General features: G+C 63.8%; 104 protein-coding genes, 2 tRNA genes and 4 pseudogenes (2 of these 110 only partly in view). 36 read left to right on the forward strand and 74 right to left on the reverse strand.

The window, feature by feature from the left end; genetic code table 11:
• From gltX to IVA74_RS26220, 10 genes are all read left to right on the forward strand, one after another.
• A protein-coding gene (gene gltX / locus IVA74_RS26175) for a glutamate--tRNA ligase (RefSeq protein WP_247349234.1) crosses the window boundary here: on the forward strand, positions 1-358 show its 3' end. It extends 1070 nt beyond the left edge of the window; 358 of the gene's 1428 nt are visible here — the last part of the coding sequence; the start codon falls outside the window, past its left edge; it ends in the stop codon at positions 356-358.
• Between the two features lie 158 nt (positions 359-516).
• Positions 517-1821: a citrate synthase gene (gene gltA, locus IVA74_RS26180; RefSeq protein ID WP_247349235.1), complete on the forward strand. Its 1305-nt coding sequence runs from the start codon at positions 517-519 to the stop codon at positions 1819-1821.
• A 285-nt stretch (positions 1822-2106) separates the two neighbouring features.
• Positions 2107-3285: an ROK family transcriptional regulator gene (locus tag IVA74_RS26185; protein WP_247349236.1), complete on the forward strand. Its 1179-nt coding sequence runs from the start codon at positions 2107-2109 to the stop codon at positions 3283-3285.
• Positions 3286-3342: 57 nt separating this feature from the next.
• Positions 3343-4629, forward strand: a complete 1287-nt coding sequence (locus tag IVA74_RS26190) for an ABC transporter substrate-binding protein (RefSeq protein WP_247349237.1) — start codon at positions 3343-3345, stop codon at positions 4627-4629.
• Positions 4626-5555, forward strand: coding sequence for a sugar ABC transporter permease (locus tag IVA74_RS26195; RefSeq protein WP_247349238.1), 930 nt, complete (start codon positions 4626-4628; stop codon positions 5553-5555). The genes IVA74_RS26190 and IVA74_RS26195 overlap by 4 nt, the downstream gene beginning before the upstream one ends.
• Entirely contained in the window at positions 5548-6405 is an 858-nt protein-coding gene (locus IVA74_RS26200; RefSeq protein ID WP_247349472.1) for a carbohydrate ABC transporter permease, read from the forward strand. The genes IVA74_RS26195 and IVA74_RS26200 overlap by 8 nt, the downstream gene beginning before the upstream one ends.
• A 10-nt stretch (positions 6406-6415) precedes the next feature.
• Positions 6416-7525: a sn-glycerol-3-phosphate ABC transporter ATP-binding protein UgpC gene (gene ugpC / locus IVA74_RS26205; RefSeq protein WP_247349239.1), complete on the forward strand. Its 1110-nt coding sequence runs from the start codon at positions 6416-6418 to the stop codon at positions 7523-7525.
• A complete protein-coding gene (locus tag IVA74_RS26210; RefSeq protein WP_247349240.1) occupies positions 7522-8289 on the forward strand; it encodes an SDR family oxidoreductase in 768 nt (255 codons plus the stop codon). Before ugpC ends, IVA74_RS26210 begins: the two co-directional genes overlap by 4 nt.
• 264 nt (positions 8290-8553) lie before the next feature.
• A complete protein-coding gene (locus IVA74_RS26215; RefSeq protein ID WP_247349241.1) occupies positions 8554-8802 on the forward strand; it encodes a hypothetical protein in 249 nt (82 codons plus the stop codon).
• 7 nt (positions 8803-8809) lie between these two features.
• The gene (locus IVA74_RS26220; RefSeq protein WP_247349242.1) at positions 8810-11095 is read left to right on the forward strand and encodes a tetratricopeptide repeat protein; all 2286 of its coding nucleotides are present in this window, start codon (positions 8810-8812) and stop codon (positions 11093-11095) included.
• Here the strand turns inward: IVA74_RS26220 and lpxB are convergent.
• Genes lpxB through lpxA form a run of 3 tightly spaced genes read right to left on the reverse strand, consistent with a single transcriptional unit; the run spans position 11092 to position 13944 of the window.
• Positions 11092-12276: a lipid-A-disaccharide synthase gene (gene lpxB, locus IVA74_RS26225; protein WP_247349244.1), complete on the reverse strand. Its 1185-nt coding sequence runs from the start codon at positions 12274-12276 to the stop codon at positions 11092-11094. The genes IVA74_RS26220 and lpxB overlap by 4 nt on opposite strands.
• Positions 12273-13130 carry a UDP-2,3-diacylglucosamine diphosphatase LpxI gene (gene lpxI / locus IVA74_RS26230; protein WP_247349474.1) on the reverse strand — a complete coding sequence of 286 codons (858 nt, stop codon included), beginning with the start codon at positions 13128-13130 and terminating at the stop codon, positions 12273-12275. The genes lpxB and lpxI overlap by 4 nt, the downstream gene beginning before the upstream one ends.
• 19 nt (positions 13131-13149) lie before the next feature.
• On the reverse strand, positions 13150-13944 hold the full coding sequence (lpxA, locus tag IVA74_RS26235) for an acyl-ACP--UDP-N-acetylglucosamine O-acyltransferase (protein WP_247349245.1): 795 nt from the start codon (positions 13942-13944) through the stop codon (positions 13150-13152).
• A gap of 175 nt (positions 13945-14119) precedes the next feature.
• Between lpxA and IVA74_RS26240 the strand changes: the two genes are divergently transcribed.
• Entirely contained in the window at positions 14120-14443 is a 324-nt protein-coding gene (locus tag IVA74_RS26240; RefSeq protein ID WP_247349246.1) for a KTSC domain-containing protein, read from the forward strand.
• A gap of 10 nt (positions 14444-14453) precedes the next feature.
• On the opposite strand, the gene fabZ is transcribed toward IVA74_RS26240, so the two are convergent.
• The 16 genes from fabZ to IVA74_RS26320 form a co-directional block, all read right to left on the reverse strand.
• Complete coding sequence (gene fabZ / locus IVA74_RS26245) at positions 14454-14915, reverse strand: 3-hydroxyacyl-ACP dehydratase FabZ (RefSeq protein WP_247349247.1); 462 nt, start codon at positions 14913-14915, stop codon at positions 14454-14456.
• Complete coding sequence (gene lpxD / locus IVA74_RS26250) at positions 14912-15979, reverse strand: UDP-3-O-(3-hydroxymyristoyl)glucosamine N-acyltransferase (RefSeq protein ID WP_247349248.1); 1068 nt, start codon at positions 15977-15979, stop codon at positions 14912-14914. The genes fabZ and lpxD overlap by 4 nt, the downstream gene beginning before the upstream one ends.
• A 125-nt stretch (positions 15980-16104) precedes the next feature.
• Positions 16105-18657, reverse strand: a complete 2553-nt coding sequence (gene bamA / locus IVA74_RS26255) for an outer membrane protein assembly factor BamA (RefSeq protein ID WP_247349249.1) — start codon at positions 18655-18657, stop codon at positions 16105-16107.
• 186 nt (positions 18658-18843) lie between these two features.
• Positions 18844-19995 (reverse strand): RIP metalloprotease RseP, encoded by a 1152-nt coding sequence (gene rseP, locus IVA74_RS26260; protein WP_247349250.1) that lies wholly within the window; start codon positions 19993-19995, stop codon positions 18844-18846.
• A gap of 44 nt (positions 19996-20039) precedes the next feature.
• Positions 20040-21263, reverse strand: coding sequence for a 1-deoxy-D-xylulose-5-phosphate reductoisomerase (dxr, locus tag IVA74_RS26265; protein ID WP_247349251.1), 1224 nt, complete (start codon positions 21261-21263; stop codon positions 20040-20042).
• Between the two features lie 4 nt (positions 21264-21267).
• Positions 21268-22110 carry a phosphatidate cytidylyltransferase gene (locus IVA74_RS26270; RefSeq protein WP_247349252.1) on the reverse strand — a complete coding sequence of 281 codons (843 nt, stop codon included), beginning with the start codon at positions 22108-22110 and terminating at the stop codon, positions 21268-21270.
• The gene (locus IVA74_RS26275; RefSeq protein WP_247349253.1) at positions 22107-22865 is read right to left on the reverse strand and encodes an isoprenyl transferase; all 759 of its coding nucleotides are present in this window, start codon (positions 22863-22865) and stop codon (positions 22107-22109) included. Before IVA74_RS26275 ends, IVA74_RS26270 begins: the two co-directional genes overlap by 4 nt.
• Before the next feature lie 93 nt (positions 22866-22958).
• Positions 22959-23522 carry a ribosome recycling factor gene (gene frr, locus IVA74_RS26280; protein ID WP_247349255.1) on the reverse strand — a complete coding sequence of 188 codons (564 nt, stop codon included), beginning with the start codon at positions 23520-23522 and terminating at the stop codon, positions 22959-22961.
• 66 nt (positions 23523-23588) lie between these two features.
• On the reverse strand, positions 23589-24305 hold the full coding sequence (pyrH, locus tag IVA74_RS26285) for a UMP kinase (RefSeq protein WP_247349256.1): 717 nt from the start codon (positions 24303-24305) through the stop codon (positions 23589-23591).
• A 60-nt stretch (positions 24306-24365) separates the two neighbouring features.
• The gene (tsf, locus tag IVA74_RS26290; protein ID WP_247349257.1) at positions 24366-25289 is read right to left on the reverse strand and encodes a translation elongation factor Ts; all 924 of its coding nucleotides are present in this window, start codon (positions 25287-25289) and stop codon (positions 24366-24368) included.
• Positions 25290-25421: 132 nt separating this feature from the next.
• Positions 25422-26411 carry a 30S ribosomal protein S2 gene (locus IVA74_RS26295; RefSeq protein WP_247349258.1) on the reverse strand — a complete coding sequence of 330 codons (990 nt, stop codon included), beginning with the start codon at positions 26409-26411 and terminating at the stop codon, positions 25422-25424.
• Between the two features lie 222 nt (positions 26412-26633).
• A complete protein-coding gene (locus IVA74_RS26300; protein ID WP_247349259.1) occupies positions 26634-29135 on the reverse strand; it encodes a caspase family protein in 2502 nt (833 codons plus the stop codon).
• Positions 29136-29347: 212 nt separating this feature from the next.
• On the reverse strand, positions 29348-30088 hold the full coding sequence (locus tag IVA74_RS26305) for a carbonic anhydrase (protein ID WP_247349260.1): 741 nt from the start codon (positions 30086-30088) through the stop codon (positions 29348-29350).
• Positions 30089-30200: 112 nt separating this feature from the next.
• Positions 30201-30719, reverse strand: a complete 519-nt coding sequence (locus IVA74_RS26310; RefSeq protein ID WP_247349476.1) for a DUF2846 domain-containing protein — start codon at positions 30717-30719, stop codon at positions 30201-30203.
• A 114-nt stretch (positions 30720-30833) separates the two neighbouring features.
• Positions 30834-34337 carry a DNA polymerase III subunit alpha gene (gene dnaE / locus IVA74_RS26315; protein ID WP_247349261.1) on the reverse strand — a complete coding sequence of 1168 codons (3504 nt, stop codon included), beginning with the start codon at positions 34335-34337 and terminating at the stop codon, positions 30834-30836.
• A 469-nt stretch (positions 34338-34806) separates the two neighbouring features.
• The gene (locus tag IVA74_RS26320) at positions 34807-35532 is read right to left on the reverse strand and encodes an outer membrane beta-barrel protein (protein ID WP_247349262.1); all 726 of its coding nucleotides are present in this window, start codon (positions 35530-35532) and stop codon (positions 34807-34809) included.
• 254 nt (positions 35533-35786) lie between these two features.
• On the opposite strand from IVA74_RS26320, the gene IVA74_RS26325 reads away from it, so the two are divergent.
• The 3 genes and pseudogenes from IVA74_RS26325 to IVA74_RS26335 all read left to right on the forward strand — a co-directional run bounded on the left by IVA74_RS26325 (position 35787) and on the right by IVA74_RS26335 (position 37734).
• Positions 35787-36104, forward strand: coding sequence for a DUF3551 domain-containing protein (locus IVA74_RS26325; RefSeq protein WP_247349263.1), 318 nt, complete (start codon positions 35787-35789; stop codon positions 36102-36104).
• Positions 36031-36255 (forward strand): DUF3551 domain-containing protein, encoded by a 225-nt coding sequence (locus IVA74_RS26330; RefSeq protein ID WP_247349264.1) that lies wholly within the window; start codon positions 36031-36033, stop codon positions 36253-36255. Before IVA74_RS26325 ends, IVA74_RS26330 begins: the two co-directional genes overlap by 74 nt.
• A 145-nt stretch (positions 36256-36400) precedes the next feature.
• Positions 36401-37734: pseudogene (locus IVA74_RS26335) on the forward strand (MFS transporter).
• A gap of 10 nt (positions 37735-37744) precedes the next feature.
• Here IVA74_RS26335 and map read toward each other — a convergent pair.
• Positions 37745-38494, reverse strand: a complete 750-nt coding sequence (gene map, locus IVA74_RS26340) for a type I methionyl aminopeptidase (protein WP_247349267.1) — start codon at positions 38492-38494, stop codon at positions 37745-37747.
• A 227-nt stretch (positions 38495-38721) separates the two neighbouring features.
• On the opposite strand from map, the gene IVA74_RS26345 reads away from it, so the two are divergent.
• Both IVA74_RS26345 and IVA74_RS26350 read left to right on the forward strand, forming a co-directional pair.
• Positions 38722-40041 (forward strand): epoxide hydrolase family protein, encoded by a 1320-nt coding sequence (locus IVA74_RS26345; protein WP_247349268.1) that lies wholly within the window; start codon positions 38722-38724, stop codon positions 40039-40041.
• Positions 40042-40073: 32 nt separating this feature from the next.
• Positions 40074-40502 (forward strand): hypothetical protein, encoded by a 429-nt coding sequence (locus IVA74_RS26350; protein ID WP_247349269.1) that lies wholly within the window; start codon positions 40074-40076, stop codon positions 40500-40502.
• 164 nt (positions 40503-40666) lie between these two features.
• Here IVA74_RS26350 and IVA74_RS26355 read toward each other — a convergent pair whose 3' ends face one another.
• On the reverse strand, positions 40667-41305 hold the full coding sequence (locus IVA74_RS26355; RefSeq protein ID WP_247349270.1) for an HD domain-containing protein: 639 nt from the start codon (positions 41303-41305) through the stop codon (positions 40667-40669).
• Positions 41306-41388: 83 nt separating this feature from the next.
• Positions 41389-41634, reverse strand: a pseudogene (locus IVA74_RS26360) (carboxymuconolactone decarboxylase family protein); the annotation flags it as partial.
• Positions 41635-41765: 131 nt separating this feature from the next.
• On the opposite strand from IVA74_RS26360, the pseudogene IVA74_RS26365 reads away from it, so the two are divergent.
• Positions 41766-43169 (forward strand): annotated as a pseudogene (locus IVA74_RS26365) (PLP-dependent aminotransferase family protein).
• Between the two features lie 27 nt (positions 43170-43196).
• Here IVA74_RS26365 and IVA74_RS26370 read toward each other — a convergent pair.
• Complete coding sequence (locus tag IVA74_RS26370; RefSeq protein ID WP_247349272.1) at positions 43197-43970, reverse strand: helix-turn-helix transcriptional regulator; 774 nt, start codon at positions 43968-43970, stop codon at positions 43197-43199.
• A gap of 106 nt (positions 43971-44076) precedes the next feature.
• On the opposite strand from IVA74_RS26370, the gene IVA74_RS26375 reads away from it, so the two are divergent.
• Positions 44077-45156: a zinc-binding alcohol dehydrogenase family protein gene (locus IVA74_RS26375; protein WP_247349273.1), complete on the forward strand. Its 1080-nt coding sequence runs from the start codon at positions 44077-44079 to the stop codon at positions 45154-45156.
• Between the two features lie 146 nt (positions 45157-45302).
• On the opposite strand, the gene IVA74_RS26380 is transcribed toward IVA74_RS26375, so the two are convergent.
• The 10 genes and pseudogenes from IVA74_RS26380 to IVA74_RS26425 form a co-directional block, all read right to left on the reverse strand.
• Complete coding sequence (locus IVA74_RS26380; protein ID WP_211398118.1) at positions 45303-46004, reverse strand: ABC transporter ATP-binding protein; 702 nt, start codon at positions 46002-46004, stop codon at positions 45303-45305.
• 7 nt (positions 46005-46011) lie between these two features.
• A complete protein-coding gene (locus IVA74_RS26385; RefSeq protein WP_247349274.1) occupies positions 46012-47292 on the reverse strand; it encodes a lipoprotein-releasing ABC transporter permease subunit in 1281 nt (426 codons plus the stop codon).
• A 72-nt stretch (positions 47293-47364) separates the two neighbouring features.
• Positions 47365-48684, reverse strand: coding sequence for a proline--tRNA ligase (gene proS / locus IVA74_RS26390; protein ID WP_247349275.1), 1320 nt, complete (start codon positions 48682-48684; stop codon positions 47365-47367).
• A gap of 153 nt (positions 48685-48837) precedes the next feature.
• Positions 48838-50386 (reverse strand): annotated as a pseudogene (locus IVA74_RS26395) (CopD family protein).
• A complete protein-coding gene (locus tag IVA74_RS26400; RefSeq protein WP_247349277.1) occupies positions 50386-50904 on the reverse strand; it encodes a YcnI family protein in 519 nt (172 codons plus the stop codon). The pseudogene IVA74_RS26395 and the gene IVA74_RS26400 overlap by 1 nt, the downstream one beginning before the upstream one ends.
• Positions 50905-50936: 32 nt before the next feature.
• On the reverse strand, positions 50937-51458 hold the full coding sequence (locus tag IVA74_RS26405; RefSeq protein ID WP_247349278.1) for a copper chaperone PCu(A)C: 522 nt from the start codon (positions 51456-51458) through the stop codon (positions 50937-50939).
• Between the two features lie 28 nt (positions 51459-51486).
• Entirely contained in the window at positions 51487-51984 is a 498-nt protein-coding gene (locus tag IVA74_RS26410; protein ID WP_247349279.1) for a TlpA disulfide reductase family protein, read from the reverse strand.
• Entirely contained in the window at positions 51981-53192 is a 1212-nt protein-coding gene (locus tag IVA74_RS26415; protein WP_247349280.1) for a sialidase family protein, read from the reverse strand. Before IVA74_RS26415 ends, IVA74_RS26410 begins: the two co-directional genes overlap by 4 nt.
• A 26-nt stretch (positions 53193-53218) precedes the next feature.
• Positions 53219-55630, reverse strand: coding sequence for a TonB-dependent receptor (locus tag IVA74_RS26420; RefSeq protein ID WP_247349281.1), 2412 nt, complete (start codon positions 55628-55630; stop codon positions 53219-53221).
• Positions 55631-55714: 84 nt separating this feature from the next.
• Complete coding sequence (locus IVA74_RS26425) at positions 55715-56089, reverse strand: DUF2946 domain-containing protein (RefSeq protein WP_247349282.1); 375 nt, start codon at positions 56087-56089, stop codon at positions 55715-55717.
• Positions 56090-56568: 479 nt separating this feature from the next.
• Between IVA74_RS26425 and IVA74_RS26430 the strand changes: the two genes are divergently transcribed.
• The 4 genes from IVA74_RS26430 to IVA74_RS26445 all read left to right on the forward strand — a co-directional run bounded on the left by IVA74_RS26430 (position 56569) and on the right by IVA74_RS26445 (position 60681).
• Entirely contained in the window at positions 56569-56973 is a 405-nt protein-coding gene (locus IVA74_RS26430; protein WP_247349283.1) for a globin, read from the forward strand.
• A gap of 135 nt (positions 56974-57108) precedes the next feature.
• Complete coding sequence (locus IVA74_RS26435) at positions 57109-58131, forward strand: sugar ABC transporter substrate-binding protein (protein WP_247349284.1); 1023 nt, start codon at positions 57109-57111, stop codon at positions 58129-58131.
• Between the two features lie 6 nt (positions 58132-58137).
• Positions 58138-59640, forward strand: a complete 1503-nt coding sequence (locus IVA74_RS26440; protein WP_247349285.1) for a sugar ABC transporter ATP-binding protein — start codon at positions 58138-58140, stop codon at positions 59638-59640.
• 12 nt (positions 59641-59652) lie between these two features.
• Positions 59653-60681, forward strand: coding sequence for an ABC transporter permease (locus tag IVA74_RS26445; protein WP_247349286.1), 1029 nt, complete (start codon positions 59653-59655; stop codon positions 60679-60681).
• A 323-nt stretch (positions 60682-61004) separates the two neighbouring features.
• On the opposite strand, the gene IVA74_RS26450 is transcribed toward IVA74_RS26445, so the two are convergent.
• Both IVA74_RS26450 and IVA74_RS26455 read right to left on the reverse strand, forming a co-directional pair.
• Complete coding sequence (locus IVA74_RS26450; protein WP_247349287.1) at positions 61005-61709, reverse strand: L-2-amino-thiazoline-4-carboxylic acid hydrolase; 705 nt, start codon at positions 61707-61709, stop codon at positions 61005-61007.
• Between the two features lie 39 nt (positions 61710-61748).
• Positions 61749-62141 (reverse strand): RidA family protein, encoded by a 393-nt coding sequence (locus tag IVA74_RS26455; RefSeq protein ID WP_247349288.1) that lies wholly within the window; start codon positions 62139-62141, stop codon positions 61749-61751.
• 128 nt (positions 62142-62269) lie between these two features.
• Between IVA74_RS26455 and IVA74_RS26460 the strand changes: the two genes are divergently transcribed.
• From IVA74_RS26460 to IVA74_RS26470, 3 genes are all read left to right on the forward strand, one after another.
• The gene (locus IVA74_RS26460) at positions 62270-62893 is read left to right on the forward strand and encodes a LysR family transcriptional regulator (protein ID WP_247349289.1); all 624 of its coding nucleotides are present in this window, start codon (positions 62270-62272) and stop codon (positions 62891-62893) included.
• A gap of 583 nt (positions 62894-63476) precedes the next feature.
• Positions 63477-64934, forward strand: a complete 1458-nt coding sequence (locus IVA74_RS26465) for an amidase family protein (protein ID WP_247349290.1) — start codon at positions 63477-63479, stop codon at positions 64932-64934.
• 74 nt (positions 64935-65008) lie between these two features.
• Complete coding sequence (locus tag IVA74_RS26470) at positions 65009-65590, forward strand: TetR/AcrR family transcriptional regulator (protein WP_247349291.1); 582 nt, start codon at positions 65009-65011, stop codon at positions 65588-65590.
• Between the two features lie 111 nt (positions 65591-65701).
• Here the strand turns inward: IVA74_RS26470 and IVA74_RS26475 are convergent, their stop codons facing one another.
• The 32 genes from IVA74_RS26475 to IVA74_RS26630 all read right to left on the reverse strand — a co-directional run bounded on the left by IVA74_RS26475 (position 65702) and on the right by IVA74_RS26630 (position 96847).
• Positions 65702-65920 (reverse strand): hypothetical protein, encoded by a 219-nt coding sequence (locus IVA74_RS26475; RefSeq protein WP_247349293.1) that lies wholly within the window; start codon positions 65918-65920, stop codon positions 65702-65704.
• Between the two features lie 206 nt (positions 65921-66126).
• A complete protein-coding gene (locus IVA74_RS26480; protein WP_247349294.1) occupies positions 66127-67179 on the reverse strand; it encodes an oligopeptide/dipeptide ABC transporter ATP-binding protein in 1053 nt (350 codons plus the stop codon).
• Entirely contained in the window at positions 67172-68152 is a 981-nt protein-coding gene (locus IVA74_RS26485) for an ABC transporter ATP-binding protein (protein WP_247349295.1), read from the reverse strand. Before IVA74_RS26485 ends, IVA74_RS26480 begins: the two co-directional genes overlap by 8 nt.
• The gene (locus tag IVA74_RS26490; RefSeq protein ID WP_247349296.1) at positions 68149-68970 is read right to left on the reverse strand and encodes an ABC transporter permease; all 822 of its coding nucleotides are present in this window, start codon (positions 68968-68970) and stop codon (positions 68149-68151) included. The genes IVA74_RS26485 and IVA74_RS26490 overlap by 4 nt, the downstream gene beginning before the upstream one ends.
• Complete coding sequence (locus IVA74_RS26495; RefSeq protein WP_247349478.1) at positions 68967-69890, reverse strand: ABC transporter permease; 924 nt, start codon at positions 69888-69890, stop codon at positions 68967-68969. Before IVA74_RS26495 ends, IVA74_RS26490 begins: the two co-directional genes overlap by 4 nt.
• 60 nt (positions 69891-69950) lie before the next feature.
• Positions 69951-71540: an ABC transporter substrate-binding protein gene (locus IVA74_RS26500; protein ID WP_247349297.1), complete on the reverse strand. Its 1590-nt coding sequence runs from the start codon at positions 71538-71540 to the stop codon at positions 69951-69953.
• Between the two features lie 132 nt (positions 71541-71672).
• Complete coding sequence (gene mtnK / locus IVA74_RS26505) at positions 71673-72959, reverse strand: S-methyl-5-thioribose kinase (RefSeq protein WP_247349300.1); 1287 nt, start codon at positions 72957-72959, stop codon at positions 71673-71675.
• 35 nt (positions 72960-72994) lie between these two features.
• Positions 72995-73342, reverse strand: a complete 348-nt coding sequence (locus IVA74_RS26510) for a hypothetical protein (protein WP_247349301.1) — start codon at positions 73340-73342, stop codon at positions 72995-72997.
• Between the two features lie 32 nt (positions 73343-73374).
• The gene (locus IVA74_RS26515) at positions 73375-73650 is read right to left on the reverse strand and encodes a DUF1467 family protein (RefSeq protein WP_247349302.1); all 276 of its coding nucleotides are present in this window, start codon (positions 73648-73650) and stop codon (positions 73375-73377) included.
• Between the two features lie 10 nt (positions 73651-73660).
• Positions 73661-74065, reverse strand: coding sequence for a methylmalonyl-CoA epimerase (gene mce, locus IVA74_RS26520; RefSeq protein ID WP_007603572.1), 405 nt, complete (start codon positions 74063-74065; stop codon positions 73661-73663).
• A 69-nt stretch (positions 74066-74134) separates the two neighbouring features.
• Entirely contained in the window at positions 74135-75805 is a 1671-nt protein-coding gene (locus IVA74_RS26525; protein ID WP_247349304.1) for a ribonuclease J, read from the reverse strand.
• Complete coding sequence (locus IVA74_RS26530) at positions 75805-76611, reverse strand: biotin--[acetyl-CoA-carboxylase] ligase (RefSeq protein ID WP_247349306.1); 807 nt, start codon at positions 76609-76611, stop codon at positions 75805-75807. Before IVA74_RS26530 ends, IVA74_RS26525 begins: the two co-directional genes overlap by 1 nt.
• A gap of 1 nt (position 76612) precedes the next feature.
• On the reverse strand, positions 76613-78049 hold the full coding sequence (gene nuoN, locus IVA74_RS26535) for an NADH-quinone oxidoreductase subunit NuoN (RefSeq protein ID WP_247349307.1): 1437 nt from the start codon (positions 78047-78049) through the stop codon (positions 76613-76615).
• Positions 78050-78071: 22 nt separating this feature from the next.
• Positions 78072-79580: an NADH-quinone oxidoreductase subunit M gene (locus IVA74_RS26540; RefSeq protein WP_247349308.1), complete on the reverse strand. Its 1509-nt coding sequence runs from the start codon at positions 79578-79580 to the stop codon at positions 78072-78074.
• A complete protein-coding gene (gene nuoL / locus IVA74_RS26545) occupies positions 79581-81680 on the reverse strand; it encodes an NADH-quinone oxidoreductase subunit L (protein WP_247349309.1) in 2100 nt (699 codons plus the stop codon).
• A 65-nt stretch (positions 81681-81745) separates the two neighbouring features.
• The gene (gene nuoK / locus IVA74_RS26550; protein ID WP_015685769.1) at positions 81746-82054 is read right to left on the reverse strand and encodes an NADH-quinone oxidoreductase subunit NuoK; all 309 of its coding nucleotides are present in this window, start codon (positions 82052-82054) and stop codon (positions 81746-81748) included.
• Complete coding sequence (locus tag IVA74_RS26555; protein WP_007610978.1) at positions 82051-82689, reverse strand: NADH-quinone oxidoreductase subunit J; 639 nt, start codon at positions 82687-82689, stop codon at positions 82051-82053. The genes nuoK and IVA74_RS26555 overlap by 4 nt, the downstream gene beginning before the upstream one ends.
• Before the next feature lie 9 nt (positions 82690-82698).
• On the reverse strand, positions 82699-83187 hold the full coding sequence (nuoI, locus tag IVA74_RS26560) for an NADH-quinone oxidoreductase subunit NuoI (protein ID WP_247349480.1): 489 nt from the start codon (positions 83185-83187) through the stop codon (positions 82699-82701).
• A 14-nt stretch (positions 83188-83201) separates the two neighbouring features.
• Positions 83202-84269, reverse strand: coding sequence for an NADH-quinone oxidoreductase subunit NuoH (gene nuoH / locus IVA74_RS26565; protein WP_007603555.1), 1068 nt, complete (start codon positions 84267-84269; stop codon positions 83202-83204).
• A 4-nt stretch (positions 84270-84273) separates the two neighbouring features.
• Positions 84274-86349, reverse strand: a complete 2076-nt coding sequence (gene nuoG / locus IVA74_RS26570) for an NADH-quinone oxidoreductase subunit NuoG (protein WP_247349310.1) — start codon at positions 86347-86349, stop codon at positions 84274-84276.
• Positions 86350-86354: 5 nt separating this feature from the next.
• On the reverse strand, positions 86355-87680 hold the full coding sequence (gene nuoF, locus IVA74_RS26575; protein ID WP_247349312.1) for an NADH-quinone oxidoreductase subunit NuoF: 1326 nt from the start codon (positions 87678-87680) through the stop codon (positions 86355-86357).
• A 15-nt stretch (positions 87681-87695) separates the two neighbouring features.
• Positions 87696-87902, reverse strand: coding sequence for a hypothetical protein (locus IVA74_RS26580; RefSeq protein ID WP_247349314.1), 207 nt, complete (start codon positions 87900-87902; stop codon positions 87696-87698).
• Complete coding sequence (gene nuoE, locus IVA74_RS26585) at positions 87902-88513, reverse strand: NADH-quinone oxidoreductase subunit NuoE (RefSeq protein WP_247349315.1); 612 nt, start codon at positions 88511-88513, stop codon at positions 87902-87904. Before nuoE ends, IVA74_RS26580 begins: the two co-directional genes overlap by 1 nt.
• Positions 88514-88525: 12 nt before the next feature.
• Complete coding sequence (locus IVA74_RS26590; protein WP_247349316.1) at positions 88526-89488, reverse strand: FkbM family methyltransferase; 963 nt, start codon at positions 89486-89488, stop codon at positions 88526-88528.
• Entirely contained in the window at positions 89488-90684 is a 1197-nt protein-coding gene (locus IVA74_RS26595; RefSeq protein WP_247349318.1) for an NADH-quinone oxidoreductase subunit D, read from the reverse strand. Before IVA74_RS26595 ends, IVA74_RS26590 begins: the two co-directional genes overlap by 1 nt.
• A 2-nt stretch (positions 90685-90686) precedes the next feature.
• Complete coding sequence (locus tag IVA74_RS26600) at positions 90687-91301, reverse strand: NADH-quinone oxidoreductase subunit C (RefSeq protein ID WP_247349319.1); 615 nt, start codon at positions 91299-91301, stop codon at positions 90687-90689.
• An 11-nt stretch (positions 91302-91312) separates the two neighbouring features.
• A complete protein-coding gene (locus IVA74_RS26605) occupies positions 91313-91894 on the reverse strand; it encodes an NADH-quinone oxidoreductase subunit B (RefSeq protein ID WP_247349482.1) in 582 nt (193 codons plus the stop codon).
• Positions 91891-92256, reverse strand: a complete 366-nt coding sequence (locus tag IVA74_RS26610; protein WP_247349320.1) for an NADH-quinone oxidoreductase subunit A — start codon at positions 92254-92256, stop codon at positions 91891-91893. The genes IVA74_RS26605 and IVA74_RS26610 overlap by 4 nt, the downstream gene beginning before the upstream one ends.
• A gap of 257 nt (positions 92257-92513) precedes the next feature.
• Positions 92514-92747, reverse strand: coding sequence for a hypothetical protein (locus tag IVA74_RS26615; protein ID WP_247349322.1), 234 nt, complete (start codon positions 92745-92747; stop codon positions 92514-92516).
• On the reverse strand, positions 92744-93880 hold the full coding sequence (locus IVA74_RS26620; RefSeq protein WP_247349324.1) for a PepSY-associated TM helix domain-containing protein: 1137 nt from the start codon (positions 93878-93880) through the stop codon (positions 92744-92746). Before IVA74_RS26620 ends, IVA74_RS26615 begins: the two co-directional genes overlap by 4 nt.
• 22 nt (positions 93881-93902) lie before the next feature.
• Positions 93903-96152 (reverse strand): TonB-dependent siderophore receptor, encoded by a 2250-nt coding sequence (locus tag IVA74_RS26625; protein WP_247349484.1) that lies wholly within the window; start codon positions 96150-96152, stop codon positions 93903-93905.
• A 179-nt stretch (positions 96153-96331) separates the two neighbouring features.
• A complete protein-coding gene (locus tag IVA74_RS26630) occupies positions 96332-96847 on the reverse strand; it encodes a MarR family transcriptional regulator (RefSeq protein ID WP_247349326.1) in 516 nt (171 codons plus the stop codon).
• 181 nt (positions 96848-97028) lie between these two features.
• Between IVA74_RS26630 and IVA74_RS26635 the strand changes: the two genes are divergently transcribed.
• From IVA74_RS26635 to IVA74_RS26645, 3 genes are all read left to right on the forward strand, one after another.
• The gene (locus IVA74_RS26635; protein WP_247349329.1) at positions 97029-98219 is read left to right on the forward strand and encodes an aromatic ring-hydroxylating dioxygenase subunit alpha; all 1191 of its coding nucleotides are present in this window, start codon (positions 97029-97031) and stop codon (positions 98217-98219) included.
• Positions 98220-98280: 61 nt separating this feature from the next.
• A complete protein-coding gene (locus IVA74_RS26640) occupies positions 98281-99576 on the forward strand; it encodes an MFS transporter (RefSeq protein WP_247349333.1) in 1296 nt (431 codons plus the stop codon).
• 144 nt (positions 99577-99720) lie between these two features.
• A complete protein-coding gene (locus IVA74_RS26645) occupies positions 99721-99924 on the forward strand; it encodes a hypothetical protein (protein ID WP_247349336.1) in 204 nt (67 codons plus the stop codon).
• 265 nt (positions 99925-100189) lie between these two features.
• Here IVA74_RS26645 and IVA74_RS26650 read toward each other — a convergent pair.
• A tRNA-Asp gene (locus IVA74_RS26650) sits at positions 100190-100266 on the reverse strand.
• A 251-nt stretch (positions 100267-100517) separates the two neighbouring features.
• On the opposite strand from IVA74_RS26650, the gene IVA74_RS26655 reads away from it, so the two are divergent.
• Positions 100518-100832, forward strand: coding sequence for an HU family DNA-binding protein (locus tag IVA74_RS26655; RefSeq protein WP_247349339.1), 315 nt, complete (start codon positions 100518-100520; stop codon positions 100830-100832).
• Between the two features lie 102 nt (positions 100833-100934).
• Positions 100935-102185 (forward strand): peptidase T, encoded by a 1251-nt coding sequence (pepT, locus tag IVA74_RS26660; RefSeq protein WP_247349343.1) that lies wholly within the window; start codon positions 100935-100937, stop codon positions 102183-102185.
• Between the two features lie 57 nt (positions 102186-102242).
• On the opposite strand, the gene IVA74_RS26665 is transcribed toward pepT, so the two are convergent.
• Positions 102243-103130 carry a hypothetical protein gene (locus IVA74_RS26665; protein WP_247349346.1) on the reverse strand — a complete coding sequence of 296 codons (888 nt, stop codon included), beginning with the start codon at positions 103128-103130 and terminating at the stop codon, positions 102243-102245.
• 348 nt (positions 103131-103478) lie between these two features.
• Here IVA74_RS26665 and IVA74_RS26670 point away from each other — a divergent pair, with 348 nt between their 5' ends.
• The 6 genes from IVA74_RS26670 to IVA74_RS26695 all read left to right on the forward strand — a co-directional run bounded on the left by IVA74_RS26670 (position 103479) and on the right by IVA74_RS26695 (position 110687).
• Positions 103479-103712: a hypothetical protein gene (locus tag IVA74_RS26670; RefSeq protein ID WP_247349348.1), complete on the forward strand. Its 234-nt coding sequence runs from the start codon at positions 103479-103481 to the stop codon at positions 103710-103712.
• Between the two features lie 120 nt (positions 103713-103832).
• Positions 103833-104195 (forward strand): hypothetical protein, encoded by a 363-nt coding sequence (locus IVA74_RS26675; protein WP_247349350.1) that lies wholly within the window; start codon positions 103833-103835, stop codon positions 104193-104195.
• Between the two features lie 55 nt (positions 104196-104250).
• Complete coding sequence (ihpA, locus tag IVA74_RS26680) at positions 104251-105525, forward strand: divalent metal ion exporter subunit IhpA (protein WP_247349351.1); 1275 nt, start codon at positions 104251-104253, stop codon at positions 105523-105525.
• A complete protein-coding gene (gene ihpB, locus IVA74_RS26685) occupies positions 105522-106499 on the forward strand; it encodes a divalent metal ion exporter adaptor subunit IhpB (protein ID WP_247349352.1) in 978 nt (325 codons plus the stop codon). The genes ihpA and ihpB overlap by 4 nt, the downstream gene beginning before the upstream one ends.
• Positions 106492-109710: a CusA/CzcA family heavy metal efflux RND transporter gene (locus tag IVA74_RS26690; protein ID WP_247349353.1), complete on the forward strand. Its 3219-nt coding sequence runs from the start codon at positions 106492-106494 to the stop codon at positions 109708-109710. Before ihpB ends, IVA74_RS26690 begins: the two co-directional genes overlap by 8 nt.
• 2 nt (positions 109711-109712) lie before the next feature.
• Positions 109713-110687 carry a cation diffusion facilitator family transporter gene (locus tag IVA74_RS26695; RefSeq protein ID WP_247349354.1) on the forward strand — a complete coding sequence of 325 codons (975 nt, stop codon included), beginning with the start codon at positions 109713-109715 and terminating at the stop codon, positions 110685-110687.
• A gap of 107 nt (positions 110688-110794) precedes the next feature.
• Here the strand turns inward: IVA74_RS26695 and IVA74_RS26700 are convergent, their stop codons facing one another.
• The 5 genes from IVA74_RS26700 to clpX all read right to left on the reverse strand — a co-directional run.
• A complete protein-coding gene (locus IVA74_RS26700; protein WP_247349355.1) occupies positions 110795-111655 on the reverse strand; it encodes a methyltransferase domain-containing protein in 861 nt (286 codons plus the stop codon).
• A 67-nt stretch (positions 111656-111722) separates the two neighbouring features.
• Positions 111723-111798: transfer RNA gene (locus IVA74_RS26705), tRNA-Val, on the reverse strand.
• Positions 111799-111861: 63 nt separating this feature from the next.
• Positions 111862-112266, reverse strand: coding sequence for a GFA family protein (locus tag IVA74_RS26710; RefSeq protein ID WP_247349486.1), 405 nt, complete (start codon positions 112264-112266; stop codon positions 111862-111864).
• 74 nt (positions 112267-112340) lie between these two features.
• Positions 112341-114764 carry an endopeptidase La gene (gene lon / locus IVA74_RS26715; protein WP_247349356.1) on the reverse strand — a complete coding sequence of 808 codons (2424 nt, stop codon included), beginning with the start codon at positions 114762-114764 and terminating at the stop codon, positions 112341-112343.
• A 325-nt stretch (positions 114765-115089) separates the two neighbouring features.
• Positions 115090-115343, reverse strand: the 3' end of a protein-coding gene (gene clpX, locus IVA74_RS26720) for an ATP-dependent Clp protease ATP-binding subunit ClpX (RefSeq protein ID WP_045003136.1). Its footprint extends 1018 nt past the window's final position; the window shows 254 of its 1272 coding nt (coding positions 1019-1272); its start codon lies off the right edge, out of view; it ends in the stop codon at positions 115090-115092.

Raw genomic sequence — 115343 nt, forward strand, 5'->3', positions numbered from 1 at the left:
GGCCCTGAAGGAGCGCGCCAAGACGCTGATCGAGCTGATCGACAGCGCCTATTTCATCTTCGCCGACCGGCCGCTGGAGCTCGATCCGAAGGCGGCGGCGCTGCTGACGCCGGAAAACCGCAAGCTGATCGGCCAGCTTCATTCCGCGCTGGAGAAAGTCGAGACGTGGAGCGGCGCCGCCACGGAAGCCGCGCTGCGTGCTTTTGCCGAGGAAAATAGTCTCAAGCTCGGCGCGGTCGCCCAGCCGCTGCGGGCGGCGCTGACCGGACGAACGACGTCGCCTGGTATATTCGAGGTTTTGGACGTCCTGGGACGCCAGGAAAGCCTGGGCCGGCTCAAGGACCAAGCCAAGGACTAGTCTACGACGTAAGTCGACCATGCGTGGCGCCATCTTGCAGCGCACACAGCAATAATATACCCATCTCACCCGTACCTTCTGGAACATCCGGCCTGCCCCAACATCTGCTTAGGGGCCTTCCGGGTCCGGCCCGTTTCACCATACATCGGGGACCTCTGATGGACGCAAAACCAAGCAATAAGACCGCCACACTGACGGTCGGAAACAAGAATTTCGATCTTCCGATCCATAGCGGCAGCGTCGGGCCTGATGTCATCGATATAGGCAAGCTCTACGCACAGTCCGGCCTGTTCACCTACGATCCGGGCTTCACTTCGACCGCGAGCTGCCAGTCCAAGATCACCTACATCGACGGCGACGCGGGCGTGCTGGAATACCGCGGCTACCCGATCGAGCAGCTCGCCGAGAACGGCGACTTCCTCGAGACCTGCTACCTCTTACTCTTCGGGGAGCTGCCGACCGCCGCACAGAAGAAAGATTTCGACGACCGCGTGATCCATCACACGATGGTCCACGAGCAGATGGCCCGCTTCTTCCAGGGTTTCCGCCGCGACGCCCATCCGATGGCGATCATGGTGGCCGCGGTCGGCGCGCTCGCCGCATTCTATCACGACTCAACCGACATCAACGATCCGAAGCAGCGCATGATCGCTTCCATGCGCATGATCGCGAAGATCCCGACGCTGGCGGCGATGGCCTACAAGTACACGGTCGGCCAGCCCTTCGTGTACCCGAAGAACTCGCTGAAGTTCGCCGAGAACTTCCTGCACATGTGCTTCGCGGTGCCGTGCGAGGAGTACAAGATCAACCCGGTGCTGGCTGACGCGCTGGACAAGATATTCATCCTGCACGCCGATCACGAGCAGAACGCTTCGACCTCGACGGTGCGTATCGCCGGCTCCTCCGGCGCCAACCCGTTCGCGTGCATCGCCGCCGGCATCGCCTGCCTGTGGGGCCCGGCGCATGGAGGCGCCAACGAAGCCGCGCTCGCGATGCTCGCCGAGATCGGCTCGGTCGACAACATTCCCGAGTTCATCGCCAAGGTGAAGGACAAGAACTCTGAAGTCCGCCTGATGGGCTTCGGTCACCGCGTCTACAAAAACTACGATCCGCGCGCCAAGATCATGCAGAAGATGTGTCACGCCGTGCTCAAGGAGACGGGCCATGGTGACGATCCGATGCTCAAGGTGGCGCTGGAACTGGAGCGGATCGCGCTCAGCGACCAGTACTTCATCGACCGCAAGCTCTACCCGAACGTCGACTTCTATTCGGGCATCACGCTGAAGGCGATGGGCTTCCCGGTCTCGATGTTCACCGTGCTGTTCGCGGTCGCGCGCACCGTCGGCTGGATCAGCCAGTGGAGCGAGATGATCGAGGATCCGCAGCAGAAGATCGGCCGTCCGCGCCAGCTCTACACCGGCGTCACCAAGCGCGACTACGTCGCGATCAAGGATCGGAAGTAAGTCTTAGCCTCACGACGTTTGAAACGGCGCCATCGTCTGCGATGGCGCCGTTTTTGTTTGGCGCTCACCTTGGGGTGGGCAAAGCGGAGCGTGCCCACCATCTTTCCGCGACGGGCATAGACAGCGTGGGCACGCTTCGCTCTGCCCACGCTACGAAACGGGTTGGACCGCTCCCCCATCTTGCTGCCGCGCACAACAACAAGTCCATGCATCGAGCCGCAAGTGCCTTGACAGTTGAAGCGCTCCGCGCGCAAATCCTTACCCTAAGTAAGAATAACGACAGGGATGGAAATGCCGGAGCAGCCGAGAAGTCGGCGGCAGACGCGTGCTGCCATTTTGACTCATCTGCTTCAGTCGGGCGGCTCGTTTCGCCCGCCGCTGGCCAGGGCCGTGCGCCTGTCGGAAGCGAGCCTGTCGCGCATTCTGTTTGATCTCAAGGCCGAAGGCCTGATCGAAGAGGTGCGGCGCCCTGCCCCTTATGTCGGCGGTCCGACGGGCCTCGTGTCGCTCGACGGCTCGGTCGCACTCGCGGCCTTCGAGCTGAGCACCCAGCGTCTCAGCGTTGGCGTTGGGGGCCTGTCGGGTGAGTTGCACTACACCGGACACGTGCCGCTGCCGAAGACGCCGACCGTCGCGACCGTCGGCCGGGCGTTTGGCGAGGCGATGACATTGCTGCGCGACTGGACGCGGCGCCGGCGCATCCCCCTCGCGCAGATCGGCGTCTCCATTCCGGGCCTTGGCCGGTTGGGCGCATCGACCAATCCGATCATTCCCTGCGACGTCGGGCGTATCAGCGAGATGCTCGGCGAGACGTTTGCCGGCGTGCCGGTCGAGTTCACCAATTCGGTGGTCGCGCACGCCATTTTTCACCGTTGCCGTACGGAGAATTATCCATTCAGCGGCGCGCATCTCTTCGTCTTCGTCGGCCAGGGCGTCGCGGGGACCTGGATGGACGATCCGGTCGAGGACGATGCGCTCCAGCCGGTCGAGCTCGGCCACATGGTGTTCGAGCCCGACGGACCGCGTTGCCGCTGTGGTCATCATGGCTGCGTCGAGGCCTATACATCGCTTCCAGCCTTGGCCGAGCTTCTTGGCGTCGCGGAGGCCGAGTTGCTTCAACTCGGCAGCGAATGGGTGACCGCAATGCCGCTTTCGTCGCGCGTGCGGCAGGAGTTGCGCCGGCGGCTGTTCCGGCTTGGCCTCGCGATCGGCAACACGCTGAACGTGAAGCTATGCAACGGCGTCGCGATCAGCGGCTGGCCGTCGCTTCTCATCGAGGACGATCGCAACGCTCTCGTCGACGGGATCGACGCCTGCCTGTTGGGCGGTCGCAAGCATGCGCAAGTGTCGCTTGCTTTCGTGCCGCCGTCGAATGGCAATGATCCGCGGGCGGCGCTGGCATTCGCAGCTTTCTGCCTCGCTTGCCGCGGCGGCATGCCGGCCGCATCGACCGAGGCCGCCTGAGATACCTGATACCGCGCGGCTCTCGCGCGAAAGAGTTCACACCGGGAGGAACTTGCCATGCCGATCACAACAACAAGGCGCCGTCTGCTCGCTGGATCTGCTGCCGCGCTTGCGCTGCCGGCATTTGCCCGCGCGCAAGGCGCGGTCAAGCCGCGCTTGACTGCGATCTCACAATGGTCCGCAGGTAGCGACGGGGCGGCCATCACGGCGCTCGGCAAGAAATTCGAGGAGAAGGGCGGCATTTGGCAGCACTCGCCGGTCCCGGGATTCACCACCGAGATGATGAACAAGCTGCGCGCTCAGATCATGGCCGGCGATCCACCGGCCTGTTCGCAGCTCAAAGGTCCCGAGATTGCAGCCTGGTCGAAGATTGCCCCAACCGTCAATCTCGACGCCCTTGTTGCCGCCGCCGGCTACGAAAAGGTCGTCGCTCCAGACCTTGCACGATTGCATAAGCCGGGGGGCAAATGGATCGCACTGCCGCTGCAGATCTACAGCACCAACATGCTGTTTCTCTCCAAGCGCGCGATGGACAAAGCCAAGGCCGACAAGATCCCCGTCACATGGGCTGACTTCAACGACCTTGCCGAGAAGATGAAGGCAGGCGGTGTCGCCTATCCCATCGCCAACGGTGGTACGCGCCCGGACGATGGACAGAAATTCGAGGCCGCTCTGGCCGGCATCAGTCCCACCTCATACCGCGCAGCCATCATGAATCTCGACAAGACGGCCTTGGAGGGTCCCGAGATAAAGGCTGCCTTCGCACAGGTGCGCAAGATCGCCGACTGGATGGACCCGAACGTCGGCGCCCAGCACTTTTCGACCAACCTGAAGCGCTTCATCGACGGCGACATGGGCATGATGATCATGGGCGGCTGGGCGCAGGGCGTATTGCGCAATGCCGGTTTCAAGTTCGACGACTTCATCATCGCCCCGGGCCCGAGCGACAATTCCAAGCCGGTTTTCCTGTTGAATGCCGATGCCTTCATATTCTGGCAGCGCAAGGAGCCAGATCTGCAGGCGGGTCAGGCGCTGATGGCCCAACTCGTCATGGATCCAGCAATCCAGACGATGTATTCACAGATCACGGGATCGATACCCGTGCGCACAGATGTCGATCTTTCCGGTGAAGGCTGGTCGGACGGTCAACGGCGGACCGCAGCAGCTCTGAAAGACGCTATCGCCAGCAATCAAGCGGTCCTCAGTCTCGCGCACAACATGGCGCAGGAAAACGGCATGACCGCAGCGATGATCGACGTGATCACGGAGTATGTGAAGAACAAGACAGTTACACCGCAGCAGGCGGTCACCCGCCTTGCAGAGGCCGTCGAGGGCGCGCGTTGACAGACACCGTCTCTCCAGCGACGCGGCCGGGCCGGCCGGCGACCTCTGACCTGGTGCGCCGGCTGCCCGAATACCTGATGATCTGGGTGCCGCTGCTGCTGGCAGCGGGGCATCTCGTCTCGTTCTCGCTATGGACGATCTGGGTATCGTTCACGCCCTCCACCCTTGTGCCAGTTTCGGGCTGGGTGGGTTTGCGCAACTACACGGCGGTCCTGTCGTCGCGGAACTGGCAGATCGCGTTCGACAACTTGCTGTTGTTTGGCTGCGCTTTCGTGGTGCTGAGCTTGATCACTGGCCTCATGCTCGCGATCCTTCTCGATCAGCGCATTCGCGGCGAGAACGTGCTGCGATCCATCTTCCTGTATCCCCTGGCGGTGTCGTTCGTCGTCACCGGCACGGTCTGGAGCTGGCTACTCAATCCCGGCCTTGGTATCCAGAAGCTCGCTCACGACCTCGGCTGGACCTCGTTCCGGTTCGACTGGCTGCTAGACCGCGACATGGCGATCTGGACCATTGTCATCGCTGCGATCTGGCAATCTTCGGGCTTCGCCATGGCACTGTTCCTTGCCGGCCTTCGCTCCGTCGACGCGGACATCATCAAGGCCGCGCAGATCGATGGCGCCGGACCTATCCGGATCTATCGGCGGGTCATCTTGCCGACGCTATGGCCGATAACCATCACCGTCGCCGTGATCCAGCTGCAGTTCGCGATTTCGGCCTTCGACCTCGTCCGCGCTCTCACCAACGGCGGGCCCGGAATCGCGACCCAGCTGCCGGCACTCGTCGTCTACGATCTGATGTTCCAACGTGGCCAGCTCGGCCGGGGTGCGGCGGCGGCGGTGCTCATGTTGCTTATTCTTCTCGCGGTGCTGCTGCCGTATGCAGCGTGGCGTTATTTTGAGCGACGGCGGACGACCCATGCGTGATCGAGCCTTCGCACCAAGCCGAATGTTGATCTATCTGCTCGTTTTGGCGATCGCTGCAGCATGGCTCGCGCCATTGGCTGTTGTCGTGCTGAACTCGCTCCGTAGCAACGAGGAGATCGCACAGGCCTCGATGATCGGCTGGCCGAAACAATGGGCCTGGAGCAACTACGCCGTTGCCTGGAGCGGTTTCTGCGTCGCCGAGACCTGCGCCGGCCTCCGGCCGTACATGTTGAATTCCGCGCTCGTCACGATTCCCGCGACGATTTTCTCTACCCTGCTCGGTGCTATCGCCGGTTACGCCGTGTCGCTCTGGCGATTTCGCGGCGATAGCTGGATCTACGGCATCGTGACCCTTGGCCTCTTCCTTCCCCAGCAGATGCGCTTGCTTCCCTGGACCATCGTGTTGCGGGATATCGGTCTCATCAACACGCTGACGGGTCTCGTGCTGATTCACACGATCCAGGGGCTCTCCTTCACCACGCTGTTCTGCCGGAACTACTACGTCGCCATCCCACATGAACTGATCAGCGCCGCGCGCATCGATGGCGCCGGGTTCTTCCGCATTTTCTGGCGCATCATTCTGCCGCTCTCGTCTCCGATTCTGATCGTCACCGTGATCTGGCAGTTCACGCACATCTGGAACGAGTTCCTCTACGGCGTGACATTCACGACCGGCCAGCAACAGCCGGTCACGGCGGCCCTCATCGCGCTATCTGCCGCGATCGCAGATATCCCGCAGCATGGCGTACAGAGCGCTGCGGTGATCATCGCAGCGCTGCCCACTTTGTTGATCTATCTCCTCGGCGGCAGGTATTTCGTGCGCGGCCTGACCGCCGGGGCCGTGAAATGATTGGATTGTCATGGCAGCACTAAGCATTCGCTCCCTGTCGAAGCGCTACGCCAATCTGGAAGTGCTGAAGGGGATCGACCTCGACATCGAGAGCGGCGAGTTCACGGTGCTGGTCGGCCCGTCCGGTTGCGGCAAGTCCACGCTGCTCAACATCGTCGCCGGGCTCGACCGCCCGAGCGCAGGCACCGTGGAAATCGGCGGACGTGTCGTCAACGACATCCCGCCAAAAGACCGCGACATCGCCATGGTGTTCCAGTCCTATGCGCTCTATCCGTCGATGACGGTGCGCCAGAACATCACCTTCGGCATGGAATGCCGCCACGTACCGAAGGCTGAACAGGAGAAGGCACTGGCGAACGTAGCCCGCCTGCTCCAGATCGAGCCGCTGCTCGGCCGCAAGCCGTCGCAGCTCTCCGGCGGCCAACGCCAGCGCGTGGCGATGGGTCGGGCTCTGGTCCGCGATCCCCTGCTCTTCCTGTTCGACGAGCCGCTCTCCAATCTCGACGCCAAGCTGCGCGTCGAGATGCGGATGGAGATCAAGCGGCTGCATCAGCGCATCGGCGCCACCATCATCTATGTCACCCACGACCAGATCGAGGCGATGACGATGGCGACGCGCATCGCCGTGATGCACCGGGGCGTGGTGCAGCAGTTTGCCGACCCCGATACCGTGTATCGCTTTCCCGCTAATTTGTTCGTGGCACGCTTCATGGGCTCACCGCCGATGAACACGATGCCGGCTCGGCTCGAGGCCGATGCCGGCGGGCCTGTGGCCGTGATCGGCGCAGGAAGGCCGGACGAGGTCCGCCTCCGCCTTGGCCAATACGACGCGGCAGCGCGCTTCGTCGGCCGTGACGTGGTGGTCGGAATCAGGCCGGAATGCATCGCCGAGGGCAATCGCGTGTTTTCCGGCGATGCGCCCGTCGTCGTCGACGCGCCGGTGGAAATGGTCGAGCCGACCGGAGCCGAAACGATCGTGCTGCTGCGGCTTGGCGGCGAGCCTGCGCTGGCGCGCATCACGCCGGATATCCGGCCCACGCCCGGGGCGACTGCCTCCTTCGCGCTCGACACGCGGCGCATTTGCCTGTTCGACCCCGAAACGGAGCGGCTGATCGCATGACCAGGACCACCTATTCCAGCCTTGCCGGCCGCGTGGTGTTGATCACCGGTGGCGCCAGCGGCATCGGTGCCGCCTTCGTGCGTGCCTTCGCAGCCCAGAAGGCACGCGTTGCCTTCTTCGACCTCGATGCGAGCGCCGGCGAAGCACTGGTCGCGGAGGTGGCGGCGGCGTCCGGCACCGTACCATTGTTCGTGCCGTGCGATCTCCTCGACATCGACGCCTTGCGCGGCGCCATGGCGCAGGTCCACGGATCGCTCGGCGATGCCGCGGTCCTCGTCAACAACGCCGCCAATGATAAGCGCCAGGTACTGGCCGAGGTGACGCCCGCCGAATTCGACTGGACGATCGGCGTCAACCTCAAGCACGTCTTCTTTGCGGCTCAAGCCGTGGTGCCGCAGATGCAAGCGCGCGGCGGCGGATCGATCATCAACATGTCGTCGATTGCCTGGATGCGCGGCGCGCCGGCGCTGCCGGTCTACGCTGCGGCAAAAGCCGCGATCGTCGGCTTCACCAACTCCCTGGCCCGGCTGGTCGGTCCCGACCGCATCCGCGTCAACGCAATAGCACCGGGAATGGTGATCACCGAGCGTCAGCGCCGGCTGTGGTATCCGGACGAACAGACCATCGCCGAGCTGCGAACGCGTCAGGCCATTCCCGACGCGGTGACACCCGAGGATATCGCGAACATGGCGCTGTTCCTCGCCTCCGACGAGAGCCAGCGCATCACGCGCCAGTGTTTTCAGGTCGACGGCGGGATTGGCTAGCCGCTCCAGGCGAACTGTTCGTTGCGGCTCCTGCGACGCTTCATACCATCCTGCTAGGATCGAAACTGCTCATTGAAAATGCCATAGACCACATCTAAACTGTAGATAGAGTGCGACTAATAATTAGAACGACAGATTGAAACACAGCAGAATTTGTGCGGGATGAAAACCGTGGACTGACCAATACCATTGAAGCTGGATAAGAGCCGCTGGCGCGTGAGCCGGATGGGGAGCTGGATCGAGAACCAACCACGGGGATGCTCCATGGATACGCTTTGGCGGTTCTTTCTAGTCAAGAAGAATCGGGACGTCCTGGCTTGGCTCGGCGGGGGAGCCGTGGTCGCCATAGCGGGCCTATGGACGGCCTTCGTCCAACTGCAACCCAAACAAGCCGCCCACGATGTTGCGCCTGTCTCCGCGAACTGCGGCAGCGTAGCGGCGGGCGGAAGCATCAGCGGCGCCACCATCGTGATGAACGGATCGAAAGACTCAGATTGCAGCAGTAAGCAATGAGGCAGCAATGTTTCGTGTCACATTCGTCGTTGTAGCCATCACGTTTCTGATCGCGAACACCGTCCAAGCTCAGGTTCAGGCCAACTTTGGAAGTGTGGCGGCCGGCCGCGACATTGTGAATTCCGTGATCAACATCGGCGTCGATGATCTCGTCAAGAAATACAAGGAAGATGCCCTGGATCTGAAACAGAATAACGCAGACCTGAGGCAGAACAATGCAGATCTAAGGCAGTTCAACGCAGAACAAATCACCCGGCTCGCTGAACTTCAGAAGAAGCTCGATCTGAACGAACGACAAATTCGCTCGGCTCTTTTCATTTTGGGCGAAACAAACCTGTCACCGGACCAGCTCGCACCCACATTGGTGCAGATCGCCAGCCAATACAAATTGCTGAGAGACCAGGCCCTCACCAGGCCGACGGACTCTTCAGAGACCTCCACCCTGAAGAACGATGCCCGGAAGGCCATCGAGACCGGGGACCTAGCCGGGGCCGAGGCCCTGCTCGCCAAGGTCGAGGACCTCCAACGGGCAGCGTTGCTCAATGCGACCCGCAATCTCGCCGCCGAGGTTGCTGAAACGGCTGCAAGCCGAGGCGAGGTCGCCATGACGCGGTTACGTTACGTCGAAGCTGCGACGCATTTTGCCTCCGCAGGCAACATGTATGCACCCGCATTCGACAGTCCCAAGGCGCTGGACTATCTCGAGCGCGAGGCCGATGCGCTCTATCTGCAGGGCGAAGAGTTCGGCGACGACAAGGCGCTGCACCAGTCCATAGAGCGGCGCAGAGCGCTGCTGGAACGGCTGCCTCGCGACAAGATGGCTCGGGACTGGGCCCGCAACCAGCACAATCTTGGCCTGTCTCTTGACACGATTGCGCAACGCAGCAGTGGCGCCGAGCCCATCCTTCTCCAAAGCATTGAAGCTTACCGCGATGCCCTTCAGGTGATTACGCGAGACAAGTCTCCTCTCGACTGGGCCAACATACAAAGCAACCTGGGAAGCGCGCTCGCCCAACTCGAAGAGCGCTCTCCCGGGTCCGGGCGAATGGAGGAGGCGATCGCCGCCTACCAGGAAGCACTCAAGGAGTGCTCGCGAGAGACGGCTCCGCTGCAGTGGGGCGGCATTCAGACAAATCTGGCGGCCGCCTATCTGAGCATTGCCGAAACCGAGAGCGGCACCGAGAGCTTCGAATTGGCCTTGAAGTCTTTCGATCTCGCTCTGCAGGAGGTTACCCGGGAGCGCGATCCGGCGGCCTGGGGGACGATCCAGAATGACCTAGGTTCGGCGCTGTCCAAATTGGCAACCCGGAATGGCGACCAGAAAATGCTCGCTTCCGCAATCGACGCGTATCGGGCTTCGCTAGCGGTCAAGACGAGGGAGCGATATCCTTACGACTGGGCGACGACGACCTATAATCTTGCTGGCGCGCTGTCCGACCTTGCGAAGGACGACTCCGGGGTAAAGCTGCTCGACGAGGCGGCGATCTCCTATCGCGCAGCTCTCCAGGAGATCACGCAGGAACGATCCGGACTGGTCTGGGCAAGAGCCCAGACGAACCTGGGCAACGTACGGCTACGCCTGGGACGCTTGCGCCCAGGTACAGCCGACCTGGAAGCCGCGCTTGCGGCCTACACGGAGGCAACAAAGGAATGGACAATTGATAGTTCGCCTCTCGACTGGGCCATGGAACAGGACCACATCGGCGACGTCCTCTTCCTGCTTGCGATACGGACTTCGCAATCCCAGCGCTTCCAGGAAGCGGCCGATTCGTATCGACAGGCAATGGCAGTTAATCAGCGTGCCAACCGCATCTTCGACGCAGCCAGGAATCAAGCGGATTACTGTGTGGTGCTCTGGCTGGCGGGCGACCGAACCAGCGACGAGTCCAAGAAGTCGGAAGCACAGCAATCATGTCAGCGGGTGGTGCGTTTAGCGATGGCGGTTGCGAACGCGGGAGATCGGATGCCGGCAGCAACGAGATTTCAAGCGGCCAAGATTCTCGGTGACCTGACCTACAAATTCGTTTTCGTTCGTGACTACGACGAAGCTGTTCGCATAGCAGATTTTGTCATTCCTTCATTTCCCGAACTGAGCTGGGTGCAAATAAACAAGGCGCATGCCTTGATGCTGTCCGGGAAGACGCAGCAAGCTCTTGAAATCTATCAGGGTCTCATCTCAGGTCCCGATGCAGCCGACTTCAAGCAATCGATCCGTACCGACTTTCAACAACTGCGCAGTCTTGGACTCAATGCTCCGCTCATGGAAACTGTCGAAAAGAACATCAAAGACTAGCCTGTCCGGCGGCCCTTGCGCATCGTCGCCAGCACGATGTCGGCGGCAAGCACGCTCGGCGGCTTGTTGCCGGTCGCCATGATCTGATCGAGCTGGACGAACGCTTCGACCTGCTGCTTGCGCAGCGGTGAATCCGTCAGCAAGTCGGCGAGTGCCGGCGCCAGCTTCTCCGGCGTGCACTCCTCCTGCAGAAACTCCGGGATGACATCCTTGCCGATCACCAGATTGGCGAGGATCACCGAAGAGACGTTGACTGCGCGGCGGAGGATAAAGGCTTCGATCGCGCTGACGCGATAGGCCGTCACCATCGGAATGCCCGACAGCGCCAGCTCCAGCGTCACCGTGCCGGATTTCGCGAGCGCTGCATGCGCGATCCGGAAGGCGCCGCGCTTCTCGTTTTCACCAACCACGATCCGCGGCTTGACCGGCCAGTTCGCGATGCCTTCGCGGATGGTCGCTTCGAGATGCGGCATGGTCGGCAGCATCAGTTCGACCGCGCGGCCTTCCGTCTGCAATCGACCGAGCGTCGCGCCGAATACGTCAAGATGGTGCCGGATCTCGCTGCGGCGGCTGCCGGGCAGCACCAGCAAAACCGCCGGCTCGCCGTCGCGGCGCTTCTGCTCCTCCGCGTTCGGCCGCAGCGACGGCAGTTGCTCGATCAGGGGATGGCCGACATAGCTGCATGGCGGCCCGCCGAGCTTGCGATATTCCTCCGGCTCGAACGGCAACAGGCCGAGCACATGGTCGACATAGCCGAGCATGGTCCGCGCCCGTCCCGGCCGCCAGGCCCAGAGCTGCGGCGAGACGTAGTCGACGATCGGGATCGCCGGATTGCGCGCCCGCACGCGGCGGGCGACACGGTGGGTGAAATCGGGACTGTCGATGATGACGAGCGCGTCCGGCGCAGACTCGGTCACGGCCTCCACGGTCTCGCGGATCAGCCGCAGGATCTTTGGCAATTGCTGCACGACCGCGGCGAAACCGACGATCGAGAGCTGCTCGATCGGAAACAGCGTCTCGAGCCCCTCGCGGGCCATGGTGCGGCCGCCGACGCCTACGAACTGCACACCGTCGCCGAGCCGCTGGCGCAGCACCTTCATCAGGGCGCTGCCGAGCCGGTCGCCGGATTCCTCCGTGGCGATCAGGAAGATCTTGCGCGTGGGATCGCGGCCTTGCATCACGCCGGCAGGCCGATGACGAAGAGATATTTTGTGTCGGCGAACGCGATCATCGCCTGCGGCTCGGCGGCGATAGTATTGCCGGCGACGACGGCAATGCCGGCGAGCCCCGCGACGGCGACGCCCTCGAGGGTGCGCGGGCCGATCGTCGGCAGGTCGAAGCGCAAATCCTGCCCGCTCTTTGGGACCTTCACCAGCACGCCGCGCCCGGTGGCGGCGCGGATGCGGCCCTCTTCGCGCAGGCGCGCCACGCGCGCGAGCAGCGCATCGGTGCCCTCGATATCCTCGACCGCCACCACATGGCCGTCGATCACGACCGCAGCCTGGCCGATGTCGAACGGACCGAGCGCGGTCAGCACCGCGCGTCCGCGCTCGATGTCGGTCTTGCCGGTGTCGCTCGGCCAGGCGCGGCTGATGCAGCCCTCGGGCATCAGCAGGTCGGGCGCGACATCCCGAATCCCGACCATGCGAAAGCCGCCCTGCTCGAGAATGCGCCCGACGCCGGACAACAAATGATCGTCGCCGCCGCGGAAGGCGCGGATGACATTGCCGAGCAGCCGGAGCGTTGTGAAGTCGACCCGGACCTCCGAGAGCGAAGGCCGTACCAGCGTGCCGATGAAGATCAGGTCCCGGCAGCCTTCTTCGCGAAACAGCCGCATGGCGCGGCCAAGCTGGCCAACCGAAATCCAGCGGTGACGGAATTTCTCCACTCGCGCCGGATCGCAGGCCCCCCGAAGGGGAAACAGCACCGGTGTGATGCCGCGGGCGGCGAGCGAGTCGGCAACCGCGAACGGCATCGCGCCGCCGCCTGCGATCACGCCGACCGGCGATGAAATCTCCGAAGCCGCCGATGTCATGCCCGCGGCCATTCCATCATCACTTCGCGATGGCGGGAAGACAGAGCGGGCGATGCTTGCCCTTGCCGATGAAGTCGAGGATTTCGGCGATCGCCGGATCTTCACCGGCGAGCGGCCGCGCCGTCTCCAAGCGTTCGGCAAAGGTGCCGGGCCCATGGAAGAGTTTCTGGTAAAACGCGCGCACGGTCGCAAGCCGCTGCTTGGTAAACTTGCGCCGCTTCATGCCGATCAGGTTGAGGCCTTCCAGCGCCGCATACTGGCCGTTGACCAGCCCGAACGGAATGACGTCGTCGCGCACGCCGCACACGCCGCCGACCATCACCTGCGGGCCGATGCGCGTGAACTGATGCACCGCGGACAGACCGCCGATGAAGACGAAATCACCAATCTCGCAATGACCGCCGAGCGTCGCCGAGGTGGCGAAGATCACGTCGTTGCCGACATGGCAGTCGTGGCCGACATGGCTGCAATTCATGAAATAGTTGCGGTCGCCGACCTCTGTGATTCCGCCGCCTGTGACGGTGCCGGCGTTCATGGTCACGGATTCGCGGATGGTGCAGCCCGAGCCAATCTTGAGCTTCGTCAATTCGCCGCGATAGCTGAGCGATTGCGGCGGCGTGCCGAGCGAGGCGAAGGGATAGATGGTGCAATCGTCGCCGATCGTGGTTTGCGCGGTGATATGCACATGTCCGATCAGCTTGCAGTTCGCGCCGATCACGACATTGGCGCCGATGATGCAATAAGGTCCGATCTCGGTGCCCTCGCCGATCACGGCGCCGTCCTCGACCCGTGCGGTGGGATCAATCTTGCTCATCAAGCAATCAAACTCGTCAAGAAGGGCTGGTTATGCGTTGAAGTCATTCGATTTTCCGGTGGTTAGCGCGACTATGCCCGATCTGTCTAGTGACGTATCATCTCGCCGTGTTTCAAGTGCCGGATGAGGCAACCTTCCCGGCTCATCAACAAGTTCACACGGAGCTTCAGCTGTCGTGGTCAGGGCCCTGACACTTCTGCTCGCACAGCTCGCGGCTGCACCGATCGTCTCCGAAACGGTCGAGACCGGCGAACTTCGCCCCACCGACCTCGCGACGTTCGAATGCCGCGACATCAGCCGCAGCACGGTGCTTCCGCGCGTCTGCTACGACCGGGCGCAGCAGAACCTCGTAGTCGCGGTCGACGGCAGGTATGACCGCTATTGCGCCGTCGCGGCCGAGACCGTCGACAGCCTCCTGGGCGCTCCGTCCATGGGCCAGTTCTTCAACCGGAATATCAAGCGCGAGGCAGCCGGCAGCCGCTACGACTGCCGCGCATGAACCGGACCGTTCAGTCGGTCAGCATGGCGCCGACGTCGGCTTCCGCGACCACCTGGCCGTTGACCTTGGCATCGCCGTGAAACCACCACATCGCCTTGCGGCGCCCGACCGAGCGCATGTGATACTCGATGGTGTCGCCGGGCAGCACGGGCTTGCGAAACTTGCACTTGTCGATGGTGAGGAAATAAACCGCCCGCGGCTTCTCGGTGCCCTCGACCGACTTGATGCCGATTACGCCCGCGGTCTGCGCCATCGCCTCGATCATCATCACGCCGGGATAGACCGGACGATCCGGGAAATGGCCCTGGAACTGCGGCTCGTTGAAGGTGACGTTCTTGATGCCGATGCCGCTGTAATCGGTGCGGATGTTGATCACGCGATCAATCAGCAACATCGGAAAACGGTGCGGGAGCGTTTGCAGAATCATATTGATGTCCACAAGCTCGAACCTGACCGGTGCTTCGTCCGTCACTCCCGTTCCTCCTGCTTCGGCTCGGCCTTGCCGTCGCGCGCCAAGCGCTCCACCGCCAAGATTTCCTTGAACCACTGCCTGGTCGGCTTGGCAAAAAAACCACCCCAACGTCCGTTGGGAGGAACGTCGTCCTTGACGCCACTCATGGCAGTCACCTGAGCTCCATCCCCGATCTTGACGTGATTGTTGATACCCACCTTCGCGCCCAGCGCCACGTTGTCACCGAGGGTCAGACTGCCGGCGAGGCCGATCTGGGCTGCCAGCAGGCAGTGCCGGCCGATGGTCACATTGTGGCCGATCTGGACCTGATTGTCGATTTTGGTGCCTTCCCCGATCACGGTGTCGCGCAAGGACCCGCGATCAATGGTGGTGCCGGCGCCGACCTCCACATTGTTCTGGATCAGCACGCGGCCGGTCTGGGGTACCTTCAGATGGCCCTCGGGACCGAAGAAGATGAAGCCGTAGCCGTCCTGGCCGATCGAGCAGCCGGGGTGGATCAGCACGTCATTGCCGATCAGGGCGCACTGGATGGCGGTGCGCGCGCCGACATTGCAGTCCCGGCCGATCTTGACTCCGGGGCCGATCACGGCCCCCACACCGACCACCGTGCCGCTGCCGATTTCCACGTCCGGGCCGATCACGGCCAGGGGATCGACGATCACGCCGTCCTCGAGCCGGGCCGTGGGGTCGATGATCGCCGACGGCGCGATGCCGTCGTTACCGGTCCAGGATTGCGGCCGGAGCGCGTCGCCATGCCACTCCCGCGCGATCCTGACGAAGGCCCGGAACGGCTGCGTCGCCCGCAGCACGGCCACATGCGCGGGCACCTTGGCCTCGAAACGCGGACTCACCAGGCAAGCTCCGGCCTTGGTCGCCTTGAGCTCGTCGGCATATTTGAGATTGTCGAAGAACGTCAGGTGCATCGGGCCGGCTTCGTCGAGCGAAGCCAGACCCGTGATGATTTGGCCGCCCTTGGCGGGATCGACCAGCTCCGCCTTGGTCAGCGTGGCAATGTCAGCCAACGCTGAGGCAGGCGGTTTTGTGAAGAAGGTCGGCTGCGCCATTCCACCCCATCGCGGTCCGGCTTCGGCATGAAGCGGCAAGACCGCATCATGCCTCATCTCTTAAATCGGCACGATCCCTTTCGGAAACCGGCTCCAGTGATCCGGATCGTGCCGTGCTGATCGAATTAGAACGAGGTGCCGCCGCCGAACCGGAACTCCTGCGTACGGTCGTACTTGCCCTTGCTGAGCGGCAAGGCGTAGTCGAAGCGCAGCGGACCGAACGGCGACTGCCAGATCAGGCCGACACCGACCGACGATCGGATCACCTTGCTGTCGTCGTAGATCAGGCCGGTACAGGTACCTGGCGTCGCCGGATTGGTGGTCGAAGCCGTGCAGCCGGAGTTAAACGGCGTGGTCGTTTCGCCAGTCACTCCCCACGTCGTCGGCCCCTTATAGTCATACAGGCCGCCGGCATCGGCATAGACCGCGCCCTTCAGACCAACTTCCTTCGGCAGGAACCAGAACGGCATCTGCAATTCGACCGAAGCGCCCCAATACTTGGTGCCGCCAAGGGCGTCCTGCGTGTCGTATGGGTTGATGTCGCGCGGGCCGATGCCGTTCGGGGCGAAACCGCGGACGAGGTTCGGGCCCATCTGGAAATGATCGAGCATGCGCAGGTCGTTGGAGCCGATCTTGTTCAGCATGCCGCTCTGCAAATGGACGAGGCCGACGACGTCAGACACCAGCGGAGCGTAGTACTTAGCGTCGATGACGGACTTCAGGTAGGAGACGTCGCCGCCGACGCCGGCGAAATCCTGCCGGAAATCGACGAGCAGACCGTCGGTGGGGTTCTTGTTGTTGTCCAGCGTGTTGTAGGTCAGCGTGTAGCCGAGCGCCGAGGTCAGGGTCTTGCCGCCCGCAAGCTCCTTGCGCACCGGCAGCGAAGCTTCACCGTCGCTGTAGCAGCCGAGGCCGTTGGTCGAGGCAAGGCTCATGCCAATGGAGTTGGCAAAGGCCGGACTCGGATTGAAGGCAGGATTAGGAGTGCCATCAGGCAGCGTCTGCACGTTGTTACAGTTCGCGAGGTAGGACGGCAACGTGATTTCCTGCTGGTAGATCGAGTAGCGCAGCTGCAGCGACAGATCTTCACGCAAGGCGAAACCGAGGCGCGGCGAGAAGCCCAGCGTCTTGGTGCCGTAGGAGATGTAGCTGTTGGACAGCTGCTGGCGCTGATAGAAGTCGAGACCCAGCGCAACACGATAGTCGAGCAAATAGGGCTCGACGAACGACAGCGAGTAGCCGCGGGCGTACTGGCCATAGGTCACCGACGCCTTGGCGAACAGGCCGCGGCCGAGCAAATTGCGTTCGGAAACCGAGACTTCGGCCAGCGCGCCGTCGGTGGTGGAATAACCGCCCGAGACCGAGAAGTCGCCGGTCGATTTCTCTTCCATGTCGACGAGCAGGATCACGCGGTCGCTCGACGAACCGGGCTCCGTCGTGATCTTCACGCTCTTGAAATAGTCGAGGTTCTTCAAGCGCCGCTCGGCACGGTCGACCAGCGCGCGGTTGTAGGCATCACCCTCAGAGACGTCGAACTCACGACGGATCACGTAGTCGCGCGTGCGGGTGTTGCCGCGAAGGTTGATACGCTCGATATAGGTGCGCGGGCCCTCGTCGATGTTGAACACGACCGACACGGTGTGCGCCTCGAAGTTGCGGTCGCCGCCGGGACGGACCACGGCGAAGGCATAACCGCGGCGCGAGGCCTCGATCTGCATCTCCTCGACCGACTTCTCGACCGATTCGACGTTGTAGAGCGAGCCGACATTGATGCGCGAATAGTTGCGCATCGAGGTGGGATCGAAGTTCGGAATGCTGGAGCGGAAGTCGATCGCGCCGACGCGGTATTGCGAGCCTTCTTCGATCTTGAAGGTGACGTTGAAGCCCTTCTTCTCCGGATCGTATTCGGTGAGCGCGGCCACGACCTGGACGTCGGCGAAGCCGTTCTTGAGATAGAAGCGGCGGATCAGGTCGCGGTCGGCTTCGACGCGATCGGGATCGTAGATGTCGCTGCTGGCGAGGAAGCTCAGCAGGTTCGATTCGTGCGTCTTGATGACGTCGCGCAGCCGGTAGGACGAGAACGCGCTGTTGCCGACGAATTCGATCGACTTGACGCCGGTCTTGGAGCCCTCCTCGACCGTGAAGATGAGATCGACGCGGTTGTTGGGCTGCTCGATGATCTCAGGGGTGACGCGAACGTCGTAGCGGCCGGAGCGGCGATAGATTTCAGCGATTCGCAGCGTGTCGGACTGCACCATGGCCCGGGAAAAGGTGCCGCGGGCCTTGGACTGGACTTCGGCAGTGAGCTGCTCGTCCTTGATCTTCTTGTTGCCCTCGAAGGCAATGCGGCCAATCACCGGGTTTTCCACCACGGAGACGACGATCTGGCCACCGGCACCGCGGTTGATCCTGACGTCCTGGAACAGACCGGTCTCGATCAACGCCTTGAGGCCGTCGTCGATGGCACCTTGATCCAGGCGACCGCCGGGACCCGCCTTGAAATAGGAGCGGATCGTCTCCACCTCGACACGGCGATTTCCTTCAACGGAAATCGACTGCACCGTCTGAGCGAGCGCAGACGAAGACACGAAAGCAGCCCCAACCGGGGCAAGCACCGGCGCGCCGAACATGATCAGGGTTGCGAGCAAGCCCCCCCGGAGTCGCAGTCCAAACTTCATTGCGCAGCGCGCCCTTATCATTCCGCACCAGACCCAACCCCAACGCCGGTCTGGAGATTCCCCAAGTTCAAGCCGCTTGTAGCCAATTTAAACGACGCCGCAAACGGCCGAGCGCGCCGTAATTTCATTTTCATTCCAAGACGTTGCCCAAGAGCAACGCCCAGCAACGCCACAAAAAAACCCCTATCAGGATGCGGCCATCCGCAGGATGTCGTTGTAGGTGGCAAACACCATCAGCATCAGCACCAAACCCAGCCCGATTCGGAATCCCATCTCCTGAGTCCGCTCGGACAGGGGCCGACCGCGGGCCACCTCCGCCGCATAGAACATGAGGTGACCGCCATCGAGCAGCGGGATCGGGAACAGGTTCAACAGGCCGATCGACACCGACAGCACCGCGCACAGGTTGATCACGAATTGGAACCCGGCGCTGGCCGCCTGCCCCGACATCTTCGCAATGCCGAGCACACCGCTCACCTCGTTCGGATTGCCGTTTCCGACGAACAGCGCGCCCAGGAACTTGAAGGTGCTGGTGATGATGAACCAGACCTGCTCAACCCCGATCTTGAGCGCTTCGCCGACGCCGACCGGCGAAGTCGAGGCTTCGCCCGCCTGAGACTTGTGCTCGATGCCGAGCACGCCCAGGCGATGGCTGTTGCCGAAGGGATCCTTGCGCTCCAGCAGTGCCGGGGTCGCGGTCAGCGACACGATGCTGCCGTCCCGCTTGACCTCGAAGGCAAGCGCCGAACCGGCGTTCATCGCAACGATTCGCTGCATATCGGCAAAGCTCTCGATCGGCTTGCCGTCGATCTGGACGACGACGTCGCCGATCTTGAAGCCGGCTGTCGCCGCAGCGCCGTCGGCGACGACACCGTCGACACGCGCGATCGTGCTCGGCTTCCCGTAATACAACGCCATGCCGGCGAAGATCAGCGCGCCCAGAATGAAATTGGCGATCGGTCCGGCGGCAACGATGGCGGAGCGCGGGCCGACCTTCTTGTGATGGAAGCTGCCGGCGCGCTCCTCGGCCGTCATGGCCGCTAGCTTCTCGGACGACGGCGTCGAAGCCTCGCTCTCGTCCCCGAAGAACTTGACATAGCCGCCGAGCGGGATCGCCGAGATCTTCCAGCGGGTGCCATGGCGGTCGTTGAAACCGACCAGCTCAGGTCCGAAGCCGAGCGAAAAAGTTAACACGCGAACGCCCGCCCAGCGCGCGACCAGAAAATGGCCGAGTTCATGGAAGAACACGACGATGGTCAGGACGAACAGGAAGGGAACCGCATAGCCAAGGAGTCCATGGCTCAACGTATTGAAACTATGGACGAAAAAGTCGATCATCGAATTCCCTCATCCAGCGCCGCAAGGCCCCGGCCGCGAACCATCTAGGATGCCTTTAAGGCAATTTGAGGCAATAGGGCGGCAGCTCTATTTCGCGCAACATGGTCAACAGAGATTGCGTCGTCGGCTGACGTCAGCGGGGCCTGGTTCCCGCTCCGGATCCAGTCGTCCAGCGTCGCTTCCACCAGCCTGGCAATCGCGCCGAACCGGATCTTGCCGGCGATGAAGGCGGCGACCGCGACCTCGTTGGCGGCGTTGTAGACGGTGGTGGCGCCCTTCCCGGTCCGAAGCGAATCGAAGGCCAGGCGCAGCCCGGGGAAGCGCTCGAAATCCGGCGCCTCGAAGGTCAGCTGGCCGATCTTGGCCAGATCGAGCTTGGCAGCAGGCCCCTTGATGCGGTCGGGCCAGCCGAGACAATGCGCGATCGGCGTGCGCATGTCGGGTGCACCGAGCTGGGCCACGACCGAACGATCGGAAAACTCGACCATGCCGTGGATGATCGACTGCGGATGCACGAGGACGTCGATCTCCTCCGGACTCAGCGCGAACAGATAGGAAGCCTCGATCACCTCGAGCCCCTTGTTCATCATCGAAGCGGAATCGATCGTGATCTTCTGGCCCATGCTCCAGTTCGGATGCTTCAGGGCTTGCTCGAGGGTTGCCTGCTCGATGTCGGCCGACTTCCAGGTCCGGAACGGGCCACCGGAGGCCGTGATGATGACACGGACGAGCTCGTCGCGATTGCCTGAGCCGAGCGCCTGGAACAGCGCGTTGTGCTCGGAATCGGCCGGCAGGATGCAGGCGCCCGCTTTCGCCGCGCGCTGCATGAAGAAATCGCCGGCGCAGACGAGACATTCCTTGTTGGCGAGCGCGACATGCGCGCCGCGATCGACCGCCGCCAGTGCCGGCTTCAATCCGGCAGCGCCGCTCACGGCGGCCATCACCCAATCGGCCGGACGCGCGCCGGCCTCGATCACAGCGCTTTCGCCGGCGCCGCATTCGGTGCTGGTGCCCGCGAGCGCAGCCTTGAGCTCGGCAAACTTTGAGGTGTCGGCGATCGCGACGAAGCGCGCGGAAAACTCCTTCGCGAGCTTTGCCAGCGCTGCGACATTGCTGTTCGCCGTCAGCGCCTCGACCCGGTAGCGCTCGGGAGAGGCGCGCAGCAGATCCATCGTGCTGTCGCCGATCGAGCCGGTGGCGCCGAGAACCGTGACGCTGCGGACGGTCGATGCCGCAGTCTTGTTGTTACGCAATGGAACCGCGCTCATGTCCTCACCAAACCATAAGACCGCTTCCGGCGCTATGCACACCATGGCGGAGGAAACCGATAATCCATGCCACCAGGATGGCAGCGACAAAACCGTCCAGACGGTCCAATAGCCCGCCATGGCCGGGAATTAAGTGACTGGAATCCTTGACATCGAAGCGCCGCTTCACCGCGGATTCGAAGAGGTCCCCAGAGGCCGACACGACCGACAGGATGGCGCTGACGAGCAGCAATGGAACCATCTTTCCGAGCCCGCAAGCGGCAAAGCCGGCCGCAACCAGAAGGCTCGCGGCAAAGCCGCCGAGCGCCCCTGACCAGGTCTTCTTCGGGCTCACCCGCGGCCACAGCTTCGGTCCGCCGATGCTTCGGCCGGCGAAATAGCCGCCGATATCGGTCGCCCACACCACCAGCAGCACGAACATCAGCGCGGCGAAGCCGTTCACGAGATCCTGCCGCAGCAGGATCGAGGCCAGCAGCGCCGTCGATGCATAGGCGAATCCGGAGGCCGCCCAGACGAACTTGCCCCGCGCGATCGCCGTGACGATCGCACCGCCAATGAGGCCGGTGATGATTGCGGTCTTCAGCGCGCCGAAGGCGACGCAGGATCCCATCAAGGCGATGACGATGGTCCCTGCGGCGGTCAACGCGACCGATCCCGCGCCCACCACCATCAGCCATTCCGCGAACAGTCCGATCGATACCAGGGTGACGAGAAGCGCCCACAGCCAACCGCCGGCATAAGCGAGTGCAATGGCGAGCGGCGCCAGCACCAGTGCTGCGAGGACCCGCATCACGAGATTGCTCTGGGCAGGCTGAGAGCCGGCCGGGGCGGCGTCGGGTTCGCTCACGAGGCGGTTTTCGCGACCAGGCCGCCGAAACGGCGTTCGCGCCTGGCAAATTCGGCGATGGCGCCTTCCAGCGTCGCCTTGTCGAAATCGGGCCAGTGAATCGGCACGAAGACAAGCTCGCTATAGGCGGCCTGCCACATCAGGAAGTTGGACAGCCGCTGCTCGCCGCTGGTGCGGATGATGAGATCGGGATCGGGAATGTCGGGCGCGTCGAGATGCGCCCCCAGGGTCTCGGCATCGATCGTGTCGGGATCGCGCCGCCCCTCTGCGACTTCGCGCGCGAGCTTCTGTGCCGCCTTCGCAATCTCCTGCCGCGAGCCGTAGTTGAAGGCGACGACGAGCGTGAGGCGCGTGTTGTCGCGCGTCAGTTCCTCGGCCTCGTTGAGGAGTGCGCATATGTCGCCCTCCAGCCCGTCCCGCTCGCCGATGATGCGGACCTTGACGCCGTCGCGATGCAGGCTCGCCAGATCGTTGCGGATGAAGCGGCGCAACAAGCCGAAGAGATCGCCGATCTCGCTCGCCGGGCGCGACCAGTTTTCCGAGCTGAAGGAGAAGATGGTGAGATAGCGGATGCCGAGTTCATGCGACGCGCGAACCACACGGCGCAGGGCCTCCACGCCGCGGCGATGGCCTTCCGCCCTCGGCAAGCCGCGCGCGGCCGCCCAACGCCCGTTGCCATCCATGATGATGGCGACATGCGCAGGCGCCTCGGACCGATCGGGTCCTTCCGTTGCTGGCGCGGCGGCGTTGGACATGAGGCTGCCTTAAAGCATGATCCGGAAGAGTGCGAAGCAGTTTTCCGAAATGATCATGCGCGAACAATAACCTAAAGCGCGATCCATCGCGCTTTAGACGGTGAGGATTTCTTTTTCCTTGGCAGCCAGCAACTGGTCGATCTCGGAGATCGTGCCGTCGGTCGCCTTCTGCACCTCGTCCGAGTGACGCTTCTGATCGTCCTCGGACATCTCGTGATTCTTCTCGAGCTTCTTGAGAACGTCGAGGCCGTCGCGGCGGACATGGCGCGCAGCGACCTTGGCGGCTTCCGCGTATTTGTGCGCGACCTTGACGAGCTCCTTGCGGCGCTCCTCGTTGAGCTCGGGAATGCGCAGGCGCAGCACCTGGCCTTCGGTCGCGGGCGACAGGCCGAGATTGGAATCGACGATCGCCTTTTCCACCGCCTTGACCATCGACTTGTCCCAGACCTGCACCGAGATCAGGCGCGGCTCCGGCACGCTGACGGTGGCGAGCTGGTTCAGCGGCATGTGGGTGCCATAGGCGTCGACCTGCACCGGGTCGAGCATCGAGGCGGAGGCGCGGCCGGTGCGCAGGCCGCCAAGTTCGTGCTTGAGCGACTGGACGGCGCCCTGCATGCGGCGCTTCACTTCGTTGAGGTCGAAATTATCCGTGGCCATCACGTTTCTCCTTCAAAATCCCGGCGACCTCTCCGCACCCTTCTCTCAGGGCGCAACGACGAGCCGTCAGCCGGCGACAATGGTTCCGTGGCCGCCGCCACGCAGTATAGCGCCGATCGAACCCGGCTCCGCGATCGAGAACACAATGATAGGCAGCGACGTCTCGCGGGCAAGCGCGAAGGCGGTCGCATCCATCACCTTGTAGCCGCCCTCGATCGCCTGCGAATGCGTCAGACGGTCGAATCGCGTCGCCGTCGGATCCTTCTTCGGGTCGGCCGAGTAGACGCCGTCGACATTGGTTGCCTTCAGCACCGCCTCGGCGCCGATTTCGGCGGCGCGCAGCACTGCGGTCGTGTCGGTGGTGAAGAACGGATTGCCGGTTCCGCCGCCGAGCAGCACGATCCGGCCCTCGGCGAGGTATTTGTGCGCCACGGTGCGGGTGAAAAGCTCGGAAATCTCGGGCATGACGAAGGCCGACAGCGTGCGCGCCGGCGTTCCCTTGCGCTCGATCGTCGCCTCCAGCGCGAGGCAGTTCATCATGGTGGCGAGCATGCCCATGGTGTCGCCTGTCGGGCGCGACACGCCGCGCGAGGACACCTCGACGCCGCGAAAGATGTTGCCGCCGCCGATCACGACCGCAACCTCGGTGCCCAGTTGGCGGGCGGCGATCAGATCGTCCGCGACCCGGTCGATGGTCGGCTGGTCGATGCCAAAACCCTGCTGTCCCGCGAGATATTCGCCGGACAGCTTGATCACGACGCGACGATAGACCGGATCAGTCATGAGCACTTTCCTTGTCCGGGCGCCGCTTCCGGCGGCACGCCGGAAGGAACGTTCCGGCGCTTACTTCTTGCCGCTGACCGCGGCGACCTCGGCCGCGAAGTCGCTTTCCTGCTTCTCGATTCCCTCACCGAGAGCATAGCGCACAAAGCCCGCGATCTTCACCGCGCCGCCGACCTTGCCTTCGGCTTCCTTCACCGCCTGCGCCACCGACTTGCCGGTGTCGTGGATGAAGGCCTGCTCGAGCAGGCAGACTTCCTTGTAGTAGGTCTTGAGACCGGACTCGACGATCTTCTCGATCACGTTCTCGGGCTTGCCCTGCTGGCGATATTTGTCGGCGAGCACGTCCTTCTCGCGCTTAACGACCGCCGGATCGAGACCGGACGGTTCGAGCGCCAGCGGATTGGCGGCCGCGACATGCATCGCGATCTGGCGACCCAGCGTTGCGAGTTCATCGGCCTTGCCCGGCGATTCCAGCGCCACGATCACGCCCATCTTGCCGGCGCCCTCGACGACCGCGCCGTGGACGTAGCTTGACACCACGCCCTGGCTCACTTCGAGCGAAGCTGCGCGGCGCAGCGTCATGTTCTCGCCGATGGTGGCAATCGCGTCATTGATCGCGGCTTCGATTGTGACGTCGCCGACCTTGGCGGCCTTGATCTTCTCGACATCGGCGCCGACGTCGAATGCGACCTGGGCGATCATCTTGACGAGGCCCTGGAACTGGCCGTTGCGCGCGACGAAGTCGGTCTCGGAGTTGACCTCGACCACGACGCCCTTGGTGCCCTTGGTGAGCGCGCCGATCAGCCCCTCGGCGGCGACGCGGCCCGACTTCTTGGCGGCCTTCGACAGACCCTTCTTGCGCAGCCAATCCTGCGCCGCTTCCATGTTGCCGTCGTTTTCGGTCAGCGCGGCTTTGCAGTCCATCATGCCCGCGCCGGTCGACTCGCGCAGCTCCTTGACCATCGCAGCTGTGATCGTTGCCATCGTTGAAAATCCTTTTTGCCTGCCGGTTCGCCGCGGCGTGGCATTCAATTGCCCCGCCGCGGTCCATCTCAGGAATTCGCGTCAACTGAAATGGTGGCCGGAGCTTATCCGGCCAACCCATCGCTCTTTTGACTATTCCGCTTCCGCGGTCAGCGCCTTGGCCTTGGCCACCCAGGCATCGGCCCGGCTCGGCAGACCGACTTCTTCGCCGATCTTGTGCGCGGTGTCGTGATCGAGCTCGGCGAGCTGCCAGAAATGGAAGATGCCGAGGTCGTTGAACTTCTTCTCGATCGCACCCGACACGCCCGGGAGCTTCTTGAGGTCGTCGGAGGTGCCGCGCGGACCGGCGAGGCCCTGGAAGCCGCTCGTGACCGGCAGCTCTTCGGCGGCCGGCCGAACCGAAGCGCCGACGTCGACGCCGGAATCGCCCTGGGCACGCGAGATGCCGTCAATCGCCGCACGCGCGATCAGATCGCAATAAAGCGCGATGGCGCGGCCGGCGTCGTCATTGCCCGGCACCACATAGGTGATGCCCTTCGGGTCCGAATTGGTATCGACGATCGCGGCGACCGGGATGTTGAGCCGCTGGGCTTCCTGGATCGCGATGTCTTCCTTGTTGGTGTCGATCACGAAGATCAGGTCGGGCAGACCGCCCATGTCCTTGATGCCGCCGAGCGAACGGTCGAGCTTGTCGCGCTCGCGCTGAAGCGTCAGGCGCTCCTTCTTGGTGTAGGAGGAGGCATCGCCACCGGCGAGCACGTCGTCGAGATGACGCAGGCGCTTGATCGAGCCCGAGATCGTCTTCCAGTTGGTCAGCGTGCCGCCGAGCCAGCGCGAATTGACGAAGTACTGCGCGCAGCGCTTGGCAGCGTCGGCGACGCCGTCCTGCGCCTGGCGCTTGGTGCCGACGAACAGGATGCGGCCGCCCTTGGCGACAGTGTCGCTGACCGCCTGCAAGGCGTTATGCAGCAACGGCACGGTCTGCGCGAGGTCGACGATGTGGATGTTGTTGCGAGCGCCGAAAATGAAAGGGGCCATTTTCGGATTCCAGCGGTGAGACTGGTGACCAAAGTGCACGCCGGCTTCGAGGAGCTGACGCATAGTGAAATCAGGTAGTGCCATCGTTCTAATTCTCCGGTTGGTTCCTCCGGAAGCGTGTGAGCAAAACGGAGCGTTGTCGCCCCGGCTGCCACCGGACGGCCTTGCGAGCCATGCTTCCGTGTGAGATGGCGCGCTGTATAGCGCGATTCCGGCCAGAAGCAAGGAAATAAGGGCCATTCTGCGGCGGTTTTCGCCCGCGAGAGGCCCTCTTCCGTAAAGACCACGCTGCGCCCTGGCCCGCGACTAGCATCTGGGCTGGTTCGGCGGGCATTTCTTTGCCGCCGGCGGCGGGGCCGCGGGACGCGGCGGAGGTGCTGCCGGGCGCGGCGGTGGCGCGACGGCCATCCGGGGCGGCGGCGGTGGCGCCGGCCGGGCTACCGGTGGCGGCGGCGCGGGTCGGGCCATTGGCGGCGGCGCTGGCCGAGCGGCCGCGACGGGGGGAGCCACCCGGGCCGGCGGCGGCGATGCAACACGCGGCGGAGGCGGCGGGGCCGGACGCGCCACGGCCGGCGGTGGAGTCGGCCTCGCCACGGCCTGAGGCCGCGGTGGTGATGCCGACGGCCGGGCGGCCTGCGCGGGAGTAGCCGACGGCTGATTCTGGGGCCTGATCGGCTCGCGCGCGGCAGAGGGCGGCGGGGTGACCGGTCGTCCAGCTGCGCCGGGAGGCGTGCGGGCAGCAGGCGGCGTGCCAGCCGGGTTGCGGGTCGCGGACTTGCCATGCTCCCCGGGCCTGGTCCCGGGCGCGGGCTGGGCCACCGGCGGCTTCGGCGATTGGCCGGCCGCAGCGGCCGGATTTGCAGTGATGGGCTTAGCCGTCGGCGGCGCCGCGGCGGTTGGCGCACCGGGATGAGCCGGCAGAGCGGTACCGGGACCAGCAGTCGGCGGCGCCCCCGGATGCGTCGGCAGCGGCGCGCCGGGTGCAGTCGCCGTCGGAGGTACAGGTCTGCCGCCCGGCAGAGGCCCTGCCCCCGCAGGTGGCGTCGGCGGCCCGCCATGGCTCCCTGGAACCGGCAGTGTATTGGCCTGGGGCAGCCTGGCCGATGGAGCAGCGGTTGGCGCTCCGATCGGTGCCGCGGTCGGCGCGACATTGGCCGGCGTCGCCGGAGCTAGCCTTGGCCTTGCCGTCGGCTGCATCGTCGCGCTCGGCGGCATCGGCGCCTTGCCCTGCTGAATCAGGGCGGCGCGCTGCGCGACCGCCTGCGGCACGGCAGGACCGGCCGGGCTGGCGCGGCCGGCAACGGCTGGTGCGAGATTGCCCGGTCCGGGCCCCGGCCCCGCACCCGCCGGCAATGCCTGCGGCCGGTTGATGACGGTGTTGATGACCGTGGTGTTGTGAATGTTCTGGTAGATGATGTTGTTCGGCGGCGGCGCGACATAGATCGGCGGTCTGACGAACACCGGGATCGGCACGAAAACCGGCTGCGGCAGCACGAACAGGCCGAGCACCGGCATTGGCGGCGACAGCACGACGAAATCCGGCGGCGGCGGCGGCAGATAGTAGATCGGCGGCGGCGGCGGCGGCGCGAAGCCAAAATCGGGATCGCTGAAATACAGCACCGGACGGTCGACATAGACGATCTCCTCCGGCGGCGGAGGCGGTACGTCATAGTCGATCATCGCAAAGCTCGGCGGCGGCTCGACCGGCGCGGTCAGGATCGCCAGGCGACGGCGCGCGTCGGCCGCATGCGGCCCTCGCGAATAGCGACGCAGATACGACCAATAGGCTTCCGGCGTATCGGTCCGATAGGTCCGCCGCCAAGTGATCGCCTCGCGGCGCGCCGCGACGATCGCCATCACGCGCTTGGACATCGGATCATTCGGATAGGCGCCGAGAAACTCCTCATAGGCCGGCAGTGTGTCGCGCGCGAGCGCGGCGGCATAGGCATCCTGGACGCCGAGGTCGCGGATCGGCTTGTTACGCATCGCGGCGACCTGGTCGGGCGCGGCCTCCTGCGGCGGTGCGTCGGGCCCGCGCTCGAAGAACGAGAACTGCGCCGATATCTTCTGCTCGTTCCAGGGTACCTGCGCGCCCTTGCTGGCCTCGTTGACGCGCAGGCGAACGCGATCGAACACATCAGGCAGTGGCAGGCCGCCGGTGCGGATCATCTCCGCCAGCGATTGCGCGTAGATGCCGTATGGCCCCGGCTCCTCCGGCGCCACCGTGCCGGGCGCGGCATTGAAGGCGATCAGCATGTTCGGATCGGGCTCGACCAACGCAAGCCCGCTCGCGATCGGCTGGCCGCCCTCGACGAAGGGCTGCGCCCGCGCGGCGTCGAGCACGACGATGTTGGCCTTGAGCGGAACGGAAGCGAGCTGGCGCGCATAATCGCTGATGCGCAGGCCTTCGGTCGGAATGTCGGTGTCACGGGTGATGTTGGAATCGACCGGGATGAAATAATTCTCACCCGCAAGCTGCACGCCGTAGCCGGCGAGATAGATCATCGCGACGGTGCCGGGGCCGGAGGCCTGCGCCTTCTGGATGAAGTCGCGGAAACTCTTGCGCAGCGTGTCGCCGTCGAGATCGCGGGCGCCGACAACGTCGAAGCCCGCCGCTTGCAGCGTCTGCGCGATCAGGCCGGCATCGTTCGCGGTCGTCGCCAGCGGCGACTTGGCATAGGCGCCGTTGCCGACCACGAGCGCGATGCGCTTTTCCTGCTGCTGAGCACGCGCCGGATCCGGCGCGCCCGCGGCAAAAACCGCGATCGGCAGGAGAAGGCAGATGAAGGCTCTGAGCGTCCCACGCATGGCTTGCTGCCCGTTATTGTTGTTGAGGTGCCGCCACGCATCAGACGCGCGGCCAGCTGAATGGCACTTGAACGAAGGGCTAAATAACGAAAGGCCCAATAACGAAAGGCTTGGATTGAGGCGGAGGCATGGCGCCCGTTGCCGGCGCCAAGCTCCTGCGTCAGACCCGCATCAGCCTCGCGACGGTGGACCGGCGCGAGGCGATCAGCGCGTCAGCCCTGCGCGATCAGTTCGACCGTTCCCGTCGTGAGCCGGTAGATGCCGCCCACGACCTTGAGCTTGCCCTGCTCCACGGCCGCATTGAGGATCGGCGCCGCCGATTTCAGCTTCGCGACGTTGTCGATCACGTTCTGCCGGATCGCATTGTCGAGGACGTTCCCGCCTTGCTGCATCGCAACCTTGGCGGCAGGCGCGATCGCATCGACCAGCGAGGGGATGTGGCCCGGCGGCGGCTTGTTGTCCTTGATCGCCTTCAGCGTCGCATCGACGGCGCCGCAAGCGTCATGGCCGAGAACGAGGATCAGCGGCGCGTTGAGCACGGCAACCGCATATTCCATGCTGGCGATGGTCTCGGTGCCGGCAAAATTTCCGGCGACGCGGCAGACGAACAGATCGCCGCGGCCGGTGTCGAAGGCATATTCCGGCGCGATGCGCGAATCGGCACAGCTCAGCACGGCCGCGAACGGGTTCTGCCCGCCGGCCAGCGCCTCGCGCTCGTGCTTGAAATCATGACGCCGCGCCACGCCGTCGACATAGCGCGCATTGCCTTCCATCAAGCGTTTCAATGATGCGTCGGGCGACAGCACGTTCTGCGGCTTGGGCGGCGTTTTCGTCTCCTTGGCGAAGGCCCTGCCGGTCAAGGCGAGGCCGAGGGCCGAGGCACCAAACAACATCGCGGACCGCCGCGATGGTACGATCTTCTCCTGTAGGGATTCATTGCATTTGTCGCACATGTTACGTTTCCTCCCGGCGCGATGGACCAACGGCATCGGTGCAATCATAGCCGCAACGATGTGACGAAACCACAAATGACGGTGCGGGCCGGCGCCCGAGTTTCGCGCGGGCCTATTCCGCCAAGCGAAGCTCTGCGATTGTCGTCATGGCGGCCGGTTCATCCAGGGGCAGGAAATCCAGCGGGCCCTGATTTTTATAGCCGGACGTCATCGCAAGTGTGAGACCCCAGCCCAGCAGCCCAGTGCTCGCGTTCGCGATCATGGCGCTCTTGCGCTGACTGAAGCGCGCAACGAAGAACACGGTCTGGCTGGACTGAGCCGAGAAGTCCACGCGCGTCACGCCGAGCGCCGCCTCCTCTGCTACGAACTGGTGTTGGCCCGCCGGGCGATCGACATAGACATATGTCCCGGTCTTCAGGCCCTTGATCGGCGTACCGTCGAGGGAAAATGCCCAGTCCGGATCGCCGATGCCGCCGAAGCCCTTCTCGCGAAACACGACGACGCGTGCCTGCCCGGCTTTCGGCGGACCCAGCTTTCGTACCGCCTCCGAATACCCGAGCCCACTTCTCGCCGTCTCACAGCCGCACAGCAATGCCGCAGCCACGAGCAACACCAGCCCACGCAATAGCATCACGCCCCCAGATTTTCCCCGGGAGCATGCTAACCGGAATCAGCGACAGGTTGCAACGGGACCGCAGCATCACCCGCGCAAAACATGCAACCGGCTGCAACTTCGTGCGTGTTGCTAGAGCTGCTGCACGTCCACGACACCCGCCACCGCCTTGATGGCGCCCGCGATCTGCGGCGAGACCTTGAAACGGCCGGGCAGCTTCATCTCGACCTCGGTCTCGAGGTCGAGCATCATCACCAGCGAGACCTCACCGTCGCCGTTGGAGCGCGGCGCGGTGCCGGGACTGCCGACTTTCGGTGCCGCGCCGTTCGACGCCGCCATGTCGGGTCCGGCGAGACGCTTGGCGATCGAGTCCAGCGGCTTGGTGTCGCGCACGAAAATGCGCAGGGCCTTCTGGGTCTTGGCCGCGGCGTCGTCCAGCGGCTCGGCATGCAGCACGCGGGCGCGCACGTCCTCGCCCTGGAGCTCGGCACCGAGCTGGAGCAGCACGGCAGCGCCCGGCTCCAGCACGTCGCGATATTGCGCGAGGCCTTCCGAGAACAGCACCGCCTCGAAATGTCCGGTCGGATCGGACAGGCCCATAATGCCCATCTTGTTGCCGGTCTTGGTGCGCCGCTCCATGCGCGACACCACGGTGGCCGCGACCTTGCCGGCGGTGGCGCCGGTCTTCACCGCGCGCGAGAACTCGGCCCAGGACTGTACGCGCAGCCGCTTCAGCACGGTGGCGTAATCGTCGAGCGGATGTCCCGACAGGAAGAAGCCGATCGCGTCATATTCGCGGCGCAGCCGCTCGGCCGGCAACCATGGCTCGATCTGCGGCAGCATGACGGTCGGCGCATCGGCCGAGCTGCCGAACATGTCGTTCTGGCCGACCGTCTCGGCCTGATGCGCGCGCTGGCAGGCGGCGAGGATCGCGTCCGCACCGGCGAAGACGCGCGCCCGGCTCGGCTCCAGCATGTCGAAGGCGCCGGCCGCGGCAAGACTTTCGATGACGCGTTTGTTGATCGCGCGCGGATTGACCCGCGCGGCGAAATCGGCGAGCGAGGTGAACAGTCCCTTCTTCGTCCGCTCCTCGATGATCTGCTCGACAGCGGCAATGCCGACGCCCTTCAGCGCGGCGAGCGCGTAGTAGATCGTCTTTTCGCCGACCTCGAAGGTCGCGCCTGAGCGATTGATGTTCGGCGGCTCGACCTTGATGCCGAGGCGCTGCGCCTCCGAGCGGAATTCGGAAAGCTTGTCGGTGTTGTTGAGATCGAGCGTCATCGACGCCGCGATGAACTCCACCGGGTAATGCGCCTTCATGTAGGCGGTGTGGTAGGACACCAGCGCATAGGCCGCCGCGTGGCTCTTGTTGAAGCCGTAGTCGGCGAATTTCGCCAGGAGCTCGAAGATGGTGTCGGCCTGCGCCTTCGGGACGCCGTTCTTCACCGCACCGGCGACGAAGATCTCGCGCTGCTTCTCCATTTCGGCGCGGATCTTCTTGCCCATGGCGCGGCGCAGCAGGTCGGCGTCGCCGAGCGAATAGCCCGACATCACCTGCGCGATCTGCATCACCTGTTCCTGGTAGATGATGACGCCGAACGTCTCTTTGAGAATCGGCTCCAGCACGGGGTGCAGATATTCCGGCTCCTCGTCGCCGTGCTTGCGCAAACAATAGGTCGGGATGTTCGCCATCGGACCCGGGCGGTAGAGCGCGACCAGCGCGATGATGTCCTCGAACCGGTCGGGGCGCATGTCGACCAGCGCGCGCCGCATGCCCTGGCTTTCAACCTGGAACACGCCGACCACCTCGCCGCGCGCCAGCATCTGGTAGCTTTCGGCATCGTCGATCGGCAGCGTGGCGAGATCGACATGGATGTCGCGCGGCTTGAGCAGCTTGATCGCGACGTCGAGCACGGTCAGCGTCTTCAGGCCGAGGAAGTCGAACTTCACGAGGCCCGCGGGCTCGACCCATTTCATGTTGAACTGGGTGACCGGCATGTCCGACTTGGGGTCGCGGTACATCGGCACCAGCTCGCTCAACGGGCGATCGCCGATCACGATGCCGGCGGCATGCGTCGAGGCGTGGCGGGTCAGGCCTTCGAGACGCTGGGCGATGTCGAAGGCGCGCGCCACCACCGGGTCTTCGTCGCGGAACGCCTGGAGTTTTGGTTCGCTCTCGATCGCGGCAGCCAGCGTGACGGGCGCGGCCGGATTCTGCGGCACGAGTTTTGTGAGCTTGTCGACCTGACCGTAAGGCATCTGCAGAACGCGGCCGACGTCGCGCAGCACGCCGCGCGCCTGCAGCGTTCCGAAGGTGATGATCTGCGCGACCTGGTCGCGACCATAGCGCTCCTGGACGTACTTGATCACCTCGCCGCGGCGGTCCTGGCAGAAGTCGATGTCGAAATCCGGCATCGAGACGCGTTCGGGATTGAGGAAGCGCTCGAACAGCAGGCCGAACTTGATCGGGTCGAGGTCGGTGATGGTCAGCGCCCAGGCGACCAGCGAGCCTGCGCCGGAGCCGCGGCCCGGCCCGACCGGAATGCCCTGGCCCTTTGCCCATTTGATAAAGTCGGCCACGATCAGGAAGTAGCCCGCGTATTTCATGCGCATGATGACGTCGAGCTCGAACGCCAGGCGCTTTTTGTAGTCCTCGTCAGTGGTGCCCGGCGACAGGCCGTGCACTTGCAGACGGTTGCCGAGCCCCTCCTCGGCCTGCCGCTTCAATTCGGCCGCCTCGACCGCGGCGGCATCGGAGCTTGCGGCAGCGCCGACCGTGAAGAACGGCAGGATCGGCTTGCGCGTCATCGGGCGGAACGAGCAGCGCTCGGCGATCTCCACCGTCGAGGCCAGCGCCTCCGGAATGTCGGCGAACAGCACCGCCATCTCGGCGCGGGTCTTGAAGCGGTGGTCGGGCGTGAGCTGCTCGCGCTCGGTCTCTGCGATCAGCCGCCCGCCGGCGATGCAGAGCAGCGCGTCATGCGCTTCGTAATCGTCGGTCGCGGCGAAATACGGCTCGTTGGTCGCAACCAGCGGCAGGCCCTTGACGTAAGCGATGTCGATCAGGCTGCTTTCGACTCTCCGCTCCTTCTCGGTGTTGTGGCGCTGCAGCTCGACGTAGAGGCGGTCGCCAAACAGGCTGGCCAGACGCTCGCAGCGCGAGGCGGCAATTTCGGCCTGCCCCGCGGCAAGCGCCAGCGAGATCGGCCCGTCCGGACCGCCCGTCAGCACAATCAGGCCTTCGGTCTCGCCCTCCAGCCAGTCAAACTTGATGTGGGAGGCATGGGTGTCGGGCGTCTCCAGGAACGCGCGCGAGTTCAGCCGCATCAGGCTGCGGTAGCCGCGCTCCTGCGCGGCCAGCAGTACCACGCGCGAGGGCAGAAGCGCGTTGCGCGCACTGGGATCCTGGTCGCCGAAATCGATCGCGATCTCGCAGCCGACGATCGGCTGGATGCCGGAGCCCGCCATCTTGTCGGAGAACTCCAGCGCACCGAACATGTTGTCGGTATCGGTCAGCGCCAAGGCCGGCTGATGGTCTTTCTTCGCAAGCTCGGCGAGCTTGGCGATCTTGATCGAGCCCTTGAGCAGCGAATAGGCCGAGTGAACGTGAAGGTGGACAAATCCGGCGCTCGGCATGGTCGCGTGACGGCCTCTTGCAGATGGATGGAGCGGTCGCCGGCACCGGAGGCATCATGCATTCGCCAAGCCGACTCGCCTCACAATGGTGGGGTCTCACCGCTTCAGAGTCCACGCCGGAGCGGCCGATCGGTCGCGTCGTCCCGCTTTTCCCCAAGGGGCACCCGTGAGCCGAGCACCGGTTTACAAAACCGCGGGTCTAGAGCTGCGGAATCACCTGCGCCCAGATTGCGATCATCCCGACGAACAGCGCGATCGAGGCGAGTGCGGCGGCTTCTTCGACGAAAATCCTGAACATGGCTTGCTCCATCACCAGAACGTATGAAGAATATTGTTCTCATTTTGTTCCTGGGAGTCAAGCCGTCTGCGCCATCTTGAAAAGCGATGGTTAACTCGCTGAATTCAAACAATAAAAAAGCCCCGGCACAAGGCCGGGGCTTTCATCAACCGCTCGATGGAGCGATCAAGCTCAGTAACGGCCGAGCATCTGGCCGGGGCCGAACTTGTAGTTCAGGCGGACGAGACCCATGTCGACGTCCTGCTTGACGTGGACCGGCAGAACACCGATGCCGCCGGTCAGGTTCTGATCGTTGCCACCCAGGAAGATGTGGTTGTATTCGGCGCCAACCGACCAGTTCGGAGCGAACCCGAACTCGAGGCCCGCGCCGACCGTGCCGCCCCAACGAGTGTCGTTGGCCGATGCAAGCGACACGCCGCCGAAAGAGGCGTCGTACTTGGTGCCAACCACCGCCGCACCACCCTTTACGTAGAGCAGCACGTTGTTCCAGGCGTAGCCGACCTGACCGGTGATCAGACCGAACGAGTCGATCTTTGCGTTGTTGGTGAAGCCGGAAATCGCTCCAACGTGGCTGCCGGAGAAGTCAGCCCAGTTGCCCTGGCCTTCCACGCCGAACACCCACTGGCCCGACTGCATGCGGTAGCCGATCTGGCCACCGACCGTGCCCCCGGTCGCGTCATGCGAACCATCGCGGCCGAAGCCCACCAGATCCCACGTCGCGTGCGAGGAACCGCCGCCGCCGTTGACGCCGATGTAGAAGCCGCTCCAGTCGTAGATCGCGGCAACCATCGCGGGCGCCTTGGTGTAAGGCCGCGCAGCGAGGTCAGCAGCCACCGCCGGCGCAGCCGCGCCGAGCGCGATAAGGCTCACAGCAGCAAGCAACAGATTCTTGTTCATTTGATTCCCGTTCCAGTTTCGTCGTTAGGCCCCCGGGCCGTGTCGTCGTTCATACCAGCGCTCGACGGAATTGCTGTAACCTCGACGCCACAGTCCGCCTCAAAGGGCTGCGCTTCATTAATGAAGATTTATCAGGGCGCGCTGGAAACCCTTTGAAACAAGAGTTTTCACGAGTTCCAATGTCGGTTACACGACATATACGGCATGCACGCGTAACAACGTCGCGCGCACATTCGCGTGATTGGAGAATTGAAATGCGCAGACGAATTGCTCTCCCCATTTCTGCCATATTTTCGCTCGCGCTCGCCACATTTGCGCTTGCGCCCGGCGGAAACACGCCGGCGCATGCGTTCGGAACTCACCATGCCTTCTGTCTCACCGGCGATGAATGGCCGGGGCTCAGCAATTGCACGTTCGACAGTTACGCGCAGTGCCAGGCGAGTTCGTCGGGCCGCGCCCTCACCTGTATCGCGAACCCGTATTTCGCAGGCCAGAGCGATGATCCCTACGCCTACCAGAACAGGCCGCACGCGCAGACGCCTGGTTATCCGCCGGGCTATTTCCAGCGCTAAGCTGCGTCGCGCTCGCTTCGCGCTCCTTGATTGCCGCTACGCCTCGCACGAGCAGTGCAGGTATTTGGCCGTGGGTCGGTCGGCGACGCGCATTGCGAACCCGTACTTTGCGCAGAAGAAGCCCCCTCGCCGCGCAAGGCGCCTCAATTAAATCGGGACGCTGATATGCGGCCTGCCCAACGTTCAGCTTCCGGTGTTGACGCCGACTGATCCGGGTTTAAGTACGACAGAGAAATCTTGCAGGGGTGGCGACGTTTGCTGGGCTGGTTCCCGTTGACGCCACCATTGCAGGACACATGACGACATCGCACCGAGCGACCTCGCCCCGCGCGACCGCGGCCTCAGCACCCCTCATCTCGCCATCGTCCTGTTCTCGCTCGCGATGGGCGGCTTTGCGATCGGAACCACCGAATTCGCATCGATGAGCCTGCTGCCCTTTTTCGCCGCCGACCTCGGGATCGACGAGCCGACCGCAGGACACGCAATCAGCGCCTACGCGCTCGGCGTCGTGCTCGGCGCGCCACTGATCGCCGTGCTCGGCGCGCGATTGGCGCGGCGCGCGCAGCTATTGGTCCTGATGGCCGTGTTCGCGCTCGGCAATGCCCTCACTGCGCTGGCGCCGGGCTTTGGCTGGATGATCGCAGCGCGTTTCCTCTCGGGATTGCCCCACGGGGCCTATTTCGGCATCGCCACGCTGGTCGCGGCCTCCCTCGTTCCGCAACATCGCCGCTCGCAGGCGATCGGCCAGGTGATGCTCGGCCTGACCACTGCCACCATCATCGGCGTGCCGTTGGCCAATCTGATTGGGCAGGCCGTCGGCTGGCGCGCGAGCTTCGGTCTCGTGTCGGTGCTGGCGTTGCTCACGGTCCTGCTGTGCGCCCTGTTCGCGCCACGCGACCAGGCAGGCCGGTCCGATCCGCTGCGAGAGCTGGGAGCGCTGCGAAGCGGCCGCGTCTGGATCACGCTGGCGATCGGCGCCATAGGCTTCGGCGGCATGTTCGCCGTCTACACTTACCTGGCGACCACGCTGATCGAGGTGACCAAGGTCAGCCCCGCGGTCATTCCGCTTTTTCTGGCCGTGTTCGGCATCGGCGCCACGCTCGGCAATCTGTTCGTGCCGCGCTTTGCCGACCGCGCGCTGATGCCGACCGCGGGCGTCATCCTGTTATTCTCGGCAGTTGCGCTGCTGGTGTTTCCGCTTGCCGCCGGCAATCCCTGGCTGCTGGCGGCAGACGTCTTCGCGATCGGCGCCAGCGTCTCGCTCGGCGCCATTCTCCAGACGCGGCTGATGGACGTCGCCGGAGACGCGCAGGCGCTTGCGGCCGCCCTCAACCATTCGGCATTCAACACCGCCAATGCGCTCGGCCCGTTCCTCGGCGGCATCGCCATTCGCGAGGGGCTGGGCTGGACCTCCACCGGCCCAGTCGGCGCCGCGCTGGCGGTTCTGGGTTTCCTGATCTGGATCGTCGCCTATCGCGACGCCAGATCTGCTGAAGCCGAATCTGCTCCGGTCGATGTCAGCTCGGGAAGCAACGCGGCCGCACCGGAGAATCCTCCGGCGAAACTGGCGCCACCGTTGGCGCCGGATGATCGAAGCCGTTCGAATGCCGCCAGTGATCCGGTGGCTTGAGGACGCCTCCTCAACCAGCCATCGTAACGATCAAAGGTCCGCTTCGGGTGGCGATCACGGTATGCTCGTATTGAACAGTCGCCGCTTCGGGGCTGCTGTAGAGCGTCCACGGATCATCGCCATCCTGTGCCCACTCGGCGCCCAGGGACAGGAATGGCTCGACCGTGAACACCAGGCCGTCGCTCATGATACGGCGTTCCGAGCGGTCGGGCCATGTCGCGATCTCCGTCGGCTCCTCGTGGAGCGACAGGCCGACACCGTGGCTAGCAAGGTTCCTGACCAGGCTGTAACCGTTCTTCCGCGCGAAAGTCCCGATGGCCTGACCGATGCCGGCAATCGGTTTGCCGGCTCCAACCTGCCGCAGGCCCGTCCACATCGCGCGCCTTCCATCCCTGCAAAGACGTTCGACCACGCGGGTTACGGGCGGAACGGCGAATGACGCTCCCGTATCCGCAAAGAAGCCGTTCTTCGCGGCAGACACGTCGATGTTCACAAGGTCGCCGCGCGCGATCCGTCGCTCACCCGGAATGCCGTGAGCGATCTCCTCGTTCACGCTGATGCAGGTCGCCCCGGGAAAGTCGTAGGCCAGCTCCGGAGCCGAACGTGCGCCGGCAGCCTCCAGCAGTGTTCGTCCGATCTGGTCGAGCTCGGAGGTGGTCATGCCCGGCTCGAGCGCCTTGCCCATCGCCTCGAGAGTGTTGGCGACGATGCGTCCGATCTCTTTCAGGCTGGTGAGGTCGTTGTCATCCGAGATTGTCATATCAGGCTCTTCCGAAAGCCGGGGCATAGCGCTTGTGAAGCCGGCTTGCAAACGGAAGGACCCATGCCAAATCGCGTCGGCGCAAATGCTTCTTGCCGGACGGCCCGGTCTTTCGAAAACGCACGACGTGACGCACCGGACCTCGCAATCGCCGTTCATATGACATTTCAGCGATGCTATCCCCCTGTCGCTCTCGACAACACAGACGAGAGAACTGGAGAATGTTCATGTCTGTCACGAACAACGGAATCGGCCGGCGAGACTTCGTTGCATCGTCGCTGGTCGGTACCATTGGCCTTACCTTTCCGCTCACTTCGATCGCGTCATCCGCTCAGGCCGCAGAAAGCACCGCAAGCCCCGCCGGCGACGCCAGCATCCGCAAATTCAATATCAACATCCCCGACTCGACGCTCGATGACCTGCGCCGGCGCATCGGAGCAACGCGCTGGCCCGACCGGGAGACGGTGCCCGACATCTCGCAAGGCGTGCAACTCGCGCGGCTGCAATCTCTTTGCGGCTACTGGGCCAAGTCCTATGACTGGCGCAAGATCGAAAAGCAGCTCAACGCACTGCCGCAGTTCATCACCGAGATCGATGGCCTCGACATCCATTTCATCCATGTCCGGTCACGCAATCCCGACGCGCTGCCCATCATCATCACGCACGGCTGGCCGGGTTCGATCCTCGAAATGCTCAAGACCATCGGACCGCTGACCGATCCCGTAGCGCACGGTGGGCGCGCCGAGGACGCCTTCCACGTCGTCATCCCCTCGATTCCCGGTTACGGCTTCTCGGCGAAACCACGCGAACTCGGATGGGGCCCGGACCGCGTAGCGCGCGCCTGGGACGTGCTCATGAAGCGGCTCGGATATGTCAGATACGTCTCCCAAGGCGGCGACCATGGATCGGTGATCTCCGACGCGCTCGCCCGTCAGAAACCTGCTGGCCTTCTGGGTATCCACGTCAACATGCCGCCGACTGTGCCTGCCGAATACGTCAGGGGCATCAATGCCGGCGATCCGCCGCCTGCAGGCCTTCCTGAGCCGGAACGCGTGGCCTTCGAGACCCTGAGCAAGTTCTTCGCGCGAAGCGCGGCCTACGGCGCGATGATGGTGACGCGCCCGCAGACGATCGGTTACGGGCTTTGCGACTCGCCCGCGACACTCGCTGCATTCATGTACGAGAAGATCTCCGAGTGGACCGATAGCGGCGGCGAGCCCGAGCGCGTGCTGACCAAGGACGAAATCCTGGATGCCATCTCGCTCTACTGGCTCACGGATACCGGAGCGTCGGCCAGCCGGTTCTACTGGGAAAACAACAACAACAACTTCAGCTCCGCCGCGCAGAAGACCACGGAGATCACGGTGCCGGTCGCGGTGACCGTATTCCCTGCCGAAATCTATCGCGCGCCGAAGACATGGACGCAGCGCGCCTATCCGACGCTCCATTACTTCAACGAGGTCGACAAGGGCGGCCACTTCGCGGCGTGGGAGCAGCCGCAGCTCTTCGCCGCCGAGATGCGGGCAGCGTTCAGATCGCTACGCTAAGACGTCAATCCGTGAACCGAGGCGGCGCTGTCATGGCGCCGCTTGGTGGCTCTTTCGGCCTCTCGGCGGCGCCGTCGCTTCCCTGCGCATGGCGCGAAGAGCGCGTCGGCTGTGATGACCGACAGGACGGGTCTGACGTCAGTGTGGACGCAGCTCGTGGCGTCGTGCTCGTCGGCGGCATCGGCTCCGACGAGCCCTTGGACAGCAGCTTCGCTGCCGAACGTCAGCGCGACGTCGTCGCCGCAATTGGATTCAAAATAGAGCCGCGCTTAGAGCCTGTCCGTAGATCATTGCGGCCACAAGTGACAGCAGCAGACCTGCCCCCCAAAAAAATCACAAGTATCTTTAAAGTTTCGACGTCAACGTTGGTTCTCGTCGCCCGGAATATCGCCTTCGCCAGTGCAGTCATCATCGCCCGCTCCAAAGCAGACCGCGTGACAACGCGGCCTGACTTCGTCTAGCGTTGTTGGGCGCGTTTGCGTGTGAAGCAGATTACAGGTGATTGGCGCAACGACAGTTTTTGATTACGCACCTGGGCATGATCATCATGAGCAGGATCGTGTTGCGATCCTGCTCACGTCGCCGCCCAACGCAAAATTCCTCGGCGACGTCGTTACGCGACGGCTCAGGTCTGCCAGGGCGTGTTGCGGATGCGCGTGCATGCGTTCGGCTTGCGAAATGCCGGATCGCGATCTTCGATGTAATCGAAATTGACCGTCCCGAACGTCGTCTGAGGCTTCTTCAAGGCCGAGCAAGTCTGCACCTCGAGGAATTCGTTCTTGAAATCGCCGCGCGGAAACGCGGCGATCACCTCGTCGCGTTGCTCTTGTGTGTAGTCGTCATATCCAACGCCCACGACGTCCACCAAAACCCCTGCGTTCGTGAGCGCGATTTCCGGCTTCATATACTGCGGAATTCCTGGCGTGGTATGCAGCGCAATCGCCTCCCACACCAGATCGGCTTGCGGCTGAGCAACGCCGTGCCCCCTGAGAAATTCTCGCGCGGCGTCGGCGCTGTCGACTTCAAATCGCTTTGTCTCGGTGTGGTAATGATCGACAAGGCCGAGATCGTGAAACAGCGCCGCGACATAGAGCAACTCGGAGTCGAATTTCAGCTTCTGACGCACGCCCTTGATCGCGCCGAATACATAGACGCGAACCGAATGGTTGAACAACATCTCGGTTTCGTACTGGCGCACCAGCTCGGCCGCCTGCCGTGCCATCTTGCTGTCGGGAATCCTCACGCCGGAAATCATGCTTGCCATTTTTCAGGCTCCTGGCTTTGTCGCTGCGATTGCGGCCGTCAGGCCGCCTTCTCCATCGCAGCCTGCGGCGTATTTCGGAAGCTGAAGAGATTGCCGGCCTCAGCCCACGCCTGCAGCAGCGCGAGCTTTTCGATCTTCTGGCCGCTCTTAAGCAGATCGCGCGTGTGCATGTCCAGGCAATAGGCGCAGTTGTTGATCTGCGATATGCGCAGGTAGACCAGGTTCACCAGCGTCGCAGGAAGATTGCTCTGCATGACGTAGCCGTAGACGCCGCCCAACGTTTTCACGCCCGCCGGTGCGATGTGGTTGTAATCGAGACGCATGGTCATTTTCTTACTCCATGATGTCGGTCTGTTCGCCGGCCTTGGTTGCCGGGTACTTTCATCTGCCCCCATAAGTGCTACCGCCATGGTCCACAGAAAAGTACCAAGAACGCACGAAAATCGTGTACCACGGGGACATGACCAAGCCGCTGCGGTTGAAGCTTGACCGCTCTGCGAAGACGCCGCTGGCGGAGCAGATCCGCAAGGGTATCGGGAATGCTATCGCGAGCGGTGTGCTCGCCCCGGGGGCTCGTCTGCCTTCCTGGCAGGACATGGCAGCCCAACTTGGCGTCGCGCGAGGTACAGTGCGCTCGGCGTACCAAAAACTCTCCTCCGCCCAACTGATCGTAGCTTCGCGCGCGACAGGAACGCACGTCGCGGACCGGCCGTCCCTCGCCGCTCGGCAGGAACAAGCCCCGGATTCCGGCTCATTCATGGAGATGTACCGGGAGCTCACCGCGGGGCCGGCTGTTTTTCAGATGGGCGTGCCTTCGAACGAAACCGTTCCCGCCAAGCTCTTCGCGAGAATGCGCGCGCAGGCGGTTCGTGCAGAAATGAGCGCACCGGCGATCTATCCCGATCCGCGGGGCGAGCTAGACTTGCGCCGCGAGATCGCGGCTTACCTTGCGCTAGCGCGCGGAATCGAGTGCGCACCTTCCCAAATCATCATCACCAGCGGTTTCAGTGGCGGCCTCGGACTGGCGCTCCGCGTTCTCGGCCTCGAGCAAAAAAGGTCTGGGTGGAGGATCCAGGCTTTCCCTTCACCCGTAAGGGGCTCGAGCTTGCGGGATTGTCGATCGCGCCGATCCCGGTTGACGCGGACGGCATCGACGTCAATTACGGCCTGAAACATGCTCCTGACGCGTCGCTGGTTGTCGTGACTCCAGGACAGCAGGCACCGCTTGGATTCACCCTGTCGCTGGCAAGACGTTCACGCCTGCTCGAATGGGCCGCTCAAGAGAGGGTGTGGGTGATCGAGGATGACTATCTGAGCGAGCTTCAGCTAAAGGGCCGGGCTACGCCGGCGCTTGCCTCTCTCGATCGTGCTGGGCGTCATCCACATTGGGTCTTTTAGCAAGACAGTGACGCCCGCCTTGCGGCTTGGCTTCGTCGTTGCGCCCGCTGCTCTGGCGCCACGCTTTGCCGAAGTTGCGGCATGCCTCGCTCCGGCGCCCGGGCCCTCCGTACAGATCGCAACCGCCGAATTCATCCGCGACGGCCACTATCTACGGCATCTTCGACGGACGAAGCGGGCCTATGCCGCGCAAGGCGATGCGCTGCTGAAATACCTGAAGGCACGCGCCAGGGACGTTGCGATCGCCGGATTGGCCGCGGTCCTGCGACTGCCGGACGGGACCTCCGACGTCGCGATCGCGAGGAAAGCGGCATCGTTCGGATTGGCGCCCACGCCCCTGTCGCTATGGCATGCGTCCGCGGCTTCGGCGCGATCCGGACTGTTGCTGGGCGTCGCCACATCTCCCCACAAGAGGATCGAGGCATCCTGCGACCGGCTCCTTCAGATCATCGACCGTCATACGTGACGAGCTTGGGCCCTATGATTCCGCAATCTACACGGGTGTGTAGATCACCAGCTTCAGCGCCGGATCGTCATTGGCCTGAAAACTCGTGTGTTCGAACTGGAGCACGCCCCTGGTCGGGTGGTTCATGGTCTTGAGGCCCGCGGCGGTGCTGCGGATGTCGTGCGCTTCCCACCATTTGACGAATTCCGGACTGCCCTCGCGCAGCCGCGTGAGCAACTCCGAGAAGGCGGGATCGCCCGCCCAGACGTCGTGGGTGGCGCGAAACATCGCGACCATGCTCTTGGCGACGTCGTTCCAGCCGGCACCATAGAACTTTCGCGTCTGCTTGTTCGTCATCACCAGCAGCAGCGTGTTGCGGTCCTGCTCGGGCAATTGTCCGAACCCGAAGACCTCCTCGGCCGCCTCGTTCCAGGCCAGCACGTCCCAGCGCCGCCCCGTGACATAGGCCGGCTGCGTCAGGCTCTCGATCATCCGCCGAACGGGCGCCGGCACGATCTCGCGCGTGAACGCGCGCTTGTCACCGTCGCGCGCCAGCGCCTTGAGATGGGCATGCTCGGTCTTGCTGAGGCGCAGCGCGCGGGCCAGCGCGTCGACGGTGGTCACCGACGGACTGACGGTGCGGCCCTGCTCGAGGCGGATATACCAGTCGACGCCGATGCCGGCGAGCTGCGCGACCTCTTCGCGACGGAGCCCTGCGGTGCGGCGCCGCCGGCCAGCGGGAAGCCCGACGGTCTTCGGCGACAGCTTTTCGCGGCGGGACCTGAGGAAGTCGCCGAATTCGACGCGGCGTGGATCGGCCATGATGACATGCCTCGATGGAGGGCCTAGACAATACTAGGATAATACCAGGCCTTCCTGCGCCTGGAAAGGCGGCGCATATCGGCTTCACCCACTTTAAGGTGAGATCATGAAAGCTGCCGTACTGAAATCCTTTGGATCCCCGCTTGCGATCGAGAAAGCCCCGGACCCTGTGCTCGGGACCGGCGAGGTGATCGTCGACGTCGTCGCCACGCGCGTGCTGTCTTACATGAACGAGGTCTTCAGCGGGATGCGCAACTATGCGCTCGACCTGCCGATCATCCCGGGTCCTGGCGGCATCGGACGGGTGCGTGCGATCGGCCCGGACGCGACGAAGCTCAGCGTGGGCGACTGGGTCTTCTGCGACCCGACGGTGCGCTCGCGCGACGAAATCGTTGCACCCGACATCGCCCTGCAGGGACTGACTGCCGCAGGTCCCGGCGGCATGCTCCTGCAAAAGCACTTTCGCCACGGCTCGTTTGCCGAGCAGATGCGCGTGCCGACGGAGAACGTGAAGCGCCTTGGCCAAATCACGTCCGACGAAGCCACGCGATGGTGTGCGCTGGGGACGCTGCTGGTGCCCTATGGCGGCTTCCTTGCCGCCAACCTTCAACCCGGCGAGACCGTGCTGGTGAGCGGGGCCACCGGAAATTTCGGTAGCGCAGCGGTCTCGGTCGCGCTCGCGATGGGCGCGGCCTGCGTGGTCGCCCCCGGCCGCAACGACAAGATTTTGGCCGATCTCGTCGGGCGCTTTGGCGACCGCGTGAGGCCGGTCAAACTCACCGGCAATGAGGACGACGACTGCGAGAACATGAAGCGTGCGGCTCCCGGGCCGATCGATTGCGTGTTCGACATCATGCCGCCCTCGGTGAGCACGACCGTCGTGCGCGCGGCGATCATGACGGTGCGCGCTTACGGCCGCGTCGTGCTGATGGGTGGCGTCGGCATGGCGGGCGGCGCGGGCCTCGAGCTGCCCTACCCCTGGATCATGCGCAACTGCATCAGCATCCACGGCGTCTGGATGTACCCGCCTGATGCAGCAAGCCGCCTGATCGCGCTGGTGCGAGCCGGACTGCTGCGGCTCGACGAATACGAGACCACGGCCTTCGATCTCGACCATGCCAACGAGGCGGTCGAACACGCCGCAGCCAATGGCGGTCCGTTCAAATTAACGGTGATCCGGCCGTAAATCGTCTTCCGCGGCGGCGATGCGCCGCCGCGGCTGATATGCCCGACATGTCAAATGGCTGGAGGAAGTCACCTCTGACGTAGCCGGCCACGCCCGGCTACTGTGCATGGGGTTGTTTTCGCGTTTTTCATTCGAGCTCGATGACGTTACTCGAGCTCGATGACCTGGCCGTTCGACAGCGACACGCGCCGGTCCATGCGGCCGGCGAGCTCCATGTTGTGGGTCGCGATCAGCATGGAAACCTTGGTCGCCTTGACGAGCTGCATCAGGGCCTGGAAGACGTGGTCCGCGGTGTGCGGATCGAGATTGCCGGTCGGCTCGTCCGCGAACAGCACCCGCGGTGCGTTGGCCACCGCGCGCGCGATCGCAACGCGCTGCTGCTCGCCGCCCGACAGCTCGGAGGGACGGTGCGTGATGCGCTCGCCGAGGCCGAGATAGCCAAGAATCTCCTTGGCGCGCTTGACGCTCTCGGACTTCTTCAGGCCGCGGATCATCTGCGGCATCATGACGTTCTCCAGCGCGGAAAACTCCGGCAGCAGCCGGTGGGACTGGTAGACGAAGCCGATATCGGTGCGGCGGAGCTGGGTGCGCTCGATGTCGGGCAGTTGTGAGGTCGGCGCGCCATTGACATAGACCTCGCCGGAATCGGGAGCTTCCAACAGCCCCGCAATGTGCAGCAGCGTCGACTTGCCCGAGCCCGACGGCGCCACCAGCGCGACGGATTGACCCGCCCACAGCGCGAGCTTGGCGCCGTCCAGGATCGTCAGCGGCACCTCGCCCTGCAAGTACTGCCGTTTTATCTCGTGGAGATAAATGACCGGTACATCTTCCGCCCCCTGCTGCTCCATCAGCCCCTCACTCGTACCGCAGCGCTTCGACGGGATCGAGGCGTGCGGCCCGCCAGGACGGATACAGCGTCGCCAGGAACGACAGCGTCAGCGCCATGATGACGACGGCCGAGGTCTCGCCGATGTCGATCTCGGCGGGCAGCTTCGACAGGAAATAGAGCTCTGGCGAAAACAGCTCGGTGCTGCTCAGCCAGGACAGGAATTGCCTGATCGACTCGATGTTGAGGCAGATCACCAGCCCGACGAAGAAGCCGACCATCGTACCGACCACGCCGATCGAGGCGCCCGTGATCAGGAAGATACGCATGATCGAGCCTTGCGAGGCTCCCATCGTGCGCAGGATCGCGATGTCGCTGCCTTTGTCCTTCACCAGCATGATCAGGCCGGAGACGATGTTGAGCGCCGCGACCAGCACGATCATGGTGAGGATCAGGAACATCACGTTGCGCTCGACCTGGAGCGCGTTGAAGAAGGTCGAGTTGCGCTGGCGCCAGTCGACCAGGAACACCGGCCGGCCCGCGGCCTCCGTCACGGCCTGGCGAAACGCTACGATCTGATCCGGATTGGTGGTGAAGACCTCGATCGAGGTGACGTCGTTGCTGCGGTTGAAATAGGCCTGCGCCTCCGCGAGCGGCATGAACACGAAGCCGAGATCATACTCGGACATGCCGATCTCGAACACCGCGGCGATCTTGTACGGTTTTATGCGCGGCGTCGTGCCCATCGGGGTGACCGCGCCCTTCGGCGCCACCAGCGTGATGCTGTCGCCGGCGTGCAGCGACAACTGGTCAGCGAGGCGCCGGCCGATCGCGACCCCCTGCCCGTCGTCAAAACCCTCGAGCGAGCCTTGCTTGATGTTCTTGGCGATCGAGGTGAGGTTGTTGAGGTCGTCGGAGCGGATGCCGCGCACCAGGACGCCGGAGGCGTTCCACGGCGATGACGCCAACGCCTGGCCGTCCACCACGGGCGCGGCGAGCCGGATGCCCTGGACCTGGCTGAGACGGTCGGCGACGTCCTTCCAGTCGGTCAGCGGCGATTCCAGCGGCTGGACCAGGATGTGGCCGTTGAGCCCCAGGATCTTGTCGAGCAGTTCCTTGCGGAAGCCGTTCATGACGGCCATGACGATGATCAGCGTCGCCACTCCCAGCATGATCCCGAGAAAGGAGAACCCGGCAATGACCGAGATGAATCCCTCCTTGCGGCGCGCCCGCAAATAGCGCGCCGACAGCATCCACTCGAATGGCGCAAAAGGCGCGGTCTGTACAGTCTTGGTCATGGGTTCATCCATCGGTTGATAATCCCATGATTCGGGGTCAATTGTGGCCGGATTGCCGGCCCATTACCGCGCGGTGAACACTATTCAGCCGGCGAGGCGCGCAACCACGTCCGCAGGCGACATATTCTCGCGCGAGCCGTCGGCACGCCGCTTCAACTCGATCTTGCCGTCGGCGAGCCCCTTCGGCCCGATCATGATCTGCCAGGGGATCCCGATCAGGTCGGCGGCGGCGAATTTGGCCCCGGCGCGCTGGTCGGTGTCGTCGTAGAGCACGTCGACGCCCTTGGCGGAAAGCTCCGCATAGAGCTTCTCGCAGGCCGCATCGACCGCGGCATCGCCCTGCTTGAGGTTGAGAATCGACACCCGGAACGGGGCCACGGCCTCGGGCCATTTGATGCCGGCATCGTCATGGCAGGCCTCGATGATGGCGCCGAGCAGGCGGGAGACGCCGACGCCGTAGGAGCCGCCGTGGATCGGCACGTCGACACCGTCGGGACCCGCAACCAGCGCCTTCATCGCGTCGGAATACTTCGTGCCGAAATAGAAGATCTGCCCGACCTCGATACCGCGGGTGTTCACCCGCTTGTCCGCGGGCACTTCCTGCTCAAAGCGCGCGGCGTCGTGAACGTCTTCCGTGGCCGCATAGACCGAGGTCCATTGCTTGATGATCGGCGTCAAATCGCTCTCATAGTCGACGTCCTCGCCCGGCACCGGCAGGTCCAGCACGTCGCGATTGATGAAAACGCCGGATTCGCCGGTCTCGGCCAGCACGATGAACTCGTGGCTGAGATCGCCGCCGATCGGGCCGGTCTCGGCGCGCATCGGGATTGCCTTCAGCCCCATCCGCGCGAAGGTGCGCAGATACGCCACGAACATCTTGTTGTAGGCAACGCGCGCCGCGGCCTCGTTAAGGTCGAACGAATAAGCGTCCTTCATCAGGAACTCGCGGCCGCGCATCACGCCGAAGCGCGGGCGCTGCTCGTCGCGGAATTTCCATTGGATATGGTAGAGATTGAGCGGCAGGCTCTTATAGGACTTCACATAGGCACGGAAGATCTCGGTGATCATTTCCTCGTTGGTCGGCCCGTACAGCAGCTCACGCTTGTGGCGGTCGGCGATGCGCAGCATCTCCGGACCGTAAGCATCGTAGCGGCCGCTCTCGCGCCAGAGGTCGGCGAGTTGGAGCGTCGGCATCAACAGTTCCAGCGCACCGGAGCGGTCCTGCTCCTCGCGCACGATCTGCTCGATCTTCTTCAGCACACGAAAGCCGAGCGGCAGCCAGGCATAGATGCCGGCGGCCTCCTGTCGGATCATGCCGGCGCGCAGCATCAGCCGATGCGAGACAATTTCCGCCTCTTTCGGATTTTCCTTCAGGATCGGCAGAAAGAACCGCGACAACCGCATGGCAATACTCGAGGAATCAGTGACGGCTTGCAGTGAAACCGGATTGGGAGCCAAAACACAAGACCGGGAATGAGGAAAAGCCGCTAAGGCAACGGAATTCCTGTCATTTTTCCGTCGACTTCAGGTTCAGCTTGAGCTGTCGAAGAGCCGGATTCAGGGCGCCCCCACCTCGAGTTCGTCCTCCAGCGTGATCATCTCGAAATCGGTCACCAGCGCGTCGATCCGCATATGCCAGCGGCCGGCAAAGGGAAGCTCGACCTTGCGCACGTGCCAGTAGCCATCGGGTCCTAGCGAAGCGTTCCGCTCCATCGGCTCGATGCCCCGTTCAGGCAGGCTCAGGGTCAGCGTCGCTTCCTTGGCGGTCAGCGGCGTCGCGTCGCCGGTCATGAGCTGGAGCACGAAATCGTCGAGCCCGGCCTTACCCGGCGAGACCAGGACTTGGAACATCGCCTTGTCGGTGTGAATGTGGATGGCGAGCGGCGTCTCCGGAACGATCGTCCGCGGCGGCGGCGTGAAGCGCCAGCCCGCGACGACGGCAAAGATGCCGAGCGCGATGGCGCATTCGAACAGGATCGAGCGCTTGAGGGCTGGCGCGGCCTTGTGATCCCCGGGGAGCGCCGGGGTCAGGCGAAAGCGGTTGAGCGCGGCAAGCGCCAGCAGCACCAGGACCAGCGCCAGCTTGATCGAGAGGATCAGGCCGTAGCGGGTCTCGACCAATGCAGACAGCTTTTCAAGCTGGACGAAGGCGAGCGCGAGGCCGGTCAATGCGAGAACGCCAACGACCGGGACGGCGATGTGGGAAAAGCGGTTCACGACAGGCAATGCCGCGGCTGGCGACTTCGACACAAGTGCAGCGAGCGGGACCAGCGCGCCAATCCAAAAGGCAACGGCGAGGCCATGCAGGAAGATAGCAGGCCGCGTGAGCGCCTCGGGCGGTGCCGTAGTGCCCGGTCATGGCGAGCGACAGACCGACGCCGACGAAGGCGATGAGAGCAAGAGCGCGTGCATACCCCGTACCGCGCAGCGCCATTAACGCGAACAGCATCGCAGCGATGGCAACAAGCAGCGCGGGGCCGGCGCTAGTCTCAAATGCGACTTTCCAGGGAGCAATCGTCGCGAGAGCCGCCAGCGGCAGCCCAAGAAGATCGAGACCCAGCGCACCAAGGGACGCAACCGCGCTCGGAAGGCCGATCGCGAGCGCTATGCGCGGCACGGCCATGCCGGTCATCGACCACGCAACGCAGCGCGCAAAGAACACGCCGCCGGCGCCGACGAACAGGCCAAGATAGAGACCGACCCGCGTCAGCCAGATCAGCACGTTCAATCCGCTATCCGCGTTTGCCGGAGGTTGCGTCCCCGTCGGCCGGCCGATCGAGAAGATCACCGATCCCGCGACGGGATGGCCATCCTGCGAGATCACGCGATAGCTGACGACCGCCGTGCCCTGCGGCAGGTCCGCCGGCATCGCAATCGAGATCGTCTCGCCCGATGCGCTGACGCGCACATCACCCCGCGCCCTGCCCGCGCCGTCGATCAGTTGGATCGCGCCCGGCGTCACCGCCTCGTTGAAGCGCAGCTCCACCGTCTTCGGCGCGCTCGCGAGCATGCTGCCGCTCGGCGGCTCGACCGCGACGAGGGCCGCGTGCGCCGAGGCGCCGGTCGCGAAGCCGACAAAGAGGAGCAGCGCGGCGAGCAGGCGCATCAGGGTTTTGGCAGGAGTTTTACGCCCGGCGCCGGTGACTTGCCCTCGCGCGAATGCCCCGCTCCCTCCGCTGGAATCTCGATCCAGCGGCTGACGCCGGTCTCGCATTCCTGGACGACGGGGAAGTACAGAATCGTGTTCGGCTTGAGCGTGTCGGTCAGGGCCGTGTGCATGACGAACTCGTCATAGTTCTTGTCCGGCAGCTTGCCGCCCGACCAAGTCACCTCCTTGACGCCGGAGGAGAGCTTGGTGCCGTGATAGTCGTATTCGCCGGCATATTTGCCCTCGACGACATCGACGTTCCAGCCGGCCTTCGGCATCGGCTTCACCGCGATCACGCCCTCGGGGATCTGCACCCGGATCTTCACCGTCGGCGAGCCCGCGCAACCGTGCGGCACGGCGAAGACGGCTTTGTACGATCCCCCCACAGTCGCCTGCTTGGCTTCGAGGAAGACGTGCGCGATCGCCGGCGTTGCCGCAAATGCGCTCAGAAAAATCAGCCAGATTCGCGTCGCCATGTTCGGTCTCCCGAAGGTCCGGATCATGCTCGTCACATCTTCATTCCCGAATGATCAGGCATTTTCTTCATCATCTGCCTGCTATCGGCGGGCGCCTGGGCGCCGACGCCCTGGACGTCGAGGGAGACGGCAACTTTGCCGGCCTTCTCGAACTGAAGCGTCACCGGCACCTTGTCGCCCTGCTTGAAGGGGCCCTTCAGCTCCTGAAGCATGAGGTGGTAGCCGCCGGGGGCGAACTTCACCGTCTTGCCGGGATCGATCACGAGGCCCTTGTCGAGCAGGCGCATCTTCATCACGCCGTTATCCATCGCCATTTCATGGACCTCAGCCTTCCCCGCGATATCGGCGGAAATGCTGACCAGCTTGTCGGCAGTCGTGCCCTTGTTCTCGATGGTCAGATAACCGCCGGCGACCTTGGCGCCGCCCGGTGTCGCCCGGCTCCACGCCTGCGAGATGACGAGATCGCCCGCCTTGACGTCGTCGGCCACCGCTGGCGCCGCGCAGAGCGCGAGAGCGAACGCCGCGAACAGCACATCTTTCAACATGGTCTTCATATTGGTCTTCCCGTTTGCAGATTGACTTTCAGTGTGTGGAGAGCTGTTGCGCCGACCATTTTTCGAGGTCGGTCATCTCGGCCGAGCCTTCGATCGTCGTAATGGTTCCATCCCGAGAGATGAGCATTGTCCGGGGAATGTCGCCCTGCCAGCCGGGGTCGATCTCGAACCGCAAACGCTCGACAAAGCCGTCGTTGAAGATGAAATTTTCGGTCGAGGACAGCCCCGCTCTGTCGAGCATCGATTGCGTCGCCGCCGGCAAGTTCGGCACGAGATCCGCGCTGATCGTGACGACGTCGATCCCAGGATGATCCTTCGCAAACTGCCCGAGCAGCGGCAGCTCGACCTTGCAGGGCCCGCAGGTTACGCCCCAGAAATGCACGAGCGTCGGGCGACCCGCATGGCCCCTCAGCACGCTTTGCCACGTGCCGCGCTCGAACGGTTTCAGAGCCGGGGCTGCCCCTGGCGCAGACGCTGAGGCGATCAGGAGACCCAGGCCCAGCAGGCCGGCAAATCGACGTCTCATGGCTGGTCCTCGATTGCTGCAATCCGATAGCCATCCGCCTTCGTCATCCATGACAGGTAGGTCTGCCGGCCGTTGGAAACGAGCAAGGGGTGGTCGGAGGTGTCGGTGGTGCTCGATATCGTTTTCGGTGCCGACCACGTCTCGCCATCGTCGTGCGAGATCGTCATCTGCACCGAGGTCTTCTCGCCATCGAACTCTTTCCAGACCATCACCGTTCCCGCCGGGCCCGCAAGCACGAACGGGCGCGTCGGACTGCGATCAGGCCGCCCCAGCGCCAAGGGCGCAGAGAACGTGCGGCCTTCGTCGCGCGAGTGGGCGTAGAACAATCCCTTTCGCACCTTCCCGTTGGTGTACCAGGCGACGTGATAGGTCCCGTTCGGTGCAACCGTGAGGCTCGGCCCGTGATGCGGGCAAGCATTGATCTGCCAGTCGTCATTGCTGACCCGATGGATTTCACCTGGCGTCGAGACGTCGGTGAAGGTCATGACAGCATGATCGCGCACGCCGCCCTCGAAGATGTTCCTGAAGATCACGACCGGCCGCCCCGGTGCTGCGAACGTCAACCCCAATCGGCAGCATTCGCAGGTGTTGTCACGCGCGAGACTGGCCTCTGCGTAGGTGGCGCCGCCATCGCGCGACGACGCAAAGAACAGCCCTGCGCCCTCGTACTTCCGTCCCGCCTCCTTCGCCGGGACGCGATTGCGCTTGTCGAGCCAGGCCGCGAAGACAGTGCCATCCTGATCGAGCGCCAGCGCCTCAAAACGCTGGCTCTCGTTGTTTGCGGTGATCGGCTTCAGCTCCGCAAAGCTCCTCCCGCCATCGGCCGAGCGCGTGTAGAGCACCTGACCGTTGAATGCCTCGTCCCTGAAGATCGAGAATGCGAGGGCGATGCCGCCCTTGCGATCGACCACGATCTTCGGCCGGGCATCCGGCCCCCAATCGAGGTTGAGCCGCGTCGTCGTGACCTGGGTGGGAGGCGAAAAACTCCGCCCTGCATCCTGCGAACTCGCAACCGAAACCTGCCCGCCCGCCATCCAGGCGAGCCACAGCGTTCCGTCCGGGCCGAATGCAGGCGTCGCCTTCGTTGCGCAACGCAACGTGGGCTCCTCACAGGCCGCTTCGGAGGCATGCTGAGTATGCATCTGCGCGAGCGCCGTACCTTGCAAGAACGCAAGGGCGACTATGCCGAGGAGGCCACTTCGGATCATGGCCCTACTCCCTTCAAGAGTCCGGATCATCTAAACGCCACCTTCATACCTGCAACGAACGTGCGCGGCGAGCCCGCGTAGATCGATCCCGTTGTGTTTGCGAGCACGCTCGCAGGATTTTGAAGGCCGGCCCCGGTCACCGTGTTGGCGATGTTGTTTGCCGACGCAACGTAGGTGCGATCGAACACGTTCCTGACTTCGAGAAACAAGTTGAGGGATCTGAAGGTATCCGACACCAGATCGGTCTTGTAGTGGACGTTCACATTGACCAGCTCATAACCTGGCGCTTTCAGCAGATTTGCATTGTCCATGTAGAAGGAGTCCTTCCACTGGACTTCGACAAAACCTCCCAGCCCCGTCAGTGGCCCCGCAAATTCGTCGTAGCCGATCCTGGCCGTCAGCTCGTTAGGCGAGATTCCGGGGATCTTGTTGCCTGCCCGGTTGAAGCTGAACACCGCGACATTGGTGATGTTCTCCACATACTCGGTGTAGACCTCGTCGAGATAGGTGTACGCCGCCATGAACCGCCAGCCCGGATAGAACTTCCAGTCGGCGGCGAGCTCGATGCCGCGATGTTCGGAGCGCGGCGCGTTGAATGTATAGCTTGTGTTGGCTGAATTGGCTGGAGTTGCCTGCGATACAAGTTCGTCGCGGAAAAATTCGTAGAACCCAGTCGCGCTGACCTTGAGCGTGTTGCTCGGTGTCCAGTCGAAACCGAGATCGTAGCCCAGGTTTTTCTGGGTCTGGAGCTGGGTATTGTTGCCCGACAGCCCGCTCGCCAAAACGAACAGGTTCGAAACCTGCGGAGTGCCGTACCCCGTCGCGACCCGTCCCCGGAGCAGCCATTCGCTGTTGACCGTATAAAGCAACGCCAGCTCGGGCGACGTATTCTGGAACTGCCTGTCCGCGGCCGTAATCTTCAGAGGATCCAGGACGCCTGTCGGACCAGAGTAGCTGTAGGCCGTGTTTATGCCCTTCAGGACGGTCTGCTCCCAGCCGATGCCGGCAACGGCGAGCAGCGTTGGTGTCAGCCTCAGCTCCTCTCGCGCGCGCACGCCGTAGTTCGACGTTTCGCTGTAGAGATTGTTCGTGACCCTGCCAAGCGTGGCATTGCCCCCCGGCATCACGCTTCGGGTGTCGCTCGACGCCGTCAGGGTGTTATAGAAAGCGCCAAAGAACGCGGTCGACTCCAGGCCGAGAATTTCGCCCCGCTTGGTGAGATCGCTCATGTAGTTATACGACGGGAAGTCGCCGATCGCGCTGGTCGTGCCGGTGGGCTGACTGATGCTCCTGTCGTCGAACACGAACTGGTTGCGCCAGGTCGTGGTGTTGTCGAAATCGTGCTCCCATCGGCCGCCGACAATGGTACGGCGGTCGTTGCGGCCGAGCCCGGCCTGCACGGCCGTCTCCTTGTCGGTTCCGGCGGTCGCGTTGAAGCCGTTGTTGTTCAGCGTGACCGTACCGCATCCGGCCGCGGCCGCGGCGCCGGTCGCGCAGCCTTGCTGGAAGGGATTTTGATAGTACTGGTTCAGCGATTGTCGGATTGGCAGCCGCGCGCTGAGGTCGTTGTTGATGATCTTGACCGTGAAGCGATCGTCCGGCGTCGCCTTCAGCGTTCCGAGGAAATTGACGGTCTGCGTGTTGAACCAGCTATTGCCGATGTAGCCGTCGCCCCGCGCGTCGCTTGCAAACAGCGAGCCCTCGAAATTCCCGACCTTCTTGCCGGCTGCCAGATAGTTGTTGAGATAACCGTAGCTGCCGCCGTCGACGCCATATTCGACGCCGTCGATCGTGCCGCCCCGCCGCGTTCGAAAATTGAGCGCGCCGCCGGTCGCGTAATTGCCGTAGAGCGCCGACGAAGGGCCGCGGATCACGTCGATCGCACCATAGGCATGGGGATCGATCAGGTCGCTCCGCGACAGGCCGTCCGGCTGCGTCACCGGAAAACCGTCGTCGAAGATCACGAGATTGCGGATGCCAAAGCCGTTCCGGGCGTTGGAGCCGCGAATCGAGATGCCGAAATCGCGGGGGCCATTCCCCTGCTTGATCGAGATGCCCGGACTATCCCGCAAGACGTCGCTGACCGAAAACGACGGGCGATTGTCGAACTGGCTGCGATCGATGGTCGTCGCGGTCTGTCCGGCCGGCGCCTGATTGAGACCATCCCGGGCTGCACCGGCAGTCACTGTCCTGCTTTGGGTCGGTGCGCTGACGTTCGCGTTCGCCGCAACAGGCCTCGCCGCGCGGCCCGCCGAAGCGGAGCGTAGTCGCGATGGCCGGGTTACCGCTGGTTTGGGCCGGGCGGCCTGCGGCGCCTCAACGGTCACCGCGGGAAGCACGGTATTGCTGTTTTGGGCAAAGACTCCGCTCGACGACGCAAGCAGCGCGGCCTGGACGGCAACGACGCTCACACCACGGCGGGCATGATAACGTAACATGGGGCATTCCTGACGCCGGCAGCTATCGCCGGCCAATGACAACATCAATCGCCAGCGGACGGGCCGCGGCGTTACCTTGGGTCGTCAGGAAAACTGAGGCGGCGCGCGTGCCTGGGCGTTTGAGTCTCTATAGACGGCGACGGCGGATACATCCGCCACGTGCCACACCACGCGCTCGGCGTGGCGGAAGGGAATGGAGAGCGCGGCGTGCGGCGGCGAATCGGGTGACGCGCCCACCTGCGCCAGACAACACAGCGCGCAGGCGCCACCATGCGCGGCCGGTGCACCGTTCTGGTCGCTCAGGCCGCCCTGCTCGCTCGGGCTGTGGCAGATGACGGCTGCAGAAAGCGGATTGGCCATGGCCTGGCCGGCCGCCAAACAGGCGGCGATCGGCGCCAGCACCTGCATCGCCAAAGCGAGCAGGACCAGGGGTAAGAATTTTTGCAACCGTGCGCGCATCCGCCGAACCATTCGTTCGTCTACCAACTAAACACCGCGCGGAGAGCCAAGTCGAGGCCGGTTCCGCCGCCTTCTTGGTACAGCGCAAATTTCTGGAGAACTGTGGTCGGGCCGCCCCACGAGAGGGGATCTGCGGCATTCGAGGCAGTCCCGCAACCCTGCCCCTCCACAGATTTCTTATATTTGTCATATGCTTACAAGACCGGAAGCCCGATCATTTCGTTAATTGCTCGAATTTCGAACATTCGTTGCCGAAAATGATGACAAGTGAGAAAAGTTGATCTAGCATCCCCTTGCTCAGGCTGGCCGTGAGGTCGAAGTCTGGTGGTCCAAGTCTCGGGAGGAGCCCCTGACGCGCAAAACGCAGCGTCGCCCCGCCAATCAAGATCAAATCTTAGAATCGGGGATAATAGGGTCGACACAATTTTCGAGCGGGGCTAGGGCCCCGCTCTTTTTTTGTCAGCATGGCCACAGCGCCGGTGAATAATCCTCCCAATCCGATCGAACAGGGCTTTGAACTCGCGGCCTTGCGCTGCGCGGATCTCACGCCGCTCGTCTATCAACGTCTGTTCGAAGAGCATCCCGAAACGCGGGCGATGTTCCGCACGCAAGGCAGCGAGCTCGTGATGGGATCGATGCTCGCGCTGACGATCGAGGCGATTCTCGACTTCGCCGGTGATCGTTGCGGGCATTTCCGGCTGATCGCGTGCGAGGTCGCCTCGCACGATAGCTACGGCACGCCGCGCGAGCTGTTCATCGCCTTCTTTGCCGTGATCAGGGATACGCTGCGCGGGTTGCTCGGCGATGAATGGTCGCCGGATGTCGCGCAGGCCTGGGACCGACTGCTCATCGAGATCGACGCATTCGCCGCCGTTCAGGCCTGACGCTTGCGCTGCACCAACACCGGTTGCGGCGATCTCGCGTGATTGCAGATTGAGTGGCATCAACTCTTGTGAGACACTTTCCGTATCGGTCGCGCAATCAATGACGCGCCGACGATAAATATATGGGAGCGAGCGATGTCCGGGACGAAAGATTTCTCGACGACGAGGCGCGATCTTCTTCAAGCGGCGGCAACCGCCGGCGCCGGGGCTGCCATCCTCGGCGGCATGGGCATAAACCCCGCCCTTGCAGCCGAAGTCGGACGAAGCGAGAAGCCGCTGAAGGCGGCGTTCTCCAATGCGGGCCTCCAGGCGACCTGGTGCGCGCAGGGCAAGCAGGCCGCGGAGTTCTGGGGCAAGCTGTTTAACGTCGAGGTCACCTGGTTCGACGGCCAGCTCGATGCGGTGAAGCAGCGCGCGGCAATCGACAACATGGCCTCGCAGAAATGGGATTTCGTCGCCATCCAGGCTTTTGGCATCGGCACCCTCACCCAGCCCGTGCAGAAGATGATCGATGCCGGCACGCCCGTGATCGACATGGACACGCTGATTGCCCCTCTCGACCAGATCAACGTCCACTCCTTCCTCGCCCCTGACAACGAGTTCATGGGCGCGTCCGTGACGCAGGCGCTGTGCAACGCCATGGGCGGCAAGGGCAAGATCATCATGACGCAGGGCGCGCTCGGCCATACCGGCGCGCAGGGCCGTGCCAAAGGCTTCAACAATGTCGTGAAGCAATTCCCTGGCATCGAGGTGCTGGATACTCAGCCCGCAGATTGGGACGTCTCCAAGACCGCACGTCTCTGGGAAACCTATCTGACCAAGTACCCGCAGATCGACGCAGCGTTCTTCCACAATGACGACATGGCGCTTGCCGCCGCCAACATCATGAAAGCGCGGGGCCGCACCAACATCCTGATCGGCGGCGTCGATGCGATGCCGCCGGCGATCCAGGCGGTCAGCGAAGGCCGCATGTTCGCCACCGTGCGCAATCCGTCCTGCCGCATCCATGGCGGCGCGATCGTCGCGGGCGTCTCCGCCGTGGTCGGCGGGGAGAAGAGCGGACAGGGCATTCCCAAGAACGTCGTCACCGACGGTCCGGTCGTGACCAAGGCCAACGCACCCGGTATGCAGTGGATGGAGGATCACTTCCTGATCTGACCCTCCATGCCTGAGGGACGTCAGCCCATCCTGGAATTGCAGGGCATCACGAAGAGCTTCGGCGGCGTCGAAGCGCTTCGTGGTGTCGATTTTGCGCTCTCACCCGGCGAGATCCACGGTCTCGTCGGCGAGAACGGCGCGGGAAAAAGCACGCTGATGAAGATCATCGCCGGCGTGCACACCGAATTCTCCGGCCGCTTCCTGATCGACGGACAGGAGACGCATTTCCGCTCGGCCCGCGATGCGCACTCCGCCGGCATCGCCATGGTGCACCAGGAGCTATCTGTCGCCCCCGACCTCACGGTCGCCGAGAACGTGTTTTTGGGCAACCAGCCGACCAACCGGCTCGGCCTGGTACAATGGCGACGGATGGCGCGCGAGGCCGGCGAACAGCTCGCCCGCTTCGGCATCGACGTCGACCCGATGTCACGGCTCGGCGACCTCCCGATCGGGCTTCAGCAATTGATCGAGATCGCGCGCGTGCTGTTTTCCGGCGCGCGCATCGTCATCCTGGACGAGCCGACCTCCGCTCTCTCCCCGCCCGAGGTCGAACGGCTGTTTGCGACGCTGCGGCGCCTGCGCGCGGAAGGCACGGCAATCGTCTTCATCTCGCATTTCATCGAGGACATCTTGCGCGTGTCAGACACGGTGACCGTGTTCCGCAACGGGCGAAAGGTCGCGGAGACGGCAAGTGCTGCGACCAGCAAGGGCGCCCTGATCGAGGCCATGATCGGCCGCGGCGGTGAAGCGCTCGAGCACAGCTATAGCGACGATCTGATGCTGCCGCGGCCGGCGGACAGCTCGGTGGTCCTGAAGGTCGATCAGCTGTCGCTGGCCCGCAGCTTGAAGGACATCTCCTTCGAGGCGCGTGCCGGCGAAGTGCTGGGAATCTACGGCTTCATGGGCTGCGGCCAGCAGGAGCTGTCGCGCATATTGTTCGGCAAGCTGAAGCCGGATGCCGGCACGCTCGCCGTCGAGGGCAAGCCAAAAACCTTCGCCAGCACGGCAGCGGCGCGGCGCGCGGGCGTGGCGCTGGTGCCGGAGAGCCGGCGCGCGATGCTGTTCCATCAGGAGCCGGTCTACAAGAACATCTCGATCAGCATTCTCGATCGCATCTCGGCGCTGCTGCTCAAGCCGGCGCAGGAGCGCGATATCGCCCAGCGTCAGGTCGAGCAACTGCAGATCAGGCCGCCGGTGGTCGGCCTCGATCTCGGCATGCTCTCCGGCGGCAACCAGCAGAAGGTCGCGCTGGCGAAATGGCTGACCTATCCGCCAAAACTGCTGGTGCTGTGCGAGCCGACCCGCGGCATGGATGTCGGCGCCAAGAACGACGTCATCAACATCGTCCGCGACCTCCGCGCCAAAGGGCTCGCGATCATCGTGCTGTCGACCGAGCCGGAAACGGTGCTGTCGCTGGCCGACCGCATCCTCGTGCTCAAGCGCGGCGCATTGGTGCGGGAATTTTCGAACGAGCCGGTCAGCAAGGACCGCCTGCTGGAAGCGGCGTGACGGAGAAGCACCATGGCGAGCAGTGAGACGGCACCGGCGGCGAGGCAACGGGCGCGCGGGTTAGCACCCTTCCTGCGCTCGCAGATGCGCAACATCGCGCCGTTCCTGACGCTGATTTTCCTGTCCGGCTTCTTCGCCCTCGCCAGCCCCTCCTTCGCGACGCTGGACAATCTCGGCAACATCCTGACGCAGGTGTCGGTCACCGGCGTCATCGCCGTCGGCCTCACCTTCGTGATCCTCTGCGCGGAGATCGACCTCTCGATCGCCAGCATCGCCAACGTCACCGGCATCGCGGTCGCCTACTTCACGGTTCAAGAATCCTACGTCAACATTCCCAACATTCCCCTCCCCGGCATCGCGGCGATCCTGCTGGCTATTCTGCTCTGCGCAGCTCTCGGCCTCGTCAATGCGCTGGGGCTGACCGTGATCGGCATCCCCTCCTTCATCATGACCCTGGCGATGATGCAGATCGCAGCCGGCATCTCCGCGCTGCTGGTGCGCGGCCAGATCGCCTACAAAGTACCTGACGTGATCACCACGCTCGGCTCCGGATCGATCGGCGGCATTCCCTGGATCGTCATCGTCGCCGCGATCATGCTGCTCGGCGGCCATCTGGTGCTGACCTACACGCGCTTCGGCCGCTACGTCTACATGGTCGGGGGAAATCGCGAGGCCGCCGAATATGCCGGCCTCAACGTCAAGCTCATTCTCGGCGCCGTGATGGTGATCTCGGCGGTCTGCTCCGGCATCGGCGGCATGCTCGGTGTCGCCCATTTCGGCAGCGCGCAGCAGAACGAATTCGACACTTACCTGCTCGACTCCATCGCTGCCGTCGTCGTCGGCGGCACCAGCCTGTTCGGCGGCCGCGGCGGCATCGGCAACACCATCGTCGGGCTGTTCGTGCTTGGTGTGCTCAACAACGGCCTCGACCACGTCAACATCGACAGTTTTCTGAAGATCCTGATCCGCGGCCTGATCCTGCTCTTGGCCCTGATCATCAACGTCTACGCGCAGCGGCTGAGGGAGAAGGCGGCGGAGTAGACAGCCCTCAAAACAAAAAGCGCGAAAACAACCCCATGCACAGTAGAAACTGTGAGGAAGTTCAGCCGCTTACAAAATTCGCAATTGCGTGATTGCGACCGCGCCGACGTTTGACTCGTCGGGCAAAACAGGCGCACGATGTCATTGTGGCGCTTGGCGTTGGTGGGCTCAGAGTCACGCCCAAGTTCCGTCATTGCGAGCGCAGCGAAGCAATCCAGACTGCCGCCACGGAAAGATTCTGGATTGCTTCGCTACGCTCGCAATGTCGATGTGACAGCAGAGCAATCCAGCCTCCCCTCGATCGCCGAGCATGAGGACGCGGCTTAACTGTCCGACTTCTCTTCCAACGCGAGCCGCGAGAATCGGAAATTGCAGTGGCTCGCACCGCTCGCTAACGTCTGTGTCCTTTCCAGCCGGATGCCTCGCGCTGCGTAGGCGACGAAATCGAGGCCGCAGATGTTCGGCAGAATGTCCTTGTCGCCATGGCGCGCCGCGAATTTGCAGAAGCCGCAGGTCTTGTAGTTGATCCCGAACTCGAAATTGTCTTCCGGACCCGGCTCGACGAAATCGTAGGCGAAATCTTCCGGAAACTCGTTCTGATGGCTGTCAATCATGCTTGTGGCCGCCTGCTCGCGCAGCAAAGCCTGGTGCTCCGGCGACATGAATTGACGTCCCGAGGCGAGACGTTCCGCTTCAGGCGCGGTCAGCAATTGCGCCTGGTAGGTTTCCCGCTCGATCTCGCCGATCACAGGCAGCGGCACGCCGTGCCGCCGCAGTACCCGACTGATGGCCATGAAGCCCATAAGGCGCATGAAGAAATCGCTCATGCGACTGGCCGCGCCGCCGACATAGGGCATCTGTGTGAGCACGATCTCGAATTCGTCCATCACCTCCTGCCTGATCCCGTCGATCTCGGTGAGATGCGCGCGCTCGCGCAACATCGCATCGGCAAGGTCGAGCCGCTGGCGCATGGCCGCTTCCATAGCGCTCCGATACGCCTCGTAGAAGGAATGCATGTTTTCAGCCATTGGATGCCCGATATGATTGGCTCATTCGCGAAGTCGGTTTCATTCCGCGGCGATCGCCTCGATCTCCAGCAGCCATTTGCTGTCGACGGTCTCGACGATCACGACCGTCAGCGCGGGCTGGTGTTCCCCGAGCATCGCGCAACGAATGGTGCGGTTGGTCACGACATGATTGCGGTCGGTCAGGAACGTGGTCAGCTTCACAAGATGCTCGACGCCAAGGCCTGCGGCGGCGAGCACCTCCATCACGTTGCGCCAGGCCTGCTCGCATTGCGCCTCGAATCCGTCGGGCACGGTGCCGTCGGTTCTCTCAGGCACCTGGCCGCTGATGAACAAGAGGCGGCGGTGCTGCGTCAATTCAACTCCCAAGCTGTAACCAGCGGCGGGAGCATGGACCGTTGCGGGATTGTGGCTGACGACGTGAACTGGCGGCATAAGGTTTCTCCGGATTGCGGGCCGACCCTATGCGGCGACATCGCCGCCGTGCAAAGCATTGTTGCTGCGGTTCAACGCAAGAAAATCTATTGCAAGGCCGCGGCCCATCAGTGTCAAAGTGGAGCACGATGACCTACACCCTTCCACCCCTCAACGCGCTCCGCGCCTTCGAAGCCGCTGCCCGCCATCTCAGCTTCAAGCTGGCCGCGCACGAGCTGCACGTGACGCCTGCCGCCGTGGGGCAGCAGGTGAAAGCGCTGGAGGCGCGCCTCGGCGTGCAGCTGTTCGAGCGGCTGCATAAGCAGCTCATCCTCACCGCGGCCGGTCAGGCCTATCTGCCCGGGGTCTCCGAAGGCTTTCGCCACATCGCGGAGGCGACCTCGCAATTGAAACCGGCGGGTGCGGTACTGCTGCAGTTGGGCGTTCATGGCAGCTTCGACCTGCGCCGCCTCGAATTGGCGGAGTTTCGCGGCGCGCATGCGGAGATCGGTTTGCGGGTGCTCCAGCCCGCCGGCCTACACGAATTGGTCGAGGGCAAGGTCGACCTGCTGATCGCCCGGAGTCTCGGCCACCACCCGGGCTATCGCTGCGACCGGGTCAACGAGGGATCGGGCCCCGGTGATTGGCTGATTGCGCCTGAAGGCACCGCGGATTGCCCCGAGATCGTCAGTTTTCGCGCGTGGCTGCGCGCCCTGCCGGCCGAGAATCCGCTCGCAAACCGCCGCCCTCGTCTGGTCGGCATCAGACGATAGGCTCGACTGGCAATCCATAGTCTCGCCGCGACGATGTTGGACAGGTCGGGCAAAACAGGATCAGAACATCATCACGCGGCGATCGCATGTCTGGCGAGCGCTAAGCTCAAGCCCAGCTCGGTCGTTCGAGCCGCACTCGCCTCCTCATCGGGAGCTTGAATGACCGCTCGGCGGTCAGGATCAAGCCAGCCTGCTACCGAGGGGATTGGTGGCAATTTGCCCGAAAGCAGACCTATGGTGCTTAGTTCGAGCTTTGTCGTTCATGACCCAAAGCAGAAGTCATGTGCTTGACTAGACGCCGCCGATTGCGGCGGCACTAGGCGGGCAGTCGCGCGCGCCGGATTACTCGAGAAATAGCGTGTCGGAGCCCTGCGCTCGCTAACGGTCCCTCGTCGGAACGGTGTTTGCAGGCTTCATCGGTCGCGCATTAACGCCTCACGCTTATGTGTTCGGTGACGCGGCATTGCCGCGAGAATGGCCATTGAAGTACGATCGTAATGTTATATTACGATCGTAATGGCATCCATCTGCGCCTCCCTCGGCGGGAGTGAGATGCTGCTTCTCAGCTCCTCGCGAGGATTTCATGGACGACACCGTTGCCACTTCACGCCACATCGCATCGCAAGCAACCCCAGATCTCACCTTTCTTGGGCTCGCAGCCGCCGCAGCAGCGGTTCGTAACGGCGAGATCACGTCAGAGGCCTATACCGCGGCGCTTCTGCAGCGCGCCCAGTTGCTTGCCGATCTCAACGCCTTCATCACCATCGACCAAGCCGCCGTGCTGGCGGCCGCGAGGGATGCGGACAAAGCGCGTGCGGCCGGATCGGCGGCCTCGCTGCTTGGCGTGCCGCTCGGGGTGAAGGATAGCTATTTGACGAAAGGGCTGCCTACTAGCCTAGGTCTCGATAGCCTCGCTCACTTCGTACCGCGCGAAGATGCGGACGCTGTACGAGCCATTAAGGGTGCGGGCGCCTTGATCTTCGGCAAGAATAACCTCGTCGAAATGTCTTACGGTTTGACCGGTCACAACGCACGTTACGGCCAGGTGAATAATCCGCACGCACGAGATCGCGTGTCCGGCGGCTCCTCGAGCGGCTCTGCCGCATCGGTGGCCGCCGGCCTCGTTCCCGCGTCCTTGGGCGGTGACACCGTTGGGTCAATTCGGGTGCCCGCATCGTTCTGTGGCGTCGTGGGATTCAAGCCAACCACCGGGCGTTGGCCGCGCTACGGCGTTGCGCCGATCTCCCATACGCTCGACACGACGGGGGTATTCACCCGAAGCGTTGAGGACTGCATTCTGGTGGATCAGGTCGTGACTGGTGACGAGTCCTCCGACGGCGGCTATGGCCTGAAGGGAGTCCGGCTGGCCTTCGCGCCGCGACAGTTCCTGGATCTGGTGGATTCGGAAGTCGAGACCCGCTTCCGCGAGGTGGTTCGGCAACTGCAGGACGCCGGCGCCGAGGTCATTGAAGTAGACCTTGGCGACGATTTCAACTCCCTCGTCCAAATCGCGACATGGGGCATCTTCGCTCATGAGACGATGGGCGCAATTTCGGAGTTTCTTCGCCGCCATGACATTCCGACCACGTTCGAGGCCATTTACGACGGCCTTAAGCCCCAACTTCGGCAGGCGTGGGGGCACATCGTACTGCCGGGTGGTGCAGGTTCTACATCGGCAGAGGCCTATCTGACGGCGCTCGACGTGAGCCGGCCGGAAATCCAGCGCCGCCTCAACACGGCGTTCGTCTCTCATGGGGCGCTGGTCATTTTGCAACCGACCACGCCCTGCACGGCGCCTTTGATCGAGGAGCAGTCGACCGTCCATATCGCGGGGCAGGAAGTCAGCTACCTCGCTTTGGCGAACCACACCGTGTCGGCGAGCAGCGTGGGGCTACCGGGTATCAGCCTTCCCGTCGGCTTGTCTCGCGCTGGGCTACCGATTGGTCTTGAACTGGACGCTCCCTTGGGGAGCGACCGGGCGCTTCTGAACCTTGCCCGCGGCATCGAAGGCGTCTTGGGCGCCAAGTCGACTGCGATCTGACGCCGTGGCCGTGGCCCCCTCGCTTGGCGAAGCTGCTGCCTAACGGTTGCGGGATATAGTGGAGTGGAGAGAAGATGCGTTTCGAGAAAGGTCATAAGGCAGCGACGCGACGGCACATCGTCGATGTGGCGTCGAAGTGTGTGCGCCGAGACGGCATCTCCGCCGCCGGGATCGCCGGGATCATGGGCGAAGCCGCCCTGACCAAAGGGGCATTCTCTCCTCACTTCGAATCCAAAGACGCGCTCGTTCGCGAGGCGCTGGGGAGCGCGCTCGCCGACCAGCAACATCGCCTCGATGAGGATCAGCGGAATGGCCTGGACCTTGAGGGCGCGATCCGGAGGTACCTGAACCGCGCTCACCTCGATGACCCGGCGGGTGGGTGCCCCTCAGCGGCGTTGCTCCCCGAAATCTCCCGCCAGCCCCTGTCCACGCGGCGAGACTACGAGAAAGGACTGCGAAGCTACGTTTCGACTCTCGCGGCACTGCTTCCTGACGCCGGTTCTGCAGCGAGTGGCCGCCGCGCGACGGCCATCTTCGGCCTCATGGTCGGCACCCTCCAGTTCGCTCGGACCGTGCCCGATGGTGCCCGGGCGGAGCAGATCCTGGAAGGCGGCGTTGAGGCCGCGTTGCACTTGGCACGAACTCCGTCTTCATAAATTAGAAGGCCGGAACGGCTTAGCTTTTCCATTGTTATCCCTCAAATCCCCGAGGTCCGCTCCTGACCCAACTGAGACATTGGCGCGAGGCTTCTGTCCCGCGTTTTGTGTTTAGGACCATGGCGGCTCTTCGCTCTTCCCGACCGCCTCGTGGTGGGTCGTGACACCCGCCGAGCGCAAGCCGGTCAGCAATACGGTTCTCACAGAGGCCGGATCGAATCCAATATCCTTGGCGTTTGGTGGATGTGCTTCGCTGCCCTTCAATCGGAACGCCAAGTGCAATTGCTCGCAAAGGTGCTGAACGACGAGATTGACCTGATCATCAGTCATGATCTGCCTTTCCTGCTACATTTTGCTATCCAATCTGGTAGCACACATGAAAATAGGGCGATATGCGATTGGACCGCCCCCAAGAATCAACCCCACGCGATTGCCCATGGGCGGGCCACAAAGCGTCAGGCTGTCAGGACAGACCGGAAGTAACCAGCGGGCCACTAGAGCGACCCTTTTGAGCACGACGGACGCGCCTTTCATCCTTAGGGATGCCCGCCCTCGGTCGAAGCCAATTGCGTCTGACCAACAATCTCGTCAGCACGCCAGCACCGGACCTCATGCCCGTCGGCTCGCGTTTCCAGCACCGGACCGGGCTCGCTCCGACATACGTCCTCGGCGTAGCGACAACGCGGACTAAACGCGCATCCGTTCGGCGGATTGAGGGGATTGGGAAGGTCGCCGCCTGTCGTCGCGAGCGGTGCATGGTGCAGGGGATCGGGGATGGCGGCGATCAGGGCTTGCGTATAGGGGTGCGCGGGCCGTTCGAAGATTTCGCGCCAGTCGCCGTTCTCGACGATGCGGCCGAGATACATCACGGCGACCCGGTCGCTCATGTGTTCGACCACGCCGAGGTCGTGGCTGATCATGATGAACGACAAGCCGAGCGTTTCCTTCAGTTCCAGCAGCAGATTGATGATCTGCGCACGGATCGAGACATCCAGCGCCGACACGGGCTCGTCGCAGATGACGATTTTGGGATTGAGGATCAGGGCGCGCGCAATGCCGATGCGCTGGCGCTGGCCGCCGGAGAATTCATGCGGGTAGCGGTCGGCCTGTTCGGGCCGCAGGCCCACATGCCGCAGCATGATCGCAACGCGGTCCCCGATCTCGCTTGCGGCGGTCACGCCATGCACGCGCAGGGGATCTTCCAGCGTGCGACGAACGGTCTGGCGTGGATTGAGCGAGGCGTAGGGGTCCTGAAACACCATTTGCACGATGCGGGCCAGCGCCTTTCGATCGCCGGATGGCCGGCCCGTCACGACCTGCCCGTCCACCACGATGCGGCCGCGCGTCGGGGTTTGGAGACCAAGGATCGACAATGCGACCGTCGACTTGCCGGAGCCGGACTCGCCGACGAGGCCGAGGCATTCGCCCCGCTTCAACCTGAGATCGACACCGTCGACGGCACGGAGCAGCCGACGGCCGCGCCCCAGCAGGCCGCCTCCGAGCGGAAAATGAACCGCAAGATCCTCGACGCTGAGAATGACATCGTCGTTCGGCCTCCCCTCACCTGGCCTTCCCTGCGGCTCATGCATGGTGATGACACCTGACCAGACCGCCGGCCTCCAGCACATCCGTTCCCGGCACGGTGGTCCGGCAAATATCGGTCGCATGCGCGCAGCGCGGATTGAACCGGCAGCCATGCGGGAAATTCGTGATGGCCGGCACGACGCCCGCGATCTCCTTCAGCCTGGTGCGGCCAAGCGCGGCGCGGCTGCCGAGCCGCGGCAGCGAGGCCACCAGGCCTTGCGTATAGGGGTGCGAGGGCGCCCGGAAGATATCGGCCGAGCCGCGCTCCTCGACGATGCGGCCGGCATACATCACGGCCACGCGGCGACAGACATTCGCGACCAGGCCGAGATCGTGGCTGATCATCAGGATGGCGGTTCCCCGCTCGGCGCATAAATTCCGCATCAGCTCGATGATCTCGGCTTGCACGGTCACGTCGAGTGCCGTTGTCGGCTCGTCGGCGATCAGCAGATCCGGACCGCAGGCGAGCGCGATGGCGATCATGACGCGCTGGCGCATGCCGCCCGACAGCTGGTGCGGGTAATCCTTCACGCGTCGCTCCGGCGCGGGGACGCGGACGCTCGCCAGCGCCTCGACTGCCAGCTGGTTGGCTTCCCGCCAGCTCTTGCCCTTGTGCAGCACGAACATCTCGGCGATCTGCCGGCCCACGGGCGACACCGGGTTCAACGCCGTCATCGGCTCCTGGAAGATCATGGCGATGCGATTGCCGCGCAGCTCCCGTTGCCTGCCGGCTGAAAGTTGCTGGATCTCCCTGCCCTCGAACCGGATGGCGCCGCCGCCGATCGACAACGGCTGCCGCAACAGGCCTATCAAGGCGAGCGCCGTGATGCTCTTGCCGCAGCCGGATTCGCCGACAAGGCCGAATGTCTCGCCGCGATCGATGCGGAATGAAATGCCCTCGACCGCCGCAACGCGCCTCGATCCATCGTCGAGATCGATACGCAGATCCTCGACCTCGATCAGCGGCGCGCCCGTCATGTCCGCCGGCTCCGCGATTGTGGATCGAGAATGTCGCGCAGGCCGTCGCCGAGCAGGTTGAGCCCGAGCACCGTCAGGAAGATGGCGAGGCCCGGAAAGACCGAAAGCCACGGCGCCGTCGTGATCTGGTCGCGGGCATCCGACAACATGCTGCCCCAGCTCGGAAACGGCGGGCGCACGCCGAGGCCGAGGAACGACAATGCGGCTTCGGACAGGACCGCGCTGCCCATGCCGAGTGTGCCGATGACGACGATCGGCCCTAACATGTTCGGCAGCAGCTGCGTGGTCATGATGCGCAAATCACCGTAGCCGAGCACGGTCGCGGCCTGCACATAGCCCTGGCTCCTGAGCGACAGCGCCGAGGCCCGTGCGATCCGGCACGTGAAAGACCAGTTGGTCAAGCCGAGTGCGATCAGCAGGCTGGTCAGGCCGGGACCAAGCACCGCCATGATGGCCAGCGCGAAGATCAGCGATGGGATCGCGAGCATGACGTTGGTCAGGCCGTTGACGACATCGTCCCACCAGCCGCCCCAATAGCCGGCGCTCAGGCCCAGGGCGACGCCGATGACGCTGTTGATGAGCTGCGAGACGATGCCGACCGTCAGCGAGACGCGCGCGCCGTAGACGACGCGGGAATAGATGTCGCGGCCCTGGTCGTCGGTCCCGAACCACCAGGTCCAGCTCGGGGGCTCTTCCGCATTCAACAAATTGGCGTCCATGACGGGATCGGTATGGGCCAGCCAGGGCGCGAGCAGGCCGACCAGGATGGCGAGCGCGAACAGCGCGCCGCCGATGATGAGATTGGCGCGAAGCTTCATGCGTATCTGATCCTGGGATCGATCACGCCGTAGAGCAGGTCGATCAGCAGATTGATCGCGAGAAAGGCTAGCACCACCACGAGAATGGATCCTTGGACGGCCGGAATGTCGCGCTGCAGGACACTGTCAACCAGCAGTGAGCCGATGCCCGGCCAAGAGTACAATTTCTCGACGACAACCGCCTGCCCCATCAACGCGCCGAACTGCAGGCCGACAGTGGTGAGAATGATGACAAGCGCGTTGCGCATCACGTGCCACTTCACGACCCTTGTCTCGCTCATGCCCTTGGAGCGCGCTGTGCGGACGAAATCTGCGGTCATGATCTCGAGGACCGCAGCGCGTGTCGTCCGGGCGAACAGCGCCATCGGCGAGACGCCGAGCGTCACGGCCGGCAGGATCAGATATTTCAGTCCGCCATCACCATAGCCGAAACTCGGCAGCCAGCCGAGCTTCAACGCAAAGAAGTACATCAGCACCAGTCCGAGCCAGAATTTGGCGATCGAAAGGCCCGATACCGCCACGACCATCGCGAGCGTGTCGACGATGCCGCCAGGCTTCAGCGCTGCGATGAAGCCCAGCGGCACGCCGATCACGACGGCAAGTGCCATGGCGGCGAAGATGAGTTGCAGCGTCGGCCACATCCGTTTGGCGATCATGGTCGCGACAGGTTCGCGGGTCCGGAACGATGTTCCGAAATCACCTGTCACGAGCTTGGCGATGTAGGCGCCGAACCGCACATAGACGGGATCGTCGAGGCCGAGCTGCTTCTTCATGCGCAGCTCGACCTGTGGATCGCTGTCGTCGCTCATGGACGAGACGATGCTGCCGGGAACGACGCTGAACAGCACGAAGACCAGCAGCACGACGGCGAGCACTGTCGGAATGGTTTGCAGGAGACGACGGAACAGGAAGGGGAGCATCGGCACTTTTCCTCTCTCCCTCCATCGTTCGTTGCGATGGAGGGAGCCCGAGAGCGCGTATCACTTCGCGGGCGAGGTCTCATCGACCCAGAGGTCTTCGACGTTCTGATGGGTCAGCTCCGTCGCGTTCAGCTGAATCCCCTTGAGCCACGGCTGCACCGCCATGACCGCCTTGTTGTAGTTGAAGAACCAGACCGGCGCCTCTTCGTAGAGCAGCGCGTTGGCCTTTTGCAGCAGCTGGGCGCGCTTGGCGGGATCGTCGGCCTGTCCGGCCTCATCGACCATCTTGTCGAAGTCGGCATTTTTGAAGTTCATGTAGTTGCAGGCTGGTTGCGGCGTCGCCGAGTGGAAGCATTTGAGGGCGGCCTGCGGATCCGGGCCGCTCGCCTGGGAATAGATGAAGGCCTGGTAATCGCCGCTGCGAACCACCTCCGCCAGTACCGCGGTCTCGACCTGCTTGACTTTCACCTTGATGCCGACCTTGTCCAGCATCGGGATGACGGCCGAGACGATCGGCAGACCCCAGCTTTCATTCTGGCTGGTGGTCCATTCGAATTCGAAGCCCGAGGGATAGCCGGCGTCAGCGAGCAGCTGCTTGGCCTTGGCGGGATCGAAGGCGTAGGGCTTCATGGCCTTGTCGTAGGCGGGCGAGGTCAGCGGCAGCCAGCTGGTGGCGCGATAGGCCTTGCCCTTGACCAGCTTGTTGATGATCAGGTCGGTGTCGATCGCATAGTTGATCGCCTGCCGGACCCGCTTGTCGGCGAACGGCTTGAACGCGGGGTTCATCCCCATGTAGCGGGTGAAGACCTCGGCGACCTCGACGACGGTGCCCTTGAGGTCGGCGTCGTTCTGATAGGCGACATATTGCGCCGGTCCCAGCACCGAGGTGTCGATCTCCTTGTTGCGGAAGGCGACATCGCGTGCCGCGGCCTCGCCCATGACCGACACGATGATCTTGTCGGCGTAAGGCTTGCCGGGCTTGTAGAAGCGGTCCCACCGCTCCAGAACGATGCGCGATCCCGGCACGTGCTCGACGAATTTGAAGGGCCCAAGACCGATCGGCTTCTGGAGAAAGCTCTCCTTGGCGGCTTCGTCGGCGGGATAGATCGAAGTTATTGCGTTCCAGAAGTAGAAGCCTGGATCGACTTTCTCGGTCAGCTTCATCTCAAGTGTGAAGTCGTCGATTTTCTTCAGGCCGGAGATCTCCTTGGCCTGGCCCTTCTCGACCGCGGCCGCGCCCTCGATCACGCGGACATAGCGCGCGCCGGGATAGGCCTTGGTGCCGTCCATGATGCGGTTGTAGGTCCAGATGATGTCGTCGGCCGTCATCTTGCGGCCATTGTGGAAATAGGCGTCATCGCGCAGCTTGAAGGTGTGAACGAGACCTCCGCCCGAGACGACGTCCTCCTTGGCAAGTTCCAGAACCGGCTTGCCTTCCGTGGAATTCCAGATGTAGAGCGATCGATGCAGAGCCTTGGCGTAGATTTCGTCCTGGGCGCGCTGCGTCGTATGAATGTCCAGGCTTGTGAAGCTCGAACCATAAGGCGCGGTCATGCGGATGGTTCCGCCCTTGCGCGGAGTCTGGGCCTCCGCCGAGGCGACGAGCGCCAGTCCAAAACCAGCGACGATTGCCACTATCCTGAAGATCATGTGTCCCCCAACAACGCAGGCGTGCTCCGGTTCGAGAGTTGACCATCCGCGGCACGTCGAGCGCAAGCGCCTTGAAGGGGTTGACGTATGCGAGCCTAGCGCTCGGGCCCCGCCGATTTGTGAGTACGTGCCCTAGCCAGTCGCGAGCTCCGGCTGCCAGTCGCGCAATTTTCGCGCTGCAGCAGTGACGTCCGCAATGGTCGGAAATGCCCCCGCCTCCAGCATCATCGTCCTTGCCAGCCTCACGGCGCGTGCTTCGCTGATCGCGCGCCTGCGCGGATCCTCGATCAGCTCGAAATCGATATTGTGGGCGAGACCGAAGATGCGGCGGATGGTTTTTGCCGCAGCGAAGCCGACCGTGTCGGCGAACAAGCGCTGCATGTAGACCTGCCGCTCGGCCTCAAGCCGCGCGGCGCCCTTCTCTCCTGCGAAAAGCGAGGCCGGGTAGGCATCTCCTGCCGCGCCAGCGCGCCAGAGGTCGAGGAATTTGCGGGCGAACTCGTTCCAGACCTGCTCGACGGTCTCGAGCACCCAGCCTTCAAAGGCGCGGCGGTCCCCCGGCGAGCGCTCGTGGCCTGATGACGCGAAATAGGCCATCAGCAGGTTTGCCAGCACAGCGCCGACATCAAACCCCATCGGACCATAGAACGCGAACTCGGGATCGATCACCCGCGTTTGGCCCTCCGTCACCATGACCGAGCCGGTGTGAAGGTCCCCGTGGATCAGCGCCTCGGGGCTCGCCATGAATTTCAGCTTCAGCCGGGAGATCGCGATATGCAATTCCAAATCAGCACGCAGGCTCGCGGCTAGTGTGTTGAGGTAGGGCACGGTCCAGTGGTTCTGTACGGCCACGCGGTACGGATCGGTGAAGATCAAATCCTCGGTGATCTTGCACAGCGCATGGTTGCCGGCGAAGTCCGCGATGGCCTCCTTTTTGTCGGCCGCCGACAGCGCGAGGTCGGAGGTGAAGAACAAGGTCCGGGCCATGAAGGTGGTGATGTCATTGGCGAAGCCCGGATATTGCGTTCCCGCGACCATCCCCTTGCGCATGATGATGTGCGGCTCGAGCAGCTCCATCACCGTCAGCGCCAGCGCCTCGTCGTGATGCAGCAATGCCGGCACGAGGCAGGGCGCGAGCTGGGCCTGCCGGGACAGAGCGAGATATTCGTAATGGGCCCGGGACAGCGGCAGCGGCCAGCTCTCGCCGACGAGGCGGACATAGGGCAGCGCCTGCTTCACGGCGACACCGCTGCGGCCGCCCTTCACGATAAAGACGAGATTGAGGTTGCCGTCGCCGACTTCGGTGATCGACCAGGAGGCAGCCTCGCCGCCGAGAAGCGCCTTGAGGTCCGGAACGCCTGCGAGATAGTCCCGCAAGTCAGCCTCATGCAGAATCCGGTACCCCTCCGCCTGCGCCATGACGATCCCATCCCATGCTTGTTATGGCCGGATCGCTACTCCCGCTCCAGGAAGCTTGAGCCGATCTCGGCCTTTCTTTTGACCGGATCGTAATCGCAATAGACGTTGTCCGCCACCAGCGTGTAGCTGGCGCTGACATTGTATTTGTCGAGCTTGACCGAGTTCAGGCCGATGACCGAGGTGCTCTTGCCCCCGTTCCATTTGAACGGCGTCGAGCTCTTGGCCTGCTCGCAGGCCATCACCGCGTCGTTGAAGACGTAGCCCTCGACAAACGCCTTCAGGGTGCGCACCTGCGCGGCCATCTTCCACTCGAAATAGCCGATCGCACCGAGACCGGCGACGATCAGCACCAACAGCGCGATGACGATTCTCTGAAAAATCATTCGTCCCCCCAAACCCACGCAACCGGAAAATTCTAAAACGGCATTCCCATCAATTTCGACAGACGTTCGATCGAGAGATACCCGGCGTGATAGGCCGCTATGCCGATCCCGTAGATGATGGCCGAGATGATCGTGGTCCAGATCAGCTTGCGCCGCATGCCGGTCAGGATCGGTGCGCCGGGATCGGTGCCTGGCGTGCCCACGCCGTCCTCGTGCTGGCTGCGTACGCCGAACGGCAGCGTCAGAAACAGTGCAATCCACCAGATGACGAAGTAGATCGCGAGCGCGGTTGAGAGCTGGATCGCCATGGCTTCGGCCTTACGCCTGCTCGATTTCGACCAGCGCGCCGGAAAAATCCTTCGGATGCAGGAACAGCACCGGCTTGCCGTGGGCGCCGATCTTCGGCACGCCGTCGCCAAGCACGCGTGCGCCCTCTTTCACCAGCGTGTCGCGCGAGGCGATGATGTCCACCACCTCGTAGCAGACATGATGGATGCCGCCGTCGGCGTTGCGGTCCAGGAATTTTGCGATCGGCGAGGCCTCGCCGAGCGGCTCGATGAACTCGATCTTGGTGTTGGGCAGGGTCGCGAACACGGTGGTGACGCCATGCTCGGGCAGCGCGACGGCCTCCGAGATCTGGGCCCCGAATGCGGCGCCATAGATTTTGGCGGCCTTGACGGCGTCCTTGGTCGCGATCGCGACATGGTTGAGCCGGCCCAGCATGTTTCTTCTCCCTCAGAGCATGATCCGGAAAAGTGTGAAGCGGTTTTCCGATGAGATCATGCTCAAACTTTATACTGTCAGCACATGTACCAGACAGGGGGGCTTTTTACCCCAATGTTCGTTGATCACGGAGCGGACAGCGCGTCGCACCGACTCCGCCAGCGCATCCGCGTCGCGACGGCGCGCCTTCGGCAGGCCTTCGATGGTGGAGACCACGGCGTCGAAGACGATGTCGTCGAAGGGCTCGCCCGCTTTGTTCTTGTCGGGGATGCCGATCAGATCGACCTCGGGATCGTCGACGAGCTCGCCTTGCTGCGTCATGGCGATAGCCACGAAGGCGCAGCCGGAGAAGGCCAAGCGGCGCCGCTCGATCACCGCGCGGGACTTGGAGTCCTCCAGAATCGTGCCGTCCTTGTAGAGACGGCCCGCGGGCACTTGCCCGATGATGCCGGGATCGCCGGGGCCGAGCTTGACCAGGTCGCCGTTGCGGCAGACCAGGACGCGCGGCACGCCGGCGGCACGCGCGAGCTTGGCGTGCTCGTTCAGGTGCAGGGCCTCGCCATGGACGGGGATCAGGAGCTGCGGCCGGGTCCAGGCGATCATGTCGCGCAATTCGTCGCGACGTGGATGACCGGAGACATGGACCAGCTGGTCGCGGTCGGTGATGACCTCCACGCCCTGTAAAACCAGGCCATTGATGATGGCGCCGACCGCCTTCTCGTTGCCGGGAATGGTGCGCGAGGAGAAGATCACGCTATCGCCGCGGTTGAGCGTGATCTCGGGATGGTCGTCATTGGCGATGCGCGCCAGCGCGGCACGGGGCTCGCCCTGGCTGCCGGTGCAGAGCGCCAGCACCTTGTCTTGCGGCAGATGACCGTAGACCTCGGGGGAGCGGAAACTCTGCACGCCGTCGAGATAGCCGGTCTCGCGCGCGACCTGCACCACGCGCTCCATGGCGCGGCCGACCACGACGACCTCACGGTCGGCGGCCTTCGCAGCGATGGCGACCGCCTTGAGGCGCGCGACATTGGAAGCAAAGGTCGTGACTGCGACGCGGCCCTTGGCGGCCTTGACGAGCTCGGTGATGGATCTCGCAACCTCGGCTTCCGAGGGTGAGCGGCCGTCGCGCACGGCGTTGGTGGAATCGCCGATCAAGGCGAGCAGGCCCTGATCGCCGAGCTCGCGCAGCCGCTTTTCGTCGGTCGGGCGGCCGATGATCGGGGTCGGATCGATCTTCCAGTCGCCGGTGTGCAGCACCGTGCCGACTTCGGTGTGAATCGCCAGCGCATGCGACTCCGGAATCGAGTGCGCGACGGGGATGAACTCGACGTTGAACGGACCGATATCGACGCGCCCGCCGGACGGCACCACCGTCACCGGGATCTTCGGCGCATTGCGCTCGGCGGCGCATTTGGCTTCGAACAGCGCGGCGCTGAACTGCGTCGCATAGATCGGGCATTTCAGCCTCGGCCACAGGTCGATGATGGCGCCGAAATGGTCCTCATGGGCGTGGGTCAGCACCAGGCCCATCAGGTTCTTGCGCTCCTTCTCCAGAAAGCTGATGTCGGGCATGATCAGGTCGATGCCCGGCAGATGCTCCTCGTCGCCGAAGGAGACGCCGAGATCGATCGCCAGCCAGGCGCGCTGCTGGCGGTTGCCGAGGCCGTAGATCGACAAATTCATGCCGATCTCGCCGACACCGCCGAGCGGTGCAAATACCAGTTCTTCAGGCTTCGCCATCACGCAGCTCCCACGGAGGCGGCCGAGCCAAAGAACACCTCGCCCGCGGCCACCGGCACGCGCCGGCCCTCCGCGGTGCGGACGATCAGGCAGCCGGCGTCGTCGATCGTGTCAAAAATGCCTTCCAGCGTCATCACTCCCGTGTGGATCGCAACCCGCTCGCCGAGGCCGGCGGCGCGCTCCAACCATAGTTTGCGGATCTCGGCAAAGCCGCGACCATTGTCCCAGATGCTGCGGAACTCCACCCAGGCGTCAGAGAGTGCCGAGAACAGCTCCTCCGCGCTGATCTGGACGCCGAGCGCGGCGAGCGACACCGCCGGCGTCGGCGTGCCCTCGGGCGCGGCGACGACGTTGGTGCCGATGCCGACGACGATGGCAAGGCGCTCGCCGATGGCTTCGGCCTCAAGGCCGATACCGACCAGCTTCTTGCCGCCGGCAAGCACGTCGTTAGGCCATTTCAGGGTGTAGCGGGGACGACCCTCGCCGAGGCGCAGTGCAGCCTCCAGGCTCACCTTCTCCAGCGCGGCCTCCTCGGCCAGCCCGGCCGCAAAGCCGATCGTCGCGGCGACAGACGGGGCAACGTCCAGGACTTCGAGGACGCTGGCGGCGAGGTTGCCCTTTGGTGCGATCCAGGCGCGCTGGCGGCGGCCACGGCCGGCGGTCTGCTCCGACGTGACGAACCACATCGGGCCGCGTTCGCCGCCCCTGGCGTGCTCGATCGCCTCGGTATTGGTCGAGCCGGTCCGTTCGAAAGCCGCGAGCTTGTAGCCCGCCGACAGAGCGCTGGGACCGAGCGCGAATGCCATCCTAGAACAGCGACTTTGCCGCGGCGGAGGCGACGCTCACCACCGGACCCGCGAACAGGGCGAACAGGATATTGAACAGGCCCGCGACCGCCAGCACCGTCCGCACCTCGACCCTGACAGGATCGACCTGCCCGGCCGGCTCGTCGAAATACATCGTTTTGACGATGCTGAGATAATAGTAGGCGCCTACCACGCTGGTCAGCACGCCGACGACAGCGAGCGTGAACAAATTCGCCTTGATGGCGGCGACGAAGACGTACCATTTGGCAAAGAAGCCGGCGAGCGGCGGGATGCCGGCGAGCGAGAACAGCAGCATCGCGAACATGAAGGCGAGCAGCGGATTGGTCCGCGACAAACCGGCGAAATCGCTGATTTGCTCGACGGGCTGGCCGTTGCGCTTCATGGCGAGGATGACCGAGAACGAACCGAGCGTCATCGCGACATAGATCACGATGTACATCAAGACGCCCTGCGCGCCCTCGACCGTGCCTGCGGCAAGACCGACCAGGGCAAAGCCCATGTGGCCGATCGAGGAATAGGCCATCAGGCGCTTGATGTTGCTCTGGCCGATCGCGGCGAACGAGCCCAGCGCCATCGAGGCGATTGCCACGAACACCAGGATCTGCTGCCACTGCGAGACGATGCCCGGGAATGCGGTGAGCGTGACGCGGGTGAAGACGGCGAGCGCGGCAACCTTCGGCGCCGAGGCGAAGAAGGCGGTGACCGGGGTCGGCGCGCCCTCGTAGACGTCCGGCGTCCACATGTGGAACGGGACCGCCGAGACCTTGAAGCAGAGGCCGGCGAGCAGGAACACCAGACCGAACACCAGGCCGACATTCGAGACAGTCGCGGCCGCCGCGATGCCGGTGAAGGTCACAGTACCGGTGAAGCCATAGATCAGAGAGGAACCGTACAGCAGCATACCCGAGGATAGCGCGCCGAGCACGAAATACTTCAGACCGGCTTCAGTCGACTTGGCGTTGTCGCGGTTCGAGGTCGCCACGACGTAGAGCGCGAGCGACATCAATTCGAGGCCGAGATAGAGCGATATCAGATCGCCGGCCGAGATCAGCACCATCATGCCGAGAGTCGAGAGCAGCACCAGGATCGCGTATTCGAAGATGCGGCGCGACGGGTCGGACAGGAACTCAGTCGACAGCACCAGCGTCACCGCCGAGCCGATCAGGGCCAGTATCTTCATGAAGCGGGCAAAATCATCGACGATGAAGCTGCCGCCGAAGGTCACCTGCTTGCCCGCGGGCAGCATGTATTCGAGCACGCCGACCACGATCAGGAGCAGCACCGCAAGCGTCGTGACCGTCTTGGTGGTCTCCTGCCCGCGATAGGCACCGAGCATCAGCAGCGCCATGGCGCCGATTGCGAGCACGAGCTCGGGCAGCACCGGCGCCAGTTGATAACCTGCAGTCTCAAAGCTCATGGCGATATCCTGACCTGCCCGCTCACTGGAGCAGTGCGGCGGCCTTCACGGCCGTCACAGCGGTGTTGTAATTGTTGACGAGTTGCTGGACCGAGGCCGCCGACATGTCGAGCACCGGCTTCGGGTAGATACCGAACAGGATCGTCAGCGCGATCAGCGGGAACAGCGTCAGGCACTCCCGGAAGGTGAGATCCTTCATGCTCATCAGCGACGGCTTGACCAGCGCTCCGAACACCACCTTACGGTAAAGCCAGAGCGCGTAGCAGGCCGACAGGATCACGCCGAAGGTGGCGAAGAACGCGGTCGGGATCGAGACCTTGAAGGTGCCGAGCAGCGTCATGAACTCGCCGACGAAGCCGGAGGTGCCGGGCAGACCGACATTGGCCATGGTGAAGACCATGAAAGTCAGCGCGTAGAGCGGCATCCGGTTGACGAGGCCGCCATAGGCCGCGATGTCGCGGGTATGCATGCGGTCGTAGACGATGCCGACGCAGAGGAACAGCGCGCCGGAGACGATGCCGTGCGAGATCATCTGGAACACGCCACCGGCGACGCCCTGCATCGTGCCGGCAAAGATGCCCATGGTGACGAAGCCCATATGCGCAACTGACGAGTACGCAATCAGCTTCTTCATGTCCTCCTGCATCAGCGCCACCAGCGAGGTGTAGATGATGGCGATGGCCGAAAGCGTGAAGACCAGCGGCGCGAAGTCGTGCGAGGCCAGCGGGAACATCGGCAGCGAGAAGCGCAGGAAGCCGTAGCCGCCCATCTTCAGGAGAATCGCAGCGAGGACCACGGAGCCGGCCGTCGGCGCCTCGACGTGCGCGTCGGGGAGCCAGGTGTGCACCGGCCACATCGGCATCTTCACCGCGAACGAGGCGAAGAAGGCCAGCCAGGCCCAGGTCTGCAACGAGCGCGGCACGGCCGTGTGCATCAGGGTCGGGATGTCGGTGGTGCCGCCGTTCCAGTACAGCGCCATGATGGCGAGCAGCATCAGGACCGAGCCGAGCAGCGTGTAGAGGAAGAACTTGAAGGACGCGTAGACCCGGCGCGGACCGCCCCAGACCCCGATGATCAGGAACATCGGGATCAGGCCGCCTTCGAAGAACAGGTAGAACAGCACGAGATCGAGCGCCGAGAAGGTGCCGATCATCAGCGTTTCCAGGATCAGGAACGCCATCATGTATTCGCGGACGCGGTTGGTGATCGCCTTCCAGCTCGCGATGATGCAGAACGGCATGATGGCGGTGGTCAGGATCACCAGCGGCAGCGAAATGCCGTCCACGCCCATGTGATAGGTGATGCCGGTGGCGAGCCAGTTCGCCTTCTCGACGAACTGGAAGTCGGCGTTCGACGCGTCGAACCGCATGACCAGGATCACCGATACCGCGAAGGTGATCAGCGTGGTCCAGAGCGCGATCCAGCGCGAGTTGCGCCGGGCCGCCTCGTCATCGCCGCGGCTGAGATAGACGATCAGCGCGCCGACCAGCGGCAGGAACGTCGTGACGGATAGAATTGGCCAGGTCGTCATTTACTGGCCTCCAAGGCCGAACATGAACCAGGTGATCAGGCCGGCGGCACCGATCAGCATGGCGAACGCGTAGTGATAGAGATAGCCGGTCTGGATCTTCACGACGTTGCGGGTGACATCCAGCACGCGGGCCGAGATGCCGTCGGGGCCGAGGCCGTCGATGATGAAGCCGTCGCCCTTCTTCCAGAGCTGATAGCCGATCCACTTCGCCGGACGGACAAAGATGAGATCGTAGAGCTCGTCGAAGTACCATTTGTTGAGCAGGAACTTGTACAGCATCGGCTGCGTGTTCGCGAGCTCGACCGGCAGATAGGGCCGGCGGATGTAGAACAGGTACGACACCAGGAAGCCCAGCACCATCATCACCGTCGGCAGGAAGGCGATGGTCTCGGGGATGTGGTGCATCCCCTCGATGATGTGCGGATTCATCTTCACGGACTCGCGGAAGAACTCCTCGATGCCGTGACCGGCAAACAGCTCCTTGAACGGGAAGCCGGCCAAGATAGAGCCGACCGCGAGCACGCCGATCGGGATCAGCATCCAGATCGGCGCTTCATGCGCAGCCTCGTAGTGATGCTCGTCCTGGGGCTCGCCGTGGAAGGTCTTGAAGATCAGGCGCCACGAATAGAACGAGGTCAGGCCGGCCGCGACGACCGTCATCACGAAGCCGTACATCGCGAACGGATTGTGCGAGGCGTAGGCGGACTCGATGATCGCGTCCTTGGAGAAATAGCCGGCGGTCAGCGGGAAGCCGGTGAGCGCGAGCGTGCCGACCACCATCACCGCGTAGGTGTAGGGGATCTTGCGCCAGAGGCCGCCCATGTTGCGGATGTCCTGCTCGTGATGCATCGCGTAGATCACCGAGCCGGAGCCCAAGAACAAGAGCGCCTTGAAGAAGGCATGCGTGAACAAATGGAACATGCCGACCGAATAGGCCCCTGCTCCCATCGCCACGAACATGTAGCCGAGCTGCGAACAGGTCGAGTAAGCGACGATGCGCTTGATGTCGTTCTGGACGAGGCCGATGGTCGCCGCGAAGAACGCCGTTGTGGCGCCGAAGAACATCACGACGGCCTGCGCGTTCGGCGCGAGCTCGAACAGCGGCGACAGGCGCGCCACCATGAACACACCGGCGGTGACCATGGTCGCCGCGTGGATCAGCGCCGACACCGGGGTCGGGCCCTCCATCGCGTCCGGCAACCAGGTGTGCAGAAGGAACTGCGCCGATTTGCCCATCGCGCCCATGAACAGCAGCAGGCAGGTCAGGGTCAGCGCATCGGCGTGCCAGCCGAGGAAGTCGATGGTCTTGCCGGTCAGGCTCGGAGCTGCATGGAAGATGGTCTCGAAATCGGTCGAGCCGACCAGCAGGAAGATCGCGAAAATGCCGAGCGCGAAGCCGAAATCGCCGACGCGGTTGACCACGAAGGCCTTGATGGCGGCCGCGTTCGCCGACGGCTTCTGGTACCAGAAGCCGATCAGGAGATAGCTCGCCAGACCCACGCCTTCCCAGCCGAAGAACAGCTGCACGAGGTTGTCCGCGGTCACCAGCATCAGCATGGCGAAGGTGAACAGGCTGAGATAGCCGAAGAAGCGCGGCCGGTTCGGGTCCTCGTCCATGTAGCCGATGGAATAGAGGTGCACGAGCGAGGACACGGTGGTGACCACCACCAGCATCACCGCGGTGAGCGTGTCGACCCGCAGCGTCCAGTAGACCTGGAGATCGCCGGAGAGAATCCACGGCAACAGCGGAATGCGCATGTCGTGGTGCATGAAGCCGACGTCGACCAGCGTCATCCAGGACAGCGCCGCCGACACGAACAGGAACGCCGTGGTGATCAGCTCGGCGCCGCGCGAGCCCGCCGCGGGCGGCTCGGAGACGTGATGGTCGTCGTGGCCGTCGCCGGGCTCGTGATGGGACTCCTGGATGACCGATGCATCCTCGTTGATCGTATCGGACGCATGCGCCTGTGCGCCGTGTCCGTGATCATCGTGGTGCTCGACCGTGTCGCCCGAGGGGTTGCGGGCATGCGCGCCGAACAGCGCGATCATGCCGGCCAGAATGGCCCCCAGCAGAGGCAGAAAGACGATTGCCTGGACCATGACTTATTTCTCTTTGCGCATGATCTGACCGGAAAACCGGTATCCACTTTTCCGGATCATGCGCGTTAGCCCTTCATCAGATTGACGTCCTCAACCGCGATCGAGCCGCGGTTGCGGAAATAGACCACCAGGATGGCGAGACCGATCGCGGCTTCGGCGGCCGCGACGGTGAGCACAAGAAGCGCGAAGACCTGCCCAACGATATCGCCGAGGAAGGTCGAGAACGCCACGAGGTTGATGTTGACCGCGAGCAGGATCAGCTCGATCGACATCAGGATGACGATGATGTTCTTGCGGTTCAGGAAGATGCCGAGGATCCCGAGCGTGAACAGGATCGCGCCGACCGCAAGATAGTGTCCGAGCCCGATCGTCATTTCACCCACTCCGCCGCGTCAGAGTCCTGGAGCCCCTGCCCCGGCGCCACCTTGCGTATCGCCATCGCAATTTCGGGCGTGCGGGCGTTCTGAACGTTGATGTCCTGCCGCTTGACGCTCGCCTTGTGCCGCAGCGTCAGCACGATGGCACCGATCATGGCAACCAGCAGCACCATGCCCGAGAGCTGGAAGTAGTGGATGTACTTCGTATAAAGCACCAGGCCGAGCGCCTCGGTGTTCGAGACATTGGTCGGGATCGCCGCCGTGATCGTCTTGGCGACGCCGGGGTTGATGACCCAGAAGCCGACCGTGAGCAGCAGCTCGAACAGGAAGATGCCGCCGATCACGAGGCCGACCGGCAGGTACTCGATGAAGCCCTCGCGCAGCTCGAGGAAATCGACGTCGAGCATCATGATCACGAACAGGAACAGCACGGCGACGGCGCCGACGTAGACGACGATCAGGATCATCGCCAGGAATTCGGCGCCCATCAGCACGAACAGGCCGGAGGCGTTGACGAAGGCCAGGATCAGGTACAGCACGGAGTGCACGGGATTGCGCGAGACAATCACCATCACCGCCGAGGCGACGCAGACGCCGGCGAAGAGATAGAAGAACAGCGCGGGAAGGATCATGCTCTCATCTCACCGGTACGGCGCGTCGAGCTCGATCGCTTTCGCGATCTCGCGTTCCCAGCGGTCGCCGTTGGCGAGCAGCTTGGCCTTGTCATAGAACAGTTCCTCGCGGGTCTCGGTCGCGAACTCGAAGTTCGGGCCTTCGACGATCGCATCGACCGGACAGGACTCCTGGCAGAGGCCGCAATAGATGCATTTCACCATGTCGATGTCGTAGCGCACGGTACGGCGGGTGCCGTCGTTGCGCCGCGGGCCGGCCTCGATGGTGATGGCCTGCGCCGGGCACACCGCTTCGCAGAGCTTGCAGGCGATGCAGCGCTCTTCACCATTCGGATAGCGGCGCAGCACGTGCTCGCCGCGGAAGCGCGGCGAGATCGGGCCCTTCTCGAACGGATAGTTCAGTGTCGGCTTCGGCTGGAAGAAATAGCGCATGGCGAGGAAGAACGCCGAGACGAATTCCGACAGCAGAAGCGACCGTGCAGTGGCGTTGATGTTGATACCCATGACGGCCCTCACTTCGGCGCGATGCCGGCGAAATGCAGCACTCCGGCCACCACGATCACCATCGCCAGCGACAGCGGCAGGAACACTTTCCAGCCGAGGCGCATCAGTTGATCGTAGCGGTAGCGCGGCACGATCGCCTTGGCCATCGCGAACAGGAAGAACATGAAAAACAGTTTTAGCGAGAACCAGATGATCCCCGGCACCCAGTTGAACGGCGGCAGGTCCACCGGCGGCAGCCAGCCTCCGAGGAACAGGATCGTCGCCATCGCGCACATCGTGGCAATCGCGACATACTCGCCGAGCATGAACAGCAGATACGGCGTCGAGCCGTATTCGACCATGAAGCCGGCCACGAGCTCGGATTCCGCTTCGACCAGGTCGAACGGCGGGCGGTTGGTTTCCGCCAGAGCCGAGACGTAGAAGATCACGAACATCGGGAACAGCGGCCAAACATACCAGTTCAGGATGGTGAGCTGCGGCAACCCGATCAGGCTGGCGAGGCCGCGGACATGCTGGGCCTCGACCACCGCGGAGAGGTTCAGCGTGCCGGCGCAGAGCAGCACCGTGATGATGACGAAGCCGATCGAGACTTCATACGACACCATCTGCGCCGCCGAGCGCAGCGCCGCCAGGAACGGGTACTTCGAGTTCGACGACCAGCCCGCCATGATGATGCCGTAGATCGACAGCGACGAGATCGCGAAGATGAAGAGGACGCCGACATTGATGTCGGAAATCACCCAGCCGAGATTAGTCGGGATCACCGCCCACGCGGCGAGCGCGAGCACGCACGACACCAAGGGAGCAAGAAGGAACACGCCCTTGTTGGCGCCGGACGGAATGATCGGCTCCTTCAGCACGAACTTCAGGAGATCGGCGAAGGACTGCAGCAGACCCCAGGGACCGACCACGTTCGGACCGCGGCGTATCTGCACCGCCGCCCAGATCTTGCGGTCGGCGAGCAGGATGTAGGCGATCGCCACCAGCAGGACGACCAGCACCAGGACGCTCTCCGCGATCATGATGATCAGCGGCCAGAGGAACCCGGTCCAGAATGCGCTTTCGAAGAATTCCATCAGCTCACTCCGCTGCGGTCAGCATCTGCCCGGAGGCAAGCCGCGAACACTCCGCCATCACGGCGGACGCACGCGCGATTGGGTTGGTCAAATAGAAGTCCTCGACCAGCGGCTTGAACGGCGCCTTCTCCATCGTGCCGCCCTTGCCCGCGAGTTTCTTGATCTGGTCGGCGGAGCCGGCCTCGATCTGGTCGAGACGGATTAGATGCGGCACGGCCTTGAAGATCGCCTGGCGCAGGGCCGAAAGCGAGTCGTAGCCGAGCTTCTTGCCGAGCGCCTCCGACAGCGCGCGGACAATCGCCCAGTCCTCGCGGGCCTCGCCCGGCGGGAACGCGGCGCGGCCGGTCATCTGCACGCGGCCTTCGGTGTTGACGTAGATCGCGGACTTCTCGGTATAGGCGGCTGCCGGCAGGATCACGTCGGCGCGATGCGCGCCGCGGTCGCCGTGGGTGCCGATATAGACGACGAAGGTGCCGTCCGACGGCTTGATCTCGTCGGCGCCGAGCAGAAACAGCAGGTCGAGCGTCCCGAACGTCGTCATCTGCGCCGCGTTAAGCCCGCCCTGACCGGCGACAAAGCCGATATCCAGCGCACCGACGCGCGAAGCGCTCTCATGCAGTACGCCAAAGCCGTTCCAGCCGTCCTTGAGCGCGCCGACGTCGAGCGCAAGCTCGGCGGCGGCGGCGAGAATAGCAGCGCCGTCGTGGCGCGAGGCCGCGCCCGCACCGACCAGGATGATCGGGTTCTTGGCGTTCTTCAGCACGTCCATGAAGGAGTGCTTGCCAGCCGCGAGTTCACCGAGCGTCTCGGTGCCCGCGCCGAGATGGTCATAATCGTAGGTCAGGTCGTCCTTGGCGCCGATCACGCCGACCTTGAAGCCGCCGGCGCGCCAGCGCTTGCGGATGCGGGCATTGAACACGGCCGCCTCTTTCCGCGGATTGGCGCCGATGATCAGCAGCGCGTCGGCCTGCTCGACGCCCACCAGCGTCGGATTGAAGATGTAGGAGCCGCGGCCGAGCGCGGGGTCGAAGGCGTCGCCGCCCTGCACCGCCAGATTGCCCGAGCCGTATTTGGCCAGCAGGTCCTTCAGCGCGAACATTTCCTCGACGCCGGCGAGGTCGCCCGCGATCGCGCCGATGCGCTTGCCGTCGGTGCGCGCCGCTTTCGCGGCGATCGCGGCAAAGGCTTCGGGCCAGCTTGCCGCCCGCAGCTTGCCGGCTTCGCGGATATAGGGCCGGTCAAGGCGCTGGGTGCGCAGGCCGTCGACGACGTGGCGGGTCTTGTCCGAGATCCACTCCTCGTTCACGGCCTCGTTGATGCGCGGCAGGATACGCATCACTTCGCGGCCGCGGGTGTCGACGCGGATCGCGGATCCGATGCCGTCCGTCACGTCGATCGACTGGGTCTTGCCGAGCTCCCACGGGCGTGCGGCGAAAGCATAAGGCTTCGAGGTCAGCGCACCGACCGGGCAGATGTCAACGAGATTGCCCTGCAACTCCGACGTCAGCGCGTGCTCGAGATAGGTCGTGATCTCCATGTCCTCGCCGCGGCCGGTCGCGCCCATTTCAGGGGCGCCGGCCACTTCCGCCGAGAAGCGGACGCAGCGGGTGCACTGGATGCAGCGGTTCATCGAGGTCTTGACCAGCGCGCCGAGATATTTGTCCTCGACCGCGCGCTTGTTCTCGGCGAAGCGGCTGGTGTCGACACCATAGCCCATCGCCTGGTCCTGCAGATCGCACTCGCCACCCTGGTCGCAGATCGGACAGTCCAGCGGATGGTTGATGAGAAGGAATTCCATCACGCCTTCGCGCGCCTTCTTCACCATCGGCGAACGCGTGGAAATTTCCGGCGGTTCGCCCTTGGGACCCGGACGGCAATCGCGCACGCCCCAGGCGCAGCTTGCGACCGGCTTCGGGCCGCCCTTCACCTCGACGAGGCACATCCGGCAATTGCCGGCGATCGACAGCCGCTCGTGATAGCAGAAGCGCGGAATCTCGGCGCCGGCCGCCTCGCACGCCTGAAGCAGCGTGTATTCGGCGGGGACATCGATCTCTTTGCCGTCGATGATGAGCTTGGTCATTCTCTCTACTCCGCCGCGACCATGTTCACGGGATCGCGGACGCCGATATCGTCGATGTCGGACTTGTGCGAATATTCGTCGATGCGCGCTTCGATCTCATGACGGAAATGCGCGATGAGGCCCTGGATCGGCCACGCCGCCGCGTCGCCGAGCGCGCAGATGGTGTGGCCTTCGACCTGCTTGGTGACTTCCAGCAGCATGTCGATTTCGCGCTTGTGGGCGCGGCCGTCGGCCATGCGGCTCAAGACGCGCCACATCCAGCCGGTGCCCTCGCGGCACGGCGTGCACTGGCCGCAGCTCTCATGCTTGTAGAAATAGGAGATGCGGGCGATGGCGCGGATCAAATCGGTCGACTTGTCCATCACGATCACGGCCGCGGTGCCGAGGCCCGAGCGCAGCTTGCTCAAGCTGTCGAAATCCATCGGCGTCTCGATGATCTGCTCGGCCGGCACCATGCGCACGGAGGAACCGCCGGGGATCACGGCCTTGAGGTTGTCCCAGCCGCCGCGGATGCCGCCGCAATGCTTCTCGATCAGCTCACGGAACGGAATGCCCATGGCTTCTTCGACGTTGCAGGGCCGCTCGACATGGCCGGAGATGCAGAACAGCTTCGTGCCGACGTTGTTCGGACGGCCGATGCCGGCGAACCACGCCGCACCCCGGCGCAGAATGTCCGGCGCGACCGCGATCGACTCGACGTTGTTGACGGTGGTCGGGCAGCCGTACAGGCCGACATTCGCCGGGAACGGCGGCTTCAGACGCGGCTGGCCCTTCTTGCCTTCGAGGCTCTCGAGCAGCGCGGTTTCTTCGCCGCAGATATAGGCGCCGGCGCCGTGGGCGACGTAGATGTCGAACGGCCAGCCGTTGACGTTGTCCTTGCCGACCAGCTTGGCCTCGTAGGCCTGGTCGATCGCCGCCTGGAGATGCTCGCGCTCGCGGATGAACTCGCCGCGGACATAGATGTAGCAGGCATGCGCGTTCATCGCGCAACTCGCGATCAGGCAGCCCTCGATCAGGAGATGCGGATCGTGCCGCATGATCTCGCGATCCTTGCAGGTACCGGGCTCGGATTCGTCCGCGTTGACGACGAGATAGCTCGGCCGGCCGTCGGTCGATTCCTTCGGCATGAACGACCATTTCAGGCCGGTCGGGAAGCCGGCGCCACCGCGGCCGCGCAGCCCCGACGCCTTCATCTCGTTGATGATCCAGTCACGGCCCTTGTCGATGATGTTCTTCGTACCATCCCAGGCGCCGCGGCGGCGCGCGCCCTCGAGCCCCCAATCATGGAGGCCGTAGAGGTTCTTGAAGATGCGGTCCTTGTCCTCGAGCATGTCAGTGCTTTCCGATCAACGGTTGGCTTGCTTGTAGGCAAGCCCGGCGGCGCAGACGGCGAAGGTCAACGCCCAGAGCAGACTGGATTCCAGCGGCGCGTTCAGAGCGAAGCGCTGAAGCAGGAAAATGAATGTGGCCGCCGCGGCGGAATGCATTGCGATGAAGCCCCACTTCTTCACAACACTGCTCCCTTCAACGACTGACGACGAGAGATCACGCATCAGGTGACCTCCTTAAGTGTGGTCGGCCCGCCCGTCGGCGCCGAGAACTGGCGGCCGTTCTGCGGGCCGGGCTTGGGCGGATTGCCCGAAGCAAAGCCGTCGAGCACCTTGCCGAAGCTTTCCTTGGTCAAATCCTCATAGGTATCCTTGCCGATCAGCACCATCGGCGCGTTCACGCAGGCACCGAGGCACTCCACCTCTTCCCAGCTGAAATTGCCGTCCTTGGAGAGATGGAAGGGCTCGTGATGGATGCGGTGCTCGCAGACGTGGATCAGATCCTCGGCGCCGCGCAGGCGGCACGGCGTGGTGCCGCAGACCTGGACGTGGGCCTTCTTGCCGACGGGGGCCAGCTGGAACATCGTGTAGAAGGTCGCGACCTCGAGCACGCGGATATAGGGCATGTCGAGCATGTCGGCGACGACGCGGATGGCGGCTTCCGAGACCCAGCCGTCGTGCTGCTCCTGCGCCCGCCAGAGGATGGCGATGACCGCCGAAGCCTGGCGTCCGGCCGGATATTTCGCGATCTGCTGCTTGGCAAACGCGAGGTTCTCCTCCGTCAACGCAAAGCTCGCGGGCTGGACTTCCTTCGGTGCTAATCGGCGAACGGACATTTCTTCAATCTCTCACTGCATGCGGCGCGCGGTTTTGGCATTCAGGGCTTCGATCCTGTCCTGCCAGAATGCGCTTGCGGTGCCGAAAACGTTGTAGCCGACGTGGGTCGAGACCTTGATGCGATCGAGGATCGACAGTTCGGTCACGGTCTCCATCCGGTTGCTGCGCGGATCGAACACGATCAGCTTCAGCGGGGTGTGTTCAAGGATGTAGCGCGACACCGCATGCGAGCGGTCGCTGCCGTGCTCTTCGCACATGATGACGCTGTCGGCCTGGAGCAGCCGGGCGCCGCCCTTGATCGCCTCGATCTCGACGCCCTCGACGTCAAGCTTGATCAGGTACTTGCCGCTGGCGGCAACCTTGCCGTCGTCGATGAGATTGTCGAGCGCGGTCACAGGCACGTCCTCGCCGCCCGCCGACGCACCGCCGGCAATGCTGAAGGCCTCGTGCTTGGTGCCGGACAGACGCGCGGTGCCGCGGCCCGCGCCGATCGCGCATTTCATGGTCTCGAAGCGATTGCCGTTGACGCGGGCGTTGTTGGCGAGCTTCGGATAGTTCTGACCCGACGGCTCGATCGCAATCGCCATGTGCGAGCCGAACGGCTTGCTCGACACCAGCACCGACCAATAGCCGTAATTGGCGCCGCAATCGAGCAGCGTGTAGTCGACGTCGATGGAGTCGGCGAACAACAGCTCCAGTTCGTCCTCGTAATTGTAGGAGCGATTGAGCAGCTTGCTCCAGTAACCGTCGCCGTAAGGGAATTCGAACACAGCGTCGGGGTTGAGCTTGATCGCGATGTTGCGCTCGGTCAGCGTCTTCCGCAGCAGGTTCGCGCAGGCGATGTAGCCCATATGCGAGAAGTGCGACGAGATCTTCGATCCCGTCACCAGCGCCAAGGCAGCCGTCCGCTCCCACAGGTTGGCCCCTTCAAGGGCCCCCGAGGCACGGTCAAACTGGATTGGCGCCTGCGCCATCACCGATCGACCTCTCCGAACACGATGTCGAGCGAGCCGAGGATGGCCGAGACGTCGGCGAGCAGATGGCCGCGGCAGATGTGGTCCATGGCCTGGAGATGCGCAAAGCCCGGCGCGCGGATCTTGCACTTGTAAGGCTTGTTGGAGCCATCGGAGACGAGATAGACGCCGAACTCGCCCTTGGGCGCCTCGACCGCGGCATAGATCTCACCGGCCGGCACGTGGACGCCTTCGGTGTAGAGCTTGAAGTGATGGATCAGCGCTTCCATCGAGCGCTTCATCTCGCCACGGCGCGGCGGAGCAACCTTGTTGTCTTCGACGACGACCGGGCCTTTTCCTTCGGCTGCGTTCAGCTTCTGGATGCACTGCTTCATGATGCGCACGGACTGGCGCATCTCTTCCATGCGGATCAGATAGCGGTCGTAGCAGTCGCCGTTCTTGCCGATCGGAATGTCGAAATCCATCTCGGCGTAGCACTCATAGGGCTGCGACTTGCGCAGATCCCAGGCGGCGCCCGAGCCGCGCACCATCACGCCCGAGAAGCCCCACTCCCAGGCTTCCTTCAGCGACACCACGCCGATGTCGACGTTGCGCTGCTTGAAGATGCGATTGGCGGTGAGCAGCCGATCGAGATCTTCGACCACCTTCAGGAACGGATCGCACCAGGTGTCGATGTCGTCGACCAGCTTCTGCGGCAGGTCCTGATGCACGCCGCCGACGCGGAAGTAGGCTGCGTGCATGCGGCTGCCGGAGGCGCGCTCGTAGAACACCATCAGCTTCTCGCGCTCTTCAAAACCCCATAGCGGCGGGGTCAGCGCCCCGACGTCCATCGCCTGCGTGGTGACGTTGAGCAAATGCGACAGAATGCGGCCGATCTCGCAATAGAGCACGCGGATCAACTGAGCGCGGCGCGGCACCTCGATGCCGAGCAGCTTTTCAGCCGCCATGCAGAAGGCGTGCTCCTGGTTCATCGGCGCGACGTAGTCGAGGCGGTCGAAATAGGGGATCGCCTGGAGATAGGTCTTCTGCTCGATCAGTTTTTCGGTGCCGCGGTGAAGCAGGCCGATATGCGGGTCGACGCGGGCGACGACTTCGCCGTCAAGCTCCAGCACCAGACGCAGCACGCCATGCGCCGCCGGATGCTGCGGACCGAAGTTGATCGTAAAGTTGCGAAGGTTTTCGGGTTGCTCGTTCATGTTCAGACCTTCGGCCCTGCTTTTTCATCGCCCGGAAGGACCGGATAGTCGGCGCCCTCCCACGGAGACAAAAAGTCGAACTTGCGGAATTCCTGGTTGAGCCTGACCGGCTCGTACACCACCCGCTTCTCCTGGTCGTCGTAGCGGACCTCGACGAAACCGGTGGTCGGGAAGTCCTTGCGCAGCGGATGGCCCTCGAAGCCATAGTCGGTCAGGAGGCGGCGCATGTCGGGGTGGCCGACGAAGAACACGCCATAGAGGTCGTAGGCTTCGCGCTCGAACCAGTCGGCGCCCGGGAACACCTCGATCAGCGACGGCACCTGCGTGGTCTCGTCGGCCTGGGCCTTGAGCCGAATCCGCGCGTTCAGGGCCGGTGACAGGAAGTGATAGATCACGTCGAAGCGTTTTTCGCGCGAAGGATAGTCCACCGCCGTGATGTCGGTGAAGTTGATGAACCGGCAGTTGGGATCGTCGCGGAGGTACTTGACCACCTCGACGATCTTGCTGGCTTCGACATCGACCGTGAGCTGGTTGAAGGCCACCGAATGACCGATGGCAGCGCCCGGAAGCGCGCTAACGATCGTCTGCCCCAGGGCGTCGAGCTTGGCGTCGTCCATGACGTAAAACCTTAGCGTTCGATGGTACCGGTGCGGCGGATCTTCTTCTGCAGCAGCAGCACCCCGTAAAGCAGCGCTTCCGCCGTCGGTGGGCAGCCCGGCACGTAGATGTCGATCGGTACGATACGGTCGCAACCGCGCACGACCGAGTAGGAATAGTGATAATAGCCGCCACCGTTGGCGCAGGAGCCCATCGAGATGACGTAGCGCGGCTCGGGCATCTGGTCGTAGACCTTGCGCAGCGCAGGCGCCATCTTGTTGGTCAGGGTGCCCGCGACGATCATCACGTCGGACTGGCGCGGCGAGGCACGCGGGGCGAAGCCGAAGCGCTCGATGTCGTAGCGCGGCATCGAAACCTGCATCATCTCGACCGCGCAGCAGGCGAGACCGAAGGTCATCCACATCAGCGAGCCGGTACGCGCCCAGGTGATGAGGTCGTCGGTCGCGGCCACGAAGAAGCCCTTGTCGGACAGCTCCGAATTGACCTCGAGGAAGAACGGATCACGGGCCCCGATCGGCTTGCCGGTCGACGGATCCAGAATGCCCTTGGGGGCCGGCGCTACGACTGGACCGGAGGACGGTGCAGGGTTCAATCCCATTCGAGTGCCCCTTTCTTCCATTCATAGGCGAACCCGACCGTCAGCACGCCGAGGAACACCACCATGGACCAGAAGCCGGTCGCGCCAAGCTTGCCGAACGCGACCGCCCAGGGAAACAGGAACGCCACCTCGAGGTCGAAGATGATGAAGAGGATGGCGACCAGATAGAAGCGGACGTCGAACTTCATGCGGGCGTCGTCGAAGGCGTTGAAACCGCACTCATACGCCGACAGCTTTTCCGGATCCGGCTGCTGGAACGCGACGATGAAGGGCGCGATCAACAGCACAAGGCCAATAAGGGCCGCTACCCCTATGAATACCACGAGTGGAAGATAGTTCTGAAGAATGCCGCTCATTGACGAGCCCTTTTTCCCGCAGCCTCGGGACAGCCACGGATTCGTCCAGTTTGGAATTATTCTGAGCCTTAGCGCAGTGCACCAATGGGCGCAAGACACGCTCTTTTTAGGCCCTTTCCCGCTCCCGGAACGATGAAATTCCGGAATCACCCCGCGCTGGTATGGAGCAGATCAGAAAACCCGGCAAGGGTTGGGCAATGGCGCCCACGGTTTTGCAGGGCAGCGGTTCTGAGATTGCGGCGCACGGGCCGAGGCAGCTACTTGCCGCGCAACATCCGGTCAAAATGCCGGGGTTTTTGGCTGCCGCGGCGCACCCAAACCCAGGCGATGACCAGCACAGGCGCTCCCACGGTCACCCAGGCGACGTATTGGCCGACGGTCCCCCAGAGCAGCGCAGCGAGCAGACCGGTGATGGTCGCAGCCGCAAGCAGTACAGGTGCGGCAAAGACACGTATCCACCGGCGCGTACGGTCAGGGGAGCCATGCATCACGACGGGACCGGGGCTCGTCTGGCGAATGCGTTGGATTTGGCAGGCGCGCGCTTGCGCCGCCGCGTCAGCCAGAGATAGAGGCCGCTGCCGATCATAACGATCGTGAGCAGGTCGAGCGCGGCCCAGATCACCTTGAGCGGCATCCCGCCATAGTCTCCGAAATGCAGCGGCTGCGAGATCAGGAGCGCCTGGAGATAGACCGGCAACGCGCGGCTGTCGGCGACCTGCCCCGTCTCTCCGTCGAGCAGCACCGGCTTGAGCAGCCGCGCCGTCAACGCCGTGTCGCCGCGCATGAAGGCGGCGAAGTGATGCGACGAGGTGAAGGGCGTCCCTGGAAAGGCGATGAAGGCGACCTCCATGCCGGGCGCGGTCTGTCTGGCGCGTGCGACGACGTCGTCGAGCGAGGCCAGATGCGACGGTGGCGGCTTGCCGGCATATGGCGCGACCATGCTGGCGAGTTCGGTCGCCTTCCACTGGTTGAGCATCAGCTCGGCCCAGGTGTTGACGACGCCGGTCAGGCCCACCACCAGCGCCCAGGCCACCGTCACCACGCCGATCAAATTGTGCCAGTCGAGCCAGCGCACGCGGGTTGAGGCGCGGTCGCGAATAGTGGCAAAGCGCAGACGGCGAGTGAACGGCCAGTACAGCACCACGCCGGAGATGATGGCGATTGCGAACAGCAGACCCATCCCGCCCAGAAACAGCTTTCCGGGCTGGCCCGCGAACATGTCGGTGTGCAGCTTCAGAACGATCAGCATCGGCCCGACGCCGACCGGGCCGAGCAGCTTGGTCGAGACCGCATCGAAGGCGCGCACGGTGGTATTATCGGGCAGCCCGTCGACGGCACTGTTGGTGAAAGCCGTGACGATCCCGGGCTCGTCCTTGTCCCAGGAGATATATTGCAGCACGCGGCCGGGATCGGCGGCGAGCGCGGCGTCGGCGACCGCCTGGGTCGTCGCACGCGCCGCGCTCGCATGAGCTTCGGGCTGGGGGGCATAGCCCAGGAGCTCATCGATCTCGTGATGGAAGATCAGCGGCAGGCCGGTCAGGCAGAGCAGCAGCAGAAAGATAGTCGAGATCAGGCTGGTCCAGGTGTGGACCACGGACCAGAGCCTGACCGTGCGCGCCTTCACGAAGCCCTCCCCTCGTCTGCGCCTACCATTTGTAGGAAACGCTGGCGGTGACGCGCCGGCGGTCGCCGTAGAAGCACGACGTCGCCGAGGCACAGCTCGCGACATAGATCTTGTCGGTCAGATTGATCACGTTGATAGCCGTGCGCCAGTTCTGCCATTCGTAATGGACTGCGAGATCGCCGAGCACAACTGCGGGAACCTCGAGGGTGTTGGCGGCGTCGGCCCAGGAAGACCCGACATAGCGCGCACCGCCACCGAAGCCGAAGCCCTCAAGCGGGCCGTCCTTGAAGGTGTAGTCCGCCCAGCCCGATACCAGCAACTCAGGCGTGTTGGTCGGCGTCTTGCCGACCAGCGACGGGTCGAGATCCCGGCTGTTGAACAGGTGATAGGCCGTGAACGCGCCGATCAGCTTCAGCTCCTTCGTGGCATTGGCCACGGCTTCGAGCTCGATGCCGCGCGAGGTCACCTCTCCGGTCTGGTTTTGCAGCAGCACATTCAACGGATCGGTGGTAGCCACGTTCTGGCGCTTCAGGTCGAATACCGAGGCGGTGAAGTAGCCGTCGAATCCCTTCGGCGCGACCTTGACGCCGATCTCGGCCTGCTTGGCGGTCTCCGGCAGGAACAGCTGGTTCTGTGCGTTGAGGCCGATGATCGGATTGTAGCTCGTCGAATAGGAGACATAGGGCGCGATGCCGTTGTCGAAATTGTAGATCAGGCCGGCGCGCCCGCTGAATCTGCTGTCGTCGCGTTGGGCGATGTTTGCGCCCGTGTCGCGGGCGGCCTGCGTCGTCTCGACCCAGTCATTGCGACCGCTCAGCACCAGCGTGAAGTTGCCGAGCTTCATCTGGTCCTGAACGTAGGTGCCGGCCTGCTTCTGCGTGAGCAGGAAGTTGCGGAACGGCGCGCCCGCGAGCGGGATGTCGATACCATAGGCTGGATTGAAGACGTTAATCGGAGGAACCGTGCCGAAGTTGAAGGCCTGATAGTCATCGATCTGATAGCCCTTCAGATCGACACCGAACAGCATCGTGTGCCCGACCGGGCCGCTGTTGAAGCGATACTCGAGCTGGTTGTCGAGATTGGCCTGATTGGCGGTGTTCTTTGCATACCAATTGTAGCGGCCCATCGTAGCCGTATTGATATTGTCCCAGCCATTACCGATGTAGCCGCGATAGGTCAGGTCGATATGTGCAAATCGCGCGTTCTGCCGGAACGTCAAATCGTCGGTGAGATTGCGCTCGAAATGGTAGCCGAGCATCTCCTGCTCGCGCGTGAACTTGTCGACGCTGGGATCGCCCACGAAGAAGCTGGTCGGAATCTTGCCGAACGGCGCGTTGGTCACCGTGCCCTGGTAGGGCAGGAAGTTGATGCCGCGGGTGTCCTGCTTCGAGGCCGAGGCCAGCACCGTGAAGGTGGTGTCGGCATCCGGCTTCCAGGTGAACGACGGCGCGATGAAGTAGTTGTTGTCGGGCGTGAAATTGACCTGCGTATTCCCGTTCTGGACCTGGCCGACGACGCGGTAGAACAGCTTGCCATCCTGGGACTGCGTCGCGACAGGACCGCCGACATCGAAGCCGACATAGGCATTGCCGAAATTGTTGACGCCGGTCTCGATGTAACGGACCGGCTCGGTCGGCGGCATCTTGCTGATGACGTTGACGATGCCGCTCGGGCTCGATCCGCCATAGAGCACGGCCGACGGACCACGCAGCACCTCGACGCGCTCCATGTTCGACGGCTGCAGCTTCCAGCTCGCATAGGACGTGTAGAACAGCTGCATGCCGTCGAGGAACAGGCCGACGTCATCGGATTTGAAGCCGCGGATCAGCCACCAATCGTTGCGGGTGTCGGCACCGAAGGTTCCGGCGCGCACGCCGGCGGTGTAGCGCAGCACTTCGTCGAGCTTGTTCGGCTTCTGGTCGCGGATCTGCTCGGCGCCGATTACCGACACCGACTGCGGCGACTCCATGATCGGCGTGTTGGTCTTGGTGCCCGACGAACTGCGACCGGCGACGTAGCCGTGCACCGGGCCGAGCGGGGTCTCGACGAAACCGACATTGCGCTGCGGCTGCGGCTTGCTTCGGTTAGCAGTCTGCTCGGATGATCGCGGCGCGCGACGCTGGGCGGCGGCAGCACGGCGGCGCCCTTCCGGCGCGGCGACGGTCACCGACGGAATATTCTGCGCGCCGCTCTGCACAGAAGATTGTGCAAGCGATGCCTGCGGCACCAAAACCCAAGCGGATGCGGTCGCCAATACGGCCGACCGCAGCATTCCAAGACTGTTCACGCGCCACCCCAAACGTATCTGCATGCGACATGCCGTCAGTTCCGTGACGGCACTGCCGTGACGCTTAAGTGAGCGCGCGCGAAATCCCTAATTGAAAAGTTCTTAGAAGGATTCCAAGAAAATTTCTTAGAAGCGATCCAATATTTCCGGAGATTGCCGCGCAATCAGCGCGGAACTTTCTCGGCTTCGAGCAGCTTTTCTGCCGTCGCCGTGAGACGGTCGATCTGCGCCAACAGCGTCTCGAACTCGTCCCTGCTCAACTGTTCCAGCAATTTTCGATTACGGTCCTGCGCGCCTTCGACGATCGCATCATGCGCGGCGAGCCCTGCCGGTGTGAGCGAGACCAGCACCTCGCGGCTGTCCTTCGGGTTCGCCGATTTCGCAATCAGCTTGCGCGAGACGAGTTCCGCAAGCGCACGGCTGATCTGTCCCTTGTCCTGGCCGACGGCTTCGGCGAGCCGCGCCACGCTCATCGGCGGGCGGCGGCCGAGCGAGGCGACGAGGCCGAACTCGACGGAGGACAATCCGGCTAGGCGCTTGTAGCGCAGCATCGCACCGCGCTTGAGCAGATTGGCCAGCACCATCAGCCGTGACGACAGCATCGCGGTGATCGGCGCCGGCGAGTGACTTTCGTCCGCATCGGACGATGTGCGCCCGTCCCTGCTTGATGTCTGGCTCATGATCCACCTCTGCCAAGAAAGCCGCGGCCTGCCAAGGGTTGGTAGCGCAAGCTCCCCAGCCTGATCCGAAAGCGACTAAAGAGGCATTTGGAAATTCGTTGACATTGTCATCGATCAGCCCTTCACTGGTGTTCAAGGCGTCACAAGCCGGGTCAGCACGGCCGACAGCGGGAGGATCATCATGACCATCACCCAGCGGGATCGCGATCTCGGCACCGCCTATGCGATGAAGCCGGCGCTCACACGCACCGAGCTCACCTCGGTCGTGCGCGGCACGCCGATGGGCGAACTGCTCCGCCGCTACTGGCATCCGGTCGGACTTGTCAGTGATGCCACCGACACGCCGAAGAAAGTGCGCGCACTCGGGGAGGATCTGGTGCTGTTCCGCGACAAGCACGGCCGCGTCGGCCTGCTGCACGCCCGCTGCTGCCACCGCGGCACCACGCTCTATTACGGCAAGGTCGAGGAGGACGGCATCCGCTGCTGCTATCACGGCTGGAAGTTCGACACCGAAGGTCACTGCCTGGAGCAGCCCTGCGAGTCCGACGGCGGCCAGTACAAGGACAAGGTGCGCCAGCCCTGGTATCCGATCGAGGAGCGCTACGGGCTGATCTTCGCCTATATGGGCCCGGCCGAGAAACGCCCGGTGCTGCCGGCTTACGAATGCCTGGAGACCATGGATGACGGCGAGTTCGTCGAAGCCGACGATTCCTCGATCGGCGGCGGTGGTCCGGCGATCATCCCCTGCAACTGGCTCCAGCATTTTGAGAACGTGGTCGATCCCTACCATGTGCCCGTGCTGCACGGCTCGTTCTCGGGTCCGCAATTCACCAACATGATGGCGTCGATGCCGGAGGTGAAATTCGACAAGACGCCGCGCGGGATCGCCGTGCGCTCGATCCGCAAGCAGGATGACGGCAAGGTTTTTTACCGCGTTACCGAGGCCGCGCTGCCTACCTTGCGCGTCGTGCCGAACCCGCGCGTCGCGCAATTCGCCCGCGTCGAGTCGATCGGCTGGACGCTGCCGATCGACGACACCTCGTTCCGAATCTACGTCGCCGGCCGCGTCAAGAACACCGGCGACATCGGCCGCATGCGTTCGAAATTCAACGGAAAATTCTGGTGGGACATGACCGAGACCGAGCACCAGCAATTCCCCGGCGATTACGAGGCCCAGGTCGGTCAGGGCCCGCAGACCGTCCATTCCGAGGAACATTTCGGCCAGAGCGACCGCGGCATCCTCATGATCCGGCGCATGCTGAGCGACCAGCTCGAAGCGATGGAAGCAGGCCGCGATCCGATCGGAACGTCTTTCGACGCAAGCGCGCATCCCGTCGAATTCGAAGCGGGGAATTACATCCGCGAAGGCTGACTATCCGGCTCCAAATAAGAGCTGGACCGACAACGATAACAAAGACTAATTGGGGGAAGCGATGGTCGATGTGACCTCACAAATGTCGGTGCAAACGGCCGCCGCGGCAAAGCCTTCGGCGCGGCGCTATTACGTGCTGGGCCTGCTCACCATCATCTATGCGCTGAACTTCCTCGACCGCACGATCTTCAACGTCCTGATCGAGCCGATCAAGAAGGAGTTTCAGCTCAGCGACACCATGATGGGCCTGCTCGCGGGCTTCGGCTTCGCGCTGTTCTACTCCCTGCTCGGCATTCCCATCGCGCGCGTCGCCGACCGGCTCAACCGGCGCAACATCGTCGCCGCCGCCTTCGCGTTCTGGAGCGCGATGACGGCACTGTGCGGCGCGGCTTCGAGCGTCACCTCGCTGGCGCTGGCGAGGATCGGCGTCGGCATCGGCGAATCCGCGGGCTCGCCCGCCTCGCAATCCATCGTCGCTGATCTCTTCGCCAAGAACGAGCGTCCGCGCGCGCTCGGCATCTACGCCGTCGGCACCTATCTCGGCGTCTTCCTCGGCTATTTCGTCGGCGGCTACGTCAACCAGCACTATGGCTGGCGGACGGCGTTCTACGTCGCGGGCGTGCCCGGCATTCTGCTCGCATTGATCCTGTGGCTGACGATCTCCGAGCCGAAGCGCGGCGCCATGCAGGAGAGCTTCGTGCCCGAGCCGCTCGGCCCGACGCTACGCTTCCTCGCATCCCAGCGAAGCTTCATCATCGTGCTGATCGGTTTCTGTCTCACCACTTACACGAACTACGCGACCGCGGCGTGGATCCCGCCGTTCCTGGCCCGCGTGCACCATCTGTCGAGCGCCGAGATCGGCACCTACGCCGGCACCTTCAAGGGGCTCGCCGGCATGGCCGGCACCCTGCTCGGCGGCTTCGTGGTGGCCAACATCAGCCGCCGCGACGATCGCTGGAAGCTGTGGGCGCCCGCGATCACCTCTGGCCTCGCCGGCCCCGTGTTCGCGGTATGCATGCTGACGCAGGACTTTGCGATGATGGTGGCCATGCTGGCGCTGACCTCGTTCCTGGTCGGCTTCCATCTCGGGCCGATCTTCGCGATCGCACAGACGGTGGCCAAGCCGAGCATGCGGGCACTCGCCTCCGCCCTGATCGCGCTCACCGCCACCTGCTTCGGCCAGGGCGTCGGCCCGCTCGCTGTGGGCATGGTCAACGACGCCCTCAAAGGCAGCTATGGCGCGGACGCCGTGCGCTATTCCCTGCTTTCGGCTGCGGTCACGACCACGCTGGGGGCGATCCTGTTCGTCTGGGCGGCCCACACCATCCGGGACGATATCGGCCGGGCCGCAGCCTGAGGCAGGCCCTGGAACACCTTCGCCCGGTGAAACCCGCCGGGCGACCAGATGAAACCATTTTGCGGAACCCGCGAAACCATCCAGAAACAGACGGTCCTTACAAGTGGAGCCATAGACGGCGGCAAAGCCCGTCGGGAGGCTCAGATGAACCACTCCATTCACTCTGCTGATCGTGCGACCCACCTGAAGATCGTGGTTGTGGCGCTGGTGGCCGGCATCACTGTGGCCGGCTTCGGGATCGCAGCCCGCACCAATGCCGATCACAGCCAGACCGCCCAGTCCACCCACGTGATCAAAGCCGGCAAACCGGTCGTGGTGACGAGCGCCGGGACGTCAGATATCCGCTGACGCGAGGCTTACGGACAGACCAGTGGCCGCCTCCGGGCGGCCTTTTTGATTCAGGCGACGGGTGAGGACGCCGACATGGATCGGGTCAATAGCTGCCGCATCTGTGCTTGAATTTCTCGCCTGAACCGCAACAGGGCGCCGCGCGAGCGCGGGAGTTTTACGCCGGTCGAAGGCCAAAAAGCACGCAGGAGTCGTGCCGCGAGCGACCGGGGATCGAAGCAAGAAGAGGATTCGGAGGTAAGGGTATGAAAGGATTGCCAAAAAATGGCGCGAGAGACGGGGCTCGAACCCGCGACCTCCGGCGTGACAGGCCGGCGCTCTAACCAACTGAGCTACTCCCGCGTGACACGCAAATGTCTGCGGAACGAGGGGGGACTTAAAGGCCGGACCTGTTGAAGTCAAGGACGTTGCATCCGCAGCCTGAACGAGCGGATTTCCGTCGAGGGTGCGCACGAACGTGACCCTCGGCCGCGAGGGCTGACGTAGTCAGTCCGGTCCCGAATCGTCTACGCCTCCGGGAACTTGCGGGTTCAGGGGCCGTCTTCCCGACCACCGGCAGGAATCGAGGAGGCCAGACATCGAGGAGGCCAGACATGGCTAAGAAGGACTCGGCGAAGAAGGCTGCCGCTCCCGCCACCATCACGCTCAAGCGCCTCGCCGCCGACATCGCGGAGAGCCAGGACCTGTCGAAAAAGCACGCCGAGGCGGTCCTGACCGACATGGTCGACCTGATCACCAAGCACCTCAAGAAGGGCGACCGCGTCCGCATCGTCGGGCTCGGCATCCTCCAGGTCCGCAAGCGCGCCGCCCGCACCGGCCGCAATCCCGCGACTGGCGAGCCGATCCATATCAAGGCCAGCAAGAAGGTCGCCTTCCGCCCGGTCAAGGAACTGAAAGAGGCGATCTAACCACTCACATTTCGTTAAGCCTGAGCAGCGTCGTCCCGCCGCAACGCGGCCCACTTTTCTGGTATACCGCCTCTCTCCCCTGACCCGGCGGTTTGACCAGAAATGTCCTCCCTCACCTTTTCGCATACCGTGACCGAGCGCTTCCTGCGCTACGTCCTCATCGACACCCAATCCGATCCGGAATCCCCGGCCTCCCCGTCGACCGAGAAGCAGAAAGACCTCGGCCGTGTGCTCGCCGCCGAGCTTAGAGACATGGGCGTTGCCGATGCCCATCTCGACGATTACGGCTACGTCTACGGAACGATCCCGGCGAACACCGACAAGAAGGTGCCCGTGATCTGCTTCTGCTCGCACATGGACACCTCGCCCGACGTTACCGGCAAGGACGTCAAGCCGCAGGTGGTCAACAACTATCGCGGCGGCGATATCACTCTATCCGGCGACACCAGCCAGGTGATCCGCTTCGCCGAGCATCCAGCGCTGAAGAACCAGATCGGCAACGACATCATCACCACCGACGGCACCACGCTGCTCGGGGCCGACAACAAGGCCGGCGTCGCCGAGATCATGGATGCCGCGCATTTCTTCATCAACAATCCGCAAGTGAAGCACGGCACCATCAAGATCCTGTTCACGCCCGACGAGGAGATCGGCCGCGGCGTCGACAATGTCGACCTGACGAAGCTCGGCGCCGAGTTCGGCTACACCATGGACGGCGAGAGCGCGGGCTGCGTCGAGGACGAGACCTTTTCCGCCGACGGCGCCGTCATCACCATTAACGGCGTCAGCGCCCATCCCGGCTATGCCAAGGGCAAGATGGAGCACGCGATCAAGATCGCGGCGGCCATCGTCGAGCGGCTCCCGAAGGAAGGCTGCTCGCCCGAGACGACCTCAGGCAAGCAGGGCTTTCTGCATCCGATCGGCATCGAGGGCGCACTGGAGCAGGCAACGCTCTCCTTCATCGTGCGCGACTTCACCGAGGAAGGGCTCAAGGAGAAGGAAGTCCTGCTCGAGAACATCGTCAAGGACGTGATGAAGGACTATCCGCGCTCGACCTACAGGTTCGAGGTGCGAGAGCAGTACCGCAACATGAAGCAGGTGATCGATCGTCATCCCCACATCCTCGAATACGCCATCGAAGCGATCCGCCGCGCCGGCCTGCGCCCGATGCGCACCGCGATCCGCGGCGGTACCGACGGCTCCCGGCTCTCCTTCATGGGCCTTCCCTGCCCCAACATCTTTGCCGGCGAGCACGCGTTTCACTCGCGCCTCGAATGGGTCAGCCGGCAGGACATGGAGAAAGCCGTGCAGACCATCGTGCATCTCGCGATGATCTGGGAGGAGAAAGCGTAGATACGCGCAGACGCCGTGGCCGGGCTTGCTCCCGGCCACAAGCGCAGGCCGCAGCCTTTACGGCACCGGCTTCGCGCGAGAAGTGCGATGGAAGCGGTTGGAACTTACGATCCAGTTCGGCAGCGGCTCTCCATCGCGATGCCGTCCGCCGGCAACAGCAGCAGCCCAGGCTACCACGGCCCCGATCAGAGTTGCGGCTGCAACCGAGAATGCGAGGATGATCGAGCTGTGTCGCGTACGGTTGATCGCCGTCCGGGAGTCCGCAATCGCGGCGTCGACCCGACGCTCGGAGTCCGGCCCGGTCAGTCCCGTCAACGCTGTAACCTGCTGCACAAGATAGGTTCGATCGTCGCCGCTGACGCCGCTGTGGCTCGACGACGTCATCAGGATACGTCCGGCTTCAGCGCGCGTTTCCCCGAGATCGGTCGGAGGTCGACGCGCACGGAATAGCTTGTCCAGTTCATAACCTAAAAGCGGCTCGGCTGCGGTCGCGTTGCCTGACGACGAACGTGCCGGAGAGCGGTCAATTGTGCCCGCACCGAGAAAGGCGAGGAAAACGCCGCCGATCAGTACGGCAAGCGCCCATGACATCAGGCCATGGAGCCCGTCCCACCGCTCGCCATCGTCATCGATGGCCGAAACTGCGGCCGCCTGACGCGTGGTGCGGCCCGCGATATAGCCGCCGAAGCCGAAACTGGCGATCGCCTGCAAAATCAAATACAACCCCGAAAGAAGCGCCAGAGCCGCTGATGCGTCGCGCCATGTCGGCGACGTCGAGCTGATGCCGAGCCCGATAGCGACGCCAAAGCTCACCAGGATGAAGGACAACGCGGCGGCGGCGAATGCGCCTGCGACGATAGAACTCCATTGGATGCTCCAGCGGTCTTCGGCGACTCGCGGACGACCTTCGGTGACTTCTTCCTGCACGAGAGCTTCGATGGTCATATCAGCTCTCTCAACGCAGGCCGAATAACGACAAGACAGCCATGATCACCACGATCAAGCCGACGAGATAAATCAGTCCGTTCATGGTGCGTCCTCCTCGATTTTCCCCTGCTCGCTAATGAGGAGGAAGACGGAACGTTCCTAGTTTTTGCAGCCGACAGGAACGAACTCACCGGAGTCGGGTTGGGTGTGAGCCCAAGGATGAAGTTGCGAGCACGAGGCCCAGCCGGTCAACACCGGAGCCGGGGGCCTTTGTTTTGAGCTGGGCTCCCTGTCCTATGTTAGCGACGCCGGCGCTGGGATCATCGAAGATGCGACCGGGGCGGGACTCCGGATCGGGAGAGCCGCGTGGATCGCAGAACCGCGTGCCTTCATCAGGCAGATGCATTCCGGGAAAAGGCGATCGCCGATCCCGAGCACCACGACCAGTGGATCGATGAAGCCATCAAATGGCTGGAACGGGCAATGGAAGCCAGCTGTCGCGCCGTCGTCACGGTCGAAGCCGGCGACACCGGCGACATTCCGGAGCTGGCACGCGGAGCGCCAGCCGATGCTCAACTGAGCCTGATCACCCGTCAATGAGAAGCGCTGGCGTCTCCGCCACTGCTGCGGCAATTGCGCCAGGGACGTAACAATGTTGCGGGTCGACACTATTCCCGCGCCCATGCTAGGCCGGACGCAGACCGCAATCAGAGTGACTTCGTGCTCGCGAACCGCCAGCCCTCAGGATCTTGCCGCCCGCGCAACTGGCGCGGGCTGATGTCTGTGCTGATCGCGGTTGTCTATCTGCTCGCGGGAACGCTGCACGGCCTGCACGACATCGACGTCACCACGCCCGGCGGCGGCTCGGAGATTGCTGCGGTCATTGATGGCTCCTCAGATCACAGCGACCACAAGGCCATCGGCGGGCATCATTGCCATGGCTGCTTCTCGGTGATGGTCGCGCAGCCGGCGCCGCCGGCCGCATCGACCGCGCTCGTGTCTGCATCGCGCCCGCAACGCGTATCCCGGCTCGCCGGCATTGTCCCCGATACCGACTCCCCGCCTCCCAAACATATTGCCTGAACGGATTGGTCGGGCGCCGCGCGCCCATTAGGTTCATCCTTCACAGGTCGATTTCATGTTTTGCAGGGGAATGGCCGCGCGCCTGGCGTGCGCGGCAGCGTGTCTGATTGGCGGATTGGCGCTTGCGCCGTCCCACGCCCAGACACTGACGATGCGAAGCGCGCTCTCGCGCGCGCTGGCCACGAGCCCGCGGCTGACCGCGGCGGAGCGCGACGTCGGAATCGCCACGGGCCAGCGCATCCAGGCAGGTGCGCTTCTCAATCCGGAACTGTCCTACGAACAGGACAATTCGTTCGGGTCCGGCATCTATCGCGGCACGCGATCGGCCGAGACCACGCTGCAGATCAGCCAGGCCTTCGAGCTGTTCGGCAAGCGCGACGCGCGGATCGCCGCGGGCGTCGCCGGCATCGAGGTTGCCGCGATCCAGGGCAAGGCCGTCAGGCTGGAGGTGCTCTCGGAGACGGCGATCGCCTTCCTCAGCGTGCTCGGCGCACAGCGGCGTATCCAGATCCTCGACGAGCAGATCGCCGCCATCGACCGGCTGACGCCGCTTTTGCGCCGCCGCGTCGAGGCCGGCGCCTCCTCGCCGGCCGAGACCGGCCGTGCCGAGGTAGCTTCCGCCCTGGTGAAGGCCGACCGCGAACGCTTCAAGGCGACGCTGGCGAGCGCCCGGCGCGAGCTTGCGGTCTTGATGGGCGACGCGGCAGCGAAATTCGGCGAGGTCTCCGGCCGGCTCGACACCATGGGACGGCCGCCGACCTTCCAGTCGGTCGTCGCCGCCATCGATGCCAATCCGCAGCTGGTGCGCTGGACCGCGATCTATGCCCAGCGCAACGCCGAGCTGTTGTTGGCGCGGCTCAGGCCCTATCCCGACGTGCGGATCGCTGCCGGCTGGCGACATTTCAACGAGACCACTGACGACGCGGCGCGCCTCACCGTCTCGGTGCCGATTCCCGTGTTCGACCAGAACCAGGGCAATATCCTCTCGGCACAGGAAAGCCTTGCCAAGACCAAGGCCGAGCGCGAGGCCAACCGCAACACGCTGATCGTGGTCGCCGGCCGCGCCTACGACTCGCTTCAGGGCTCGCTGCGCGAGCTTTCGGTGCTGCGCGAGAGCGCCATTCCCAAGGCCACCGAAGCCTCGGACGCAATCGCGCAAGGCTACGGCCAGGGCCGCTTCACCCTGCTCGAAGTGCTCGACGCCCAGGCGAGCGTCACCCAGGCGCGGCTGCGCGAGCAGGAGGCGCTCCAGAACTTCCATGCGGGGGTGGCGACCATCGAAGGCCTCGTCGGCAATCCCTTCACGCTGGCGCGGGAGAGCGCACGATGAAGACGTCCTCCATCGTCCTTGTCGCCGTCGTTGCCGCCGCACTCGGCGCTTACGGCTATTCCCTGCTCGCCCCAACCAGGGTCGAGCATGCCGAACACAGCGCGGACAAAAAGCCGGAGAAGCCGAACGACCATGTCGAGCAGGACGAGCACGGCGCCGACCGGATCCGGATCTCCGACGTCAAGCTTGCCGCCGCCGGCGTGACGCTGGCGGAAGCTGCGAGCGTCACGCTAACCGACACGCTCGCCTTCAACGGCGTCCTGCGCGCCAACCAGGAAGCCGTGGTGCAGGTGACGCCGCGCTTTCCCGGCGTTGCCAAATCGATCCAGAAGCGCATCGGCGACAAGGTCGGCAAGGACGATCTGCTCGCCGCGATCGAGAGCAACCAGAGCCTCACCGTCTACGAGCTCAAGGCGCCGATTGCCGGCACTATCATCGAGCGGCAGATCTCGCTCGGCGAATACGCCTCCGAACAGAAACCGGCCTTCGTCGTCGCCGACCTCTCCAGCATCTGGGTCGATCTGTCGATCTATCGGCAGGACCTGCGGCGCGTTCGCCTCAACGACGAGGTGCTGATCGATCCCGACGACGGCCGCGGCGAGATCAAGGGCACGATCTCCTACATGGCGCCGATCGGCAGCAGCGAGACCCAGACCGCGCTGGCGCGCGTGGTGCTGCCAAATCCGGACGGGCGCTTGCGTCCCGGCCTGTTCGTCACGGCACGGCTGATCCTCGCCGCGCGCAACGTCGCGGTCGCCGTGCGCCGAAGCGCGATCCAGACGCTGGAGAACCGGACCATCGTGTTCGTCCGCGAGGACGGCGACAAGATCGAGGCCCGCCCCGTGGAGCTGGGCGATTCCGATCCCCGCCATGTCGAGATCAAGGCCGGCCTTTCAGCCGGCGAGCATTACGTCGCGGAAAACAGCTTCGTCGTGAAGGCGGAAATGGGCAAGGGCGAGGCCGAGCATGATTGAGCGTCTCATCGCCGTCTCGCTGCAGCAGCGCTGGCTGGTCCTGCTGCTCGCGCTCGGCGCCGTTGCCTTCGGGACCTGGAATTTCCAGCGCCTCCCGATCGACGCCGTACCCGACATCACCAACATCCAGGTCCAGATCAACACCCGCGCGCCCGGCTATTCGCCGCTGGAAACCGAGCAACGCATCACCTTCCCCGTCGAGACCGCGATGGGTGGCCTGCCGAAACTCGACTACACCCGCTCGCTGTCGCGCTACGGCCTGAGCCAGGTGACGGTCGTCTTCAAGGACGGCACCGACATCTATTTCGCCCGCCAGCTTGTCGGCGAACGCATCCAGCAGGTGAAAGACCAGCTTCCGGCCGGCGTCGAGGTCGCGATGGGCCCGGTCTCGACCGGACTCGGCGAAATCTTCATGTACACCGTCGAGGCCAAGGCGGGCGCGAAGACGCAGGGCGGTCACGACTACTCGCTGACCGATTTGCGCACCGTGCAGGACTGGATCATCAAGCCGCAGCTTCGCAATGTACCTGGCGTGATCGAGGTCAATACCATCGGCGGCTTCGAGCGCCAATTCCACGTGCTGCCCGACCCCGGCAAGCTGATGGCCTACCGGCTCGGCTTTCGCGACGTCATGACGGCGCTCGCCGCCAACAATGCCAATGTCGGCGCCGGCTATATCGAGCGCAACGGCGAGCAATATCTGGTTCGCTCGCCGGGCCAGGTCGGCAATGTCAGCGAGATCCGGGACATCGTCATCGGCTCGCGCGGCGGCAATCCCGTCAGGATCAGGGATATCGCCACCGTCACCGAAGGCCGCGATCTGCGCACGGGAGCCGCGACGCGCGATGGCGAGGAAACCGTGCTCGGCACCGCCATGCTGCTGATCGGCGAGAACAGCCGCACGGTGGCGCGCCGTGTCGCGGCCCGGCTCGAAGACATCGCCAAATCGCTGCCCGACGGCGTCGTGACGCGGACCGTCTACGACCGCACCCATCTGGTCGAGGCCACCATCCGCACGGTCGAGAACAACCTGCTGGAGGGCGCGGCCCTGGTTGTGGCCGTGCTGTTCCTGATCCTTGGCAATATCCGCGCCGCGCTGGTGGTGGCCTGCGTCATTCCGCTGTCCATGGCCATGACGATCACCGGCATGGTCGAGACCAAGGTCAGTGCAAATTTGATGAGCCTGGGCGCGATCGATTTCGGCGTCATCGTCGACGGTGCCGTGATCATCGTCGAGAACTGCCTGCGTATGCTGGCCGAGGCCCAGCGCGAGAAAGGCGGCCTGCTCACGATCTCCGAACGGCTGCGCGCGATCCGGCGCGGATCGAGCGAGGTCATCAAGCCGAGCCTGTTCGGAACGCTGATCATCGCGGTGGTCTATCTGCCGGTGCTGACGCTGACGGGCGTTGAAGGCAAGATGTTCACGCCGATGGCGCTGACAGTGCTGATGGCGCTGGGCGCCGCGGTGCTGTTCTCCGTCACCTTCGTGCCGGCGGCGGTTGCCATCTTCGTCACCGGCAAGGTGTCCGAACAGGAAAACCTGTTCATGCGGGTGGCGAAGCGCGCCTACCGGCCCCTGCTCCGGCTTGCGATCGACAATCGCCTCAGCGTCGCAATCATGGCCGCCATCATCGTGGCCGCAAGCGGCATTGCCGCCGCGCGCATGGGCGGCGAGTTCATCCCGAGCCTGGACGAAGGCGACGTCGCGCTGGCCTCGATCCGGATTCCCGGCACCAGCCTGACCCAGTCGCTGGACCTGCAAAAGGCGCTGGAAAAGCGCATCAAGCAGATTCCGGAGGTGAAGGAGTTCTTCACCCGCATCGGCACCGCGGAGATTGCGACTGACCCGATGTCGCCGGCACAGACCGACGGCTACATCATGCTGAAGCCGCGCGTCGAATGGCCTAACCCGGACAAGCCCAAGTCGGACGTGATCGAGGCTATCGACCGTGCCGCCGACGACATCCCCGGCAGCGCCTATGAAATCTCCCAGCCGATCCAGTTCCGTGTCAACGAGCTGATCTCCGGCGTGCGCAGCGACGTCGGCGTCAAGATCTTCGGCGATGACCTCGACATCCTCCAAGGCGCGGCAAAACAGGTGGAGGCCGCGATCCACGGCATCCGCGGCGCCAGCGACGTCAAGATCGAACAGGTCTCGGGCCTGCCGATCCTCACCGTCCGCCTCGACCGCCAGGCGCTCGCCCGATACGGGCTCAGCATCAGCGAGGTGCAGGGCATCGTCGAGATCGCGGTGGGCGGCAAGTCGGCCGGCAAGCTGTTCGAGGGCGACCGCCGCTTCGACATCGTCGTGCGCCTGCCGGAGCATCTGCGCGGCAATCTCGAGGCGATCCGGGCAATTCCCATCCCGCTGCCGCCGGGTGAGGAAGCGGCGTCCAGCGCGCCGATCCGGACGGCCTTGCCCGCCTCGCCCCTTGCCCAGATGCGCTATGTGCCGCTGTCGTCGGTCGCTACCGTCGATGCGACGCCCGGCCCCAACCAGATCAGCCGCGAGAACGGCAAGCGGCGCATCGTCGTCACCGCCAATGTCCGCGCGCGCGATCTCGGCTCCTTCGTCACCGAGGCCGAGGCGGCCGTCGCGGAAAAGGTCAAGCTGCCGCCGGGCTACTGGATCGGCTGGGGCGGACAATTCGAGCAGCTTGTCTCCGCCACCAAGCGGTTGACGCTCGTGGTGCCGGTGGCGCTGCTGCTGGTATTCTTGCTGCTGTTTATGGGCATGGGATCGGCGGCGGATGCGGCTCTCGTGTTCTCCGGCGTGCCGCTGGCGCTGACCGGCGGCGTCGTGGCGCTGCTGCTGCGCGGCATCCCCTTATCCATCAGCGCCGGCGTCGGCTTCATCGCGCTGTCGGGAGTGGCCGTGCTCAACGGCCTCGTCATCATCGCCTTCATCGAGCGGCTGCGCAGCGTGGGCCACCCCGTCGCCGACGCGGTGCGCGAGGGCGCGCTGACACGCCTGCGTCCGGTGCTGATGACGGCGCTGGTGGCGTCCCTCGGCTTCGTGCCGATGGCCCTTGCCACTGGGGCCGGGGCCGAGGTGCAGCGGCCGCTCGCGACCGTGGTGATCGGCGGCATCATCTCCTCGACCGTGCTGACGCTGCTGGTGCTGCCGGCGCTCTACGTGCTGTTCCGCCGTGACGCAGGCACCGAAACGCCTACAATAGCGCCTGATTTGGCAGCGTCCGGGGAGCGCTAGAATTGGGCAACCACGACCACCACGGTCATCATCACCATGACCATGCCGGCCACAGCCACGATCATGGTCACGATCACGGTCCTGGCCACGCGCATGTCCATGCGCCCGCCAATTTCGGCAAGGCGTTCGCGATCGGCATTTCGCTCAACACCGCGCTGGTCGTGGCCGAGGCGATCTATGGCTATATCGGCAACTCCACCGCCCTCCTCGCCGATGCCGGCCATAACCTTTCCGACGTGCTCGGCCTGGTCGTGGCCTGGTGCGCGTCGATCGCGGCGAGGCGCGCGCCGAGCGGCCGCTTCACTTATGGACTGCGCGCCTCCACCATCCTGGCGGCACTGGCGAACGCCGTGTTCCTGCTGGTTGCAACCGGTGCGATCGGCTGGGAAGCGTTCCTGCGCCTGCGCGAACCGGAGCCCGTCGCGGGCGTCACCGTGATGGTGGTCGCCGGCATCGGCATCCTCGTCAACGGTTTTACAGCCATGCTGTTCGCGCGCGGCCGCAAGGACGACATCAACATCGAGGGCGCTTATCTGCACATGGCGGCGGACGCCGCGGTCTCGCTCGGCGTCGTCATCTCGGCGGCGCTGATCATCTGGACCGGCTGGCTCTGGCTCGATCCCGTCACTAGCCTCGTCATCTGCGTCACCATCCTCTGGAGCACCACCAGCCTGCTGCGCGGCTCAATCGACATGTCGATGGCGGCAGCCCCCAAAGGCACCGACCTCGCCGCGGTCAGGGCGTCCCTGCTGGCACGTCCCGGCGTGTCCGGGATCCACGATCTCCACGTCTGGCCGATCAGCACAACGGAGACGGCGCTGACCTGCCACCTCGTCATGCCCACCGGCGCCGGCGACGCATTTCTGATGGAGACCGCGCAGATGCTGAAGACCTCCTTCCGCATCGGCCACACCACGCTTCAGATCGAGACGCATCCGAACAATGGCTGCGCGCTGGTTCCGGATGATGTGGTGTGATCGTCATTGCGAGCGCAGCGAAGCAATCCAGCCTGCCTCTGCGGGCACATTTCTGGATTGCTTCGTCGCAAGTGCTCCTCGCAATGACGGCGCGGAGAGAGTTGCGCCTACGCCGCCTTCGCCGTCACGATCCAGATTGCTCCCTGGAGCGCCACGCTCTGCCCCTTCAGGAACGGCGCCAGCATCTCGCGGATCGAGGCTTTTGCGGCAGCATACGTCTCCGGCGGGTGGCCCTGCAGTGCGCGGCTGGCCGGGCCGATCTGGAGCGAGCCCTCGACCGCGGCATCGAGCCCGCCGCCGATTGCGACATCCATCGCGAGATTGTGCGGCTCCATCGCGACATCGACGAAGCCGGCGCCGCCAAGGATGCGTTTCACGCGCTCTTCCGCGGCGAAGGCGAAAGGCCCGGGCTCCTCGGGCCCGACCGGCGGCATCTTGGGGACGTGTTTGTAGACCGCCATCAGCGGCGCCATCATCCAGGGATTTTCCTTCGGCTCGCGCCAGCAGGCAAACGCCAGCCGCCCGGAGGGCTTCAGCGCACGACGAAGGTTGGTGAAAGACACGATCGGATCGGCGAAGAACATCACGCCGAACCGCGAGGCCAGCAGGTCAAAGCTCGCCGACTCGAACGGATGGACCGTCGCATCGGCCAGTGCGAACTCGAGCGGGAGACCTTTCGGTGCCAGCGCGCGCGCCTGCGACAACATGGGATCGGAGACGTCGAGCCCGAGCGCAAATCCGTTCGGCGCGACAGCCTTCGCGAACGCGAACGTCGTTGCGCCGGAGCCGCAGCCGACATCGAGGACGCGCTCACCCGGCTTCGGCCTGGCGCGGTCGATCAGCACGTCGGCAATGGGTCCGAGCAGGCTCTCCTGCGCCCCGTGGCGATCGGCCCAGCGTTGCCCGCTTGGGCCGTTCCAATAGGCGATCTGGTCTGCGTTCTCTTCGTGTCCGCTTGGCTGCTGCATCGGGCCTCCCATATGACGGCTCGCTGGGCTGGCCCGCAATGCTGGCGCTCGCTTCGCGAGCGATGGCTGGTGGGCAGTGACGGGCTCGAACCGCCGACATCCTGCGTGTAAAGCAGGCGCTCTACCAACTGAGCTAACCGCCCCTCGCCGCTTCTTTATCCCCACCGGCCCCGAACGGGCAAGCGCGGAACTCCACTTCCTGGGCCTCAATCGCCCGGCCGCCCCGGCAGCAGTGGTACCGCGTCGATCCACACTGCCGCCGACTGGCACCAGATCTGCCTGACGGGCCGCAATTTGCCGCGCTGACGGATGCTGCCCCAGCGGATGCCCCAATCGTCGGCCTGGTCACTCTCGCCGCTGGTGAACAGCGGGGAACCGCAATCGGCGCAGAAATGCTGAAAGCGCATCCGGCCATTATCGCCGCGCTTGCCGTAGATTTTTGGCGAACCGCCGGTCAGGCGGACATCGAGGCCGGAACATACGGCCGTCACCCGGAACGGCGAGCCCGTCAGCGTCTGGCAATCGGTGCAGTGGCAGATCGACACCATCTCGGGGTCGATCTCGGCTTCAAAGGTGATCTGCCCGCAATGGCATTGCCCGTCGATGTGCATTGGCTTCATCCGCTGCCCCAAAACAAAAACGGCGCCCGAAGGCGCCGTTTTATCATCTTTTTCGAGCTGCGATCTCAGTGAGCGGTCAGGCCGCCGGCGGCTTCGTCGCCGTCCGGCTTCACCGTCACCTTGGTGTCTTCTTCCCAGACGATCGGCACCGGTTTCTTCACCAGCGCCTTGGCGACGACGTCGTCGAGGCGCGAGACCGGGATGATCTCCATGCCGCCCTTGATCGCATCGGAAATCTCCGTGAGATCCTTGGCGTTGTCCTCGGGGATCAGCACCGTCTTGATGCCGCCGCGCGCAGCGGCCAGCAGCTTCTCCTTGAGGCCGCCGATCGGCAGCACGCGGCCGCGCAGCGTGATCTCGCCGGTCATCGCGACATCATGGCGGACCGGAATGCCGGTCATGACCGAGATGATCGCGGTGGCCATCGCCACGCCAGCCGACGGACCGTCCTTCGGCGTCGCGCCTTCCGGCACGTGCACGTGGATGTCGCGCCGGTCGAACAGCGGCGGCTCGATGCCGTAGACGATCGCGCGCGAGCGGACGTAGGAGGCCGCCGCCGAGATCGATTCCTTCATGACGTCGCGCAGATTGCCGGTGACCGTCATCTTGCCCTTGCCGGGCATCATGACGCCTTCGATGGTCAGAAGCTCGCCGCCGACATCGGTCCAGGCAAGGCCGGTGACGATACCGACCTGCGGCTCGCTCTCGATCTCGCCGTAGCGGTACTTCGGCACGCCCAGAAGCTCTTCGAGAGTCTTCTCGGTGACCTTGACCGACTTCTTCTTCGAGATCATCAGCTCCTTCACCGCCTTGCGGGCGAGTGTGGAGAGCTCGCGCTCCAGATTACGTACGCCCGCTTCGCGGGTGTAGCGGCGGATCAGCAGCAGCAGCGCGTCGTCGTCGATCGAGAACTCCTTGGAGTCCAGGCCGTGCTTGGACACCGCTGTCGGGATCAGATGCTTGCGCGCGATCTCGACCTTCTCGTTCTCGGTGTAGCCCGCGATCCGGATGATCTCCATGCGGTCCATCAGCGGTCCCGGAATATTGAGCGTATTCGCGGTCGTGATGAACATCACGTTGGACAGATCGTAGTCGACCTCGAGGTAGTGGTCGTTGAAGGTTGCGTTCTGCTCGGGGTCGAGTACCTCGAGCAGAGCCGAGGACGGATCGCCGCGGAAATCGGCGCCCATCTTGTCGATCTCGTCCAGCAGGAACAGCGGATTGGACGACTTCGCCTTGCGCATGGACTGGATGATCTTGCCGGGCATCGAGCCTATGTAGGTCCGGCGGTGACCACGGATCTCGGCCTCGTCGCGCACGCCGCCGAGCGAGACGCGCACGAACTCGCGTCCCGTCGCCTTCGCGATCGACTTGCCGAGCGAAGTCTTGCCGACGCCGGGAGGTCCGACGAGGCACAGGATCGGTCCGGTCAGCTTGTTGGCGCGCGTCTGCACCGCGAGATACTCGACGATGCGATCCTTGACCTTCTCGAGCCCGTAGTGGTCGGCATCCAGAACCGCCTGCGCGGCTTCCAGATCCTTCTTCACCTTGGACTTCTTGTTCCACGGGATCGACAGCAGCCAATCCAGATAGTTGCGCACGACGGTCGCTTCCGCGGACATCGGCGACATCTGGCGCAGCTTCTTCAGCTCATGCTGTGCCTTCTCGCGCGCTTCCTTGGAGAGCTTGGTCTTGGAGATCTTCTCTTCGAGATCGGCGAGCTCGTCGCGACCTTCGTCGTCGCCGAGTTCCTTCTGGATCGCCTTCATCTGCTCGTTGAGATAATACTCGCGCTGGGTCTTCTCCATCTGGCGCTTGACGCGCGAGCGGATGCGCTTCTCGACCTGCAGCACCGAGATCTCGCTCTCCATCAGGCCCAGCACCTTCTCCAGGCGCTGCGTGACCGAAAGCGTCTCCAGGATGCCCTGGCGATCCGCGATCTTGACCGCGAGATGCGAGGCGACGGTATCGGCGAGCTTGGCGAAATCGGTGATCGCCTGCACGACGCCGACGACCTCGGCCGAGATCTTCTTGTTGAGCTTCACGTAGCTCTCGAAGTCGGACACGACCGAGCGCGCCATGGCCTCCGCCTCGACCGACTTCGCATCGGTGTCGGCGAGCGCAATCGCGGTCGCTTCGTAATAGTCGGCGCGATCGGTGTATTTCTGCACGCGCGCACGCTCGAGCCCTTCGACCAGCACCTTCACGGTGCCGTCGGGAAGCTTCAAGAGCTGGAGCACGCTGGCAAGCGTCCCGGTCTCGTAAATGGAATCGGGGGCCGGATCATCGTCGGACGCGTTCTTCTGGGTCGCGAGCATGATCAGCGCATCGTTCTTCATCACCTCTTCGAGCGCGCGGATCGACTTCTCGCGGCCGACGAAGAGCGGAACGATCATGTGCGGGAAGACGACGATGTCGCGCAGGGGCAGCACGGGATAGGCGTGCGTTTCGCCATGAACGATGGTTGGCCTGGGTTTTGGATTAGTCATGGCCTTTTCCTTTTGCTTTGCCCCCTTGCACGCAGCCCGCCATGCTCATGCGCAACCGCCACAAGGTGCCGAGGTGATCCGCAAAACCGGTCGGTCCTTTTCTCAAGTTGGACCGGCCTGCCGGATCGGAACTGAGGCGAATCTTGAAGAGAATTCTCGCTCGCCGCCGACATTAGGTGGCTATCGACCCGGGGGGTGTCAAGTCATTGAAAGACGCGCGCCATCAGGCGCTTACGCACGCAAATAAGCGACACAACACCGGCTGCGGAGGTACTTTCCGCAGCCCTCAATTGATGAGACGATTGGAGCGTTCCAGCGCCGCAAATCAGGCGCTGGCGTTCTCGACGGCGCGATCGGACCGATCGGCGTAGATGTAGAGCGGACGCGCCGTTCCTTCCACGACTTCGCGCGAAATCACGACTTCTTCCACACCTTCGAGGCCCGGCAGGTCGAACATGGTCTCGAGCAGGATCGCCTCGAGGATCGAACGCAGTCCGCGCGCACCGGTCTTGCGCTCGATCGCCCTGCGGGCAACCGCGCCAAGCGCCTCGTCGGCGAAGGTCAGCTCGATGTTCTCCA

Source organism: Bradyrhizobium sp. 132, from assembly GCF_023074185.1.
Taxonomy (GTDB): domain Bacteria; phylum Pseudomonadota; class Alphaproteobacteria; order Rhizobiales; family Xanthobacteraceae; genus Bradyrhizobium.

Coding starts and splice junctions, on each gene's coding strand:
- IVA74_RS26655 (WP_247349339.1), top strand. CDS start 100,518: ATGGCTAAGAAGGACTCGGCGAAGAAGGCTGCCGCTCCCGCCACCATC.
- IVA74_RS26455 (WP_247349288.1), bottom strand. CDS start 62,141: ATGCCGCCAGTTCACGTCGTCAGCCACAATCCCGCAACGGTCCATGCT.
- IVA74_RS26690 (WP_247349353.1), top strand. CDS start 106,492: ATGATTGAGCGTCTCATCGCCGTCTCGCTGCAGCAGCGCTGGCTGGTC.
- ihpB (WP_247349352.1), top strand. CDS start 105,522: ATGAAGACGTCCTCCATCGTCCTTGTCGCCGTCGTTGCCGCCGCACTC.
- IVA74_RS26185 (WP_247349236.1), top strand. CDS start 2,107: ATGGAAATGCCGGAGCAGCCGAGAAGTCGGCGGCAGACGCGTGCTGCC.
- IVA74_RS26600 (WP_247349319.1), bottom strand. CDS start 91,301: ATGGACGACGCCAAGCTCGACGCCCTGGGGCAGACGATCGTTAGCGCG.
- IVA74_RS26500 (WP_247349297.1), bottom strand. CDS start 71,540: ATGATCTTCAGGATAGTGGCAATCGTCGCTGGTTTTGGACTGGCGCTC.
- IVA74_RS26525 (WP_247349304.1), bottom strand. CDS start 75,805: ATGGCGAAGCCTGAAGAACTGGTATTTGCACCGCTCGGCGGTGTCGGC.
- lpxI (WP_247349474.1), bottom strand. CDS start 13,130: ATGACATCGGCGGCTTCGGAGATTTCATCGCCGGTCGGCGTGATCGCA.
- IVA74_RS26595 (WP_247349318.1), bottom strand. CDS start 90,684: ATGAACGAGCAACCCGAAAACCTTCGCAACTTTACGATCAACTTCGGT.
- map (WP_247349267.1), bottom strand. CDS start 38,494: ATGACAATCTCGGATGACAACGACCTCACCAGCCTGAAAGAGATCGGA.
- nuoF (WP_247349312.1), bottom strand. CDS start 87,680: ATGCTCGAGGACAAGGACCGCATCTTCAAGAACCTCTACGGCCTCCAT.
- IVA74_RS26275 (WP_247349253.1), bottom strand. CDS start 22,865: ATGTCCAACGCCGCCGCGCCAGCAACGGAAGGACCCGATCGGTCCGAG.
- IVA74_RS26465 (WP_247349290.1), top strand. CDS start 63,477: ATGGACGACACCGTTGCCACTTCACGCCACATCGCATCGCAAGCAACC.
- IVA74_RS26305 (WP_247349260.1), bottom strand. CDS start 30,088: ATGTGCGACAAATGCAATGAATCCCTACAGGAGAAGATCGTACCATCG.
- IVA74_RS26530 (WP_247349306.1), bottom strand. CDS start 76,611: ATGGCATTCGCGCTCGGTCCCAGCGCTCTGTCGGCGGGCTACAAGCTC.
- lpxD (WP_247349248.1), bottom strand. CDS start 15,979: ATGGCGCAGCCGACCTTCTTCACAAAACCGCCTGCCTCAGCGTTGGCT.
- IVA74_RS26495 (WP_247349478.1), bottom strand. CDS start 69,890: ATGCTCCCCTTCCTGTTCCGTCGTCTCCTGCAAACCATTCCGACAGTG.
- IVA74_RS26210 (WP_247349240.1), top strand. CDS start 7,522: ATGACCAGGACCACCTATTCCAGCCTTGCCGGCCGCGTGGTGTTGATC.
- frr (WP_247349255.1), bottom strand. CDS start 23,522: ATGGCCACGGATAATTTCGACCTCAACGAAGTGAAGCGCCGCATGCAG.
- ihpA (WP_247349351.1), top strand. CDS start 104,251: ATGTTTTGCAGGGGAATGGCCGCGCGCCTGGCGTGCGCGGCAGCGTGT.
- IVA74_RS26460 (WP_247349289.1), top strand. CDS start 62,270: ATGACCTACACCCTTCCACCCCTCAACGCGCTCCGCGCCTTCGAAGCC.
- IVA74_RS26320 (WP_247349262.1), bottom strand. CDS start 35,532: ATGAACAAGAATCTGTTGCTTGCTGCTGTGAGCCTTATCGCGCTCGGC.
- IVA74_RS26645 (WP_247349336.1), top strand. CDS start 99,721: ATGAACCACTCCATTCACTCTGCTGATCGTGCGACCCACCTGAAGATC.
- ugpC (WP_247349239.1), top strand. CDS start 6,416: ATGGCAGCACTAAGCATTCGCTCCCTGTCGAAGCGCTACGCCAATCTG.
- IVA74_RS26375 (WP_247349273.1), top strand. CDS start 44,077: ATGAAAGCTGCCGTACTGAAATCCTTTGGATCCCCGCTTGCGATCGAG.
- nuoE (WP_247349315.1), bottom strand. CDS start 88,513: ATGTCCGTTCGCCGATTAGCACCGAAGGAAGTCCAGCCCGCGAGCTTT.
- IVA74_RS26515 (WP_247349302.1), bottom strand. CDS start 73,650: ATGGCGATCCAGCTCTCAACCGCGCTCGCGATCTACTTCGTCATCTGG.
- IVA74_RS26700 (WP_247349355.1), bottom strand. CDS start 111,655: ATGCAGCAGCCAAGCGGACACGAAGAGAACGCAGACCAGATCGCCTAT.
- IVA74_RS26410 (WP_247349279.1), bottom strand. CDS start 51,984: ATGAGACGTCGATTTGCCGGCCTGCTGGGCCTGGGTCTCCTGATCGCC.
- IVA74_RS26330 (WP_247349264.1), top strand. CDS start 36,031: ATGATCCCTACGCCTACCAGAACAGGCCGCACGCGCAGACGCCTGGTT.
- IVA74_RS26425 (WP_247349282.1), bottom strand. CDS start 56,089: ATGCGCGCACGGTTGCAAAAATTCTTACCCCTGGTCCTGCTCGCTTTG.
- IVA74_RS26540 (WP_247349308.1), bottom strand. CDS start 79,580: ATGACGACCTGGCCAATTCTATCCGTCACGACGTTCCTGCCGCTGGTC.
- IVA74_RS26440 (WP_247349285.1), top strand. CDS start 58,138: ATGCCTGAGGGACGTCAGCCCATCCTGGAATTGCAGGGCATCACGAAG.
- nuoN (WP_247349307.1), bottom strand. CDS start 78,049: ATGAGCTTTGAGACTGCAGGTTATCAACTGGCGCCGGTGCTGCCCGAG.
- proS (WP_247349275.1), bottom strand. CDS start 48,684: ATGCGGTTGTCGCGGTTCTTTCTGCCGATCCTGAAGGAAAATCCGAAA.
- IVA74_RS26435 (WP_247349284.1), top strand. CDS start 57,109: ATGTCCGGGACGAAAGATTTCTCGACGACGAGGCGCGATCTTCTTCAA.
- IVA74_RS26200 (WP_247349472.1), top strand. CDS start 5,548: ATGCGTGATCGAGCCTTCGCACCAAGCCGAATGTTGATCTATCTGCTC.
- mce (WP_007603572.1), bottom strand. CDS start 74,065: ATGCTGGGCCGGCTCAACCATGTCGCGATCGCGACCAAGGACGCCGTC.
- IVA74_RS26485 (WP_247349295.1), bottom strand. CDS start 68,152: ATGACGGGCGCGCCGCTGATCGAGGTCGAGGATCTGCGTATCGATCTC.
- lpxA (WP_247349245.1), bottom strand. CDS start 13,944: ATGAGCAAGATTGATCCCACCGCACGGGTCGAGGACGGCGCCGTGATC.
- mtnK (WP_247349300.1), bottom strand. CDS start 72,959: ATGGCGCAGGCGGAGGGGTACCGGATTCTGCATGAGGCTGACTTGCGG.
- IVA74_RS26445 (WP_247349286.1), top strand. CDS start 59,653: ATGGCGAGCAGTGAGACGGCACCGGCGGCGAGGCAACGGGCGCGCGGG.
- IVA74_RS26580 (WP_247349314.1), bottom strand. CDS start 87,902: ATGCGTGATCTCTCGTCGTCAGTCGTTGAAGGGAGCAGTGTTGTGAAG.
- gltA (WP_247349235.1), top strand. CDS start 517: ATGGACGCAAAACCAAGCAATAAGACCGCCACACTGACGGTCGGAAAC.
- IVA74_RS26415 (WP_247349280.1), bottom strand. CDS start 53,192: ATGATCCGAAGTGGCCTCCTCGGCATAGTCGCCCTTGCGTTCTTGCAA.
- IVA74_RS26490 (WP_247349296.1), bottom strand. CDS start 68,970: ATGAAGCTTCGCGCCAATCTCATCATCGGCGGCGCGCTGTTCGCGCTC.
- nuoH (WP_007603555.1), bottom strand. CDS start 84,269: ATGGAATTCTTCGAAAGCGCATTCTGGACCGGGTTCCTCTGGCCGCTG.
- pepT (WP_247349343.1), top strand. CDS start 100,935: ATGTCCTCCCTCACCTTTTCGCATACCGTGACCGAGCGCTTCCTGCGC.
- rseP (WP_247349250.1), bottom strand. CDS start 19,995: ATGATCGACTTTTTCGTCCATAGTTTCAATACGTTGAGCCATGGACTC.
- IVA74_RS26610 (WP_247349320.1), bottom strand. CDS start 92,256: ATGAGCGGCATTCTTCAGAACTATCTTCCACTCGTGGTATTCATAGGG.
- IVA74_RS26450 (WP_247349287.1), bottom strand. CDS start 61,709: ATGGCTGAAAACATGCATTCCTTCTACGAGGCGTATCGGAGCGCTATG.
- IVA74_RS26630 (WP_247349326.1), bottom strand. CDS start 96,847: ATGAGCCAGACATCAAGCAGGGACGGGCGCACATCGTCCGATGCGGAC.
- IVA74_RS26345 (WP_247349268.1), top strand. CDS start 38,722: ATGTCTGTCACGAACAACGGAATCGGCCGGCGAGACTTCGTTGCATCG.
- nuoK (WP_015685769.1), bottom strand. CDS start 82,054: ATGACGATCGGGCTCGGACACTATCTTGCGGTCGGCGCGATCCTGTTC.
- IVA74_RS26300 (WP_247349259.1), bottom strand. CDS start 29,135: ATGCGTGGGACGCTCAGAGCCTTCATCTGCCTTCTCCTGCCGATCGCG.
- IVA74_RS26355 (WP_247349270.1), bottom strand. CDS start 41,305: ATGGCAAGCATGATTTCCGGCGTGAGGATTCCCGACAGCAAGATGGCA.
- IVA74_RS26370 (WP_247349272.1), bottom strand. CDS start 43,970: ATGGCCGATCCACGCCGCGTCGAATTCGGCGACTTCCTCAGGTCCCGC.
- bamA (WP_247349249.1), bottom strand. CDS start 18,657: ATGAAGTTTGGACTGCGACTCCGGGGGGGCTTGCTCGCAACCCTGATC.
- IVA74_RS26295 (WP_247349258.1), bottom strand. CDS start 26,411: ATGGCACTACCTGATTTCACTATGCGTCAGCTCCTCGAAGCCGGCGTG.
- IVA74_RS26400 (WP_247349277.1), bottom strand. CDS start 50,904: ATGGCGACGCGAATCTGGCTGATTTTTCTGAGCGCATTTGCGGCAACG.
- dnaE (WP_247349261.1), bottom strand. CDS start 34,337: ATGCCGAGCGCCGGATTTGTCCACCTTCACGTTCACTCGGCCTATTCG.
- nuoG (WP_247349310.1), bottom strand. CDS start 86,349: ATGACCAAGCTCATCATCGACGGCAAAGAGATCGATGTCCCCGCCGAA.
- nuoL (WP_247349309.1), bottom strand. CDS start 81,680: ATGGTCCAGGCAATCGTCTTTCTGCCTCTGCTGGGGGCCATTCTGGCC.
- tsf (WP_247349257.1), bottom strand. CDS start 25,289: ATGGCAACGATCACAGCTGCGATGGTCAAGGAGCTGCGCGAGTCGACC.
- dxr (WP_247349251.1), bottom strand. CDS start 21,263: ATGAGCGCGGTTCCATTGCGTAACAACAAGACTGCGGCATCGACCGTC.
- IVA74_RS26420 (WP_247349281.1), bottom strand. CDS start 55,630: ATGTTACGTTATCATGCCCGCCGTGGTGTGAGCGTCGTTGCCGTCCAG.
- IVA74_RS26590 (WP_247349316.1), bottom strand. CDS start 89,488: ATGGCGCAGGCGCCAATCCAGTTTGACCGTGCCTCGGGGGCCCTTGAA.
- IVA74_RS26665 (WP_247349346.1), bottom strand. CDS start 103,130: ATGACCATCGAAGCTCTCGTGCAGGAAGAAGTCACCGAAGGTCGTCCG.
- IVA74_RS26310 (WP_247349476.1), bottom strand. CDS start 30,719: ATGCTATTGCGTGGGCTGGTGTTGCTCGTGGCTGCGGCATTGCTGTGC.
- pyrH (WP_247349256.1), bottom strand. CDS start 24,305: ATGACTGATCCGGTCTATCGTCGCGTCGTGATCAAGCTGTCCGGCGAA.
- IVA74_RS26220 (WP_247349242.1), top strand. CDS start 8,810: ATGTTTCGTGTCACATTCGTCGTTGTAGCCATCACGTTTCTGATCGCG.
- IVA74_RS26555 (WP_007610978.1), bottom strand. CDS start 82,689: ATGATCCTTCCCGCGCTGTTCTTCTATCTCTTCGCCGGCGTCTGCGTC.
- IVA74_RS26625 (WP_247349484.1), bottom strand. CDS start 96,152: ATGCTGCGGTCGGCCGTATTGGCGACCGCATCCGCTTGGGTTTTGGTG.
- IVA74_RS26350 (WP_247349269.1), top strand. CDS start 40,074: ATGGCGCCGCTTGGTGGCTCTTTCGGCCTCTCGGCGGCGCCGTCGCTT.
- IVA74_RS26475 (WP_247349293.1), bottom strand. CDS start 65,920: ATGACTGATGATCAGGTCAATCTCGTCGTTCAGCACCTTTGCGAGCAA.
- IVA74_RS26510 (WP_247349301.1), bottom strand. CDS start 73,342: ATGATTTTTCAGAGAATCGTCATCGCGCTGTTGGTGCTGATCGTCGCC.
- lon (WP_247349356.1), bottom strand. CDS start 114,764: ATGACTAATCCAAAACCCAGGCCAACCATCGTTCATGGCGAAACGCAC.
- IVA74_RS26640 (WP_247349333.1), top strand. CDS start 98,281: ATGGTCGATGTGACCTCACAAATGTCGGTGCAAACGGCCGCCGCGGCA.
- IVA74_RS26635 (WP_247349329.1), top strand. CDS start 97,029: ATGACCATCACCCAGCGGGATCGCGATCTCGGCACCGCCTATGCGATG.
- IVA74_RS26380 (WP_211398118.1), bottom strand. CDS start 46,004: ATGGAGCAGCAGGGGGCGGAAGATGTACCGGTCATTTATCTCCACGAG.
- IVA74_RS26385 (WP_247349274.1), bottom strand. CDS start 47,292: ATGGATGAACCCATGACCAAGACTGTACAGACCGCGCCTTTTGCGCCA.
- IVA74_RS26480 (WP_247349294.1), bottom strand. CDS start 67,179: ATGCATGAGCCGCAGGGAAGGCCAGGTGAGGGGAGGCCGAACGACGAT.
- IVA74_RS26405 (WP_247349278.1), bottom strand. CDS start 51,458: ATGAAGACCATGTTGAAAGATGTGCTGTTCGCGGCGTTCGCTCTCGCG.
- IVA74_RS26215 (WP_247349241.1), top strand. CDS start 8,554: ATGGATACGCTTTGGCGGTTCTTTCTAGTCAAGAAGAATCGGGACGTC.
- IVA74_RS26325 (WP_247349263.1), top strand. CDS start 35,787: ATGCGCAGACGAATTGCTCTCCCCATTTCTGCCATATTTTCGCTCGCG.
- IVA74_RS26190 (WP_247349237.1), top strand. CDS start 3,343: ATGCCGATCACAACAACAAGGCGCCGTCTGCTCGCTGGATCTGCTGCC.
- IVA74_RS26710 (WP_247349486.1), bottom strand. CDS start 112,266: ATGCACATCGACGGGCAATGCCATTGCGGGCAGATCACCTTTGAAGCC.
- IVA74_RS26470 (WP_247349291.1), top strand. CDS start 65,009: ATGCGTTTCGAGAAAGGTCATAAGGCAGCGACGCGACGGCACATCGTC.